At 44.5% G+C, this 115,343-nt stretch carries 113 protein-coding genes and 2 riboswitches (1 of these 115 only partly in view); of the genes, 60 read left to right on the forward strand and 53 right to left on the reverse strand.

The genetic code is table 11. The features are described from left to right. Positions 1–267: 267 nt before the first annotated feature. The 3 genes from AC5ELV_RS09255 to AC5ELV_RS09265 all read left to right on the forward strand — a co-directional run bounded on the left by AC5ELV_RS09255 (position 268) and on the right by AC5ELV_RS09265 (position 2,386). On the forward strand, positions 268–1,224 hold the full coding sequence (locus AC5ELV_RS09255) for an endo-1,4-beta-xylanase (RefSeq protein WP_493429948.1): 957 nt from the start codon (positions 268–270) through the stop codon (positions 1,222–1,224). Between the two features lie 239 nt (positions 1,225–1,463). Further along, positions 1,464–2,015, forward strand: a complete 552-nt coding sequence (locus tag AC5ELV_RS09260) for a TetR/AcrR family transcriptional regulator (protein ID WP_493429949.1) — start codon at positions 1,464–1,466, stop codon at positions 2,013–2,015. Continuing rightward, positions 2,015–2,386, forward strand: coding sequence for a DMT family transporter (locus tag AC5ELV_RS09265; protein ID WP_209940695.1), 372 nt, complete (start codon positions 2,015–2,017; stop codon positions 2,384–2,386). Before AC5ELV_RS09260 ends, AC5ELV_RS09265 begins: the two co-directional genes overlap by 1 nt. 112 nt (positions 2,387–2,498) lie before the next feature. On the opposite strand, the gene gnd is transcribed toward AC5ELV_RS09265, so the two are convergent. The 4 genes from gnd to AC5ELV_RS09285 form a co-directional block, all read right to left on the reverse strand. After that, positions 2,499–3,902 (reverse strand): decarboxylating NADP(+)-dependent phosphogluconate dehydrogenase, encoded by a 1,404-nt coding sequence (gnd, locus tag AC5ELV_RS09270; protein WP_493429950.1) that lies wholly within the window; start codon positions 3,900–3,902, stop codon positions 2,499–2,501. Positions 3,903–4,010: 108 nt separating this feature from the next. Continuing rightward, a complete protein-coding gene (locus tag AC5ELV_RS09275; protein ID WP_493429951.1) occupies positions 4,011–5,357 on the reverse strand; it encodes a GntP family permease in 1,347 nt (448 codons plus the stop codon). 27 nt (positions 5,358–5,384) lie between these two features. Beyond that, a complete protein-coding gene (gene gntK / locus AC5ELV_RS09280; RefSeq protein WP_493429952.1) occupies positions 5,385–6,923 on the reverse strand; it encodes a gluconokinase in 1,539 nt (512 codons plus the stop codon). Beyond that, complete coding sequence (locus tag AC5ELV_RS09285; protein WP_250241068.1) at positions 6,916–7,647, reverse strand: GntR family transcriptional regulator; 732 nt, start codon at positions 7,645–7,647, stop codon at positions 6,916–6,918. Before AC5ELV_RS09285 ends, gntK begins: the two co-directional genes overlap by 8 nt. Before the next feature lie 239 nt (positions 7,648–7,886). Between AC5ELV_RS09285 and AC5ELV_RS09290 the strand changes: the two genes are divergently transcribed. Both AC5ELV_RS09290 and AC5ELV_RS09295 read left to right on the forward strand, forming a co-directional pair. Next, the gene (locus tag AC5ELV_RS09290) at positions 7,887–9,182 is read left to right on the forward strand and encodes a GntP family permease (protein WP_023991056.1); all 1,296 of its coding nucleotides are present in this window, start codon (positions 7,887–7,889) and stop codon (positions 9,180–9,182) included. 21 nt (positions 9,183–9,203) lie between these two features. Further along, entirely contained in the window at positions 9,204–10,349 is a 1,146-nt protein-coding gene (locus AC5ELV_RS09295) for a glycerate kinase family protein (RefSeq protein WP_493429953.1), read from the forward strand. 171 nt (positions 10,350–10,520) lie between these two features. Here the strand turns inward: AC5ELV_RS09295 and AC5ELV_RS09300 are convergent, their stop codons facing one another. Both AC5ELV_RS09300 and AC5ELV_RS09305 read right to left on the reverse strand, forming a co-directional pair. Next, positions 10,521–11,561, reverse strand: coding sequence for a CdaR family transcriptional regulator (locus tag AC5ELV_RS09300; protein WP_493429954.1), 1,041 nt, complete (start codon positions 11,559–11,561; stop codon positions 10,521–10,523). Between the two features lie 298 nt (positions 11,562–11,859). Further along, positions 11,860–12,888, reverse strand: coding sequence for an RDD family protein (locus AC5ELV_RS09305; RefSeq protein ID WP_493430400.1), 1,029 nt, complete (start codon positions 12,886–12,888; stop codon positions 11,860–11,862). Between the two features lie 313 nt (positions 12,889–13,201). Here AC5ELV_RS09305 and AC5ELV_RS09310 point away from each other — a divergent pair, with 313 nt between their 5' ends. Continuing rightward, on the forward strand, positions 13,202–13,759 hold the full coding sequence (locus AC5ELV_RS09310; protein WP_493430401.1) for a GNAT family N-acetyltransferase: 558 nt from the start codon (positions 13,202–13,204) through the stop codon (positions 13,757–13,759). A 48-nt stretch (positions 13,760–13,807) separates the two neighbouring features. On the opposite strand, the gene AC5ELV_RS09315 is transcribed toward AC5ELV_RS09310, so the two are convergent. From AC5ELV_RS09315 to AC5ELV_RS09325, 3 genes are all read right to left on the reverse strand, one after another. Next, entirely contained in the window at positions 13,808–14,680 is an 873-nt protein-coding gene (locus AC5ELV_RS09315; protein ID WP_493429955.1) for a GNAT family N-acetyltransferase, read from the reverse strand. 89 nt (positions 14,681–14,769) lie between these two features. Next, positions 14,770–15,240 (reverse strand): MerR family transcriptional regulator, encoded by a 471-nt coding sequence (locus AC5ELV_RS09320; RefSeq protein ID WP_493429956.1) that lies wholly within the window; start codon positions 15,238–15,240, stop codon positions 14,770–14,772. After that, positions 15,234–15,962, reverse strand: coding sequence for an SDR family oxidoreductase (locus AC5ELV_RS09325; protein ID WP_493429957.1), 729 nt, complete (start codon positions 15,960–15,962; stop codon positions 15,234–15,236). The genes AC5ELV_RS09320 and AC5ELV_RS09325 overlap by 7 nt, the downstream gene beginning before the upstream one ends. A 150-nt stretch (positions 15,963–16,112) precedes the next feature. Here AC5ELV_RS09325 and AC5ELV_RS09330 point away from each other — a divergent pair, with 150 nt between their 5' ends. Both AC5ELV_RS09330 and AC5ELV_RS09335 read left to right on the forward strand, forming a co-directional pair. Further along, the gene (locus AC5ELV_RS09330) at positions 16,113–18,065 is read left to right on the forward strand and encodes a BglG family transcription antiterminator (protein ID WP_493429958.1); all 1,953 of its coding nucleotides are present in this window, start codon (positions 16,113–16,115) and stop codon (positions 18,063–18,065) included. Between the two features lie 169 nt (positions 18,066–18,234). Then, entirely contained in the window at positions 18,235–20,241 is a 2,007-nt protein-coding gene (locus tag AC5ELV_RS09335) for a fructose-specific PTS transporter subunit EIIC (RefSeq protein WP_493429959.1), read from the forward strand. A gap of 68 nt (positions 20,242–20,309) precedes the next feature. On the opposite strand, the gene AC5ELV_RS09340 is transcribed toward AC5ELV_RS09335, so the two are convergent. After that, entirely contained in the window at positions 20,310–21,224 is a 915-nt protein-coding gene (locus AC5ELV_RS09340; RefSeq protein WP_493429960.1) for a phosphatidate cytidylyltransferase, read from the reverse strand. 95 nt (positions 21,225–21,319) lie between these two features. Here AC5ELV_RS09340 and AC5ELV_RS09345 point away from each other — a divergent pair, with 95 nt between their 5' ends. Further along, complete coding sequence (locus AC5ELV_RS09345; protein WP_493429961.1) at positions 21,320–21,862, forward strand: hypothetical protein; 543 nt, start codon at positions 21,320–21,322, stop codon at positions 21,860–21,862. Between the two features lie 18 nt (positions 21,863–21,880). Here AC5ELV_RS09345 and AC5ELV_RS09350 read toward each other — a convergent pair whose 3' ends face one another. Next, the gene (locus AC5ELV_RS09350; RefSeq protein WP_493429962.1) at positions 21,881–22,771 is read right to left on the reverse strand and encodes a diacylglycerol/lipid kinase family protein; all 891 of its coding nucleotides are present in this window, start codon (positions 22,769–22,771) and stop codon (positions 21,881–21,883) included. A gap of 138 nt (positions 22,772–22,909) precedes the next feature. On the opposite strand from AC5ELV_RS09350, the gene AC5ELV_RS09355 reads away from it, so the two are divergent. Both AC5ELV_RS09355 and AC5ELV_RS09360 read left to right on the forward strand, forming a co-directional pair. Further along, a complete protein-coding gene (locus AC5ELV_RS09355; protein ID WP_493429963.1) occupies positions 22,910–23,776 on the forward strand; it encodes an SDR family oxidoreductase in 867 nt (288 codons plus the stop codon). Between the two features lie 292 nt (positions 23,777–24,068). Next, a complete protein-coding gene (locus AC5ELV_RS09360) occupies positions 24,069–24,410 on the forward strand; it encodes a zinc ribbon domain-containing protein YjdM (RefSeq protein WP_493429964.1) in 342 nt (113 codons plus the stop codon). 42 nt (positions 24,411–24,452) lie between these two features. Here the strand turns inward: AC5ELV_RS09360 and AC5ELV_RS09365 are convergent, their stop codons facing one another. After that, entirely contained in the window at positions 24,453–25,208 is a 756-nt protein-coding gene (locus tag AC5ELV_RS09365; protein WP_493429965.1) for an AIM24 family protein, read from the reverse strand. Between the two features lie 250 nt (positions 25,209–25,458). On the opposite strand from AC5ELV_RS09365, the gene AC5ELV_RS09370 reads away from it, so the two are divergent. Then, positions 25,459–26,511 carry an LLM class flavin-dependent oxidoreductase gene (locus tag AC5ELV_RS09370; protein WP_493429966.1) on the forward strand — a complete coding sequence of 351 codons (1,053 nt, stop codon included), beginning with the start codon at positions 25,459–25,461 and terminating at the stop codon, positions 26,509–26,511. 104 nt (positions 26,512–26,615) lie between these two features. On the opposite strand, the gene AC5ELV_RS09375 is transcribed toward AC5ELV_RS09370, so the two are convergent. The 5 genes from AC5ELV_RS09375 to AC5ELV_RS09395 form a co-directional block, all read right to left on the reverse strand. Further along, positions 26,616–27,125, reverse strand: coding sequence for a DUF1036 domain-containing protein (locus tag AC5ELV_RS09375; protein ID WP_493430402.1), 510 nt, complete (start codon positions 27,123–27,125; stop codon positions 26,616–26,618). Positions 27,126–27,206: 81 nt separating this feature from the next. Beyond that, complete coding sequence (locus tag AC5ELV_RS09380) at positions 27,207–28,715, reverse strand: aminotransferase class V-fold PLP-dependent enzyme (protein ID WP_493429967.1); 1,509 nt, start codon at positions 28,713–28,715, stop codon at positions 27,207–27,209. 134 nt (positions 28,716–28,849) lie between these two features. Beyond that, a complete protein-coding gene (locus AC5ELV_RS09385) occupies positions 28,850–29,326 on the reverse strand; it encodes a DsrE/DsrF/DrsH-like family protein (protein ID WP_493429968.1) in 477 nt (158 codons plus the stop codon). 125 nt (positions 29,327–29,451) lie between these two features. Next, the gene (locus AC5ELV_RS09390) at positions 29,452–30,267 is read right to left on the reverse strand and encodes an NAD(P)H-binding protein (protein WP_493429969.1); all 816 of its coding nucleotides are present in this window, start codon (positions 30,265–30,267) and stop codon (positions 29,452–29,454) included. 68 nt (positions 30,268–30,335) lie between these two features. Beyond that, positions 30,336–30,782 carry a MarR family winged helix-turn-helix transcriptional regulator gene (locus AC5ELV_RS09395; protein WP_493429970.1) on the reverse strand — a complete coding sequence of 149 codons (447 nt, stop codon included), beginning with the start codon at positions 30,780–30,782 and terminating at the stop codon, positions 30,336–30,338. Between the two features lie 165 nt (positions 30,783–30,947). Here AC5ELV_RS09395 and AC5ELV_RS09400 point away from each other — a divergent pair, with 165 nt between their 5' ends. Together AC5ELV_RS09400 and AC5ELV_RS09405 are read left to right on the forward strand one after the other, a co-directional pair. After that, complete coding sequence (locus AC5ELV_RS09400) at positions 30,948–31,910, forward strand: radical SAM protein (protein ID WP_342445188.1); 963 nt, start codon at positions 30,948–30,950, stop codon at positions 31,908–31,910. Between the two features lie 185 nt (positions 31,911–32,095). Continuing rightward, positions 32,096–33,070 (forward strand): aldo/keto reductase family protein, encoded by a 975-nt coding sequence (locus tag AC5ELV_RS09405; RefSeq protein ID WP_493429971.1) that lies wholly within the window; start codon positions 32,096–32,098, stop codon positions 33,068–33,070. Between the two features lie 32 nt (positions 33,071–33,102). Here AC5ELV_RS09405 and AC5ELV_RS09410 read toward each other — a convergent pair whose 3' ends face one another. The 5 genes from AC5ELV_RS09410 to AC5ELV_RS09430 all read right to left on the reverse strand — a co-directional run bounded on the left by AC5ELV_RS09410 (position 33,103) and on the right by AC5ELV_RS09430 (position 38,171). After that, positions 33,103–33,486 carry a hypothetical protein gene (locus tag AC5ELV_RS09410; protein ID WP_493429972.1) on the reverse strand — a complete coding sequence of 128 codons (384 nt, stop codon included), beginning with the start codon at positions 33,484–33,486 and terminating at the stop codon, positions 33,103–33,105. Between the two features lie 198 nt (positions 33,487–33,684). After that, the gene (locus AC5ELV_RS09415; protein ID WP_493429973.1) at positions 33,685–35,625 is read right to left on the reverse strand and encodes an ABC transporter permease; all 1,941 of its coding nucleotides are present in this window, start codon (positions 35,623–35,625) and stop codon (positions 33,685–33,687) included. After that, positions 35,615–36,376, reverse strand: a complete 762-nt coding sequence (locus AC5ELV_RS09420; RefSeq protein WP_013312666.1) for an ABC transporter ATP-binding protein — start codon at positions 36,374–36,376, stop codon at positions 35,615–35,617. The genes AC5ELV_RS09415 and AC5ELV_RS09420 overlap by 11 nt, the downstream gene beginning before the upstream one ends. Positions 36,377–36,478: 102 nt before the next feature. Next, the gene (locus AC5ELV_RS09425) at positions 36,479–37,483 is read right to left on the reverse strand and encodes a sensor histidine kinase (protein WP_493429974.1); all 1,005 of its coding nucleotides are present in this window, start codon (positions 37,481–37,483) and stop codon (positions 36,479–36,481) included. Next, positions 37,476–38,171 carry a response regulator transcription factor gene (locus AC5ELV_RS09430; RefSeq protein WP_493429975.1) on the reverse strand — a complete coding sequence of 232 codons (696 nt, stop codon included), beginning with the start codon at positions 38,169–38,171 and terminating at the stop codon, positions 37,476–37,478. Before AC5ELV_RS09430 ends, AC5ELV_RS09425 begins: the two co-directional genes overlap by 8 nt. A gap of 190 nt (positions 38,172–38,361) precedes the next feature. Here AC5ELV_RS09430 and AC5ELV_RS09435 point away from each other — a divergent pair, with 190 nt between their 5' ends. After that, positions 38,362–38,991: a YfbR-like 5'-deoxynucleotidase gene (locus tag AC5ELV_RS09435; protein WP_493430403.1), complete on the forward strand. Its 630-nt coding sequence runs from the start codon at positions 38,362–38,364 to the stop codon at positions 38,989–38,991. A gap of 203 nt (positions 38,992–39,194) precedes the next feature. Here the strand turns inward: AC5ELV_RS09435 and AC5ELV_RS09440 are convergent, their stop codons facing one another. Continuing rightward, a complete protein-coding gene (locus tag AC5ELV_RS09440; protein ID WP_493429976.1) occupies positions 39,195–40,379 on the reverse strand; it encodes an RCC1 domain-containing protein in 1,185 nt (394 codons plus the stop codon). 116 nt (positions 40,380–40,495) lie between these two features. On the opposite strand from AC5ELV_RS09440, the gene AC5ELV_RS09445 reads away from it, so the two are divergent. Next, the gene (locus tag AC5ELV_RS09445) at positions 40,496–40,987 is read left to right on the forward strand and encodes a hypothetical protein (RefSeq protein ID WP_307350774.1); all 492 of its coding nucleotides are present in this window, start codon (positions 40,496–40,498) and stop codon (positions 40,985–40,987) included. Between the two features lie 53 nt (positions 40,988–41,040). On the opposite strand, the gene AC5ELV_RS09450 is transcribed toward AC5ELV_RS09445, so the two are convergent. Further along, on the reverse strand, positions 41,041–41,748 hold the full coding sequence (locus AC5ELV_RS09450) for a phosphodiester glycosidase family protein (RefSeq protein WP_307350776.1): 708 nt from the start codon (positions 41,746–41,748) through the stop codon (positions 41,041–41,043). 238 nt (positions 41,749–41,986) lie between these two features. Between AC5ELV_RS09450 and AC5ELV_RS09455 the strand changes: the two genes are divergently transcribed. Beyond that, a complete protein-coding gene (locus AC5ELV_RS09455; protein WP_493429977.1) occupies positions 41,987–42,973 on the forward strand; it encodes an aldo/keto reductase in 987 nt (328 codons plus the stop codon). Between the two features lie 154 nt (positions 42,974–43,127). Here the strand turns inward: AC5ELV_RS09455 and AC5ELV_RS09460 are convergent, their stop codons facing one another. The 7 genes from AC5ELV_RS09460 to AC5ELV_RS09490 all read right to left on the reverse strand — a co-directional run bounded on the left by AC5ELV_RS09460 (position 43,128) and on the right by AC5ELV_RS09490 (position 47,886). Further along, on the reverse strand, positions 43,128–43,427 hold the full coding sequence (locus tag AC5ELV_RS09460; protein WP_307350780.1) for a spore coat protein: 300 nt from the start codon (positions 43,425–43,427) through the stop codon (positions 43,128–43,130). After that, on the reverse strand, positions 43,424–43,633 hold the full coding sequence (locus tag AC5ELV_RS09465) for a hypothetical protein (RefSeq protein WP_029518844.1): 210 nt from the start codon (positions 43,631–43,633) through the stop codon (positions 43,424–43,426). The genes AC5ELV_RS09460 and AC5ELV_RS09465 overlap by 4 nt, the downstream gene beginning before the upstream one ends. A 32-nt stretch (positions 43,634–43,665) precedes the next feature. Next, positions 43,666–44,802 carry a zinc-dependent alcohol dehydrogenase gene (locus AC5ELV_RS09470; RefSeq protein ID WP_493429978.1) on the reverse strand — a complete coding sequence of 379 codons (1,137 nt, stop codon included), beginning with the start codon at positions 44,800–44,802 and terminating at the stop codon, positions 43,666–43,668. Continuing rightward, positions 44,799–45,179, reverse strand: a complete 381-nt coding sequence (locus AC5ELV_RS09475; RefSeq protein WP_493430404.1) for a spore coat protein — start codon at positions 45,177–45,179, stop codon at positions 44,799–44,801. Before AC5ELV_RS09475 ends, AC5ELV_RS09470 begins: the two co-directional genes overlap by 4 nt. Positions 45,180–45,219: 40 nt before the next feature. After that, positions 45,220–45,471: a spore gernimation protein GerQ gene (locus tag AC5ELV_RS09480; protein WP_307350785.1), complete on the reverse strand. Its 252-nt coding sequence runs from the start codon at positions 45,469–45,471 to the stop codon at positions 45,220–45,222. 73 nt (positions 45,472–45,544) lie between these two features. After that, entirely contained in the window at positions 45,545–47,083 is a 1,539-nt protein-coding gene (locus AC5ELV_RS09485; protein WP_493429979.1) for an FAD-dependent oxidoreductase, read from the reverse strand. Positions 47,084–47,262: 179 nt separating this feature from the next. Beyond that, positions 47,263–47,886 carry an acetate uptake transporter gene (locus tag AC5ELV_RS09490; protein ID WP_013312661.1) on the reverse strand — a complete coding sequence of 208 codons (624 nt, stop codon included), beginning with the start codon at positions 47,884–47,886 and terminating at the stop codon, positions 47,263–47,265. Positions 47,887–48,149: 263 nt separating this feature from the next. On the opposite strand from AC5ELV_RS09490, the gene AC5ELV_RS09495 reads away from it, so the two are divergent. The 3 genes from AC5ELV_RS09495 (at position 48,150) to AC5ELV_RS09505 (ending at position 50,147) form a co-directional block, all read left to right on the forward strand. Further along, positions 48,150–48,506, forward strand: coding sequence for a nucleotide excision repair endonuclease (locus AC5ELV_RS09495; protein WP_493429980.1), 357 nt, complete (start codon positions 48,150–48,152; stop codon positions 48,504–48,506). Positions 48,507–48,614: 108 nt separating this feature from the next. Next, on the forward strand, positions 48,615–49,559 hold the full coding sequence (locus tag AC5ELV_RS09500) for a helix-turn-helix transcriptional regulator (RefSeq protein ID WP_493429981.1): 945 nt from the start codon (positions 48,615–48,617) through the stop codon (positions 49,557–49,559). Positions 49,560–49,625: 66 nt separating this feature from the next. After that, positions 49,626–50,147 (forward strand): DinB family protein, encoded by a 522-nt coding sequence (locus AC5ELV_RS09505; RefSeq protein WP_493429982.1) that lies wholly within the window; start codon positions 49,626–49,628, stop codon positions 50,145–50,147. On the opposite strand, the gene AC5ELV_RS09510 is transcribed toward AC5ELV_RS09505, so the two are convergent. From AC5ELV_RS09510 to AC5ELV_RS09525, 4 genes are all read right to left on the reverse strand, one after another. Next, positions 50,080–50,616 carry a Crp/Fnr family transcriptional regulator gene (locus AC5ELV_RS09510; RefSeq protein WP_307350795.1) on the reverse strand — a complete coding sequence of 179 codons (537 nt, stop codon included), beginning with the start codon at positions 50,614–50,616 and terminating at the stop codon, positions 50,080–50,082. The genes AC5ELV_RS09505 and AC5ELV_RS09510 overlap by 68 nt on opposite strands. Before the next feature lie 36 nt (positions 50,617–50,652). Further along, entirely contained in the window at positions 50,653–51,393 is a 741-nt protein-coding gene (locus tag AC5ELV_RS09515) for an SDR family oxidoreductase (RefSeq protein ID WP_493429983.1), read from the reverse strand. A 30-nt stretch (positions 51,394–51,423) separates the two neighbouring features. Further along, complete coding sequence (locus AC5ELV_RS09520) at positions 51,424–52,002, reverse strand: TetR/AcrR family transcriptional regulator (RefSeq protein ID WP_493429984.1); 579 nt, start codon at positions 52,000–52,002, stop codon at positions 51,424–51,426. Between the two features lie 131 nt (positions 52,003–52,133). After that, a complete protein-coding gene (locus AC5ELV_RS09525) occupies positions 52,134–52,679 on the reverse strand; it encodes a glutathione peroxidase (protein ID WP_493429985.1) in 546 nt (181 codons plus the stop codon). A gap of 279 nt (positions 52,680–52,958) precedes the next feature. Between AC5ELV_RS09525 and AC5ELV_RS09530 the strand changes: the two genes are divergently transcribed. Together AC5ELV_RS09530 and AC5ELV_RS09535 are read left to right on the forward strand one after the other, a co-directional pair. After that, on the forward strand, positions 52,959–53,690 hold the full coding sequence (locus AC5ELV_RS09530; RefSeq protein ID WP_493429986.1) for a YheC/YheD family protein: 732 nt from the start codon (positions 52,959–52,961) through the stop codon (positions 53,688–53,690). A 360-nt stretch (positions 53,691–54,050) separates the two neighbouring features. Beyond that, positions 54,051–54,482: an Rrf2 family transcriptional regulator gene (locus AC5ELV_RS09535; RefSeq protein ID WP_493429987.1), complete on the forward strand. Its 432-nt coding sequence runs from the start codon at positions 54,051–54,053 to the stop codon at positions 54,480–54,482. Between the two features lie 105 nt (positions 54,483–54,587). Here AC5ELV_RS09535 and AC5ELV_RS09540 read toward each other — a convergent pair whose 3' ends face one another. After that, positions 54,588–54,944, reverse strand: coding sequence for a VOC family protein (locus AC5ELV_RS09540; protein WP_493429988.1), 357 nt, complete (start codon positions 54,942–54,944; stop codon positions 54,588–54,590). A gap of 134 nt (positions 54,945–55,078) precedes the next feature. Next, on the reverse strand, positions 55,079–55,948 hold the full coding sequence (locus AC5ELV_RS09545) for an AraC family transcriptional regulator (protein WP_493429989.1): 870 nt from the start codon (positions 55,946–55,948) through the stop codon (positions 55,079–55,081). A 250-nt stretch (positions 55,949–56,198) separates the two neighbouring features. Between AC5ELV_RS09545 and rlmN the strand changes: the two genes are divergently transcribed. From rlmN to AC5ELV_RS09570, 5 genes are all read left to right on the forward strand, one after another. Beyond that, positions 56,199–57,296, forward strand: a complete 1,098-nt coding sequence (rlmN, locus tag AC5ELV_RS09550; RefSeq protein WP_493429990.1) for a dual-specificity RNA methyltransferase RlmN — start codon at positions 56,199–56,201, stop codon at positions 57,294–57,296. Between the two features lie 139 nt (positions 57,297–57,435). After that, complete coding sequence (locus AC5ELV_RS09555; RefSeq protein ID WP_493429991.1) at positions 57,436–58,137, forward strand: dihydroorotate dehydrogenase electron transfer subunit; 702 nt, start codon at positions 57,436–57,438, stop codon at positions 58,135–58,137. Next, complete coding sequence (locus AC5ELV_RS09560; RefSeq protein WP_493429992.1) at positions 58,118–59,050, forward strand: dihydroorotate dehydrogenase; 933 nt, start codon at positions 58,118–58,120, stop codon at positions 59,048–59,050. Before AC5ELV_RS09555 ends, AC5ELV_RS09560 begins: the two co-directional genes overlap by 20 nt. A gap of 290 nt (positions 59,051–59,340) precedes the next feature. Then, positions 59,341–60,990, forward strand: a complete 1,650-nt coding sequence (locus tag AC5ELV_RS09565; RefSeq protein ID WP_493429993.1) for an ATP-binding protein — start codon at positions 59,341–59,343, stop codon at positions 60,988–60,990. After that, positions 60,987–61,724, forward strand: coding sequence for a response regulator (locus AC5ELV_RS09570; protein ID WP_493429994.1), 738 nt, complete (start codon positions 60,987–60,989; stop codon positions 61,722–61,724). The genes AC5ELV_RS09565 and AC5ELV_RS09570 overlap by 4 nt, the downstream gene beginning before the upstream one ends. A gap of 52 nt (positions 61,725–61,776) precedes the next feature. Here AC5ELV_RS09570 and AC5ELV_RS09575 read toward each other — a convergent pair whose 3' ends face one another. Together AC5ELV_RS09575 and AC5ELV_RS09580 are read right to left on the reverse strand one after the other, a co-directional pair. Beyond that, positions 61,777–62,796 carry a 2-hydroxyacid dehydrogenase gene (locus AC5ELV_RS09575; RefSeq protein WP_493429995.1) on the reverse strand — a complete coding sequence of 340 codons (1,020 nt, stop codon included), beginning with the start codon at positions 62,794–62,796 and terminating at the stop codon, positions 61,777–61,779. 17 nt (positions 62,797–62,813) lie between these two features. Further along, positions 62,814–63,869 (reverse strand): AEC family transporter, encoded by a 1,056-nt coding sequence (locus AC5ELV_RS09580; RefSeq protein ID WP_493429996.1) that lies wholly within the window; start codon positions 63,867–63,869, stop codon positions 62,814–62,816. A 334-nt stretch (positions 63,870–64,203) separates the two neighbouring features. On the opposite strand from AC5ELV_RS09580, the gene mmuM reads away from it, so the two are divergent. Continuing rightward, a complete protein-coding gene (gene mmuM, locus AC5ELV_RS09585) occupies positions 64,204–65,151 on the forward strand; it encodes a homocysteine S-methyltransferase (RefSeq protein WP_328801268.1) in 948 nt (315 codons plus the stop codon). 178 nt (positions 65,152–65,329) lie between these two features. Here mmuM and AC5ELV_RS09590 read toward each other — a convergent pair whose 3' ends face one another. The 5 genes from AC5ELV_RS09590 to rhaB all read right to left on the reverse strand — a co-directional run bounded on the left by AC5ELV_RS09590 (position 65,330) and on the right by rhaB (position 72,481). Beyond that, the gene (locus tag AC5ELV_RS09590; RefSeq protein WP_493430405.1) at positions 65,330–67,600 is read right to left on the reverse strand and encodes a GDYXXLXY domain-containing protein; all 2,271 of its coding nucleotides are present in this window, start codon (positions 67,598–67,600) and stop codon (positions 65,330–65,332) included. A gap of 140 nt (positions 67,601–67,740) precedes the next feature. After that, positions 67,741–68,634: a helix-turn-helix domain-containing protein gene (locus AC5ELV_RS09595; RefSeq protein WP_493429997.1), complete on the reverse strand. Its 894-nt coding sequence runs from the start codon at positions 68,632–68,634 to the stop codon at positions 67,741–67,743. Positions 68,635–68,832: 198 nt separating this feature from the next. Further along, positions 68,833–69,678 carry a rhamnulose-1-phosphate aldolase gene (gene rhaD / locus AC5ELV_RS09600; protein WP_493429998.1) on the reverse strand — a complete coding sequence of 282 codons (846 nt, stop codon included), beginning with the start codon at positions 69,676–69,678 and terminating at the stop codon, positions 68,833–68,835. A gap of 52 nt (positions 69,679–69,730) precedes the next feature. Further along, positions 69,731–70,987, reverse strand: a complete 1,257-nt coding sequence (gene rhaA / locus AC5ELV_RS09605) for an L-rhamnose isomerase (protein ID WP_493429999.1) — start codon at positions 70,985–70,987, stop codon at positions 69,731–69,733. Positions 70,988–70,999: 12 nt separating this feature from the next. Next, entirely contained in the window at positions 71,000–72,481 is a 1,482-nt protein-coding gene (gene rhaB / locus AC5ELV_RS09610; RefSeq protein WP_493430000.1) for a rhamnulokinase, read from the reverse strand. A gap of 352 nt (positions 72,482–72,833) precedes the next feature. Further along, positions 72,834–72,937, forward strand: a riboswitch (purine riboswitch). A 156-nt stretch (positions 72,938–73,093) separates the two neighbouring features. On the opposite strand from rhaB, the gene AC5ELV_RS09615 reads away from it, so the two are divergent. From AC5ELV_RS09615 to AC5ELV_RS09625, 3 genes are all read left to right on the forward strand, one after another. Beyond that, positions 73,094–73,711, forward strand: a complete 618-nt coding sequence (locus AC5ELV_RS09615; RefSeq protein WP_322154706.1) for a xanthine phosphoribosyltransferase — start codon at positions 73,094–73,096, stop codon at positions 73,709–73,711. Further along, complete coding sequence (locus AC5ELV_RS09620; RefSeq protein ID WP_493430001.1) at positions 73,705–75,012, forward strand: nucleobase:cation symporter-2 family protein; 1,308 nt, start codon at positions 73,705–73,707, stop codon at positions 75,010–75,012. The genes AC5ELV_RS09615 and AC5ELV_RS09620 overlap by 7 nt, the downstream gene beginning before the upstream one ends. A gap of 181 nt (positions 75,013–75,193) precedes the next feature. After that, on the forward strand, positions 75,194–75,364 hold the full coding sequence (locus AC5ELV_RS09625) for a hypothetical protein (RefSeq protein WP_493430002.1): 171 nt from the start codon (positions 75,194–75,196) through the stop codon (positions 75,362–75,364). Between the two features lie 507 nt (positions 75,365–75,871). Here AC5ELV_RS09625 and AC5ELV_RS09630 read toward each other — a convergent pair. Beyond that, positions 75,872–76,555 (reverse strand): hypothetical protein, encoded by a 684-nt coding sequence (locus AC5ELV_RS09630; RefSeq protein WP_493430003.1) that lies wholly within the window; start codon positions 76,553–76,555, stop codon positions 75,872–75,874. A gap of 575 nt (positions 76,556–77,130) precedes the next feature. After that, positions 77,131–77,415 carry a hypothetical protein gene (locus tag AC5ELV_RS09635; protein ID WP_493430004.1) on the reverse strand — a complete coding sequence of 95 codons (285 nt, stop codon included), beginning with the start codon at positions 77,413–77,415 and terminating at the stop codon, positions 77,131–77,133. 378 nt (positions 77,416–77,793) lie between these two features. Then, positions 77,794–77,993, forward strand: a riboswitch (cobalamin riboswitch). A 218-nt stretch (positions 77,994–78,211) separates the two neighbouring features. Between AC5ELV_RS09635 and AC5ELV_RS09640 the strand changes: the two genes are divergently transcribed. From AC5ELV_RS09640 to AC5ELV_RS09705, 14 genes are all read left to right on the forward strand, one after another. Next, positions 78,212–79,792, forward strand: coding sequence for an ABC transporter substrate-binding protein (locus tag AC5ELV_RS09640; protein ID WP_493430005.1), 1,581 nt, complete (start codon positions 78,212–78,214; stop codon positions 79,790–79,792). Between the two features lie 15 nt (positions 79,793–79,807). Continuing rightward, a complete protein-coding gene (gene nikB, locus AC5ELV_RS09645) occupies positions 79,808–80,737 on the forward strand; it encodes a nickel ABC transporter permease (RefSeq protein WP_493430006.1) in 930 nt (309 codons plus the stop codon). Between the two features lie 14 nt (positions 80,738–80,751). Further along, positions 80,752–81,567, forward strand: a complete 816-nt coding sequence (gene nikC, locus AC5ELV_RS09650) for a nickel transporter permease (protein ID WP_493430007.1) — start codon at positions 80,752–80,754, stop codon at positions 81,565–81,567. Next, positions 81,567–82,484 (forward strand): ATP-binding cassette domain-containing protein, encoded by a 918-nt coding sequence (locus tag AC5ELV_RS09655; RefSeq protein ID WP_493430008.1) that lies wholly within the window; start codon positions 81,567–81,569, stop codon positions 82,482–82,484. Before nikC (AC5ELV_RS09650) ends, AC5ELV_RS09655 begins: the two co-directional genes overlap by 1 nt. Continuing rightward, positions 82,481–83,257 (forward strand): ABC transporter ATP-binding protein, encoded by a 777-nt coding sequence (locus AC5ELV_RS09660; RefSeq protein WP_493430009.1) that lies wholly within the window; start codon positions 82,481–82,483, stop codon positions 83,255–83,257. The genes AC5ELV_RS09655 and AC5ELV_RS09660 overlap by 4 nt, the downstream gene beginning before the upstream one ends. A gap of 135 nt (positions 83,258–83,392) precedes the next feature. Continuing rightward, complete coding sequence (gene nikA, locus AC5ELV_RS09665) at positions 83,393–85,018, forward strand: nickel ABC transporter substrate-binding protein (RefSeq protein WP_493430010.1); 1,626 nt, start codon at positions 83,393–83,395, stop codon at positions 85,016–85,018. Positions 85,019–85,064: 46 nt separating this feature from the next. Further along, positions 85,065–86,009 (forward strand): nickel ABC transporter permease subunit NikB, encoded by a 945-nt coding sequence (gene nikB / locus AC5ELV_RS09670; RefSeq protein ID WP_493430011.1) that lies wholly within the window; start codon positions 85,065–85,067, stop codon positions 86,007–86,009. Then, a complete protein-coding gene (gene nikC / locus AC5ELV_RS09675; protein WP_493430406.1) occupies positions 86,009–86,839 on the forward strand; it encodes a nickel ABC transporter permease subunit NikC in 831 nt (276 codons plus the stop codon). Before nikB (AC5ELV_RS09670) ends, nikC (AC5ELV_RS09675) begins: the two co-directional genes overlap by 1 nt. Before the next feature lie 20 nt (positions 86,840–86,859). Further along, a complete protein-coding gene (locus AC5ELV_RS09680; protein ID WP_493430012.1) occupies positions 86,860–87,690 on the forward strand; it encodes an ABC transporter ATP-binding protein in 831 nt (276 codons plus the stop codon). A gap of 38 nt (positions 87,691–87,728) precedes the next feature. After that, on the forward strand, positions 87,729–88,538 hold the full coding sequence (gene nikE, locus AC5ELV_RS09685; protein ID WP_493430013.1) for a nickel import ATP-binding protein NikE: 810 nt from the start codon (positions 87,729–87,731) through the stop codon (positions 88,536–88,538). A 187-nt stretch (positions 88,539–88,725) separates the two neighbouring features. Further along, complete coding sequence (locus AC5ELV_RS09690; protein ID WP_493430014.1) at positions 88,726–89,535, forward strand: transporter substrate-binding domain-containing protein; 810 nt, start codon at positions 88,726–88,728, stop codon at positions 89,533–89,535. Between the two features lie 30 nt (positions 89,536–89,565). Next, positions 89,566–90,282, forward strand: coding sequence for an amino acid ABC transporter permease (locus AC5ELV_RS09695; protein WP_013312615.1), 717 nt, complete (start codon positions 89,566–89,568; stop codon positions 90,280–90,282). Between the two features lie 4 nt (positions 90,283–90,286). Further along, entirely contained in the window at positions 90,287–91,054 is a 768-nt protein-coding gene (locus AC5ELV_RS09700) for an amino acid ABC transporter ATP-binding protein (RefSeq protein WP_493430015.1), read from the forward strand. Positions 91,055–91,286: 232 nt separating this feature from the next. Further along, a complete protein-coding gene (locus tag AC5ELV_RS09705) occupies positions 91,287–92,303 on the forward strand; it encodes an asparaginase (RefSeq protein ID WP_493430016.1) in 1,017 nt (338 codons plus the stop codon). 47 nt (positions 92,304–92,350) lie between these two features. On the opposite strand, the gene AC5ELV_RS09710 is transcribed toward AC5ELV_RS09705, so the two are convergent. Beyond that, positions 92,351–93,298 carry a Gfo/Idh/MocA family protein gene (locus AC5ELV_RS09710; RefSeq protein WP_493430017.1) on the reverse strand — a complete coding sequence of 316 codons (948 nt, stop codon included), beginning with the start codon at positions 93,296–93,298 and terminating at the stop codon, positions 92,351–92,353. A 106-nt stretch (positions 93,299–93,404) separates the two neighbouring features. Here AC5ELV_RS09710 and AC5ELV_RS09715 point away from each other — a divergent pair, with 106 nt between their 5' ends. Further along, positions 93,405–94,370 carry a helix-turn-helix transcriptional regulator gene (locus tag AC5ELV_RS09715; RefSeq protein ID WP_493430018.1) on the forward strand — a complete coding sequence of 322 codons (966 nt, stop codon included), beginning with the start codon at positions 93,405–93,407 and terminating at the stop codon, positions 94,368–94,370. Positions 94,371–94,412: 42 nt separating this feature from the next. Here AC5ELV_RS09715 and AC5ELV_RS09720 read toward each other — a convergent pair whose 3' ends face one another. Then, entirely contained in the window at positions 94,413–94,658 is a 246-nt protein-coding gene (locus tag AC5ELV_RS09720) for a DUF6953 family protein (protein WP_013312611.1), read from the reverse strand. Positions 94,659–94,871: 213 nt separating this feature from the next. Between AC5ELV_RS09720 and AC5ELV_RS09725 the strand changes: the two genes are divergently transcribed. Continuing rightward, positions 94,872–96,272: a transcriptional regulator gene (locus AC5ELV_RS09725; RefSeq protein ID WP_493430019.1), complete on the forward strand. Its 1,401-nt coding sequence runs from the start codon at positions 94,872–94,874 to the stop codon at positions 96,270–96,272. A 209-nt stretch (positions 96,273–96,481) separates the two neighbouring features. Here AC5ELV_RS09725 and AC5ELV_RS09730 read toward each other — a convergent pair whose 3' ends face one another. Beyond that, positions 96,482–98,218: an ABC transporter substrate-binding protein gene (locus tag AC5ELV_RS09730; protein WP_493430020.1), complete on the reverse strand. Its 1,737-nt coding sequence runs from the start codon at positions 98,216–98,218 to the stop codon at positions 96,482–96,484. A gap of 147 nt (positions 98,219–98,365) precedes the next feature. Between AC5ELV_RS09730 and AC5ELV_RS09735 the strand changes: the two genes are divergently transcribed. Genes AC5ELV_RS09735 through AC5ELV_RS09745 form a run of 3 tightly spaced genes read left to right on the forward strand, consistent with a single transcriptional unit; the run spans position 98,366 to position 100,700 of the window. Next, positions 98,366–99,952, forward strand: coding sequence for a DUF4153 domain-containing protein (locus tag AC5ELV_RS09735; protein WP_493430021.1), 1,587 nt, complete (start codon positions 98,366–98,368; stop codon positions 99,950–99,952). A gap of 13 nt (positions 99,953–99,965) precedes the next feature. Further along, a complete protein-coding gene (locus tag AC5ELV_RS09740; RefSeq protein ID WP_493430022.1) occupies positions 99,966–100,532 on the forward strand; it encodes a hypothetical protein in 567 nt (188 codons plus the stop codon). Positions 100,533–100,541: 9 nt separating this feature from the next. Continuing rightward, positions 100,542–100,700, forward strand: a complete 159-nt coding sequence (locus AC5ELV_RS09745; RefSeq protein ID WP_493430023.1) for a hypothetical protein — start codon at positions 100,542–100,544, stop codon at positions 100,698–100,700. A 678-nt stretch (positions 100,701–101,378) separates the two neighbouring features. On the opposite strand, the gene AC5ELV_RS09750 is transcribed toward AC5ELV_RS09745, so the two are convergent. Next, positions 101,379–101,558 (reverse strand): aspartyl-phosphate phosphatase Spo0E family protein, encoded by a 180-nt coding sequence (locus AC5ELV_RS09750; RefSeq protein ID WP_307350892.1) that lies wholly within the window; start codon positions 101,556–101,558, stop codon positions 101,379–101,381. Positions 101,559–102,023: 465 nt separating this feature from the next. Between AC5ELV_RS09750 and AC5ELV_RS09755 the strand changes: the two genes are divergently transcribed. From AC5ELV_RS09755 to AC5ELV_RS09765, 3 genes are read left to right on the forward strand one after another with little or no spacing between them, the layout of a single operon-like run. Then, positions 102,024–102,563: a hypothetical protein gene (locus tag AC5ELV_RS09755; protein WP_493430024.1), complete on the forward strand. Its 540-nt coding sequence runs from the start codon at positions 102,024–102,026 to the stop codon at positions 102,561–102,563. An 18-nt stretch (positions 102,564–102,581) separates the two neighbouring features. Next, the gene (locus tag AC5ELV_RS09760) at positions 102,582–103,562 is read left to right on the forward strand and encodes a prenyltransferase/squalene oxidase repeat-containing protein (RefSeq protein WP_493430025.1); all 981 of its coding nucleotides are present in this window, start codon (positions 102,582–102,584) and stop codon (positions 103,560–103,562) included. Positions 103,563–103,591: 29 nt separating this feature from the next. Then, complete coding sequence (locus AC5ELV_RS09765) at positions 103,592–104,323, forward strand: hypothetical protein (protein WP_493430026.1); 732 nt, start codon at positions 103,592–103,594, stop codon at positions 104,321–104,323. Positions 104,324–105,421: 1,098 nt separating this feature from the next. On the opposite strand, the gene AC5ELV_RS09770 is transcribed toward AC5ELV_RS09765, so the two are convergent. Next, a complete protein-coding gene (locus tag AC5ELV_RS09770) occupies positions 105,422–106,789 on the reverse strand; it encodes a transcriptional regulator (protein WP_493430027.1) in 1,368 nt (455 codons plus the stop codon). 326 nt (positions 106,790–107,115) lie between these two features. Here AC5ELV_RS09770 and AC5ELV_RS09775 point away from each other — a divergent pair, with 326 nt between their 5' ends. After that, positions 107,116–107,553, forward strand: a complete 438-nt coding sequence (locus AC5ELV_RS09775; protein WP_493430028.1) for a hypothetical protein — start codon at positions 107,116–107,118, stop codon at positions 107,551–107,553. A gap of 72 nt (positions 107,554–107,625) precedes the next feature. On the opposite strand, the gene AC5ELV_RS09780 is transcribed toward AC5ELV_RS09775, so the two are convergent. Continuing rightward, entirely contained in the window at positions 107,626–108,741 is a 1,116-nt protein-coding gene (locus AC5ELV_RS09780; protein ID WP_493430029.1) for a WG repeat-containing protein, read from the reverse strand. 330 nt (positions 108,742–109,071) lie between these two features. Between AC5ELV_RS09780 and AC5ELV_RS09785 the strand changes: the two genes are divergently transcribed. The 5 genes from AC5ELV_RS09785 (at position 109,072) to AC5ELV_RS09805 (ending at position 113,522) form a co-directional block, all read left to right on the forward strand. Then, the gene (locus AC5ELV_RS09785; RefSeq protein ID WP_152379856.1) at positions 109,072–109,389 is read left to right on the forward strand and encodes a PTS sugar transporter subunit IIB; all 318 of its coding nucleotides are present in this window, start codon (positions 109,072–109,074) and stop codon (positions 109,387–109,389) included. After that, a complete protein-coding gene (locus AC5ELV_RS09790; protein ID WP_322154766.1) occupies positions 109,382–109,714 on the forward strand; it encodes a PTS sugar transporter subunit IIA in 333 nt (110 codons plus the stop codon). Before AC5ELV_RS09785 ends, AC5ELV_RS09790 begins: the two co-directional genes overlap by 8 nt. Positions 109,715–109,798: 84 nt before the next feature. Continuing rightward, on the forward strand, positions 109,799–111,127 hold the full coding sequence (gene celB / locus AC5ELV_RS09795; RefSeq protein WP_493430030.1) for a PTS cellobiose transporter subunit IIC: 1,329 nt from the start codon (positions 109,799–109,801) through the stop codon (positions 111,125–111,127). Positions 111,128–111,200: 73 nt separating this feature from the next. Next, positions 111,201–112,610, forward strand: coding sequence for a glycoside hydrolase family 1 protein (locus AC5ELV_RS09800; protein WP_493430407.1), 1,410 nt, complete (start codon positions 111,201–111,203; stop codon positions 112,608–112,610). Between the two features lie 201 nt (positions 112,611–112,811). Then, positions 112,812–113,522: a GntR family transcriptional regulator gene (locus AC5ELV_RS09805; RefSeq protein ID WP_493430031.1), complete on the forward strand. Its 711-nt coding sequence runs from the start codon at positions 112,812–112,814 to the stop codon at positions 113,520–113,522. A 98-nt stretch (positions 113,523–113,620) separates the two neighbouring features. On the opposite strand, the gene AC5ELV_RS09810 is transcribed toward AC5ELV_RS09805, so the two are convergent. Further along, positions 113,621–114,157, reverse strand: a complete 537-nt coding sequence (locus AC5ELV_RS09810; protein WP_493430032.1) for a PadR family transcriptional regulator — start codon at positions 114,155–114,157, stop codon at positions 113,621–113,623. Positions 114,158–114,373: 216 nt separating this feature from the next. Here AC5ELV_RS09810 and AC5ELV_RS09815 point away from each other — a divergent pair, with 216 nt between their 5' ends. Further along, a protein-coding gene (locus tag AC5ELV_RS09815; RefSeq protein WP_493430033.1) for an L-lactate MFS transporter crosses the window boundary here: on the forward strand, positions 114,374–115,343 show its 5' portion. 302 nt of this gene lie beyond the right edge of the window; 970 of the gene's 1,272 nt are visible here — the first part of the coding sequence; it begins with the start codon at positions 114,374–114,376; its stop codon lies beyond the right edge, outside the window.

Raw genomic sequence — 115,343 nt, forward strand, 5'->3', positions numbered from 1 at the left:
TTTTTGTCGTTTCAGAGTTGTTTGGGATTTGTCGCGGATGGGCTGATAAATATAGGAAAACACATGATACGAGGCTAGATTTTAATCGAAACGATGTGTTAAAGGAGCACCAGGGGTTCAGTCACCCCGCAATTATGTAAAGTTTTTCGGGTAAAATCTTTACTTTTACATGTAGCAGATAATAACCTTTCATTCTTATAATTGGAAATGTAAGCGATTTATTTAAAGGTAGAATATTAAAAACTATACGTATGAGGAGGAGATTGTATGTCGAAATTTAAAGTGGGCAAGTTGGTAAGCAGCTTGGCGTTGGTGGGTGTGTTGTTATCATCAGTTCTGATAAATCCGGCTAGTGCCAGTATGGCGAACGGTGGCAAATTCCTCGGGAATATCATTGCTGGAAGTGTCCCTGCAAGTTTCGGAACATACTGGAACCAGGTGACTCCGGAGAATTCGACCAAATGGGGGTCGGTTGAAGGCAGCCGTAACAACATGAACTGGTCGCAGGCGGATACCGCCTACAATTATGCCCGTAACAATGGCTTCCCGTTCAAGTTCCATACGTTGGTATGGGGTGCCCAGGAGCCAGGTTGGATTAAAGGACTGTCGGCTGCTGATCAGAAAGCGGAAGTGACTCAGTGGATTAAAGCAGCAGGTCAACGCTATTCAAATGCGGAGTTTGTAGATGTGGTGAATGAGCCACTGCATCAGAAGCCGTCCTTCCGCAATGCCATAGGCGGTGACGGGTCGACCGGATGGGATTGGGTCATATGGTCGTTCCAACAGGCAAGACAAGCTTTCCCAAATGCCAAGCTGCTGATCAATGAATATGGAATTATCAACGATCCTTCGTTAACCGACCAATATGTCAATATTATTAATCAGCTCAAGAGCAGAGGCCTGATTGACGGAATTGGTATTCAATGCCACCAGTTTAGCATGGACACCGTCTCAGTCAACACGATGAACACTGTACTAAACAAGCTGGCGGCAACAGGATTGCCAATCTATGTGTCGGAACTGGATATAACAGGCGACGACAACACCCAGCTTGCCAGATACAAGGAGAAATTCCCGGTTCTCTGGCAGCATTCCGCGGTGAAGGGAGTTACACTCTGGGGATACATCCAGGGGCAAACCTGGATATCGAATACACATCTGCTGAACTCGAACGGCACGGAACGTCCCGCGCTCCAATGGCTGAGACAATATCTGCAGAGATAAGCTATAGCTGCACTTAAAACCCAACAGATGCGAACTTTTGCCAAATGTCTTGGCGGGGTAGATGTTTATTTGACGAAGTCTTGGCTGAAATGTTATACGCCCAAGGCTTCTTTTTATTTAGCTTAAACGTAACGTATTAAAACCTAATCCAACTCAATTAGGCTTACATACCTAATCCATAACTTTAACCCACTTGAAATAAAACCGTCTGGACGGTATAGTAAAGAGGGGTGATCAATATGAATACAACTAAAAAAGCATTAAAAAGAGAATTAATTCTTAAAGCGGCCTCGATGATTGTGCACGAAGAAGGAGTAGAGAAGTTAACGTTAGAAGCGGTGGCTAAGAAAGCGGGAATAAGTAAAGGGGGATTGCTTTACCATTTTCCGAATAAAGATGATTTGATTTTGGGAATGGTTGAGCAACTATCGACTAGCTTTGTCTCCGAATTTAATGAGAGAGCAGAAAACGATATGCATTCCAAAGGAAGATGGACTCGCGCGTATATGAATACATCATTTTCTGGCGATCGGAATGCAAGTGACCTGTATACCGCTCTTTCAGCAGCACAGTTTACGAACCCTCACATGCTAAAATTACTTCAGGACGAGTATGAGAATATCCAAAATAAAATTGAAAACGACGAATTGGATCCCGTTCGTTCCACGATCGTCCGATTAGCTATAGACGGCTTATGGTTTGCTGAAATGTTTGGGCTTGCTCCTCCCAATGAAGAAATGAGGCAAAAAATGATGGAAGAATTGAAGACATATATAAAGGAGAATGAATAATGGCTTATCTTTTCTTGGCAATCTCTATTGTTGGTGAACTTGTTGGAACTTCAATGCTTAAAGCTTCAGAAGGTTTTACCAGATTGTATCCGACTCTATTCACAATTGTTGCGTTTGTGATCTCTTTTTTCTTTATCTCTCTATCTCTTAAGACGCTTCCTTTAAATATGACTTATGCCATCTGGTCAGGTGTAGGGGCTGTTGCTACAACGCTTATTTCAGTATTGATTTGGAAGGAAAAAATCAATACAGGAAGTATCGCAGGTATTGCTTTAATTGTTATTGGCGTGGTGGTACTGAACCTATTTGGTGCAGGACACGGGGAGGCAAAAGCTACAACAGAAGCAACGAGTTCAATCGTTCAAAAATGAGATGAAATAGTATAGACACAAGAGCATTGTGGGGAAAATGTATTCAAAATAAGAGCCCTAATGAAGGGAAAAACCACTTCATTAGGGCACTGGAGATTTACTACCACATCGATCACTGCCAGTTTGTGTGAAAGGACCCTGCTGCATCACTTCGTTCATAAGTATGAGCACCAAAATAATCCCTTTGTGCTTGCAAAAGGTTAGCATTTGAAATGCCTGTCCGGTAACTATCGAAATAAGTAAGTGAAGCACTTAAACATGGAAACGAAATGCCAGAATTAATGCCCTCACAGACAACTTTTCGCAATCCCATTTGATATTCTTTAAGCTTTTCAGCAAAATACGGGGCGATTAATAGATTAGCCAAATTCGGCTGTTCTTGATAGGTTTCGCTTATTACGTTTAAGAATTCTGCACGAATGATGCAACCACCACGGAAGATAAGGGCAATATCCTGTAAAGGTAAATTCCATCCGTAAAGCTCAGAAGTCATTTTATATTGTACAAATCCTTGCGCGTAGGCACAAATTTTACCCATATAAAAAGCTTGTCTAATGTACTCAATCCACACAGCTTTATCTAAACTTCGCTGATCAATTTCTGGGCCTGTCAGGATATTTTCTGCATAAACCCGCTCCTCTTTTAAAGAGGAGATGTAACGGGCAAACAATGACTCTGTAATAATGGATGATGGGATCCCATGATCAATTGCTTGAATACTTGTCCATTTTCCTGTGCCTTTTTGCCCCGTTTTATCCAGAATCACATCGATCAGAGGTAAGCCTGTTATTTCATCCTTTTTCCGTAAAATCTCTGCGGTAATTTCGATCAAATAACTTTTCAGTTCACCTTGATTCCATGTTTCAAAGATGTCGGCAATTTCATTAACAGATAAACATAGCCTCTTTCTTAAAAATGTATAGACTTCTGCAATTAATTGCATATCTGCATACTCAATTCCGTTATGTACCATTTTTACAAAGTGACCGGACTCTTTTGGACCTATATAAACACAGCAAGGGTCTCCGTCCACTTGGGCTGCTATTTTTGTTAGAATAGGAGCTACTTTTTCATATATGTCTTTATCTCCACTAGGCATGATTGAAGGTCCATTTAAAGCCCCCACTTCGCCGCCGGAAATACCAATTCCTAAATAACCGATTTCTTTTGACTTCAATTCATCATATCTACGTTCCGTATCTTTGTAATGGGAGTTACCACCGTCCATGATCACATCGCCTGCTTCAAGAAAGGGTGCTAATGTACCTATTACCGAATCGACCGGTTTGCCCGCTGTTACCATAAGGAAAATTTTCCTTGGAGTTTTTAAGGAGCAAACAAAATCTTGAATTTCGTAGTAGGGATGGATAGAGTGACCTTCACTTTTTTTAATAAGATCATCCGTTAAATCCCTCGTATAATTATAGACAGCGACTTGCTCACCTTTACCAGCCATGTTTAAAGCGATATTACGGCCCATTACCCCTAAACCAATAACACCAATTGTATTGAACATTTTTTTCTGCTCCTTTTATGTGAAATGAATAGGCCGTAGATCCTCACTTATAAACTTAGAATATTCTAAGAAAAATAAGTGGGGGATCCACCGCCCGGAAATCATGGTTTATACGAATAAACTTAGTACTAAAATAAATCCTAATCCGGCTACCGAAATGATGGTCTCAAGCAATGTCCATGTTGCAAATGTTTCTTTCATACTTAAACCAAAATACTCTTTAAACATCCAGAAACCAGCATCGTTAACATGTGAAGCTATTAAACTACCCGCTCCCGTGGCAAGTACAACTAAAGCAAGATTAACGTCGGATTGTCCTAACATCGGTATAACTAAACCAGCGGTTGTTAAAGCTGCAACAGTTGCAGAACCTAAGGAAATACGTAAGATTGCAGCGATGATCCAGGCAAGTAAAATGGGTGATAATGTAGTTCCATTGAATAATTCAGCTACATAGTCGCCTACGCCGCCATTAATGAGTACTTGTTTGAAGGCTCCGCCGCCCCCAATGATTAAGAGCATCATCCCAATATGAGTAATAGCCGTTGTACAAGATGCCATTACATTTTTGATTGGAATTTTTCTTGCTATTCCCATGGTATAGACAGCTACCAGTAAGGAAATTAACATGGAAGTTGATGCATCACCAATGAAACGAATCGCTGCTAGTAAACTATTATCTTCAAATCCCATTGTTTTTTGAAGCAAAGTAATAATCGTAGCAATAGACATTAAAATGACAGGAAGCATTGCAGTAAATACACTGATTCCAAATCCAGGGGTTTCCTCGGACTTAAATACTTTTTGTTCACCTAATGAGGCAATATTACCGGTTTTCGTAAATGACGCAGGTACGAGTTTTTTGGCAAGCTTCGTAAATACAGGCCCAGCTAAAATAACGGTTGGAATGGCAATAATGAACCCGTAAAGTAAAACCTCACCAAGGTTCGCGCCATATTCACGAGCAATAACTGTCGGTCCTGGGTGTGGAGGCAAGAAACCATGTGTTACGGATAAAGCTGCAATCATCGGAATACCGAGATGTAAGATAGAAACCTTTAGTTCTTTTGAAATGGCAAATACGATTGGAATTAACAATACTAATCCTACTTCAAAAAATAGCGCCACACCGATAATGAATGAAGCAGCTACGACCGCCCATTGAATATTTTTTTCACCAAATTTGTCTACGAGGGTCATGGCAATTCGTTGAGCACCACCAGAATCAGCGATCAACTTCCCTAACATCGCTCCAAGTCCAAAGATTAACGCTAAGTGACCAAGGGTTCCGCCTAATCCGGTCTCGATGGTTTTAACAATTTCTTCTAAAGGCATTCCAAGTGCTAAAGCGACGCCGAACGACACAATGATTAATGAAATAAAGGTGTTCAATTTGAAGCCCATGATTAAAACTAATAATGCTAAAATTCCAATCGCTACGATAACTAATGGCATTGTAATTACCCCCTGCTTCTTATCTTTTTAGTGTTTAATTAGGCTTCTTTGATAATTGGAAATCCGTGTATAATCGTCTTCTAATACTCTGGATAGGTTAATGAAAATCGGCAGCAATTTTCTGTATTCCTTGGTTGCTTCTTCTTTGGGTGTATGTTTGTTGGTACTGCCAACCATTTCAGAAACGACTTCAAAGGATTGAATTTTTCCAGTGGCATACAAGCCTAGAATACAAGCTCCTAGACAAGAACTTTCGTAGCTTTCTGGAACGACGACTTCAGATGCGAATATATCAGACATCATTTGCCTCCAAACATCTGACCTTGCGAAGCCTCCAGTAGCTTGAATTCGGGTCACAGGACCGTCCATACATTCGGTTAATGCTAAAAATACGGTGTACAAATTGTAAATGACTCCTTCTAGGGCTGCGCGAATCATATGTTCTTTCTTATGTGACATCGTTAAACCGAAGAATGAGCCACGTACGTCTGGATTCCATAATGGCGCACGTTCACCAGCGAGGTATGGATGGAATAACAATCCGTCAGATCCTGGTCTTACACGTTCAGCAATCTTGGTTAGTACATCATATGGATCAATTCCTAGTCTTTTCGCTGTTTCTACTTCTGATGAGGCAAGTTCGTCACGGATCCAGCGAAGAACCATCCCACCATTGTTTACCGGCCCGCCAATGACCCAGTGTTTTTCCGTTAAGGCATAACAAAATATTCTTCCCTTTTCGTCTGTTTGAGGCTTGTCTATAATGGTTCGAATGGCACCGCTTGTCCCGATTGTGACGGCAACCTCGCCTTTTCGTATCGCATTTACACCTAGATTAGAAAGGACTCCATCGCTAGCTCCAATGACAAACAATGTTTGTGGATCGATCCCCATCTTTTTTGCTAAATCTGAATCACAGTTGGTAAATATCTGGGTTGTTGGCACGAGCTCAGATAATTGAGAAGGTGTTATACCCGCAATTTTTAATGCTTCTTCATCCCAATCTAATTTTTCTAGATTCATCATGCCCATGGCAGAAGCTAGGGAATAATCCACTACATATTGATCAAAGAACTTTTTGAAAATATATTCTTTAATTCCGATATACTTTTTAACCTTGACAGCGGTTTCAGAAAGGTCATTCACAATCCAAGCTATTTTTGTTAAGGGTGACATGGGGTGAATGGGTGTTCCTGTTCGTTTATAGACTTCATGGCCATTTAACTGATCTTTTATTTTATGTGCCCATGCTTCACTTCGATTATCTGCCCAAGTGATACAAGACGTAAGTGGGAGGTCATTTTCATCCATCGCAATAACACTATGCATGGCACTGCTAAATGAAACAAACGATAGCTTTTTTTGTGAGTGATGTTTCATGATATTCGAAATGGCCTGTAGGACAGCCTGAAAAATCTCTTCTGGGTTTTGTTCAGCTGTCGCTATGTCCGGTGTATAAAGCGGGTATCCAATATTCTCTTGTTGGATGACTTCGCCTTTTTCGCTAAATAGAACGGCTTTCGTACTTGTGGTCCCGATATCTACGCCCAACATATAGTTAGTCATTTTGTTGCACGACTCCTTTAGATAGCATTTGTTGCGACATCCATAGGTCTTCTACTTTACCTTGAACATCATCAAAGTTTTCATGTAAAGACTTGATCATGAGGTCTCTATCTTTTGCTTTGATTGCTTCAATATAAAGTTCGTGATTGTTTATAATGCGTGTAAAATCTTCATACTTTTCTTTGAAACGCATACGCATCGACAAAAGAATGAGACTTTCCATAACAGGCTTCAAATTATTCCAAATCATCAGAATTTGAGAATGATTGACTGCACGAATAATCGTTTCATGGAATAAAACATCTTGATATGAAAACTCATCAGCATCACCATATTTGATGGCGACTTTCATCATTTCAAGTATTTTACTAAGTTCCTTCGCCAAATCATTAGTGTCCATCTTTACAAGACGTTCAAATACGAAGGATTCTATGAGCAGACGGACATCATAAATTTCTTCTATTTCTTTTTCTGATAGGCCAATAACAACGGCTCCCATTCTTTCTAATCGAATGATATTTTCGGATGCCAGTATTTTTAACGCTTCACGAATGGGTGAGCGACTTACAGTGAAATCAGCAGCTAGTTTATTTTCAGATAATATGGTACCGCTTTCAATCCCGCCAGAAATAATGCGCATTCTAAGCTCGGATGTTACGCGATCACCAGCTGAGGCTTTTAAAAGCCATTTGGAGGGATATAGGAATTCTGATTCGACCATCATTTCACCTTCTCAATTAATCAAGTATACTTGTATACAGGTATTATAATCTGAAATTTTAAATTTGCAAGCGTATTCATTAAATTTGTTTTGTAACTACTGATTTCATCCATAGGTTCCAATTGAAGTTAGGACTTTTTTGTGCAAATGCACAATCAATTTCGTCTGTTCTTCAATATTTTTAACGTGCGGCAATCGATATAATGAAAGCGTAATCAAAAATTGCCCGGGGGGTTAGACAGATGGAAGGATTAACGATCAGTTGGATAGGAGCTCTGGCAGGGCTGGCTATTGCAATTATTCTGATATTAAGAAAGCTGAATCCGGTTTACGCTTTATTTTTGGGAGCTATTGTAGGCGCTTTATTGGGCGGAGCCAATCTGGAGCAGACGATCAGCGTGTTAATAAGCGGCACGCAAAGTGTGATGGGGACGGTCATTCGTGTACTCGCCGCAGGTGTATTGGCAGGCGTAATGATGGAATCCGGGGCGGCGGAGACGATTGCGCAGGCTATTGTAAAGAAATTTGGCGGCAGTAAAGCGATACTCGCATTAGCCTTGGCGACGATGATTATTACGGCGGTAGGTGTATTTATTCCCGTTGCCGTGCTGATTGTGGCACCTATTGCATTGTCGGTCGGTAACAAAATGGGGATTTCCAAGCTGGCACTCCTGTTGGCGTTGTCTGGAGGCGGAAAAGCGGGGAACATCATCTCTCCAAATCCTAATACGATTGCAGCGGCGCGCGGATTTAATCTGGATTTAAGCCATGTTATGTTGGCAGGTGTGGTTCCTGCGATATGCGGTTTAATCATGACTGTTTTGGTGGCATCTATGTTGAAAACCAAAGGTGTGAAGGTGTCTGATCAGGATATCATGGACAGTGATGTCGATACATCGAAATACCCGGCATTGGGGCGGGCGATTGTAGCCCCGCTGGTAGCTGTTATTTTGCTGATGATTAACCCGATTGGTTCCATCTCTGGTATTGAAGCACTTTCGAGTTTCAAGGTGGATGCGATGTACATTTTGCCGATCGCCGGGATTGTGGGTATGCTGGCCATGGGACAAGGGCGTAATATTCTGAAGTATTCGGCCTCCGGTTTAAATAAAATGACGGCGACTGTGCTGATTTTGATCGGTGCGGGCGGGATTGCGGGTCTGATCTCTGCCTCCAATTTGTCTGCTCAAGTGGTTGGCTTGATTGAAGCTTCGGGAGTTTCTGGTACATTTTTGGCACCGCTCGCAGGTATTCTGATGGCAGCTGCCACGGCGTCAACCTCGACGGGTGTTATTTTGGCGACAGGCTCGTTTGGCGAAGCCATTCTGAACATGGGAACGGCCCCGCTCGCAGCAGCTGTGATGGTGCACACAGGAGCTACAGTCATTGATTCCTTGCCACAGGGCAACTATTTTCACGTCACGGCAGACAGCATGAAAATGAGCATTAAACAACGGATGGGATTGATTCCTTACGAAGCTATTGTGGGTGGGACGATGGCAATTGTAGCGACAATCATGTATGGATTTTTACTTTAATATTCACGATGGGGTGAGAAGATGAGAGAGAAAACATTTGTGCTGGCACCAGATTCTTTTAAAGAAAGCATGACGGCTAAAGAAGTGTGTATCGCGATGGAGAAAGGACTGCGCAAGGTCTATCCAGCAGCGAATTACGTGCATGTACCGATGGCGGACGGCGGTGAAGGAACGGTGCAGTCACTGGTGGATGCGACAGGTGGACAGGTTCGTTATATCGAGGTGACAGGACCACTTGGAGAACCTGTAACTGCTGCATACGGCCTGCTGGGAGACGGAACCACGGCGGCAATCGAGATGGCATCCGCCAGTGGAATCCATCTGGTTAACAAGGATAACAAAAACCCGTTAAAGACAACAACCTACGGCACAGGGGAGTTAATCCGTGAATGTCTGAACCAGGGAATTCGGAAAGTTATCATCGGCATTGGTGGAAGCGCGACGAATGATGGCGGTACAGGAATGGCGGAAGCACTAGGCGCCAGATTTCTGGATGCAACGGGCAATACTCTTCCGCGTGGCGGCGGTAGTCTGGGCGAGCTGGCCAGTGTTGATATTTCATCACTGGATGACCGCTTGCAGCAGGTACAACTGATTGTAGCCTGTGATGTGACAAATCCGCTGTGCGGAGAGCATGGGGCCTCTCAAGTATTCGGGCCACAAAAAGGGGCAACCCCAGAGATGGTACAGCAATTGGATGCCAATCTTGCTCATTACGCCGATGTGGTGAAGCAGCAGCTGGGCAAGGATGTGCGCGATCTTCCAGGCGCGGGTGCAGCAGGTGGATTGGGTGCGGGTTTATTGATTTTCACTCAGGCGGCGCTGCAAAAAGGGATTGAAATTGTGATTGAATACACCGGTTTAAAACAAAAGCTCGCCAATGCCGATATCGTTTTGACGGGAGAAGGCGGTATTGATTTTCAGACCAAATTCGGTAAAACTCCGTATGGAGTAGCTCAGGCGGCCAAACAGTCTGGTAAAAAGGTTATTGCGGTCGCAGGTTATATTGGGGAAGGGATCGACACGTTGTATAAGGAAGGAATAGATGCGGTGTTCGGCATCGTACCGGGAGCCTCGGAGCTCGGTAAGCTGCTGGCCGAAGGGCCGCAAAACGTAGAGCGTACGTGCGAGAATATCGCAAGAGTACTTCAATTCAGCGAGGAATGAACAGTTGAGAAGCGATTATAAACACAAAACGGCATAATACAAATACCGTATAATACGAGCGCTCGCCTGTAATCCCGCGCTTAGCTAAAGCCGGATTGACTGAGGAATTTGGGAGTGACGGCGAGCGGATACATGATATTACTGGCGTATGATCTGGCGTGAAACAGCCGTTCATTGATACAGTGCCAATAAGCCGTGCGTAAGCTCAAAAAGCTGAAGGAGATTCCGGGGATCTTTACCGGTTAAGGTATGGATGCGCTTCAGGCGGTATTGCAGCGTATTTCGGTGAATATTTAATTCATCTGCGGTAAAGGAGACACTGCCGTTATGGTTAATAAAGCTTCGCAGCGTATCCAGCAAATCCACGGTATCTTCCAGCTTACTAACCAGATGGATCGTATTGGTCAGGTTGGTTTGGCTTAGTTTGACCAGAAATTCGACTTCTGCAAAAGAAATTTTTTGCACAGGCGGGCGCAAAGCCAGTAAAACATTCATAGCTGACTTGGCTTGCATATAAACATCCGCAATGTTGTGCTCTTGTCTGCTGACCGTAATCAGCACATTGGGATGGCTGCGCACAAGTGGCTCTAGCAGTTTGTCTGTCGGCTCCTGATTTTGTATCAGAATGAGATAGCAGTCTTCCTCCATACGAAAGGACGGATGCTGCATGAATATATTGGACAACTCGGCTAAATGATCTGGATCAGTAGGCAGATACTTTACATATACAGCCGAAGTTTTTAGAAGCAAATCAATGTGATATTGAGCTGCTTCTTTTTTTATTTTTTGCGTGTAGGCTCCTTGATGATTCAATAACATTTCCAGCACAGATTTTTTGCGATTGGCTTCATGGGCCAGATGCTCCAATGAGATTCGCTGTTCAATCAGGAGAGACACCGTAGTTTTAACAATATTGCAAAAAGGACGCACTTCATCGGGATTGCCTGAAATACCAATGACACCAACTAACTCATGATGAATGACAATCGGCTCATTGGTTCCCTTTTTCTCATAGTGGCCGTCCTGCCACACTTCAATCATTTTCCCGGTTTCGAGCGCCTGAACAGCTCCTTGGTGAATGGTTCCGATTCGTTCACTCTCGCCGCTGCCAATGATGATGCCTCGTTCATTCATAATATTGATATTGTATGGAATATCCTTCATCATTTTGTCTACGATGTCTTGGGCTTGTTTTTCGGAGAGCTGAAACAAATCCGGATTCCTCCTTTATCTATCGTGATATAGTGTACTTTAATGTACTACCTTTATGAAAGGGCTTCCAATTTATTGTGCATCTGAACAATATGATAAGGCAGGTCGCCGAGCATGTCAGTCAATTTTATCATAGATGTGAATTGCAGCGTATTATGATAATCCATTAGACGATGTTATATATTTTAGTATTGAGTTGTAATCTACGGAAGGAGAGTATAGTTGTACGCAAAAAAACAGGGCCCTAAGGAGCACCTGCCTTTTGTACTTAATACCTTTTTATTGTAATTAAATCCATCTAATGGCGAACCTCGCGGAAGCTGTAGATAATATCATGTAGCTCTTTCTTAAATCGACTATATTTAGATGCGGGCGTATATCCGAGCACCTGATAATAATCATTTTCGGTCTCAATAATCGCCACATGGGTGACATAATGGTTCATATCTTTTTGTCCTTTAATCGTAAACTCAATGGCAGGGTATCCATGAATCGTTGTGTTAGATGAAGGTCCTACAGTAGAGAGATTAAACTCTTTGGTCATGTTGTATTGAATTTTCTTTGTGTAGTGCTGGAGAGTTACATTGCCCAATTCCTTTTTCGAATTGGATACTACCGCAACGGACTTTTGAATGTACGGATTGAATATCGCAATATCAGTTATTTTTTCATGGTCCGGGTCTGTTGACCAGTCTAGCGGGGCTGAGATCTGAAAACGTCCATCTCTACTTACATAGCTCTGCTCTTTCTTGCTCACTGGAGCTTCAGGAGGCACATAACTGTTTGCCAGTATAAAAATAGCATTTACAAACGAGGCTCCCAAGATCACCATGGCGGTAAAAAATATAAAGAGCGAACGTTTCATTGTCTTTTTGCTAATTGGCTCTAAATCCCGAACCTTTACAACATATGTACCTGCGGCTAAGTCACCAATTCGTTGTCTTGATGCAGTTACTAACACGCTGATACCAGCAGGTATCCCACCCATTAGCAATGGATTGGTGTCGATTAGCCTGAGCAGCGTACGAATGAGTGATTTAAGAAAACCAGGAGGCTTTCCTTCCCCGTTAACTACCTTAATACGAAAAACGAACTTACCCAGCGTATAGCCTGTGTAACCTTCCAAAAGCAAATAATAGCTGAAGAAAGCAATAAGCAGAATACAACGGGATGCAATTGCTAAAGGTAAAAACCATCTGTCCGTTATTTGAATGACAGAAATAAAAAAACAAATATACCCGATTAAAAAAAATATGCAATCAAAAACCGTTGCTCCCCACCGTCTAAACAGAGTAGAAATCCCGTATGTTTTTGATAACGCCGCCATCCTGTTTGGATCTACCCCATAATTTTGACCATGCCGAATGTACATCTGTCTTGAAGTTTCCTGCGGATTGTGTGATACATGCTGTTCGTCCAAAAAATACACCTCTTCTTAATAATTAAAAACACACTCCTTATATTAACGGTCATTTTATAATCCATGTTTAGGAAAACATTCTATAAACAAAGAAATTATTATAAATATCCCTTCCTCTCATTTACTCTATAATTGGAAGAAGAAAGTAATGATAGATTCAGGAGGCATAGGTATGCAAGAAAAGCTGGCAAAAGTGAACAAGGCGGCAAGAGATAAGAATGTGAAAGGTGAGTTTCCGGTTATAACGACCGAACGTCTTGTATTACGAAAAATGGTAGCAACGGACAGCAAGGACATGTTGGAATACTTTTCAGATGAGCAGGTTATGAAGTTTTATGGACTGAGCCCGTTTGAGTCTGAACAGGAGGCACTGGATGAGATCAGTTGGTATGATCAGATTTTTGAGACAGATCAGGGAATTCGCTGGGCTCTTCAAACGAATGGAGGTAAAATCATCGGTTCTTGCGGATTTCATAACTGGGACCAACGTCATCATCGGGCAGAAATGGGCTATGAATTGTCCAGAGCCTATTGGGGCCAAGGGTTAATGTCGGAGGCACTTGCAGCTGTAATCGACTATGGGTTTAATACCCTCTCATTGAATCGCATTCAGGCGCTTGTAGAGCCAGAGAATGCACAATCCTTGCGGTTGCTTGAAAAAGCAGGCTTTCGGCAAGAAGGGCTCCTCTCCCAATATGAATTTACGTTAGGGAAATATGATGATCTTTATATGTGCGCATTGGTCAAATCAGAGTATATCAATCGTTCTCAGAAATGATAGATGTAGGTGAATCAAGCGGGGGAGCATGGATAGGGAGAAGGTTGATCATTGTACAACATGATCGACCTTCAGCGGCAGACACATTTCATATTGCTCAATAGGGTCTTTCGAGAGACCTATTTTTTGGATAAAGCCTTCAAGAGAGTCATTGTCGGACAGACAGATGTAGACCTTCTCAATCTTTTGGATCTCTGCTGCTCTATGAAGGAGGGCGCGTCCTAGGCCTTGGTTGCGATGCTTAGGATCGATCCAAAGAAAGCCGATTTTACCTTGAGCACTCATAGCAATCATGCCAAGTCTGGTTTGGTTCACTGCGTAGATGCCGAGAAAGACTTCCTGTGTGCTGTTAGCGTAATAAGGTGTGTCACTTTGCCAATGGATGTGACAGTCGGTGAGGGTTTTACGAAAATCTGCGACATCGTCAAACATAAGCTCTTTAACTATGTACGATGATGAGGGAGCGGGAGAGACCGATGGGACAGTACCGTTGTAGTATTTTAGCGTATAGCGTACCTCATAGCCGTGATTTTTATAGAACTGGACAGCCCGATGATTATCCGTAATGACTTCGAGCCATAGCTGCTGGCAACCCGCGGAGATGGCTGTTTGTTTATGTAATTCCAGCAACTTGTTGCTAATCCCCTGACCGCGGTAAGCCGGAGCGATGCATAGCGTGCCGCAACGCATGGTCTTGTACCCGTCAAACTGCCGAATACCGCCGAGAATTAAGCCGATTGGCTGATCTTCATCCATGGCAAGGAAAGAGTGGTTTCGTGAATTACCCTCTGGACCGAAAAAACGTGCTGCAAAATCGCCCTGTTCCATGGTCAAGCGAATGGAATAGTCTGAGAACCCGAGCGAAAACGCTTGAAAAATGTGCTCCATGCTGACGTCATTGCATCTCACATAGGTGATCACCGTTATTCCCCCTAGAAATTCATACTATATTTGGATTATAGGGAATTAAGGGAGCTCCATCAATCTCCCGCTGAAAATAAAAAAACCCCTTAAAAAAGGGGATTGGTGCTGGGTGTTGTAGGGTTGCAATTCGTGTCGCTAAGATCAGGATTGGTAGAGAGGTCACGATAATGATTGAGCTTATATTCAATAATTTTTTGAGTTTCTATAAGTTTGGAAATTTCTTGTTGAATCTTCTGATTATGTTTTTCAAGTAAGGAGTGTCTGATCGGAATGGTGCTGTTGCCTTGCATCGAAAGTCCTCGATAATGCTTCATTTCCTCTATAGTCATTCCAGTGGCTTTTAATCGGGTTAAAAAGATAATCCCCAGAATCTGATCTCTACTGTAGAACCTGTGTCCGTTAGCCTTTCGTTCTGCATAAGGCAGCAAGCCAATTCGCTCATAATAGCGTATGGTATCCTCTGTTAAACCTGTTAGCTCTGCAGCTTGACTAATAGAGGTTATGGTCTCCGGAATTTCCTGCAAAGTATCCCACTCCTTAATTGTAACGATTACCAAGGAACTTCTCCATTCGAGTCGAAAAACCCTCCTGACGGCCCGTCATTATTTAAAGTGGCTAAACGAACAACGACAGCAGCAGCTTGTTGTACCGAACCCGGTCCTGTAAAGCCATTTAAGTCAGTGGCGGTAAAGCCAGGATCAGCCGAATTAACTTTGAGAGGTGAGTCTTTAAGTTCCTTGGCAAGGGTGACGGTGAACATATTAACCGCTGCTTTGCTGCTATTGTAGGCAAGCAAATTAAATTGGGCATGCTCGTGCTCAGGATCGCTATTATAGGTTAACGAACCAAGGCCACTCGACAAGTTAACGATTCTACCGCATGGAGATTCTTGCAATAAAGGCAGCATGGCTTGCGTTATCGCGACCAAACCGAAAAAGTTTGTTTCATACGTTTCTCTTAAATCGTCTAAAGAGAACTGACTGGGAGGAGTGGCTCCTCCCAAAGATATACCGGCATTGTTGATGAGTACATCAAGGGAACCGAATTCTTGTTTGATCTGTTGGACGGCGGAATCAATCGTACTTTGATTCGTCACGTCTAACAAAATCAATCGGGCTTCTACTCCCTCATTAGCCAACTTAGCCACCGCTTCCCGGCCGCTCTGCTCATTCCGTGAGCCAATCAGGATTGTAAGACCCATACCCCCCAATTGTCTGGCTGTTTCATACCCGATGCCTTTGTTGGCCCCAGTAACAAGAACTGTTTTCCCAATGGTCATGAGCGATTCCTCTTTTCATTATTCTTGAATTTGGCGGCCACCATGCTTTAAATGTACTACTTGGAGTATACTTAAAGTCAACACAAAACCAGCAAAAATATAGCTCGAAATGCCCTGAACATTCTTTATTTTGGAAGATGGGAGAATGGAATGAATAAAAGGCAAATGGAAATTTTACGCATGTTATTAACTGAACCGGACCGGTTGTGGTTAGCGCAGGATCTGGCGGATCTGACCGACTGCTCTGAAAAGACGATCCGCAACGATCTGAAAGTAATTGAAGATTATATCGTCAATCATTCTGATGCCAATCTGGTGAGAAGGCCGGGACGCGGCATTTATCTGGAGATGGGTAAAGCGGATCAGAATGAATTGTTCCATCGACTGTATGCGGACGAGAGTACAGCCCAACATGAGTCGGATGAGGAAAGGGTGCTGCATCTCGCCTATCGGCTCTTGATGAATGCCAAGCCTGTGACCATCCAGGATCTAGCTTCACAGTATTATGTGAACAAGACAGTGATCCGTAGAGATATGGAGAAGATCGATGGCTGGCTGCACAGCTTTGATCTAGCCTTGATTACCAAGCAGCGCGTAGGCTTGACTATTCAAGGCTCTGAGAAAAATAAGCGAATCGCTTTGGCGCGGATGAACCAGCTGATTGACAGTCCTGAGTTAACAGGACAGATGATGCGCAAACAGTTTGAATCGCACGAGATTACAACCATAAATCATGAATTAAAAGCATTTCAAAAACGCCATGAGCTCAGCTTTACTGACGAGGCTTTCGAAGCTCTAATGCTGCATATCCTCTTAATGGTCAAACGAACCAAGATGGGACAACCCATTTCGCTCTCCAAGCAGGACATTGCCTTTTTGCAGGAGAGACGCGAATTTACATGGGCTACGTCTTTTTTGCAGCAGTTGCAAAAGTTGTTTGCTGTGCCTTTTTCCAAGGAAGAGACGGCGTATTTAACTCTGCACCTGCTTAGCGGGAAGTTCCGTTTCCAGCAGGAGGGAAGAACAGGAAAACAAGGTGAGCTGGCAGATAGCCACCCGCTTTTGCCTGAGTTGATTGAGCAGTTAGTCCGGCGGATGTCCGAGCTGAATATGATTGCCTTTTCCAAGGACAAGATGTTGCTGAAAGGGTTGAATGTCCATTTATATACGACCCTGAACCGTCTTCAATATGGGTTGACCGTGTCCAATCCTATGCTGGCCGAGATCAAGAAGATGTACCCCTACATGTTCGACCGGGTTATTATTACACTGGAAGAGGTGGGGAAATGGATCCGGCTATCTTTCCCCGAGGAGGAAGCGGCGTATTTAACGCTGCATTTTCAGGCTTCTGTGGAGCGATTGCACCAGAAAGAGAGTCATCCCCAGAGAGCCATCATCGTGTGTCACATGGGCATTGGTATGTCCCAACTACTGCGCACCAAGGTGGAACGTAAATTTCCGGCTGTACATGTGGAGACAACCCTTTCCAAAGCAGAAGTCCAGGACTATCTGGCAGCCCAGGAGGTGGATCTCGTCATTACCACTGTAGATCTACCAGAGATGAACATTCCGCACATTCTCGTCTCTCCCTTGCTGGATGCCAAGGACGAACGTCGACTGGAGCAAGTGATCCGACGACTGGATGAGCCGGAACATAGGGCAGCAGAAGAATCGGTATTTTTTAAATATACAACACCTTTTTTGGTCTTTCCCCAGCAGGAAGTGCAGCATCCTGAACAACTGATCTCCAAGCTGGCGCAAATACTGGAGGACAAAGGATATGTGGAGCCTGGTTATGTGGACAGCGTACTGGCGCGAGAAAAAATGTCGGCTACGACGATTGGGGGAGGCATAGCCATCCCGCATGGCGGTTCTGAATGGATAAGGCAGTCCTCTATTGTAATCGCTACCTTGAAGCAGCCGCTTACCTGGGGGACCGAGAAAGTAGAGCTTGTGTTCTTGCTTGCGGTTAGACAGGATGGGCGGGAAGAGATGCGCCAGTTATTCAAGGAATTGTCCCTGATCAGTGAACAGCCTGCTTTGGTTCATGCCTTATCTAAGGAGACTGATGCGATGAGATTATTAGGGAGAATGAAGGGATAAACTAAAATCAAAAGCTGTGCTCTGGAGCAGGACTTATAGATAAGTCCTGTTTTTTGTCGGTATAATTCCGTTTTTCCGAAAGTTCCGGTAAAAAGTTCGTCCGATAACAGCAAGATAGGCGTTTATACTATTAATGTAAGCGGAAACACTAGAGAGAAGGGGAATGACTATGAAGATATTGGCGATTACCTCATGTCCTAACGGAATTGCACATACGTATATGGCAGCTGAGAATCTGCAAAAGGCAGCAGCAAAGCTGGGCATTGAGATGAAGGTTGAGACACAAGGCTCCATTGGAGTCGAAAATCAACTGACCGAGCAGGAGATCCGTGAGGCAGATGGCATTATTATTGCAGCGGATAAAACGGTAGTTAAAGACCGCTTCGTCGGCAAAAAACTGCTGGTCGTTGGCGTACAGGATGGGATTCGCCGTCCGGAAGAATTGATCCAGCGGGTGATGAAGGGGAATGTGCCTGTGTACCAGGCAGAGTCGCGTTCTGCTGAAAGTAGCTCACAGGAGAACAAGCCGAAACAAAATCCCATCTACCGCCACTTGATGAACGGTGTATCCTATATGGTACCCTTCATCGTCATTGGAGGATTGCTTATTGCCATTGCGTTGACGATTGGCGGTGAGAAGACACCAGGCGGTTTGGTTATACCGGACGGTTCATTCTGGAAGACGGTTCAGGATATCGGCTCAGCTTCGTTTACCTTTATGATACCGATCCTCGCCGGATTTATCGCGATGAGTATTGCGGATAGACCGGGGCTTGCACCGGGTATGATTGGCGGATTCATTGCTGCAAACGGCAGCTTTTACGGAAGTGAGGCGGGGGCTGGATTTATCGGCGGGATTATCGCTGGTTTCCTGGCGGGTTATGTTGCACTTGGGGTTCGGAAAATTAAAGTTGGCCGAGCATTACAGCCGATCATGCCTATTATTATTATCCCTGTATTGGCATCTTTAATTGTTGGATTAATCTTTGTCTTTGTGATTGGTGCTCCAGTCGCACAATTGTTTGAAGCTTTAACGGGTTGGCTTGCAGGTATGCAAGGTACAAGTTCAATTCTACTGGCATTGATTCTAGGTGCGATGATCTCTTTTGATATGGGCGGCCCTGTGAACAAAGTCGCATTCTTATTCGGTTCGGCCATGATCGGCGAAGGGAATTATGAAATTATGGGGCCAATCGCCGTTGCGATTTGTATCCCGCCAATTGGGATGGGACTTGCAGCGATGATCAACAAACGTAAATTTGCACCCGAAGAACGCGAGGCTGGGAAGGCAACATTCACGATGGGGTTGTTCGGTATTACCGAAGGTGCGATTCCATTCGCGGCGCAAGATCCACTACGTGTTATTCCCAGTATCATGGTAGGGTCCATGGTCGGCTCTGTCATCGCCATGTTGGGAAATGTAGGTGATAAGGTAGCTCACGGTGGACCGATTGTAGCTGTACTTGGTGCAGTGGACCATGTGCTTATGTTCTTCATCGCCGTTATTGTCGGCGTAACCGTATCGGTTGTCCTGGTGAGCTTGCTGAAAAAAGATATTGCAGCAACTGTAACTTCGGATGTTGCTGGGGAAGCGATGCCTGGATATTCTACCGCAGGAGCTGGACAATCTGCGATTACTACAACGGCCGCTGCGGAGTCATCTGCTTCAACAACTGTCACACATAACGGGCCAGCCGTGTCTTCGCAAGCCATTCACATTGAGAAACTGACGGATATTGTAACGATGGATCTGATTAATTTGGATCTGGAAGGAACGACACGAGATGCTGTGGTTGATGAAATGATCGGAGCACTTGAGAAAAATGGAGCCGTAAGCTCTGCCCGTGATTTCAAACAGGCGATATTAGCCAGGGAGGAAGAAGGCTCCACAGGCATTGGAATGAATATTGCCATTCCTCATGGCAAATCGGAAGCTGTCCTGAAGCCAAGCGTGGTCTTCGGCATCAAGCAGGGCGGTGTTGATTGGAATAGTGCAGACGGAAGTGAAGCAAAAATGATCTTTATGATTGCCGTACCGCGCAACAGCAAGGAAAATGCGCATCTAAAAGTGCTGCAAATGTTATCGCGTAAGCTGATGGACGATCATTTCAGAGAGGCGCTTCTGGCAGTTACTACGAAGGAAGAAGCATATCAATTGCTGGATCAGGTGCATTAATTTAAATCCGATAAGAACTTAAATCAAAAAAAAGAGGCTCCCGAAGTTTCAGCTGGGAGCCTCTGTCGCTACATAAAGTCAAAAAAATAACGAATCACATGGAAAAATACGGGCGAAGTGTAGGTCAAGCTATCCACCCGGTTTAAATAGCTTTTTTTCAAAGCATCGAACTTATCATCATCGCCGATTAATAAATCTCGCTTCAGCACGGAAACCGTTAAGCTGCCGAAGAAACCGCTCAAGCTGATCAGCATGCCGAAAATAATTCCAAATTTCAGGTCAAACGGCGTCAGGTAAGGATAGATGAGATAGGAAGCCGCTATAGTTACGGGAAAAGCGAATGCAAAGCCTTCCCAAGTTATATTGGGATTGGATGTCGGAACGATTTTCCGCTTACCGAAATAGAGTGATGCCAGATAGTGTACGACATCATTGAGCTGCGTTAGTACTACTAAAAAAAGCACAAGTTTCGCTCCGTATTGCGGCGTAGCAAACTGAAAATAGGCCAGGTGACTCAACCCGAAAACCATCAGCATAAGTCCCCATTGGGTCGAGCTGACACTGCGCAGAAAACCAACCGTTCCTTTGTTGATCAATCGTGGGAGCGGTAGCAGCAAGAATACATAGATAGGGATAAAGACAATAAACATTCCGTACCACCCGATATAAATCCAATAAAATTGTACGGGAATCGCCACGTACGCCCATAGAAACAATCTGCGATCAGCTTTTCTGGATCTAATCATGGAAAAGTATTCTTTTAGTGCAAAAAAGGTGAGTGCCATCAGGGAAAGCAGTGAAACGATCGGATTGAAAAGAGTTGCCAAGCAAAAGATAAAGAACATACCCCACCATGTCTTGATGCGAAGCCCAATAGCTGCATAGTCTTTGTCTGGCTGTGTTTTGACTACTACTATGTAAATCAGATGGATGACCAATAGGGCTGTAAAAATAAGGATTAACGTTAATAGCGAACTGTCCATTACCACTCACCAACTTATCGCGAAATAGGGTTCCATTAGGGTTCCTATGTTATTATGAAGGAATAATTCAAACTTGATAAGGGGAAATTTCGTAAATGGTAGCAGATCAATCCGTCTTTATCTTGCTTACGAATACGGGAACGTTTCTTACGAGAGTCATTAAAAGCTATACGAGAGCGCCATACAATCACGCCTCCATTTCCTTCAACCGGGAACTTTCAGAGTTATACAGCTTCGGCAGAAAGACTCCTAATAACCCTCTGGATGGTGGTTTCGTGAAAGAGGATATTAAGACAGGTACATACAGCAGATTTCCGAATACAACATGTGTTATCTACGAGCTTCAAGTAACCGACCGTGAAGTTGAAAAAATGAAGCGAGTTTTACATGTATTTATCCGAAGTCGTCAAAAATATATGTATAACTTACTGGGTTTGATTGGTATTGCACTCAAAGAACCAGTCGAGTTCAGCAATTCTTATTTTTGTTCGCAATTCGTCGCGGAAATTTTACAGCGATCCGGCATAAAAATATGGAACAAGCTGCCAGCTCTTGTTACGCCAGACGATTTTCGTCAAAGTAATCGGTTCCATTTGATCTACGAGGGGAAATTGAGCGAGTATGATCCTCAAGCTTGAGGACTAGGACCGCATGACTTAGACCTCTTCCGGCACAATTACCTCGATATGACGCGGTAAAATACCAAGCTCGATAGGCAAAGACGGCCCCTCCTCACCATCTACATTCGTACTGACCGGTTCTGCGGAGCTGACACTTACATGCTTTGCAGTAAAGTAAACGATATCACTATGATCCTTCAGATTGCCTAAAAATAAGGATATGCTGGCCGTCACGGTGTTCAATATATTGAGGTTTTTAAAAATAAAGCAGTGAAGCAGACCATCGTCAACAGTCGCATCGGGTGCCAGTTTCTCGAATCCGCCAACTGAATTGGTTAACGTAGCCAAAAAGAGTGGGCACTTTCCTTCCCAGGTCTTGTCATCATAGCGGACGATAAGTGGGGGGGCTGGATGGCTGATAAGCTCTTTCATGCCTTCTTTGAAGTAGGCAAATGTGCCAAACATGGATTTATCGTCTGACGATACAGCTGATAGCGATTCAGCAAGCGAACCTGTGGCAACAACATTGGCAAACATTCGGCCGTTTAAGAGGCCCATATCTACGTTTTTCACGCGGGCAGAAGTCAGTGTACGGATCGCCAGCTCGGGACTTAGCGGAATTTGCAAGGCACGGGCAAAATCATTGACTGTCCCAAGGGGGATGACGCCCAGTCTTGGACGGTGGTCTTGATCCATGAAACCGTTGATTGTTTCGTGAAGTGTGCCATCCCCACCGATGGAAACGACTAGGTTACAAGCTTCCTCACACGCATTGACGCAAAAACGAGTGGCGTCCAGTTTCTTTGCTGTCTCTTTAACCGTAACAACGTACCCTTGGTCACGTAGAATTTCTTCTACGCTTCTGACATGTTGGAGGGATTCCGCTTTGCCGGAAGAGGGATTTACAATGATCATAGCTTTCTTCATATATATGTTCCTTTCTCTGGAGAAAGTTTGGGTTACCAACTCTTACCCGCAAAGCAGACCTTTAGACTCTAGATTAGACATGCGTTATATTTTTAGTTACTATATAAAAGTAAATAAAATCTGATTGGAGGATTTCATATGAAAATCGCATTAACAGGAGCAACGGGGCAACTGGGTTCCATCGTGGTAGATACGTTGCTTACATCTGTCTCCGCAAATGATCTTATTGTTAGCGTAAGAAATCCAGAAAAAGCAGAGAACTTACGGTCTCGTGGCGTTGACGTTCGTCATGGTGATTTTGATAAACCGGAAACGCTGGATCAAGCGTTTGCTGGAGTAGATCGACTACTGATTATATCCGCAGACGGGGATAATGATACTAGAATCCGTCAGCATAAAGCGGCAGTTGATGCTGCTGTGCGTGCTGGGGTAGGCTTCATCGCTTATACTAGCGCTGCCAATGCCGCTGACAGCACTCTATTCCTTGCGCCCGTACATCGCATCACGGAGGAGTTCATTCGCGAGTCAGGTATTCCTTACTCCTTCTTGCGTAATAATTGGTATTTGGAGAATGAGGCAGGCACGATCCAATCCGTACTCGCGGGGGCTCCTTGGCTAACCTCGGCAGGGTCCGGTAAAGTAGGTTGGGCTACCCGTGCAGATTATGCGCAAGCGGCTGCAGCTGTTTTGTCTGGTGAAGGGCATGAGAATACAACATACGAGCTCTCGGGTAAACCGATTACCCAAGAGGAGTTTGCTGCGATACTGGCTGAGGTTCTGGGCAAAGATGTTCCTGTACAGCAGGTGGATGATGCTACGTATGCAGAGGTTATGCTCGGAGCGGGAGTCCCGGAAGGTGCAATCCCTATTGTGGTCGGTATTCAACAAGCGATTCGTGAAGGAGCCTTGGATGTCGTAAGCAACGATTTTGAGAAGCTGTTGAAACGCCCCCTTACGCCGCTTAGCCAAGGAATTAGTGAACTGATCAAGCAAACCCAAGCATAATAAACGTACCGTAGAGTACAATTTCAACATATGCTGCTGCTTATGACTAAAACGGATGCTGCCTAGAGAGGTCAGCATCCGTTTTAGTTACATGTTCACCTCCGGGCATTTTCAGAGGCAGGGCGCTTACGTATCAGTACAATACTGAGATTAATTTCATCCATGAGTGGAATCGTGACTGTTTATCCAATATACTTGTAGAGAACTCCAAAGGAGACTTGGAGCAGGTTTGGTCTATCAAGGAAGCTTAGCATAGCAGTAGAATTTGAAAATGAATGGAGTACATAATACCATGTCTAATTTGCCAAATTGTCCTGAATGTAATTCAGAGTACACTTATGAGGATCGCAGTCTTTTCATTTGCCCGGAATGCGCTCATGAGTGGTCTACCGAGTCAGAAGTGGTAAGTAGTGAAGACGTAAAGATCGTCAAAGATGCGAATGGTAACATCCTGCAGGATGGTGACTCTGTAACTGTCATTAAAGACCTTAAAGTGAAGGGAAGCTCATCCGTCTTAAAAATCGGCACCAAAGTAAAAAACATCCGTCTGGTGGATGGCGATCACGATATTGACTGCAAAATTGATGGTTTTGGAGCAATGAAGCTAAAATCGGAGTTTGTAAAAAAGAATTAAAATGTAAGAAAGGAGAAGCCGAGGGCTTCTCCTTTTTTATGTTTATAATGGTGCTAACCATACGGTTCCTGTTCCCCTGTACACATTTACCAGCCCTTCGCCGGAAGCAGCTGAGCCCATCTTGGTTTTCCCGGATTTTTCGACGGTGAACTGTAAGGTATTGGACCACATGAGGGCAAAGTTACCATCCACCTTCAGCACATCGTTTTGCAATTCTATAACGACCGCTTCCTCGGAAGGGATTGGCGCTTGAAGTGCCAGAACTCCTTTTCCGCGCGCGCTTAAATTAAATAACCCTTCTCCACCCAGTGCGGCAGAGGAGAGATTACTACGTGCAACGACGGATATGTCTAGCGTCGTGTCACAAGCCAAAAACAAGCCATCTTCGATAGCAATATCATCATTGTCGACATCAATAAGCCAAATATATTGGTAGGTAGGCTCCAGCATAATGGTACCCGTGCCTTTATAGTGCGGTTTAATGGCACCTGTCCCTGTCACAGCACCGGACACAAAGTTTCGCATTAAGCCACCAACGCCTTTTACACCGGTAGTCATTTCCATGCTACCCACAGTATATTGCATGGCTCCCGCCTTCATCATAATTTCGCTATTGTTGATTTCGATCATGAGCTGCTTGCGGCGCATGTTACTTTTACTCATATAGTAATTGTCTTGCGCAGCCGCAACCGAGGTGCAACTCAAATCTGTTATGTATTCTAGTACTGTAAATCCACCTAATTGGTCAGTGATGGCAACATTGCTGTTATCCTTTAAATTATTAATGACAAAAGCCATAAACGTATGTGCCTCCTTGTTGTATTCATGTTGTGGGGATGGGAATCTTCCTTATTCCATAAAATATTCGACAAAGAGACTTCTTTTCCTGCGGCGAATCTTGACACTTCCCTTAGCTGGTTTTCAGATTCCGAAAAGGAGAGCTTGAAAAAGATGCGAAAAAGGTTCAATATAAAGATATCGGTTTTTAAAATGATTGCTTCGAAAGTAGTCGTATGAGAACGAGGCATGAAAATAGGGGGTAGAACAAGTGGAGATAGGTATAAGCACGTTTGTAGAAACAACGCCGGATCCCCAAACGGGTGAGGTTATCAGTCACGCACAACGAATACGTGAAGTTGTCGAGGAGATTGTGCTTGCAGATCAGGTAGGGCTGGATGTGTACGGCGTCGGGGAGCATCATCGTAAAGATTATGCGGCATCTGCACCTGCTGTTATCCTTGCTGCAGCAGCAGCACAGACCCAACGAATTCGGTTAACCAGTGCAGTTACGGTACTTTCATCGGATGATCCCGTACGTGTGTTTCAGGATTTTGCTACACTGGACGGCATTTCGAATGGACGAGCTGAGATTATGGCAGGCCGGGGTTCTTTTATCGAATCGTTCCCGTTATTTGGGTATGATTTGGATAACTACGATGAGTTATTCGATGAAAAGTTGGAGTTGTTATTGAAAATCAGAGAATCCGAGAAGGTCACCTGGAAGGGCGGACATCGGCCCGCGATTCACAATTTGGGCGTGTATCCGCGTCCAGTTCAAAATCCGTTGCCCGTATGGATTGGGAGTGGGGGCAATCAAGAATCTGTAGTTCGTGCGGGCTTGCTGGGATTACCGTTGGTTCTGGCGATTATTGGAGGCAGCCCCGTACAGTTTGCCCCATTGGTGGAGTTGTATAAAAAAGCGGCTAAGCATGCAGGGCATGACGCATCGCTGCTTCCGGTTGCATCACACTCACATGGTTTTATCGCAGAGACGACTGAGCTGGCAGCGGATAAGTTCTTCCCTTCCACTCAGCAGAGCATGAATGTGCTTGGGCGTGAACGCGGTTGGGGCCCTTACACTCGCTCCAGCTTCGATGCTGCACGCAGCTTTGAAGGAGCGTTGTATGTAGGTGATTCCGACACAGTTGCCAAGAAAATCATTCATCTCCGTAAACAGGTAGGCATTACACGTTTTCTGTTACACGTGCCCGTCGGTACGATGCCGCATGACGATGTCATGAGAGCTATTGAGCTATTGGGAACAGAAGTAGCACCACGGGTTCGTGAAGAGATATCCAAGTGGGAATCCGAGAGTAAATAAGTGGATTGATCTCAATAGACAAAGGAGAAAGGGGCAGACCAGGGGGATGAGGTCGCTCCTTTCTTAACTCTAAAAAAATCTAGATGTGAGCAGACCAATCATTTTTATTTTGTCCGTTTTTTATGAGCGATGCGTTTTTGCAACAGGGTTTTACCCTGTTTTAGTCTCTTAGGTTTAGCAGGGACTCTGCGCAGGATAGGTTTCTCTTGGATTGCCTTGGAAGGCAATGTCATGCGGAGTGTGGATGATGCAGGTTTTCTTTGGCTGCTGCTCGTTACAAAGTTGATGGTGTAGTCGAAGACGAACGGGCTAACTGTAATTCTCCGCAGTCCCACGCTTCTACAAGTGGTACAGCCTGTATCCCAGCACCAATTGAAGGCATTCTCAGGAACTTGAGTGAAGTATGTCCCCCTCCATTCGCGTCCAAAATCATCTTCGGCGTAATAAAAGAATGTATTCCCTCCTGCGTAGCCGCTCCACAACTGAACAGTCTGTCCGGGGTTAACGCGGTACCAGCCTGTTTTAGAGTAGTTAACAGGACTACAGCTGAAGTCCGGGTAGGCAAAGACTACAAAGATAGCTGCGTTGGTTCTGTTGCGAAAATTGAGACCCATTGTCGTCACTTCTTTCCTCATATATTAATCCTACAGAATATTCTATGAGAGTTTTGAAGGAAGGGAACGGACAGGAGTCTCTTAATCGCTAAAATTGAACCATTTGCTGATGTCTATTTTGTTATGTTCATTTATAGATCTCCATTCATTCGTATCTGGTTGATAGATATAATCTTTTTGCCAGGTCATGATGTTTTCCACGATTGCCCGTATGGAAGAGACGATATAGGAGACTTCCTGATTCGTCATCATGGGATGGAGCGACAGACGCACCCAGCCCGGTTTTCGAGATAAGTCTCCCGCATGGATCAGGTCTGTCATTTGTTTAGATATTTGCTGGTCGATGCCCAGCAAATAATGTCCGTAGGGGCCTGCACAAGAGCAGCCGCCCCGGACCTGAATACCAAACCGATCATTCAATAGTTTTACGATCAGGTTATAGTGAATATGCCCGACAACGAAAGAAACGATTCCCATTCTTTCTTGGCTGCTTCCTCCTAAAATGTGTAGCCCTGGTATGGTACTCAAGCTCTTTAGTAATAATGATGTCAGTTCCTTTTTGCGCTCCAACAGGCGCTTCTGTCCCATTTGTTCTTTCAGCCGAATGCAGAGCGCCGTTCGAACGGCCTGTAGAAAGGCAGGCGTCCCTCCATCCTCGCGGGCTTCAGTATTATCTTTATACTCGTATCCACCCCAAGGATTGGTCCAGCTAACTGTGCCCCCTCCGGGTTGATCGGGAGCACAATTGAGGCACAGCCTCGAATCCATAATTAAAACGCCGCTTGTGCCGGGCCCCCCAAGAAATTTGTGGGGTGAAAATACAATCCCGTCCAGTTTCTCAAGAGGATCTGTGGGGTGCATGTTGATCTCGACATAAGGTGCGCTTGCCGAAAAATCAACGAAACAAACGCCGCCATGTTCGTGCATTTTGCGAGATAGCTGGTAAATAGGCACTTCGAACCCTGTAACATTGGAGCAGGCGGTAAAGGCGCCGATTTTGATAGGGCGATGCCGGAATTGAAGCAGCAGTCGTTCGAGATGAGTTGGATCGACAATCCCGCCGGGACCTGGAGGAAGACATACAACGTCTCCAATGGTTTCTGCCCAGGAAATATGATTGGAATGATGCTCCATATGTGTAACGAAAATAACGGGACGTTCTTTTTCGGCGATGGGGTAGAGGGGCTTTAATTTTTCATGTATTTTCAATCCTAACAGTCTCTGAAGCTTATTCACTGCACCTGTCATACCTGACCCGGCGAACAGGATGATATCATGTTCATTGGCATGAACGTGGCTCTTAATGATTTGTTTCGCTTCTTCATAGGCTTGGGTCATCAGAGTTCCTGTCAAATTAGACTCCGTATGCGTATTCGCCACAAAAGGGCCTAATTCTTTTGCTATTTTCGACTCGATGGGTCCATACAGACGGCCACTGGCTGCCCAATCCGCATAAATCAGCTTTTTTTGCCCATATGGAGATTCAAAGGTCTGGTGATAACCGATTGTACTTTCGCGGTACCTTTGGAAATAAGCCTCGTTAGAAGGCTGATACCTACAATTACTGCTTCCAATTCGAGCCATGAGCATACGGCGCCTCCCAAGTCGTTCTGTCTTCTTAGGGTACGTTGGTAGGTCCGAATGGGTTAAAAGAAATAGGCGAGTGTCATCATTTAGTCACAATAAAAGCCTCATCCAACAGCCGGATAAGGCGCAAGTCTATCCTATATAAACAACTGCATATCGGATTCGAGCGCATCTTTTAGATACGTTTTGGCCTCGATAATTTCCAGTTCAGGGATGAATTCTTCCGGTTTAAAACCCATAATATCGACCGATAGCTTACAGGCATAAAATTTTACATTTTTCTTCCGCGCTCCTTTCAGGAAATGAATGAGCTTCGGTGCTTCGTTATCTTCGATCATTTCCGTCAGCATCAGCTTGCCAAGGCCGCTAAAATTCATTTTGGATAGTGGTAAGGATTCAGGCCCTTTGGGCGTCATCAAGTCCATGAGTTTCTCGTAAATCGTCTTATCCTCAAGCGTCATCTTCTCGGGATCACGAACCAGTGATAATCCCCAGAACGCAAAAAACATCGTCACATCCACATCCAGCTCCCGAGCTGTATTCGCCAAGATCAGTCCAGCCATTGCCTTATCATAGTCGCCGCTGAACATAAGCAGATTCATCCTTTTATCCACAATTCCCGCCTCCATTACCAACAGATATATTCAGTATGGATTTGGGAATGAGAACTATGTCCGGTTCACATATTGATCACAATTATGGAGAGGGTTGTTGGCAAGAAAAGTTTTTAGCGTTACTTTCACTTGGAGATAAAGGGCCGGATGCTTTCTTTTAGTGAAGTGAGCGGACCACCGATCAACTGTTCCAATTCATCTGACGTAGAGCGCGTATCTATTTTGCCCAACAACCCAAATATCCAATTTTTGATTTGGGGATTATGACGGAGGGAGACGGATCTACCAGTGAGCTCGGTCAAAGCTGCTGTCAAATCTGAAAAGGTCCAGGGACTGGAGGAGACAAATTCATATTTCTTGTTCTTATGGCGGTCTGGACCGGATAGCACTGCTGCGATCCCTCTGGCAAGATCCCACCGCGTAACGGTGTTAAATTTCCACTCCCCAGGGTAAATATCGAGTGCGCCCTTCGCTATGGCGGCGTTCAGGTCGAGAGTTTTGACAAAATCGGTATATAATGCATTCCTTAGAAAAGTGTAAGGAATTTCAGTGGTACGAATAGCATGTTCTGTAGCCAAATGTAGATTGGAGAGAGGGATAGAGCCGGCTTCAGAAAAGGCAAAGCTGGTGTATAAAATGTGTTCCACTTTACATTTTTTAGCTGCTTCTATAATATGGGTATGTTGTCGAATACGAGTTGTATCGTCGGGATGTGAACTTGAAATCAACAACAGTTGGGAAGCACCCGCGAATGCTTGCTCAAGTGAATCGGGGTGATCGTAGTCACCCAATCGCACTGTAATTCCCTGTGCCTCATAGTGTTTTCCGGTTTCAAGGTGGCGAACACAAGCGGTAATTTCATGAGGTGAGACTTTTAGAAGGAGCTGTTGTATGATTAAGCTCCCCAATTGACCATTGGCTCCAGTAATAACAATTGACATGGAATATCATCCTTTTTATACAAATGGAATTTTAGTTAAGGGCTTAACCAATTGAGTAAAAAGCTGTACTACGTCCTCTTCAATTTGTTGAGCAGGGAAAAGAGCTGCTTCAATTCCTGATCATTCAACACCTGCATTTTTTCTGCAATCCTCTGCCGGTTTTCGGGTAAATTACGTAGCAGAAGGCTTTGCCCTTCGCTTGTGATAGAAATTACCGATTTTCTGCCGTCTATGGGATGGCCTTCCCGGCGAATGAATCCTTCGTTTTCGAGCGGGCTGAGCAACAGGCTAATATTGGATTTGGTGACGCCGATCCTTTGGGCGAGCACAGATGGAAGAATTGTACCTCCTTCCTTCATGATTTCAACCAGAATTCGAATTCTGGCTCCATTGGTTCCCTTCGAATGCCAGTATTTTTCTGAGACATCCACTAATCCGGCTGTCGTTTCCACCAGTGAAAAGAAAACCAGAGAATGCAGCGGCAAATCAAGTACGTAATCCTGTAGGTCTTTCAAACGATCACCACCATAATATAGTTAAGGACTTAACTAATATGAATTTACTAAGTTCGGCGGTATTTGTCAACCCACCGTTACCAATGTCATATCTACAACCGCTCCTATTCTGTATAATCTCAAGGGGATTCAAGACAAGCCTGAGATCGGGAGGATCATGAGAAAGTGAGTATAGAGAACAAATATAAAGCACTTGAACTGGAAAAGCCGGGCATCTACGAGCTGGAGGGACTGGAAGTCGGGGTCACCTCTAATTGCAACTTCAAGTGTGATTACTGCTGCGCATATCAGCGGAACGATGGGCAATGCATTAGCAGCAAAGAGGTCATTGATATTATTGATGACATTCCAACATTAAAACGTGTGCGACTGTCCGGGGGAGAAGTGACCCTGAAGTATGAGGATTGTCTGGACATTGTCGCTCATTGTTCAAGCAAGGGCATCGCTACCCAGCTCAACACCAATGCCAGCTTGCTCAGCCCTGAACGAATTGAGAAACTGCGTGATGCAGGTCTTTCCAACATTCATATCTCTTTCAACTTCACGGATGCCGATAAATATGCAGCCTATTATCATGTTCATCCTCGCATGTATGAGAAAATCGTTCAAAATATCCGGTTATGTACCGAGGCCAAGCTGGAAACGGTGCTGGAGACGTTGCTGTTTGCGGAGACACAAAACAACATGCCAGCTATTAGCGAAATGGTATATGATCTCGGTGTGCGCATCCATGAAATCCAAAACAGCATTGTGATGGATCATACCAACTGGAACGCTATTTCCACCAAGGAAGCGCTCGTCCGTTCCGTTCATGACCTGATTGCACATAAAAAAGATGATACTGTATTGTATTTTACCTGCATGGATCGTTTTGCAGAAGCGCTGGGCTTCCAGGAGCAGCCGGGTGTGTATTTTTCCAATTGTGTTGATGGTAAAAAACAGCTCCATCTTCACGGGAACGGGGACATCCTGATCTGTGAGCTATGCCATCCTGTGGTCATCGGCAATATTTATAACGGAACATCCTTAAAGGATATTTACAAAAATAAACCGAAGCAGCTTCAGGAGTTTCTCGACAAACTGCCTTGTCCTGCATATGATGCGCTTTTTCCTGTAGGAAGCAAGTAGATATGATTTGAAATTGTGAGTCTATAAGCATCTACCACCCTAACAGTCAGGGTGGTAGATATCCTTCATGTAACTCCATAAGTCCTTTATTATTTCAGGATTTTGCAAAATCCTCATTTGTTTTAATGAAAGGGTTTACATGTTAAAATATAAAAATATGATCTTCTTATGAAAGAAGGGTAGATATGAAATATAGAAATGTAGGCAACAGTGGTCTTAAAATTAGTGAAATCGGTCTGGGGAGCTGGTTAACGTACGGTACAGCTGCCGAACAGGAAGCAGCTCATACCTGTATTGCCAAAGCCTTTGAACTCGGGATTAATTTCTTTGATACCGCGAACGCGTATAACCGGGGAGAAGGCGAAAAGGCTATGGGAGCTGCCTTGAAGTCTTATCGAAGAGAGAGCTACGTATTATCTACCAAGGTTTACTTCCCTATGGATTCCGGTCCCAATGACAGGGGACTGTCACGCAAGCACATTATGGAGCAATGTGAAGCGAGTCTGAAGCGTCTGGGCACAGATTATATCGATATGTACTTCTGTCATCGTTATGATTCGGATACTCCTTTGGAAGAGACGCTGCGAGCGCTTGATGACCTTCAGGCTCAGGGTAAGATTCTGTACGCTGCGGTCAGTGAATGGAGTGCTGCCCAGCTCACGGATGCCTATGGCATTGGAAAAAGGCTAAACCTGCGCCCGCTGATTGCCAATCAGCCGATTTATAATATGTTCGAACGTTATATCGAACATGAGGTACTTCCCGTATCCGGGCAGGTAGGTATTGGCCAAATTATATTTTCGCCTCTGGCCCAAGGCATCCTCACGGGTAAATACAAACCTGGACAACCTTTACCGGCGGGCAGCCGCGGAGCTGATGCCTCGGTCAATAATGTTATCAGCAGTTATATGAACGATACCGTTTTAAACTGTGTCCAGGAGCTGGATAAGCTGGCGAAGGATTTGGGTGTCACCCTGTCACAGCTCGCGCTTGCTTGGATTCTGAGAGAACCGGATATCAGCGCTGCACTCATTGGGGCTACTAAACCGGCACAAGTTGAGGAAAATGTAAAAGCAGTCGAAGTGACGCTGCAACAGGAGACATGCGCGGAAATTGAGCGGATTCTCAAGCAAGCACAGGGTTTTGAACCTTTGCGTTAAGCATTCACACGAGCCTCTGCAGAGGGGAACCATTAACTAGCTTCAAGTATGGCATAAATGCCTGAACCCACACTAAATACAATCCCGCTCACTAAAACAAGGATTTGCTTCTTACTGAGATCCAGCGGATCAAAAAAGATGGGTAACAGCCATTTTAGGGTGATGACAGCCCATAAGCCCTCCAGTAACCCTAGCATCAACACCTTTTGTCCCCAGTGAAACTTCATTTGCGGTGTTAGCGGACCTGCTAGCATCAAATCACCTGAGGCACGGATATTACAGAAAACGATAACCATGAATACAACAAGAGTTAATAGAGTTGACATAATATAGGCGATATCTTTTTTAGCCTTCTTCGTAAGTTTCGGCGTTTTTTTAAACTCAGGCAAGCCAATCAGGAAAAAAACGATTCCCATAAAAATAGCCACGCCTATAAAGGAACCGAGTATAATATTCGCTATAATGCCGATGCCATTGGTGAGTAATAATAAAATAAACTCTCCCCCTTTGGGGTTACGATGATAGTTATTTTATTGTACACGCAGGAACAAAAACACTCAAATATTTGGAAAATCCCCAGCGCTTTCGCCTGGGGATTTTTTGCTTTTTGCCGATTACAATGCTGATTTAATGACCTTTTTATAATACAGGATGGATAGTACCCCGAAAATGGAATATAAGGCGGTGTACAGCACCATAACGATGATCATAGGCATCCAAATTTCGGTTCCAAACAAGAACCAGCCGGATTGGACGGCGAAATAGCTGTGTGATAGGCCAATCACTAACGGAATGCCGAAGTTAAAGATCTGTTTTATTTTAATGCCTCGAAGCAAGTCGCTTTGAGTGAACCCTAACTTTCTTAACACCGTATAATTGGCTTTTTCATCTTCGCTCTCATCCATTTGCTTAAAGTAAAGGATACAGCCTGATGTAATGAGAAAGGTGAGTCCTAAAAAGCCAACTACAAACATGATCACTCCCATGTTCCGCTTCTGATTGCTGCTCATTTCAAGGCGTGATGTTTGTTGATCATTAAAACTTGCAGCTGCAAAGAGGTGATTTGCTTCTTCAATCTGTTCTGCATTTATCATATCAATTCCAATATACAAGGTTGATTTCTTTTGAATCTCAGGATTTACATCTTTCTTTAACCGCTCAAATATGGTTTCGTCTACAATGGCCGTGGGTAGTCCGCCGGCTGTAAAATAGTAGGGAATCACATAATCCTTTTTTAGCCCCAAATACTGTTGGTGGATGATTTCTTTATTTCCCTGTAAATCCAATGGACCTGAGTTTTTCAAGGACATGAATTTCTGTAACATATCATTATAGCCCGTTAAAACCGTTTGGCCTGGAGATACATCCGTATCCTCCACAGATTGGTCGCTTACGACCGGCAGTGTCATGGAATCTGTACCGTCATTTAATTGTTCCATAGGAGTCTCCATAATTTGCGCTGTCTTCACACTGACTTGAATCACTTCAATTTTCTTTTCACGATACTTTATATCATGCTCATGAAGTAACGCTTTGAATTTCTCAGCATCCGGTACATTCGTCATGGCAAAATGGGAAGGTACATTGTCCTCAGCTGCTTGATCGGCAGAATAATAGGCGATATAGCTTAAGGATAGTAAACCGATGGCAAGTGCCGATACTGTTGTAATAATGGTCAACAACAAAGCATTGGATTTCATGCGGAACATAATGGATGAAAGAGATAGCACCTCATTAATGTTCAAATAGCCGCCTTTACTTTTTCTGATGATATTGGAAATAAAGCGGATAGATCCTTTATAAAAGAGTAGTGTTCCGATGATGACAGTGCCCAAAATAAACACCATAGCCATAAACAATTCATTCATGGATGTAAAATCTCCACCAAATAATTTGGAGGAAACATAGTAACCTAAAGCGATGAGAGAGATGCCAATGATCCCGATGATCATTTCATAGATCGTTATTTTCTTGATTTTCCCTTCGGTGGTTGAGTTTACTCTGAACAAAGACAAAATACTCTGTCTTTTGATAAACGAATAATTCATGAGCATGATCAACAGATAGATGATACCAAAAACGATGAGTGTTTGAGTCAGTGCTTGGTTAGAGAAGTATAGAGTAGCAATGGCTTCGACGCCCGTCGTCTTAAATAAAATCATGATCACTAATTTGGAAAAGGAAAATCCAACCCCAATTCCAATGAATAGTGAACTGAAGTATAGAATTAAGTTTTCAGCACTTAGGATACGAAAAATTTTGTTTTTAGTCATTCCGATCAATTGAAATAGGCCAATTTCTTTGCTGCGTCTTTTTATAAAAATATTATTAGCATACAAAAGGAAGATACAGACAATAGCGACCAGTAAAACGGATGCTGCCCGTATGGAAGCTGCACCTTTAACAGAACCCTTCACTTCGTCCATGGAGGGATCGTATTGTAATGTGACAAAAGCGAAATAGAGTGCAACACTGAAAATGAGAGCAAAAACATAAAGGTAATAATTTTTCAGGTTTTTTTTCAAATTCTTTAGAATGAGCAGATTAATGTTCATATTGGACCCCGCCTAAGACCCCTTGGGTTTTCATGATATCCTGGAAGAAGCTTTGCCTTTCCTGCTCGCCTTTATGAAGCTGCGTATACATTTGCCCATCCTTAATAAAAATGACCCGACTGCAATGGCTGGCAGCGACAGGATCATGCGTGACCATAATAATGGTCGCCTTGCGTTTTTGGTTCAGCTGACCCAGCTTGTTTAATAAATCGGAGGCCGACTTGGAATCCAGCGCACCCGTAGGTTCATCGGCAAAAATAATACTGGGTTCATGAATAAACGCTCTAGCCGCAGAGGTACGCTGCTTCTGTCCACCCGAGATTTCATTGGGGTATTTGTCCTTGAGCTCATAAATCCCCAGTTCTGTAGCCACTTCCTGAAATCTTCGATTGGCTTCTTTTTTAGGCGTTTTAGTGATGGATAAAGGTAAGAGGATGTTCTCCTTCACGGTTAGCGTATCCAGCAGATTATACTCTTGAAAAATAAAGCCTAAATGCTTTTTGCGAAATTCAGCCAGTTGCTTTTCTTTCATTTTCGTCATTTCGATATCATTGATTTTAATGGAGCCTTGGCTCACCTTATCAATGGAGGAAAGAACATTCAGCAGTGTGGTTTTACCTGAACCGGAGGCTCCCATAATACTGACAAATTCCCCTTCTTCAATAAGGATATCAATTCCCTGCAAAACCTCCTGCATATTTAACTTATTACCGTAGCTTTTATGGATTTTATGGGCTTCTAAAATATTCACTTCGATGCACTCCTTATTGTTCTTGTAGCCTTATTATAAAAATAGAGCCGATGCTTTTCCTTTGATTGGGCGAACAATACATAAAAGCATGTGACATCTCTGTCACATGCTCACCATGCTCACGAAATCATTTCGCTTGGGAAAAATTAAAGTGAAGGTTGTACCCACGTTCGGTTTGGAGTGCACATCTATATGTATGAGCAAGGACTGTGCTGCCTTTTTCGTTAAATATAACCCCATGCCCGTTGAAGTATGATCAGAGTGTTGGGTTGTGGATGTAAAACCTTTCTCGAAAATACGGGGTATATCCTTCGGATCAATACCGCGTCCAAAGTCTTGGACCTCAAGCTGTATTCGATCCCTTTGTTCATAGCTGTGAATGATAATATCACTGGCATCGCTATATTTGATGGCATTGGTTAAGAGCTGTCTGATGATAAAAGCCAGCCATTTCGCATCACTCAGCACTTCCATGTGCTCCAATTGGATGTCAAAACCGATCCCTTTTTGGATGCACCATGACTGTAATGCTTTGATCTCTTTAAAAACTAGAGATTTTAAATCCACTTGCTCGACATACAGATCATTTTCAATAAAAGATATGCGTCTCTGATGCAGCTGCTGATCCAGGAGTAAGTGAATTCGTAGCCATTCATAGGTTAACTGAGCTTTTAGGGACTTGTCGTCCAACCGCTCAATCATCAAATGCATGGTGGTCAAAGGTGTTTTTACCTCATGAATCCAGGATAATAGTTCATCTTTTTCATGTTCAAGTGTCAATTGACTTTGCGAGATGATCTGTTGTAACCGTTCGGTCTGGTCCGTGATTTTTTGTTCGATGATTTGCTCAAACGGACTCTCCGGTTCGCCTATACCTGTTAGTTCAAGAGGGCTCTCCCATTCTTCTAGTGTGGTATAGAATTTGGTTTCCTTGGGATAGCGAATGATTAAAAAGACTAAGAAAATCATCATAGATAAGAAGATGATATAAAGGATCGGTATTAACGGAATCGCTGCATCCACATAAGCAATGAACAGGATCAGGAATTGCTGACACACAAACAGTAGAATCCAGCTCCGCCTCTCTATAAGGTATTTTTTAATCATAGGCAGGTGCCTCTTCTATAGCCATGTAGCCTTGCCCCACTTTCGTTTCAATAAAACGGCCCAAATCCAGCTCGTCCAATTTTTTTCGCAGGCGGTTCAAGTTGACGGTCAGGGTATTGTCGCTGACAAAACGTTCATCATCCCAAAGGCTTTTAATTAATTCCTCACGTGCAACAATTTTATTTTTTTGTTCGATCAGCAGCTTCAAAATAAAAATCTCGTTCTTGGTTAATTCGATGGAGCCAGTCTCATTGGCTACTACGTTTTTTTCATAATCGACCGTTGCGCCACACCATGTTTTCAGGGAGACAGGTTCTGTATTGTAATTATATACGCGGCGGAGTGTCGCCTGTAATTTGGCAATGAGTACATCAAAATGAAACGGTTTTTGGATAAAATCATCCGCTCCAAGCTGCATCGACATCACTATATCCGTAGGATGATCCCGTGAAGATAAGAAGAGGATGGGGACGTTAGAGTGGGATCGAATCATTCGACACCAATGAAACCCATCAAATTTCGGCAATTGAATATCTATCACGACCAGATCAGGCTTTATCGTTGTAAATTCCTGAATGACTTTATTAAAGTCCTGGATGCCATACACATCATAGTTCCATTGAGTTAACCGATCCTTCATTTCATGGAACAAAGTTTCATCATCTTCAATTAATAAGATTTTGAACAACGAATTCACCACTTTATATTTTTTTTAGGATTTTGTAAGTTCCTCTTTTATAAAGTGTATAGCAAAAATTGTGTATGTGCTACATGTGTGAATTCCACTTGATATTGCGATAATCTGCTGTTAATAGTTGAGGTTTATAGTGGGGTTTAGATTGACTATCTCATATATATATTAAAGGATGGATGCAATGATGGGGATTCACACGTATTTTCGGTCGCTAAATGAGCTGGAAAGAATCATCCGTTGTCCGGGTAAGTTTAAATTCGAGGAACATAGCGTATCGGCACATTCTTGGAAAGTCGTACAATACGCTAAAACGCTGGCTGATATTGAAGAGAGGAATGGTGTCCGTATTGACTGGAAAAAGCTATACGAGATTACGAGCAGTCACGATTACGGGGAGATTTTTATTGGAGACATCAAAACGCCAGTTAAGCATTCCTCTAAGGAACTACGATTATTAATCCAGCAGGTCGAAGAAGGTATGATTGAGTATTTTATTGAAGAGAATATTCCCGAGGATTTTAAAGCTATTTTTCGCAAACAGTTAAGAGAAGGCAAAGATGACTCTGTAGAAGGGTTAATCCTCGAAGTTGCGGACAAAATGGATCAGGTATACGAAGCATTTGCTGAACTTCAGCGGGGAAATACGGAAAAGGAATTTATAGTCATGTATCGTAATGCACTTGTGAAAATCAAGAATATTCAATTACACTGCGTCGATTATTTTTTGGAAAATATTTTGCCAGATATGGTTAAGGAAGAAACGCCTTCATCCATTGATATCAAAAAGATTACGGAAGAAGCCTTAGCTTTGTAAATGAATTTCCCTACCGTCCAGAAGCTACTGAAGCGCTTCTGTTCATACATAATCATAGTTTTATTTGTAATAAAGCAGCTCTAAATGAAAATAAAAAGCGATGAGGGCAGTTGATTGGACTGCCCTTATTGCTTTTTTGGGGTTGGAAAAAACGGAGGGCTAAGCGTATTCCTTAAACAATTTATTAAGGATAAGAATATTGGTTATTCCGAAAAAGGATTTGGGAAATTCGTTTTCGTGGCAGCATATTGTTCCTTGGTGCTACCGATTCCCAGTTCGCCGTTTTTGTTATATCCCCAGGACCAAACCGTCCCATCGGCTGTCAAAGCATGGGAGTGGGTTCCTGCTGCACTGAATGCTACTACATCGGTTAGTGGCGTGTTTGTGTCATCTACAACTTGGGATGGGACTTTAACAGAAAATACATCGGTCCCGTCACCTACCTGTCCCTCATTATTGGTTCCCCAGCCCCAAAGAGTTCCATCATTTTTAAGTGCAAAAGTTTGAGTTTTGCCTGCTTTCAGTCTACTTACATTGGAAACATTGATCAATACGGGTGATCTTCTAAAAGTAGAGGTTCCATCCCCAAGCTTTCCAGAAGTGTTACTCCCGGAAGCATATACTTCTCCGCTGTTCGTTAGTACATAAATGCGGTCAGCTCCGGCAGTAAAAGTTTTGATATCATCAATTCGATATTGAACAGGGGTAAGCTGGTTTTCTTTGTCATCCTGCCCCAGTGCGCCGTCATAACCACGTCCCCATACCCATAGCTGATTATCTTTGTCTAAGGCTGCACCGAAGCTATCCCCAGCGTCAATGGCTACAATATCCTCCAAACCCTGTACCTGCACAGGCTTAACGGAAGAGGCAGAAGCTCCTTTGGTGCCATTGCCGAGTTGGCCAAAGTTATTTTCCCCGTAGGCCCACACGGTACCGTCATTTTTGAGCGCAAGAGTAAATTGACCACCTGCCCTCACTTCCTTCACGTCATTAATATACTTGTTTATAACAGGCTCCTTTGCAGAATCCCTTACCTTTCCTGTCCCTAGCTCCCCGTGACCTGCAAAGCCCCAAGACCAGATGGTTCCGTCTTTTTTGAGCAAGGTCGAATGCTGAGCACCGGCATCAATCATAGCGATATCAGATACATGGGCCTGCACCGGACTTATTTTATTATTCCCTCCGCCAGTGCCCACGCCGAGTCTGCCAAAACTGTTACTACCCGTTGAATAAAATGAAGACCCATCCTCCATAGCCAGATAAGCGTTAGTGGTCCCTGCCGAAAGCAAATGATCGTAATTTACAGTAGAATCAGCGCTTGCCGTAATAGAGCTTCCTACTAGAAGTGTTGATGCAGCGAGAACTGCTAAACCGAGTTTTTTTAACATATAATTGCACACCTTTCAGAATGTAATGGATAAATACAGATTAAAGCAACCAAATTGTTCCTGTCCGCGTCTTAATAATGAACGTACTCTTTAAACCAGATTAGGGAGGATCACTTATGAAAAATAAAGCTTCTGCCCTTGTTCTTGTCTTGCTTGCGGCAGCTTTATTGCCAGCATGTTCTGCAACAGAATCGACTACCCTGGTTAACAAATCTAATGGGGCTGTGGTTCGATCTATTTTTGACTTGGATCATCTGGAAAGCACAACGGTATATACAGGGCGTGCCAAGATCGAAAGTATTGAAAGTATTGAAAAAGAAGTAGAACAACCCTTAGCAGCCCCTACCATGAGCTATTTGATCCGATTTGAACAGCCTGTTCAATTTGCTAAAGAACTACCCCAAAGTGATGATCCAACGGAAAAACCTATCCAAGCGGTCTATATATCTGTTCCAGATACACATATTTATAAGCAGATGGATGGTCAACGGAGGCAATTAATCAATCCAGCAGAATTACAGGTGGGGCAACCCATTGAGGTTTCTTATGTGTACCCTGTAACACCTGTTTTCCTGGCATTGGAAATCGTTGTGCTGGATGATTTGTAGAGGAGGCCGATAAGGCCTCCTTACTCCTATACAAGCACGTTATATCATAGGGCTTAGGTGATATTAATGAGCTTTACCATGTTGTAGATATAACGTGTTTGCTCATACTTAACCATAGTGCCTGCTGAGTTTTTAACTTGAATACCGGACGAGCCTCCACCATCAAGAAGAATGGCTTCAAAGCAATCCTGTTTGATAAAATAATTGCGAAGTTGTTTCAGTGTCGCATTTTCATGAACAACCAGGTAGACCTGCCAAACATTATTTACGACCTTGAAGCCCAGGCCAGTTCGCCCGGTGGAATCGGTGTATCGCAACGTTCCGTTCAAATCAAATTTTTCAATATCTTTTAAATCCTTAAGCCATGCTTCTTCCTCTTTCTTCAGCGACAAGCTACCGCCGCTAATAATAGACTTATACGCAACTGAAGTCCCCATTTGTTTTTTGAGATCCGTTACGCTTGAAGCACGGGCAATCCCTATTTTTGTTTTGTTGCTATCTGTGTAGATAAATGCCGTACCACGGCTGTTTCCTTTGGCATTCGCCTTCGTATCATGGGTATTATTGGGTGTGACCGCGATAGACAAACATTCGGTCGGCGCCTTGGTTGTACTGATGGGATTAAAGAAGCCTCCATTAATTCCGTAATCAGTTTGCTGTGTGATCCGGCTCCTAATATTTTTATTTTGAATATTCGAAGCCGGGGTGATGATTACATGGAAACCATCGGACGTTTTGGTGTAAGAGTAGTTTGCTGGCATGTTAAACCTCCAATTGGATTATTTTGAAACGGAATCTCGCGCGATAATTCGTTTCTCATATATATAGGCAATTTGCCGCCGTCACTTACAACCTAATCATCAAATTTTATTAAAAAAAATGAAATACTGCGTACGAGACAATACTTGACTTCAAGTTAACTTTAAGTAGTAACATACTGGATGTAACGTGGTGATTAGGAAATACGATGACTATTCTGACAATTGAGGAGTGATGGAGATGAAAAAGAAACAACTGGGTAACAGCGATCTTCAAGTATCTGCACTGGGTCTAGGCTGCATGGGTATGTCCGAATATTACGGTGAGTTGAATGATCAGGAGTCGATCAAAACGCTTCATCGTGCGCTGGAGCTAGGGATCAACTTCTGGGATACGGCCGATGTCTACGGTGTGGGGAAAAATGAAAAACTGATTAGCCAAGTTTTGCGGATCCACCGCGACGAAGTTGTATTGGCTACTAAATTTTCCATTATGCGCGGAGAGGATGGGGGATTCCTGGGTGTCAGCGGCCGTCCTGAATATGTAAAAGAAGCATGCGACCGCAGCCTGCAAAGACTGGGTGTAGATGTGATTGATTTGTACTATCAGCACCGTGTCGATCCGAATGTACCTATCGAGGAAACGGTGGGCGCGATGAGCGATTTGGTTCAGGCGGGAAAAGTCCGCTATTTGGGGCTGTCCGAAGCTTCTCCTGCACTCATTCGACGCGCTCACAAGGTACATCCGATTACAGCGCTGCAAACGGAATACTCCTTATGGAGCCGGGAAGCGGAAGATGAAGTTATACCAACATGTAAGGAACTGGGCATCGAATTTGTGGCCTACAGTCCACTTGGACGCGGCTTTTTGAGCGGGCAAATTCAGAAGTTTGATGATTTTGCAGAAGATGATTTCCGTCGCTCTGTGCCACGTTTTCAACCTGAGAATTTCCAGAAAAATCTGGATCTCGTGCAGCATGTTAAGGACCTTGCCGCCCAAAAAGGGGTCAAACCTTCTCAACTGGCGTTGGCATGGCTACTTGCGCAAGAGGGAATTGTACCGATTCCAGGAACGAAGCGGGTTACGTATTTAGAGGAAAATGCAGGGGCAGTTGATGTTGTTTTATCCGCACAGGAAATGGAAGCTATTAACGCAATCATTCCAAAGGGGATGGCAGCAGGCCTTCGTTATCCTGCAGAACGGATGCCGAATTGGCAAGCCGAATAATGAAGATAACATGTTAATCCCAAAAGCCGCCCTTAACGCGTATCGAAGTGAAAGGCGGCTTTGTGGGTTTACATATACTGCTAAGGTGTGTTTTTAAAATTCCCAAGGGACGTCCTACGGGCAGGAATGTACGACCGAAGTGAGCATCCTATCTTTATAAAACGGGGGCCTGCAATGCAGTATTGATATTTTGTAGATCCATCGAAAGTTGCTCTTTTACGTTCCAAGGGTGATACCAGCCACGTTCGATCATGTATGTTGAAATCTGCTCATGCGTATCAATAGCCTCATCCAGTTGCTTCGTAAGAATAGCCTTAATTTCTGGAGTTCCCGCTTCCGTTACAGCCATAGCATAATTTCTCACTCCGCTTTTGGCGGTGTTCAGAAAATCGGCTGCAATGACTTGGTCCGTTAAGGTATTGAGTCCGGTCAAATACTCTAATAGTTTATTCATGGCTTAACCTCCTGTGAAATGGCTTGATCTAAGAGGGTACCGAGTTCTTGTAATTGGCGGGTCGATAAGTCAACATCCTGCTGTAATATAGCTTTGAGGGTCGGATCAGAGATTAATGCTTGCATGGTTTTAGACTTGGTAAGACACACTGTTTTGAACGCTGACAATTCATGGACTTCAAGGGTTTCGTGCAGGCCATACACCATATGACGTTTACCTCCAATGCTCCAATATATAGTTAAGGTTTAAGTACAACTTTGATGCAATTATCCTGTCTGGTATCAAAAATTTCATATCCGTGCTTGGCGTCGCTTAACGGAATGACGTGTGTGACAACGTCTCCGGGGTCGACTTTACCTGTATCAATCAGCTCATACATATAAGGCATATAGTGAATAACGGGAGCCTGTCCCGTACGTAAATTAACATTTCGCTGAAAAATGTCTCCCATAGGAAAACCGTTATATCGACCGCCGTAGACTCCGGTAACTTGAATGGTCCCACCTTTGCGCACAGCTTGTGTAGCTATGACCAGTCCTCCTAAAGCTCCGCCGTGAAGCTTGAGACCGGAAGCGAGAGATTCCAGCGGAGACATTTTACCGCTCATGCCGGAGCAGTCAATAACTACGTCTGCGCCTCCTTTGGTTATCTCTTTGAGGTAGTTGCCGACGTTTTCTTGCGATTCCACATTAACAATTTCCACATGATTTGTACGCTTCGCATGTTGCAGACGATAATCCAGATAGTCTGCCGCAATGACTCGTTTTGCCCCTTTGAACCAGGCGAACTTCTGCGCTAACAGACCTACCGGCCCACAGCCAATAACAATGACAGTATCCCCGTCCGTTACCCCGGCATTATCGACGCTCCAGAACGCAGTGGTCATGGCATCAGAGATCAAGCAGAGCTTTTCGTCAGGATGTTCACAACTCTCCGGAATTTTGAAGTGAGTGAAGTTGGCAAAAGGCACACGTAAATATTCAGCTTGTCCACCCGGATATCCACCAGTTGTTCCTGAATAGCCGAAAAAACCGCCCATTTCTCCATGCTCATTAGAATGGTCACATTGACTTTCCAATTGGTTTTTACAGTAAAAGCATTCACCGCACGCTATGTTGAATGGAATGATCACGCGGTCTCCCTTTTTCAAGTTGGTTACGCCGCTGCCGACTTCCTCTACAACCCCCATCGGCTCATGCCCTATTACATAATCTTCCTGTAGATTCGGAATCAATCCGTGAATGAGATGTAGATCTGAACCACAAATAGCGGTTGTCGTCAGTCTGACAATCGCATCGTCGGCTTTTTGAATACTTGGGTCCGGAACCTCTTTAACCACAACGTTTTTGATACCTTGGTAGGTCACTGCTTTCATGCCTGGTTTCCTCCCATATGTTCGTCCGGCGTGCGATCAAACATACCCTTGCGGGTGGTATCATCTGGGAACAGTTTCATTTTGCTGATGTCCACCGTCTTGTTGGCTGATAGCTGATCCAATGGGTACTGCTTTTGCAGATCATAAGGATGAAACCACTTTTTTCGTACCATAAGATCAGTAATTTCCTGATGAAGAGCGATGCCTTGATGCAGTTGATTGCGCAACAGAGTTCTGGCATCTGGAGAGACGGTTTCCGTCAAGGCTACGGCTGTATTTCGAACTCCTTCCTTGACGCGAATCAGAAAATCCATCGCTAAGGTCGTGTCTGCCATTTCTGGCATGTTTAATGAGTTTTTTGGATCCACATAATCCATTTTAGCGGACCGGGTCTGATCTAATGTCACATCATTCACCTCAATTTAATATTGGTGTGGGACGGAATTCTGGTACAGGTGCCTGAAACGGTGCCCTGGCATAGATTGCTTGCAAATCGGCAATAGCTTGTATAGATTGCTGAACATCTTTTTCCATTAAATCCTTTAGCTCTTGATCGAATACCAAGCCTTGCATTAATTTGGACTTGGCTAAGCATAACGTTTTAAAATTAAGCGCTTCGTGGATTTCTAAGGACTCATGCGCCGCTAATGTAGACTGTTGGTTTATCATCGGATCACCTTTCTTTTATGCTTCTCAAAGGTATGTTATCCAGCCTAACTAGGTTTATTCCGAAAGGATGGTGCTATTCGGCTTCTACCTTGCCAAGCGATTTTTTGGCCGGTCCTTCAATGACTTCACCTTGATATGAAAAGCGAGAGCCATGACAAGGGCAATCCCATGTTCTTTCTGCCTCATTCCACTCGACTTCGCAACCCATATGGGTGCATGTTGTGTCAACTAGGTGCAATGCTCCTTGTGGGTCTCGGTATGCGCCCGCTCTTTTGCCGTTTACCCGGATGACCGCCCCTTCGTCGTGTTCCAGTTCTTCTGCTTTTTTGTAGCTGATGTCCAACTTCCCAGCAATTAAATGTTTAGCCACATTTGCATTTTGAGTCACAAATGTTTTGATGTCGGGGTCCATATGAAATCTTGATGGGGAGAAAAGATCCTGATAGGGGCTTTCCTCTCTGGTAATCAGATTTGTATTTAATAAAGCCGCCGCTACACTTGTGGTCATCCCCCATTTTCTATAACCCGTAGCAACGAGGATGTTAGAGGTGTTGGATAGCTCCTGCCCAATATAAGGGAGCTTGTCTAGCGTATACAAGTCTTGGGCCGACCAGCGATAAACGATTTCCTTTAATCCAAATGTTTGCTCCGCGAACTTTTGTAAAGCTTCATAGTACTGGAAAGTACAGATTCCTTGTCCCGTTTTGTGGCCTTCCCCACCGACGATAACCATCGGTTCTCCGTTGACCATTACGGAGCGAAGTGAACGTTTTGGGGTTTCTGCACTTAGATACATACCACCTGGATAGATTTTATCGGTTTTGACCGCGAGTACATAAGACCGCTCGGCATGCAATCGCGCAAAATAAAGACCGTTGGGATCATTGAATGGAAAATGCGAGGAGGATACGACATGGTTGCAGGTAATTTTCTTTCCGTCGCTTGTTGTAATGATGGCAGGGTTTCCTTTTTCCACATCTACAACGGTGGTTTGCTCATAAATTTTCCCGCCCTGACGAATGACTTGGTTTGCCAGATATCTTAAGAAAGGTACAGGATTAAACTGGGCCTGGTTTTTCATCTTAATAGCTGCTTTAGTTGAAAACGGCAGAGGCGTTTGTTTGACATAACTTCCCGGGATGCCAAGTTCCTCGTAAGCTTTATATTCGTCGGCAATTTTTTGCATATACGTATCTGCACATGTATAAACGTAGGCATCTTCTTCTGTAAATTGACAATCGATATTAAACTCTTCTACCGTTTGTTTGATAAATTGAAGAGCGTTGTGGTTGGCTTCGTAATAGAGTCGGGTTTTTTCCTTGCCAAAATGTGAGATAAACTCGCTATAGATCAAATCATGCTGTGCGGTAATTTTGGCGGTAGTATGACCGGTTGTCCCATGAAGTATCCGCCCTGCGTCGACGACGGCGACGTTTAATCCTTTTTTAGAAAGTAAATAAGCAGTGGTAATACCGGTAATCCCCGCACCTACAATGGCAACATCCACCTGAATATCCTCACTAAGTTTGGGGAAGTTAGGGATGTCAGTGGAAGCTAACCAATACGATTCGGGAAATTGCGGAAATGTGATACGAGATTTGTTTTGTGTCATTTTTACAAAAACCCCTTTGATTACAATTTATGTATATTGTTATCATTGTGGGGTTTTATATTCACTAAACGACTCTCTTTAGTATTTTTTTGATACAGGAGGGAGTGATGGAAAAGAAACAAAGCCGTCCTTAACGCGGATCGGCGCGAAAGGAGGCTTTGTTAGGTTTAAATATGCAGCTAAGGACGTGGTTTGAAAATACCGAAAGGACGTCCGACGGGCAGGAATGTACGGCCAAAATGAGCATTTAGAACGGCAGCTCCTGTACCATACAGCGAGAGTAGACCAATGCCCATTTCAGCATAAGCGGCGATGGTATGGAATATCTCTGGTGCAACGCCGAATGCATCGAAGCTAAGACCGAGGAACAGAAAATCAATCAACACAAAAATAAAGAATAAGACCTTATGCGTCTCCATCGCTCCAATGGTCATGAAGAGCGTAAAGATAAGATAGCCAGCAAAGGCGAAGCCTAGCTGTTTACCATCCACAGCAGACGCCAGCTCTGAGCCGAATACGCCCATTTTAATCATCCAGCTACTGGCTACGGCCAACCAGAAGAAGGCGTAAGCACCAAATGCCGTCATGCCAAAGGTGTTGTTATGTTTGGCATCCTGAATGGAGGCAAACAGCTGTGCAAAGGCACCGAGAAAAATAGCCCAAGGGATGATGAAGCTTAGCCCTTCAGTGAGACCAAGCTTTTGGGATGAAGCCACAAGCGTTACGATAGCCAAGCCAAACAGACCGATCGCACTCGGATCGGCCGTTATGATTTTTACGTTAGAATGAGATTCGTTTTGCATGAAAAAATAGAAGCCTCCAATAAATGTTCAAGTACGCGTCAATCTGCCGATGCCAGAATCACACTGACATATTGTAACGGAAACCGACGTAATCGCATAGTAGGTAATTCATAAAATTTCTACCGTCTTGTTTTGGGTTGGAATGGGTTTTATTTCAATCCTCGAGTATCTTTGTTTAGGGGATGGGGCAAGGATTTATTAAATGGTGTTACCGCGGGATTTGTGATAATATTTACACCTATATAGAATGAGGAAGTGACATAGTGATTAATATAACAATTCCAACTCCGGATATCACGATTACCAAACAGGTTAACCCTGAGCTCAGCCATATTTATGGATTTACCGACTTTCACCTGATCCCTAGAGATAAGGCTGGCGTCTTTATGTTCTACAACGCACAGGAAGAATTGCTGTTTGTCGGTAAAGCGAGAAAGTTAAGACCAAGAATCAAAAAGCATTTTGAAGACACCGTATCGCCGATCAAGGACAAGCGTAATGAAGTAGCGATTATCGAGGTTTGTATTGTGGAAGATGCGGTAGAGCGAGAAATCTATGAAACCTACATCATCAATACACAAAAGGCTAAATATAACGTTGAAAAAGTATTTTTTAAGTAATGGAGTAACTTCCATATGAAAAAAGAGCAATAAGTCGCAGTTACTGTACTGCCCTTATTGCCTTTTTGTATTTCTGCATTTTAGATCTTTCCAGAGAGGGGCCGTGGTATGAACAAAACAGATCGTTTGCTAGCGATCTTGCTAGAGTTGCAGCGTAAGGATATTTTACGAGCCGAGGATTTGGCAGCTATATTCGAAACGAGTGTGAGAACCATCTATCGGGATATTCAGGCTCTAAGCGAATCGGGCGTACCGATTGTAGGAGCACCGGGCATTGGATATTCCTTGATGGAGGGGTATTTCCTGCCCCCAGTGAGCTTTACCGCAGAAGAGGCTGTGGCGTTGCTAATCGGGACGGATTTTATCGAACAAAAATTTGATACAGACTATGGTATCAAGGCGCAAACCTCCCGCAGGAAGATTGAAGCTATTTTACCGGAGAGCGTCCGCAGGGAAGTTTCCCGGGTGCGTACGACCATGAGATTGCTCGCTGTGGGTGAAGGGGCAAACCATAGAGAGAAAACCTACTTGGAAACGCTGCGTCTTGCTGTATTGGAAAAACGAATGGTACAGTTTGGTTACTCCAAAAGAATGCCAGAGGCTGACGGGAATCGTCAAAGTGTGCGTGTGGTTGCTCCCTATGGTCTGGTATTGCTTCGTGGTTCGTGGGTGTTAATCGGGCAATGTGAATTGCGGCAGCAGCTCCGCCATTTCCGTCTGTCACGTATGGACGAGCTTATCGTGCTGGAGGACAGGTTTCAGTTGCCTGTCGATTTTCATTTGCAGGATTACAAGCAAACCGATGACCGCCATGTAACTGTTCGCATACTAGCACGTTCCGATATCGCAGATAAGGTGAAGGAAGCGAACAACTTTTATATGGAGGCTATAGAGGAGCGTGCAGATGGATTGCATGTACTCTTCCGCGTCAGACAGCCGGAGGAATTACTGCAATGGATACTTGGATGGGGCGCGGATATGGTTGTGCTGGAGCCTGAGTCGCTCCGGGAGCGGATACGTGCGGAAGTGGAAAAAATGTTGAAACGCTACTGACATAATGCTGTCAGTAGCATTTTTGTATAGTAAAGCTACTTTAATAGAGGGGGCAGTTACTAATATATGAATACAACCGAAATATTGCAGCGTTTTGAAGAAACGGCACAACACTATCTTCTTGAATTGGACAGCTTTAGCTTGGAGCAATTGCAGTACACACCACAGGAGGACCAATGGTCGCTTGGACAAATGTATCTTCATTTGGTGAACTCTGCTCTGTATATGCATCTGAAGAACATTGATGTTTGTCTACAGCCTAATGGGGAGACAGGAGTTAAAACAGAGGCGGGTACGGCCGTTTTTAATCTAGGAGGGTTTCCGCCCATACGTATCCAAGTGCCACCATCTCCGCAGTATACTCCCCCACAACCGACGAGCAAAGAAGAAATTGTGGAGGGTTTAAATGTTGTGATCCGTAAAATGAGAGAGATTGAGCCGATCGTTGGGAAATCAACAGGGCCGTCTACCGTCTCTCATCCCAGATTCGGCGCGTTGAATGCTGGAGAGTGGTTTTCGCTCATCGAGATGCATTATCGTCATCATCTTTTGCAGAAGGAGCGCTTGAAGCACGCAATAGCCGATTAATCGTCTCCCGACGCAGCCCAATAAACTGGCCGATTTCCTCCTGCGTCAGCACGTCCGTTAACGTGGCGGGTGCGATGTAGGAGTGGAACCAGCGTTGGAGCTTCCGAAGCTTCTCGGCAGGTGACACCTCGGTGAGCTGGTCAATTCGTTGCTGCATCATGCGCAACTTATCCTGTAGCTGTAAAGCGATAGCCCGACATTGAGTCGGATCTTGCTCCAGCGCCTGATACCACTCTTTTTGTGATAGAACCTCAACCTCAGAGGTGACCAGCGCTATTGCTGTACCATAATAAGGATTGGGGCTGATCAGGGAGTGGTGCGGGATGATTTCATCGGGCACAATCACATTAACTAAAATTTGCGAGCCGTCTTCATGGACTCGGACAATTTTTAACAAGCCGCTCTTTAGGTGATATAAAGGGCCGGATTCTCCTTGTCGAAATAAGGTCTCGCCTTTGTGTAACATCATGAACGTAATAACCTCCATTCCATGTATTCCAGCTTTTTAGATGAACCCGCCATTGACGCGGATCGTCTGCCCGGTAACCCACTGTGATTTGGCGCTGACCAGGAATTCAATCACATCTGCGATATCTTCCGGTTCCCCGAGTCGACCCATAGCATTCATTTTTTTCATGCCTTCGATTTGCTGCTCGGTTTTTCCTGCTTGGAAAAGCTCGGTGTTCACAGGACCGGGAGCCACGGCGTTGATCGTAATTTGCTTGCTTCCGAACTCCTTGGCTAGCTGACGGGTAAATTGCTCCACTGCACCCTTGGTACCTGCGTATACGCTATAGGCCGGGAACATTTGTCCGATCACGGATGTGGACAGGTTCACGATTCTTCCGAAGTTCTCCATATATTTCATGGCTAGCTGACAGGCAAAGAAGGTGCCCTTTACATTCAGTGTGAATTGTTTGTCAAAATCAGCTTCGGTTACCTCAGCCAGAGGTTGGGTGATCATCAGCCCAGCGTTGTTAACCAGAATATCCACTTTACCGAATTCAGCAATCGTATTTGTAAATAATGCTTCAATGTCACCCATTTTGCTCAGATCAGCGTGAAGCGCTATGGCTTTGCCGCCTTTTTGAACAATGCTCTCCACGACTTCTTGGGCTTTGTCCGGACTGCTGGCATAATTGATGACTACATTAGCGCCCAGATCAGCCAGTTGCTCGGCAATGGCACGTCCAATCCCTCTAGAGGAACCGGTGATAATTGCTGTTTTTCCGTCCAAATGCTTCATATGTGTTTTGTCCTTCTTTCCATATCTATTTTAAGTGATTCCTTTTTCTAAAAGCATCCATACATCCGAAAACTCCTGATTAATCACAGGACTCTTCCATTCGTAAGCATGAGCAGGATGATGAAAACGGGCTGTGGCATAGAAAAGGGTACGCGCCAGTTGGGCTGGCTGATCCGATGTGATACCCCCGCGTGCAATGATGTCAGCGAGCTGATCCACAATGTGGGCGATATGCTGGTCGATTAAGTCAGCGGCTTGCTCGGTGACCCTCGTATACATCTCAAACATTTCCTCGTCGTCGCGGGCATAATACTGCTTAAGTTCGACCAAGGTCTGTATATATCGTCTTAAATGTGGGGTTCCCAATATAGATGAATTCTGACAGACCTCCGTTAACGGGCTAATAATCTTTTCATTCAGCCATTTTTCGGTTACGCCTTCAAGAAGCTCGGCTTTACTTTTAAAGTGTCGGTAAATGGTGCCATGACTTACTCCCAATACTTTGGCAACATCGGTCACGGAGGTTTTGGCTACACCAAAACGTCTAAGTGTGTCTTCTGTAGCGATGAGAATCTGTTCCTTGGTTAGCACATCTGAGGATTTTTCCATAGGGACACGGTCAAGTGCCGTGTGAGTCACCTCCTTGAAGTCAGGATAACACAAAGAGTATCAAATGACAAATATTCATTTTTGTCATTTGATACTCTTTTTTTAAAGAATCCAAAGAAGTGAACGGAAAATTACAATAGCGATTCGATGACAGGATCAATGGCACAGGGCTCGGTTGTTACTTCAAACCTTCCTTTTACATGGCCATCGCGATCGACCAAGAATTTTGAAAAGTTCCACTTGATACCGTCGCCAGCGTATATTTCTGGATACTTATCCCGCAGGAAATCCTCCATCCATTGACCGTCTTTGGTCTGGATATCGAAGCCTTGAAACGGTGCCTGTTGGGTCAGATATTGAAATAAAGGATGAGGAGATGAGCCTCTGACATCCGTCTTTTCAAATAGCGGGAAGGTTACTCCATGGTTAATTTGACAGAATCCTTGAACCTCCGAATGGCTACCCGGCTCTTTTTCATTGAATTGGTTACAAGGAAACGCAAGGATTTCAAAACCTTGTTCCCTCCGTTTTTCGTAGAGCTTTTGCAGATCAGTGAATTGACTGGAGAAGCTACACTTGCTGGCTGTGTTTACAATAAGGAGAATCTTACCTCTATAGTCTGAGAGTTCAATCGGTTCCCCGTTAATTGAGGTTGCTTGAAAATCATAAATAGACATGTTAACGTTCCTCCTCACGGTATTTTTTAATACATCATATATCCAGAATTGTTATTGGTCTAATATATTATTGGAATCAACTTTATAGGTATTTACAATAATCCCGTTATGTAAAGACACATTGTCCATCTCTCTCTTGAAACCAAAGAAGACTCCACCTAGAGAAAGTAGGAGATTTGCCTCTTCATAGCAAACTGTGGCATTCGCCGTTACCAAGATAGAATATAGATGCATATTCATGTAGTGTGTGCAAAAACCCAACAGAATCGAGGGATATTCGTGCCCATTGGAAAGATGATTCAATACAAGGAAATGCAACAACATCCCATTTTACGTTCTCACCTGCCCGAAACCCGCTGGATTAGTAATGCAAGGACTTTACGGATGCTGGATACCTATCGCACAGTCTTCATCAAGCCTAATTATGGGAGTGGAGGGACTGGCATCATACGTGCGAAAAAGCTGGGGAGGAAATATGAGGTTCGTTGTGGCTCCAGTCGAAGAATCGTTAGATCCCACGCCGTAAGAAGAGCAGTTAGAACCTATCGGAGACCTCATCGTCGTTATTTGGTACAGCAGGGACTTAAGCTAGCCAAGTACAAAGGTTCGATTTTTGATGCCAGAGTGTATATGCAGAAGCCGGAATCGGAATGGGTCATTTCAGGAATAACCGGCCGTGTCGCTGCACCTCGAAAAGTCGTTACCAACTATCGGAAGGGAGGACATGCGGCGCCGTTGTCCAAAGTACTTTTAAGGGTCTTTAAAAATGACAGAACAAAAATGAAAGAGATTCTGGACCAGATCACCGAGCTTTCTAGAATTATTGCCGACACGATAGATAAAAATCATCCGGTTCGCGAGCTGGGCATCGATCTTGCTATTGAGAAGAGCGGTCAAATTTGGATTATCGAGGCCAATCCGCATCCCGGACATATGTTGTTCAGGCAGCTCCCCAATCACAAGATGATTCGCAACATTTTGAGAAACAAACGTCTGATTAAAAGGCATTAGTATAAAGCGGTTCAAGCGCGTCGCAACCCCAAAATTAAAAACCAGTCGAACACGAAAATAAAGAAATAAAGTGTGAGGCTGGTTCTGTTTTAACAAGCTGTAAGGATAAGTGCGTTTTAGTTTTTATAAAAATCCCGGCCCGGCTGCTGACAAACTACATAGTTTGATTTTAATCCTTTTGAGAAGCAGGCAGATATATAGCTCGTAGTCCTGGATCAAGTCCCGGCAATCAGCGGGCATTACGTTTCTTTACAGAAAAAGGGGAGGTTCAAGCAGATGGATGGGATTGCAAGCTAACGTGAAGCATTGACGCCCCCGTTTCGTTGGAACTATACTGATTACAACAAAGAGGGTGATTCCATGAAACAAATTAGCAGCAGATTCTCAATAGCGGTGCATACCCTGTCCATGATTGCTTTACGTCCATCGTTATGTACAGGCGATTACATTGCCAAAAGCGTCAACAGTAATCCTGTTATCATACGCAAAATCATTGCTCAATTAAAAAAGAACGGATTTATTCAAGTCAAAGCAGGTGTCGGTGGGGCTTCTCTATTAAAAGAGCCAGCGCAAATCACACTTCTGGACATTTATAAAGCCGTTGAATCGACAGACCATGGCGACCTGTTCAGGTTTCATAAAGATCCCGACCCCGAATGCTCGGTAGGGAAGCATATAGAAGAGGTATTGCATCCTGAGATGGTGCAGGCACAGCTGGCGCTGGAGGGAAGGCTTGCTTCCGTTACGTTAGGACAGATTGTTGCCAGACTTCAGCAAAAAGAGGGCAGCTAATGAGCAGAAGACGCCCTGATATACGTCATTTTTCAGCCTGAATTCGATTCTCATCAAGAGCCGAATTCAGGCTGATCTGTTATTTTATATTGTTTTATAGTGTGGTTATTGGCGGCGTGGTTCAACATATTCAATAAAAGTGCCGTCCGGGTGCTCTACAAAAATACTCGGCCCCACAGGACCGTGCTGGTCCCTTACTATTGAGACGTTTTCTGCGGCCAGGATGGCTTTAAGCTCTGTCATGGAGTCCACATACACGACAGAACGCAGATTTTTGGCAAGCTCTAGGGCTTGCTCCGTTCCTGAAACGATGACATAGGGGTAGACCGTGGCTAATTGTAGCTCGGCTTCGGGGATAGCCCATTGTCTGTCCGACGGCTTGCCTGTTATTTTTTCGTAGTGGGCTACAGCCGACTCCATATTTCTAGCAAATACAGGAATAAAATGATCTGTAATGTTCATAATTTCATCCTCCAATTGAGTTGTATAATACCTTATAATATTATTATAACTAATACGGTTATAACAATAATAGTTACAATGAAGGTGCGATGTCAAGCAGAAAACCGACTGCCCTTAGCAGCCGGTTCGTTTGTTTACTTTTTCTTAATCGGAATCCAAACTTCACTTCGATAGTCTTCGGCATGTGAATCTCCCATCGTATACACTTCCAGTTCCGGGCCGCCTGAATGCTCATAATTGCTGGCCGGGAACCATTCCTGAAAAATTCTTTGCCATACCTTTTGGATCGAATGAGGCATAGGGCCGATAGATGTAAACACAGCCCACGTTGCAGCTGGAATGGTTCTGGCTTCTAATCCGTTGGAAGCGGCTACGTCCTCGCTGCCTTCTGCGGCAATCAGGTACGTGAATTTCTCTTCCCCATGCTTGAAATCCAAACAAATACCGAGTATATCGTCGCCTGTTCCCAAGGTATGAATCTGATCCGATGTACCATCCGCATTCAGTTCGTTCCAGAATTTTGGGATTTCTCGAAGATTATCACCGTTCTTAGTGGTAACTTGAATGGACTTGCCAATGACCGTAAAGGCCGCTTTCTCTACAATTTTGTAATCCATTTCCTGATCTCCCTTCAACGATAGATGGAAGGTGATGCGTGGAAAGGCTTTCAGGTTCACCCCAGGGCTTCTGGCCTCAGAGGGAGAAATGCCGTGTACCTTGCGGAACGCTTTAGAAAAAGATTCGGGGGAATCATATCCGTATTTGAACGCTACATCCAGCACCTTGGCGGAAGAAAGACTCAATTCCTGAGCAGCCAAGGTCAATCGACGTTTGCGCACATATTCTGCTACCGTGACGCCGGTTAGCATATGAAACATACGCTGAAAGTGGAAAGGAGACGAATAGGCTGCCTTTGCAATTTCATCGATATCGAGGGGCTGCTGCATTCTCTCTTCCATCAGATCCAGTGCGTTCTTGATCCGAAGCAACCATTCCAACCGCATCACCTTCCTTAGTTGTAATCATATCATTAGGAGTATCTGTAATCCTGTCTTTGCGTGCTCTTATTGAACAGGAAAAACAATGTGCCTGCCCCCTTGTGTTCATAATTAAAATTTGGGACAATGAAAGAGGCGTTTAAATAGCGCAGATTGCTTAAACATGCTATGATGCAATGATGGTTGAGACGAATGGTACGTGCTTAGTTTTATATAGAGGAAGACGAATTTGAATGTTTTGAAAAGAGGATCGAACATGAAAAAAGAATCCATTTATGGATTAACGCTAGATCAATTGACAGCATGGCTCATCGAGCATGGACATAAGAAATCCCGGGCATTGCAGGTATGGGACGCATTGTACCGGAAGCGGGTTACTGATTTTGCAGCGATGGCAGAGGTTCATGAGGATTGTACTCGCCTGTTGGCAGAGCACTTTTCCATTGAAACACTTGAAGAACACGTGAAGCAACAGTCAGCAGACGGGACGGTCAAGTTCTTGTTCCGCTTGCAGGATGGTAATTTGATAGAGACGGTACTGATGCGGCACAAGTTTGGGCTATCTGTATGTGTGACGACGCAGGTGGGCTGCAACATTGGATGTAGCTTCTGTGCAAGTGGGCTGTTGAAGAAGAGCCGTGACCTTTCCAGTGGTGAAATCGTAGGACAAATTATGAAGGTCCAGCTGTATCTGGATCAGGAACGCCCGGGCGACCAGGTCAGTCATGTTGTTGTGATGGGAATTGGCGAACCGTTTGATAACTTCGTGAACCTGTCCGATTTCATTCGGGTCATTAAGGACCACAAAGGGCTAGCGATTGGGCCGCGGCATATTACCGTTTCCACAAGTGGATTGGCTGATAAAATCATTGAATTTGCAGATTCGGACCTGCATGTCAATCTGGCGATCTCCCTCCACGCCCCGAATAATGAGATTCGTACTCGCATTATGAAGATCAACCGGGCGATTCCGATTGAGAAACTCATGCAGGCGATTGATTATTATTTGGACAAAACAAATCGTCGGATTACGCTGGAGTACATCTTGCTGAAGGATGTTAATGATGGTAAGGAGCACGCGCTCGAACTGGCTGATCTGGTGGGCCATCGTCGTAATCTGGCCAATGTCAACCTCATTCCGTACAATCCAGTGGATGAGCATAGCCAATACCAGCGGAGTGAGTCGGAGTCGATTACTGGCTTCTATGATGTTCTGAAAAAACAAGGCATTAGCTGTAGTGTTCGGCTGGAGCATGGAGTCGATATTGACGCAGCCTGCGGACAGCTACGTAGCAAGCAAATCCGCAAGGATGCCAAGGGTAGCCGCAATGCGGAGCGCGAAGCCATTAGTTAAATACACAAGCGTACTCTCTAACAGGAGTACGCTTTTTTATATCACGAGCCGCAGGGCGAAACGTTGCCCGTAAATGTGAAAATAGTCACGTAATAGTTGCTGTTTTTACGTTATAGTGAGTGGTTAGTGGAGGGGTTATATGGCTAACGTAATTTCGAATGTGGCGCTCGTTCCGGGCATCTATGTGATGAAAATAGAGGGAAAGTTTAAAGGGGACATAGGGCAGTTTTACATGTTGCGCAGCGGGACAGGTTACCCACTGTTGCCCAGACCCATCAGCATTTATGATATCGGGGAAGAGAGTATTTCCTTTTTGTATCGGGTTGTTGGAGAGGGGACAAATTTGTTTTCCCAATTACAGCCTGGTCAGGAAATTCAGTTAGAAGGACCTTTCGGAAACGGTTTTCCGCAGGTAGAGGGTAGTTTGGCTTTAATCGGCGGTGGCATGGGCACAGCTCCGTTGCTGTTGGCTGCAAAGTATTACCCGCATGCGCACGTTTATTTGGGGTTTGCACAGCAAGCCTTCGGGGTTGAAGCGTTCGAAGCTGTGGCGGCATCTGTGCAGGTCAAGGTAGGGGGAAGCATCGTCGAACAGGTCGATCCAACGCTCTATGCGAATATGTTCTCCTGCGGGCCAACTCCCATGTTGCAAGCACTTGCCATGAAAACGGTGGATACGTCGTCCCGTTTATATATTTCAACTGAAAGACACATGGCCTGTGGTATTGGCGCATGTTTGGGCTGTACGATGCGTACCCGTGGAGGCAATCGGAGGGTATGTAAAGAAGGGCCAGTATTCCCGGTGGAGGAGGTGGAGTTCGATGATCTCCATGGCGTGTAATATTGCGGGTGTACCGTTCAAGAACCCGATCATCATGGCTTCCGGTACGTTTGGATTCGGACGTGAGTATGCGGAATTTTATTCTCCTGAATTATTGGGCGGTATCGTCGGCAAGGGACTGACCCTTCATCCGAAGGCTGGGAATACAGGATCACGAATACATGAGACAGCATCCGGCATGCTCAATAGTGTGGGGCTGGAGAATCCGGGTGTTGCCGCCTTTTTGAAGGATGAGCTGGATGATATGACTCAATGGAACACGGCTGTTATTGCCAACGTAGGCGGTTCCAATCTGGAGGAATATGTTCAGGCCGTAACGATGATTACGGAAAACGCGCAAAAACGACGCACGATGAACCGCAGAGGCGTTGATATGCTGGAATTGAACATTTCATGTCCAAATGTGAAGCAGGGTGGAATGCAATTTGGTATCCAGACGGAGGTAGCGCGGGAGGTTGTGCGTCAGGTGCGCAATGTGACGGCGATTCCGTTAGTCGTCAAACTGTCTCCAAACGCAGAGAACATCACGCAGATGGCGGTTATGTGCGAGGAAGAAGGCGCAGACGGAGTTTCGCTGATCAATACATTTTCTGCAATGAAAATAGATATACGCCGGCGTCGCAGTGTCTTCGCCAACACGTATGCGGGTCTTTCCGGTCCGGCCATTAAACCGATTGCTTTGCGCATGGTTCATCAGGTGGCACAGGCGGTGTCGATTCCGGTGATCGGGATGGGCGGCATAAGCTCTGTGGAGGATATTATTGAATTCACCATGGCAGGGGCCGCTGCAATTCAGGTGGGAACGTACAATTTTGTCCATTTACATGCAGGGGCCGAGCTGGTACATGGCCTTGAACAATGGATGCAGCGGGAAAAGGTGCAGTCATTGGATGAGATACGGGGAATTTTGTGAATTTGGAACCAGTTTGCATACACTAATTCATATGAGGATTTTGCAAAATCCTGATATAAAGCCGGCTTGTCTTTTAAAGACAAGTCGGTTTTATTTATTTTACTGAAATAGCCAAGCTTCAACTAGGAGTAATATCGCACTTGTTCAAGATGAACGAAATTTGATATTACAGCCGATGAATGGCTTGCAAAATAAAAAGGAAATTGTCAAACGATGTCGAATATCAAGGGAATATAGGGTTAGAGATAGGCTCTTCTTCCTAATGGAGAGCTTAACAAAAAAGCTAGGTGATGGGGTTGCGGTCAAAAAGTAAGTCGAAACCGAGACGACAATTCAAAGTTTCGCTACAATTCATGATTATTATTTTGGTTGTTTTAGTTATCATTATCTCCTTAATTATATCCTTGCTTCTCATTCGTAATTTCGTGATTAACAAGCATTTTGATAATACGAAGGAAAAACTTTCGGGTGTTGCCAAGATGGTTGCCAGTGACAACGATGTTATTCGTAATGTCGAGCAGGGAGTTCCTGTGAAGCAGATCCAAGACTACTCAATTGGAGTCATGCATAATGTTAATGTGGATTTTGTTGTCATTCTGAACCACGATTTAATTCGGCTATCTCATCCGAATGCAACGATGGTCGGCAAACCGTTCTCGGATTTGAATGATGCCAGAAGAGCGCTATCCGGTCAGGGACATTTTTCTGAGAATATAGGTATTTTGGGCAAAGGTTACCGATATTTTACGCCGATATTTAATCAACAGCATGAGGTCATTGGCATTGTATGTGTAGGGCTGACCATGAGAACCCTAAATCATGATTTGATGCAGGCGCAGTATACCATTTTTGGGGGGCTGATGCTGGGGCTCTTTAGTGGAGTTCTAGGCGCGATCATTCTGGCTCAGAAAATTAAAACGATTTTATTTGGGCTTGAGCCGCAAGAGATAGCAACACGATTGCGCGAAAAAGAAATTATTGAAAATGAGGTCGCTGAAGGAATTATAGCCATTTCGGCTGACAAGAAAATTATGCTCATGAACAAAGAAGCTCAGGCCAAGTATCAACTGGCAAACCAAGAGATGAAAGCTCCGATTGGCGAGCAGCTAGATACCAACTTTTATAACGTGCTCTTCAAGAGAGTGTTTGATGATAAAAAGAAAATCAAGGATCGCTCATTTTATGTGAATGGTATAGAGGTCATTGCTACAGTAACCCCTATATATATTGAAAATGAGTTTTTTGGGGCAGTTGCAACGCTGCGCGACCAATCCGAGATGATTCATCTTAGCAACCAGTTAAGTGGTACAAAATATTATATTAACTCCCTTCGCGGACAGACCCATGAATTTATGAACAAAATGCACGTAATATCCGGGCTGATTGAAATGAGGAAATATGCGGAGGTCAGTCAATATATTCAGCAGTTAAATCACCGGTATCAAGATGAGGTAGGCTTTCTGACTGAGAGAATTAAAGTTCCGGCATTAGCAGGTTTTATTATGGGTAAAATCAACGAAGCACGCGAACAGAATATTTCAGTTCTTCTTGCAGAAAGCTCGAATGTCTCTAATGTGGAGATGCAGGATATTGTTCATGATGTCATACACATCCTGGGTAATTTTTTTGACAACGCCATAGACTCCATCTTACAAAAAAAAGAACCTGGCAAAATTGAACTGAAATTGAACTATGAGTGTGAGGGAAATGTATTCATTTTAAAAGTGAAAGATAATGGGTTGGGGATTGATTTTGAGATGCAAAAAAGAATATTCGAGCATGGCTTTTCAACCAAAGGAGAAGACAGAGGCTACGGCTTGAATCTGGTTAAAACCATGGTGGAAAATCATCAAGGAATCATTGAGCTTGATAGCCAACCGGGTCTGGGAACAAGTATATATGTAGAGTTGCCCTGTACATTGGAGGTGACAAATGAATGAAGGTTCTAATTGTTGAGGATGATCCGATGGTTGCTGAGCTCAATCAACAGTTTATCGAGCGCATGGACAATTTGGACGTCGTATGTAAGGCAGATACCGTCAAGAAAGCACAGGACTGCCTTCAAAAATGGGCACCGGATCTAGTATTACTGGACGTTTATTTACCTGGAAAAAGCGGATTAACTTTATTATCACATATGCAGGAGCATCAGTATCATGCTTCAGTTATTTTAATTACGGCTGCAAAAGATATTCAGACGGTGAAGGAAGCTGTTTTTTATGGTGTTGCAGACTATTTAATTAAGCCCTTCACATTCGAACGCTTTAGACTGGCTGTTGAGAAAATCCAGCGTCTGGCCACGGTGATGGAGGAAGGGAACGGAATTAATCAAGCTGTTATTGACCATTATTTTAATAAAGAAGAGCATGTGGGTGTGGAAAAGAAAAAACCTGTTGAACACCCACCGCATAATCTATCGAAAAACCTGTCTAAAAATTTGTCCAAACTGACCATGACCACAATACTGAAGAGTATTCAAGAGCTGGACGGACCCTTCTCGGTTGAAACGTTAGCCAGAGAAGTGAACTTGTCCCGTATCACGGTAAAAAAATATATTCAGTTCCTGGTGGACGATGGCTTTCTCGTTGAATCGATAGAATACCACAAGGTTGGCAGGCCGCTAATGCTCTATCAATTGAATCCTGATATAAAAGAACCGCCATTTCCATTGTAATCTGGAAATAGCGGTTCCTTTTTTTGTTCAACAAGAGTACCGAGCTTCCTAATTATTTCATAGAGAGGATAGGAAGTGGGACCAGGTTATCCGAAGAATGAGTTGTAACGATATCATGGAAGTTGTCGTAGCTGGTTTCAATCATGTTGGATAACGCTGTAACGGTATTCGAACCAGCATGAGGCGTTACCAAAACTCTTGGATACAGCTCCACAAGCTTCTGGATTGTTGGGTCCGGGAGCATTTGCCATGGTTCAAATGCTCTGAAGAATAATTCATCTTCTTTAGGGAAGACATCCGTAGCGAAGCCTTCCAGATGGTTACTGAGCAAAGAGTCCAAAATGGCTTGGTTATCTTGTAATTCTCCACGTGAGGTATTGATAAGAATAGATCTCTTTTTCATTTTTGCTAAAAAGCTGGCGTTAATCATTTTGTCGTTCTGTCCCGGCAGATAAGGAACGTGCACACTAACGACATCACTCTCTGCTAGTAATTCATCCAAGGTTGTGAATGGAATGACTTCCTTGGCCGCGTCTGATTGGTACACATCATAACCAATAACAGAGGCTCCCAATCCTTTAAACAATTTGGCCTCCGTCAGACCAATGCGACCAACCCCGATAATCCCAACTTTACAGTTATGGATCTCTTTGCTGAATGTATGCTCATCCACAATAAAATTTTTGAACGAGCTTTTGGTAGTCATATAAGCGGTGTGTCGGAACAGCATCATTGCTAAGGTTAGGGAGAGCTCGGCGATGGCATTCGGAGAGTAGGATGGCACGCGTGCTACTTTCATTCCGAATTCGCTGCAGGCATCCAAATCAATGTGGTTGATTCCGACTGTTCTGGTGAAGACATATCGAATGCCGTATTCATTGAATTTTGTGATATTTTCCCGATTGGCAGCACAGTTTCCTCTTAGCAAAACGGCATCGTGATGCTGCGCCAATTCTGCATTGCTGGTGGTTAACAACTCTTCTACCAGCGTTAGTTGGAAGTTATATTTATTGAGATCCTGGAAATAGGGTTTCTCATAAGAACGGACACCATAGCAAATGATTTTTAACATGTTGTTTTCCCCCTGATTTAGAAAATTCCAATTTTATCAATGACATTGAGCGTAATGATCCACACTGGAATCATGACGACAGAAGTGATAGTAGATAGAAGCGATGCATTGGAAGTTAATATGGCTTCCTTATCAAAACTGATGGCATAGGCTGCGGCTACGGTAGCTGTAGGAGTAGCCATCATGATGACAATAGTAGCTAAAGCGACTGAATCGACTGACAGAATATGAGATACAGTCAACAAAGCCAGCAAGACGATGTTAACAATAGGTACAAGCCAAACCTTAACGATGCTGTAATACCAAGAGGTCTTATCCGTAGCTGCCGACTTGAAGCTGATCTCCCCCAATGTCGAGCCAATCGATAACCAGGCTAATGGAGAAGCTAGTCCAGCAAGGTAGGTCATGGGCTTGAACAGCCAGACAGCGGTTTGATCAATTCTTAGAAAGGCGAACTGCTGAATGGCCCCATCCTCTGTAGCTACACTCATCTGCGGCAAATAACCTTGAAACAACCAAACAAACAAGCCTAGAAACGTGGCGATAACGATTGGATTCATAAACATGGTTTTGAGATTTTTAAGCTCCATTTTCAAGCCGCTCATTTTGATATAGCCATAGGAGTATAAGAAAATGCGGTACCCTATGTTAAAAATGGAACTGTACATCACTCCGGTAGGGCCGTAAATGGCTCCGACAATTGGAATTCCGAAGAAAGTAGTAGAACCGAAAATGGTTAACACCCGCAAAACATCCTGTTTATCCTTGTTGTAGCTCAGGAAGAACGGTTTAGATATAAAGATGAGAATAATATAAATTAGAACTCCCCATATTAAAACATTCATTCCTTGTTTTAACATTGTAGGATTGATATCCTGCATGAAAGAATTAAAGGCTAGCGCTGGTAGAGCCACGGTTAGAACAACCTTCGATAACATCTTTCCTACTGCTGCGTTAAAAATCCCCTTCTTGCGGCAAAAGAAACCAAGAAGGATAATAAAAACGGTGGAAGCGATAGAACTGAGAATTTTGTTATCTGTTAAGGTCGCTGTAATCATTTCTAGTAAAGACATAGATAAAACCCTCTCTTGTACCTTTTTTCACATAAATGACGATGCAGAATGTGACGATGCAATTCCCTGATCTTTTGGCCAAAGTGTTGGTTTGCACTTTTATAGTAAAATGACTTTGTGAAAAAAAGAACAATATCTAATTAATTTAACTTATGAAACTAATTTAAAAAATTTATACGTTACATCAGATGGTAAATGATACGAGAGGGGACGTCTTCACGGAATGATTATTTCTTGGCTTTGTGAGTGCCCATCAACATTCGTGCTATAATGTAAATCATTAAAACCCACTTGATTAGTGGGTTAAATAGAAAAGACGAGCAGGAGGGGCCACATGAATCCGATACAACATATACTGGACGAATTTCAGCTGATCGTGCTGGACGGCGCAATGGCGACCGAGCTGGAGCGTCATGGACATGATCTGAACGATAGCTTATGGTCAGCTAAAATCCTCCATGAGCACCCGGAGTCGATCAAGCGTGTACATAGAGATTATTTTGAGGCTGGGGCAGACTGTGCGATTACTGCGAGCTATCAGGCTACCGTTGAAGGCTATGTTAAACGAGGGCTAAGCGAAAATGAGGCGCTGGAGCTGATTCAATCATCGGTGCGGATTGCTGTGCAGGCACGAGATGAGTTTTGGGCTGACGTGACGGCTACTGCAAGTCAGCGACATCGTCCCAAGCCGCTAGTCGCGGCCTCCGTTGGCCCTTACGGGGCGTTTTTGGCAGATGGATCAGAGTATCGCGGCGATTACAAGCTGAGCGAGGAACAGCTTGTGGAGTTTCACAGGCCGCGTATGAAAGCCCTGATTGAGGCGGGTGCAGATATTTTAGCATGTGAAACGATACCTTGTCTGGTTGAAGCCAAGGCCATCGCCCGATTGCTGAAGGAATTCCCCGGCACGTATGCCTGGATCAGCTTTAGCGCAAAGGATGGACAGCATATCAGCAATGGTGAGTCTGCCGCTGCATGTGCTGAGTGGCTGAATGGGCATGAGCAAGTGGCCGCTGTAGGGATCAATTGCACTTTGCCGAAATTCGTTCCATCGCTTATTCACGAAATCCGCAGTCACACGGATAAGCCTGTGGTGGTATATCCCAATCTGGGGGAGGAATATGACCCAGTCACCAAGACATGGCACGGCAGCACTTGTACAGAGACGTTCGGACAAAGTGCCCGCCAATGGTATGAAGCGGGAGCTCGTCTGATTGGCGGTTGTTGCCGGACTCAGCCGCAGGATATTGAGGAAATCGCATCATGGACGAGAGATGTATAAACGGGGACAAGCGTAGCGTAGGGATAAAGATTATCTATAAGAGGCAACTGGATGGCCCGAAAAAGACAAGCAGGCTGAACCAAGTTGTGCTCCAGTAATGGAGCAGCTTGGTTCAGCCTGCTTGTTGTAATGATAAATCTTTTGGACTCTGCCTCGTTGACTCCCTGCGCCGATCTGGTCAGCTTTCTGCCAAACGTTCCAGCAGTGCGTCCCCATTGCGGCTCACCCGAATATGGGCAAAATGTGCGTTCTGTTCTACAGTACGTCCGGTTCCCTCAGGGATGAAATAATTCTCAATACCGTACTGAATACGAGAACCATACCATTGTCCATTTAGAATGACCTCATGACTGGCAAGTTTTTCACCATCTTGATATAGGCGATCTGCGACGTATACTCCTTGGCTATCTGGTGTGAGAACGACTTTGACCTTGCCTCGGCTCCATTCCTCCTCCTGAAGGGGGTTCTTGGAAGGCGGGGTAGATATGTCGTAATTCAGCGCCACATAATCGCCTTGCAGCAGGGAGCGCGGGTCTATAGGCGCCAGTTTGAGCTTAATGGAAGCACCTGTGGCGAGCAAGGTTTCACTTCTCGCCGTCTGATAGCCGATGATTCCCAGCTGTAGCACGATGACAATGGCAATGAGTAACGGGCTTAAGCGCATAAAGCTAAAGCTGCGGTGGTCGGCATCGAATGCTGCTTTGCCGCTATGGGCCATTCGCCGATCCGCCCACCAAGTCAAGCCGAGTGCAATGATCCCCAGTAGCGCCAGCGTAAAAGATTTATACAGTAGCGTCCACAATAAATCATAATATTTGAAGCCGATAAAAATAAACCAGAAGACAACGCTCATGATGGCCTCCGATTTTTGTTTCACACGGGCAAAGGCAAAGACCATCCCGGTAACGATAACAAAATAAAAAATGTTAATGAACATATAAGAGTGTGGAACGACATCCTCGAAAAACGTCGCCCAAAACAGGAACAGCAAGCTGAAAAATAATGAGCTATTCCGCAGATGTTCTTTTAACTCCGTCTTCAATATAAAGTAACTTACCCCATATAACACAGCATTGACGATGAAAAGAGAGAAGATGATGAACTTATAGGTCCAGTTCCAACCATCCCACTCCTGATACTGCTGAAATAAAATGGTCGCCAGATTCAGGTTTACAAAGGTGTAGGCAAAAAACAACTGCCTTTTCCCCTTGGAGCGAAACCATCCAGCGATGGAAACGATCAGAAATAATACCGAAAGCAGCGACTGATCTGACCATAGAATGGCTGCCAAGCCTGTAATATAGCTGATGGTCAGCAGTGTATAACGTATTACCGAATCCAGCTTGGATTCCGGTATGACAATCATCAAAATCATAAGCAGCAACGACACAACCAACAGTACATATTCGGTGTGGTTTACATTCGTGCTAATCATAATCAATCCGATGAGAGATATACTTCCGATCAGCACTCCAACCACTTTGATTACACGGGATACAGTTTTGCTGATCCATTCACTGCCATGTTCCTCGGGAACAGTCGTCTCAGTCTTTGATGTACTGATGTCTGTTGTCCCTGCTTCCGGCGGTGTTTTCCCCAAACGATTCAAATAACGGAAAAACCATACGTTACCCGTCAGCAGCAGCGCCACAAAAATCAAACCAAAAACAAAAAACAGAGATGAGGAGTACGCCTCCGCCAGTTCTATAAATTTAAAGACAGCAAACGCTGAGAGCGCCAATGCATTCAAGGTCAGTAGCGTTTTATTCAGCCGCACCTTGATAAATATATAAAATCCTAAAGCAATCACAGCGATATGCGGTATATTCATGACCAGCCCATACCCATCAAATGCAAAAGAGTTGGTCATCGCTAACATGGCTATATGAAAAACAGTAAAGCTCATATATTGTAGTGGAGCAGAGCGTATACGATGAAGGAACGTCAATAGAAACAACACCAGATTGACCAGTGCGAACACTCCGGCAATGGACAATGATCGGAGTTCGCTATAAGGCACACTTTGCATCGTAGGGTAAAAATAAAGCCACAAACCAAGTTGAATCAATACATAAGACAGCATATAAAAGGGATTGTAGCGAGTGATCCAGCTAAGTAGCAGAGCCGGCACCGACCAAATGAAAAACAATCCGTAGCTGTCCGCATGGGAATTATAAATTTGGCCGAGCAATGCCACGGAAACGCCAAAGGCTATACAGCCAGCCACCAAAAACATATTAGATAGAAAAGCTTGTTGGCCAGGAACAGCACGTATCCGTGCAAATACAAAAGACAAGCCATAGAACAGAACAATAAGCGCAGCAGCAAGTACAATCTTGAATGTCCGATCCAGTCCGCCCCAATTGGAGGCGAAAAAATAAATAATTGCGGCCAGTATCAGTGAGATGCCCAGCAGATAGCCCGTACGTATCGCATTGAATCGCAGCATGGATTTCACGTACCTTTCCTGTTGGTTTGATGCCTATTATAGCGTTGAAAGGGCTCAGAACCAAGTACAAATTAGGATCAGGTCATAAAAAAAGATAGCCACCGTATATGGCGGCTATCTTTAACGTTACTGGATTCCAACTAAGCGTTGACGGTACGAATCTCTTGCCGGGACTGATGTCGGAAGCGATACTCACGCGGTGGAATGCCTGCTGTTTTCTTAAATGCCTTGGAAAAGGTGGACATATCGGTATAGCCGATGGACTGGGCTATGATCGACAAATTGTAAGTCGTCTGCTCGAGTAATCTTTTGGCTTCGTTAATCTTGAGGTTTTGCAAATACTTGGCGGGAGAGATGAGGAAGGTGGAATGGAACTTACGTGAAAAATGCGCACGGTCCACACCTACATGCTCGGCAATTTGCTCGATCGTAACACGGTCACAATAATGCATTTCAATGTAATCTTTCCCCTGCTGGAGCCAATAATCAGAGCATACAAAGTTGCGCAGTACGTCAGATGTGTTGCGGGACAACTCCTCGAAGATCTGGTGCAGTGTAATCAAGCGGGCCAGATCGCTGCCCTGTCTGTTGTTGTCGTGTACGATTGAAAACAGGTTGGAGATAAGTTCGAGGATTTCCTCGCTCACTGCGTTAGCCATAAATGGCGTAGAGGGATTAATTCCGATCCGCTCCAGTAGGGCGAGGGATTTGGGTCCCTCAAAGGCAATCCATACCTTTTGCAACGGGTGCTCGTGATCGGTGTAATATTCATGGGCAACATGCGGAAAAAAACAGAATAAATCAGACTTTTGGACACGGTACTTCTGTTGTTTATAAATAAACTCAGCCTGACCTTCAAGTACAAAAATTAAATAAAAATAAGGAACAGCCTTGGGACCGACATGGCAGCTTGTTTTCGAAATATCCATACCCAGTCTGACTGGCCAAATGGCGCTGGATTTTTCCAGTTCGGTAGCAGTGAAATAATGGTCTTCCACGATGTCGAAGTGATCTTCATTTTTTACTCTTTTCATAACTTGTCACCTCTCCTTTGGTGGAGATAAGGGAATTTTGATTTTATTGTATATAAAGGAAAGCATAATTACAAGTTAATTCATTGGAATTAAGGGTTATATAATTAAAACTAGGTATGCCAAAGGCTCCATGGTCAGTTTGAGACGAGCCATGGAGCCTTTTAAGTTCTGTATTACGAGATGGAGGTTAGCCTACATTTATACGTTCAGGATTCCTTCTTTTGGAGTAACGTTGAAGGCTTTGGCCAGCTCGGCCAATTCCTGATCTGTAATCCGTTGCTGAACATCATGGTGAGCAATGAGCATGTAAATTTGCGCCGCTTTTTCAATGGTCTCAATGAGGCCAAACGCTTCATCAATGGAGCTGCCCGTTCCGAAAATGCCATGATGAGGCCATAACACAGCGTGATGATCCTTCATTTTTTTAGCTGTTTCGCGGCCGATTTCGCTGGAACCTGGTACCATCCAAGGGATTACACCGATACCGTCTGGAAAGACGACAATACATTCGGTACACATTTCCCACAGTGTTTTGGTGAATTGGTTTTCGTCTAGACTATGAATGAAGGTCATGGCAATAACATGGGTGGCATGATTATGAATCACAACACGATGGTTAGGGTCGATCTTCAAGCGCTCAATGTGGCTCATAAAATGAGAAGGCAACTCACTGGTAGGTACCGCGTCATGCTTGAGGCCCCACAAGACTTCCAACTGCTCGCCATCCTGGGAGACACGAAGGACCCCTAAATTAGCTTCTGGATCTGCAATTACATTTTTGAAATATTTTCCTGACCCGGTGACGATAAAATATTTACCAGCCAGTTCATTCACCGGGAAAGCCGGTTTAATCGTCCGAATGACCTGATGAATATCTATATATTTTGCAACCTCAGCTTCATCCAGAATATAGCTTACATTACCTCCATTGCGTTCATCCCAGCCGAATTTCCACATGTTTTGTGTAATTTCCGCCATCTCGCGAACAAATGGGATATCCAGTCCCGATTTGCGTTCTTTTTGATTCTCCAGCACAGTAGTCATGGATAATCTCTCCCTTTGTATGATATGAATATAAGCATGATCAGTGCAGTAGTTACCGTTTCAACAGTACATGTTGTTCATAGTTTTTTACTTCGGCCAGCCATTCCTCACGAACAGGAACGCCGTTTTGAGCGCAATAGTAATCCCATATGGCACCAAACGGATACGATTTGAACTCTTCGACTAGAGCAAGACGAGTGGTGAAGTCCCGTTCCTCTTCCGCCTGCTTTAATGCTTCAATTGGTTCGAGCATAGCGCGAAGCAGCGCTTTGATCGTGTTGCGTGTTCCGATGACCCATGCTGCCACATGGTTGATACTTCCATCGAAGAAATCAAGACCGATATGGGTTCGGGAAAGCAAATCGCCGCGAACCAGCTCACGGGCGATGTCCAGCAATTCGTCGTCCATCGTCACGACATGATCACTGTCCCAGCGAACCGGTCTGCTGACATGGAGCAATAATTGATCGGTGAACATCAGCACAGAGGACAGTTTGTTCGAAATGACTTCGGTTGGATGGAAGTGACCAGCGTCGAGACAGATAGATTTACCGCGTGTCAGGGCGTAACCCATATAGAATTCATGTGAGCCTACGACATAGCTTTCCGAGCCAATGCCGAACAGCTTGCTTTCAACCGCATCGATGTTGTATTCCTCGCTGATTTCCTCGCTGAAAATTTCGTCCAGCGCATCACGCAGACGTTCTCTTGGAGCCAACCGATCAACTGGAGTATCTTTATAGCCATCCGGCATCCAGTGGTTTGTGACACAGGGCTGACCGAGTTCTTTGCCAAAATGCTCTGCAATCCTGCGTGATTTTTTGCAGTGTGTGATCCAGAAATCGCGGATTTCCGTATCCTTGTGACTCAGTGTGAAGCCGTCTTCCGCTTTGGGATGGGAGAACAGAGTTGGATTAAAATCAAGCCCGAGCCCTTGCTGTTTGGCCCAGTCTACCCAGTTCTGAAAATGACGTGGCTCCAGTTGATCCAAATCCACTTGTTCTGTGGTGTCCGCATAGATTGCGTGCAGATTGACCTTATGTTTACCCGGAATGAGTGATAAGGCTTTTTCTAAATCCTGACGCAGCTCATGCGGTGTGCCTGCTCTGCCCGGGTAGCTGCCCGTTACGGCAATCCCCCCGCTAAGCTGTTTGTCTTTGAACAGAAATCCCTGAACATCATCTCCCTGCCAGCAGTGCAGTGATATTTTGATTTGTGAAAGCTTCCGTAAAATGTCGTCCACTTGAATACCGTGGCGGGCATACAGCTTTTTCGCTTCGTTATAACTGGCTTCAATAGCTTCGTTCATGGCTTTGCTCCTTTATTGAGATATCTGAATAGAGGTTGTTGCTTGTATTTTGAGGCGCTCCCAACGATCCAGAAGTTCTTGCATGCCTTTCAACGCTTGCGGCTCATATAGCCGAGTCGGAAAGGAGCGGGCAATGGTTCGGCCAGCAGCTTTGAGATCCTCAAGAGCACCAGAGCTGATTAATTGCACGACAATATTGCCGATGGCTGTAGATTCGGAAGGACCTGCCTGAACCTCAATCCCCAAGAGGTCGGCTGTTAGCTGACATAGTAATTCGTTGTTAGCGCCTCCGCCGACAATGTGCAATCTGGTAATCGTTTCGTCTGTTAAACGTTGCAGTTCGTGTAAGGCATCGCGGTAGCTTAAGGCCAGACTGTCGAAAATACAGCGGGCGAGTGAACCCGGCGTTCTGGGGATGGGCTGGCCCGTTTCTTCGCAGAATCGCTGGATTTCAAGGGTCATACTATCCGGGTTTAAGAAGGACGACTGGTTACAGAGGACGAGACTGTCAAATGGTGTCTCTGCTGAAGCCAGTTCGGCCAATTCAGCAAAGCTATATGCGGAACCGCCCTCTCTCCTAACCTCCTGAATCATCCACAATCCCATAATGTTTTTCAGAAAACGGTACGTACCGTAAGCGCCCCACTCATTCGTGTAGTTCGCCTGCATGGCTGCCTTGGTATTCAAGGCTTCGGATCGTTCCATTCCCAGTAGTGACCACGTTCCGCTGCTAATATAAGCCCAAGATTCTTCCCGCTGTGACGGAACACCTGCAACAGCCGATGCAGTATCGTGAGTAGGCGCAAGAATGATTTGACAGTCCGGAAGATCGTATTTTTGAACAAGCTCTGGCAAAAGAGAACCCAGAACCCGTCCAGGCTCGGCAAGCTCTGAAAACTGATTGCGTCGCAGTTGGAGCAGGGACAGCAGGTCTTCATCAAACTCTCGGGTGTTCACGTTGAGAAGCTGCATCGTGGACGCATTCGTCATTTCATTGATCATGATGCCTGTCAGGCGATAGTACAGATAATCAGGGACCATCAATATTTTATCCGCCTGGGCAAGTTGTTCCCGATCATGGACGAACAGTTGATACAGGGTATTAAAGTTTAATTCCTGAATGCCTGTTTTCTCATACACAGTCTCTCGACTGATGAGCTGGTGCAGCCTGTCGGGTGCATGGAGGGTACGTGCATCCCGGTAAGCGTATACCTCATGAATACGGTTACCTTTCTGATCAAGCAGTACGTAATCTACAGCCCATGTATCAATGCCGAGCGTACAGGAATGAATCCCATTTTGTTTAGCTTTTTGCAAGCCCTGAATAATCTCATTCAATAGTTCGTCGATATTCCAGTAATCGTGTCCGTCTTTTTCGGTAAAGGAGTTGTTGAAACGGTGGAGCTCTTGCAAGTGTAGCTGGTTACCTTGCAGAGTTGCACTTACGAGCCTTCCGCTTGAAGCTCCAATATCAACAGCAAGATAATTATTCATATCCAATCTCCTTGCATGGATAAAATACTGGCAGCCTGGAAGTCTGCCTTTTGTTTTCTTAACTAACTCCATACTACTTCTGTTTTTCTTTGTAGTCAACATAAACGGAAGTAAAATTTGTGGGTTTATTTTTGTTTTTAAAATTATAACTAAAATTAAATGTTGTTTTGTATGTATTTTTATTTTTTAACATCTGTTTTCTATAATCAATGTTTTTGCAAAATCCTCATATATATACTTTGAACAAAGGTCGATGTGATTTTACGATATTCCAATTGTGGAAGGTTCTCCAAATGCCGCTGTCTGTATGAAAAATAGTCTTGAAACCGCCCGCCAGAGGGTGTAGTATACAAGATATCAATTTCATATGACTCGTATAATATTGGGGATATGGCCCAAAAGTTTCTACCGGATGACCACTGTAATCGTCCGACTATGAGTGATAGCGCATCGGCTTCGGATGAATGCGGGCATTTATTTGTGCGCCAATCCGTCAGGGATTACAACCCCAAGGACAGGCTTCACTTGAGAAACAACTCAAGGGAGCCTGTCCTTTTTTGGTTTTGGCAGTTTTTATACATTTTAAAGTACAGAAGGAGCGATACTCGCATAATGAGAGTTTTGGAGGAACGTATTCGTCAAGAGGGACAGATTTTGTCTGATACTGTATTAAAGGTAGATTCATTTTTGAATCATCAGGTAGATACAGCATTAGCATTGGAGATTGGCAAGGAATTCGCACGCCTTTTCGGCAGTGCCCCGATCACCAAGGTGCTTACCATTGAAGCTAGTGGTATCCAATTTGCTATGGCAACAGCCATTGCCTTGGGGGTCCCGTTCATTTATGCGAAGAAAAAGAAGGCAATCACGCAGAATGAGCAGGTATACTTCGCAGAGGTTCATTCATTCACTCGGCAGGAAACCTATCAGGTGAGTATTTCTCAAAAATATCTCGATGCCAGCGACCATGTGCTGATTGTAGATGATTTTCTGGCTACTGGCGCAGCCTTGGTCGGACTTACGGATATCGTGAAGGAAGCAGGTGCGGAGCTGGCCGGGGTTGGCTGTGTGATTGAGAAGAGCTTCCAGGAAGGCCGTGGATTGTTGGAGCAAAGAGGCATTGCTGTGCGCTCTCTTGCGCGTATCGCTTCCATGGCACCAGGCGAGGTTCATTTTATAGAGGAAGCTGGCGCGGTAATTCCTCCCGTTAAGGAGAATGTGGGATGTTAAGTAAACAAAAGTTATTCGCGCTGGGCTTCCAGCATGTCATGGCGATGTACGCTGGAGCCATTGCTGTACCTCTAATTGTAGGGGGAGCATTGCACCTGACCCCAGCCCAGATGGCTTATTTGGTGGCTGCCGATCTGTTCACTTGCGGGATTGCTACGTTATTACAGATTATGGGCACACGCTTTTTCGGTAGTCGACTGCCTGTCATTTTAGGCTGCACGTTTACGGCAGTAGGGCCTATCATCGCGATTGCTTCGACCTCAAATTTAGCGACAGCGTATGGTGCTATTATTTTGTCCGGTATATTCGTGGTGTTAGCAGCACCGTTGTATGGTAAGCTGCTACGCTTTTTCCCGACGGTCGTTACGGGTTCGGTCGTTACGATTATCGGCCTATCTCTTATTCCGGTGGCGATGAACAATGTAGCAGGGGGCCAGGGCAGTTCGGACTTTGGACAGCCACGCAATTTGCTGTTGGCGTTAGTTACTTTGCTGGTTATTTTGCTTGTGAATCGGTTAGCAAAGGGCTTTATGCGCTCGATTTCCGTGCTCATCGGTCTGTTCGCGGGCACGGTAGTCGCTTATGCGATGGGAATGGTACATTTTGCTCCTGTGGCGGAGGCCTCATGGGTGAGTGTTGCACAGCCATTTTATTTTGGTAAGCCAGAGTTTAGCATTATGGCGGTATGTACGATGATTATTGTCAATATTGTCAGCATGGTCGAGTCTACGGGCGTTTATCTGGCAGTAGGCAAGGCAATTGATCAGAAGGTGGAGCAGAAGCAGATCGTCAATGGCCTGCGTTCCGAAGGACTTGCGATTATGCTTGGGGGTATTTTTAATGCGTTTCCTTATACAGCTTTCTCGCAAAATGTGGGTCTGATCTCACTCACACGCGTCAAATCGCGGAACGTTATTTTTGCTGCGGGCGGTATCATGGTTGTTCTCGGTTTGCTGCCTAAGCTGGCTGCCTTAACGACAGTGATTCCTAACGCTGTGCTGGGCGGGGCGATGATCGTCATGTTCGGCTCGGTTGCTGCATCAGGCATGTCTATTTTGTCAGAAGTGGATCTACGGAAGGAAAGCAATTTGCTGATCGCAGCATGCAGTATTGCCGTGGGCCTAGGCTCTGCCGTTCTGCCACAAATGTTCGACCAGCTGCCGAGCTTTGCCAAAATGCTGTTGCAGAATGGTATCGTTTCGGGCTCGATTACAGCGATTGTCTTGAACATCGTTTTGACAAGAAAACAAGGGGAATCGGCCAAAAGCGTGACGGTTCAGGAGGTTCCACAGAAGGTTTGATCATTAGGTATAAATAAAGATAGCCGGAAAGAGGGCGTATGCCTCTTTTCCGGCTTTTTGGCATGGAGTTATCCAGGGAAGATGAGCAGAGAAGATAGGCTGTGCAAACTGGTATCTATTACGGCAGGCGTCAGGCTGGCCGGAGCAAGGCGCAGCACACCCGAATTGATGGAGTTTGGAGTTGGACAGCTATAACCTAACGAAGCTGCTTACATTGGTTCGCAGCCAGCGTAAGCAGGTGTGCAACAGTCGCGGATCGTCAACAAGGAGGCTGCTCTATTTCCTGGATTTGGACAAGCTAAAGCAGGGGGCCAGAATTATGATTATCGGACGTGAAAGTCGTGGACGATAGAAAATATTCTTTGGAAACGTGTTGGTTTTTTATCCTAGCAAAAATCACGGAAGATTATTCGAACCGTATGCGTTAGCAGATAGATAAAGTGAATGCCTCCCTATGCTGATACAGTAAGATTCCATACAAAATTAAATTCCAAAACCCAGAGTTTTGTGAGTGCATATGTCTGGTCTTCCAATCCTCAAATTTCGCTGTCTTGTTAATTTCATCACCCTCCGTGCTTGTCAATAAAAAGCCCGTAGTACCAAGTATTTAATTGTCCGTCACGACGAATTACAATCCTGTTTCATCATTCTTTTACTTGCCCGCTCTATTTGACATTCTTTCGTGTAACCCTGTCTAGGTATGATATAAAGTCCTTTGAACGCAATAGATCGTTCGGACGCCACAGCTCCAGTCCAAAGTAACTGAGTAGACTCGCGAGAGTCCCGCTACTTTCCGCTATAAAAAGAAGCCGTGTTGGTTGCAACGGCCTCTCTTTTTATTTCAATTTATTTGATATGATTAGTGCTTTTCTACTCTGAAAGCAATTCCCACAGGTTTGTCTACTCTCACATAACCTATGAAAGGATCACCTATGAATGGAGCTGGCCAATACATTCCTAATCTATGTTTTTCATATCGTGGAAAAGCACTAATGACCCATCTTTCTCCTTTAGGAACATTGATTGAATATTCATCATCTAGGCCAATATCAGCTTCTATACCAAAACCCAATGTGCCTTCTATAGCTTTAACACCACCTGTTATTGCTCCTTCCGCTTTCACTTTAATATTAGTTTTCACTGTAATTTTTGCAGCAGCAGGCCCAGTATATGTACTTACACGAATTGCATTGTTTGTATCAACCCAATAACCTAGATTTTCATGGGTTTTAACAATAGGAGTCACCCCAATGGATTGGGTACTAATTCTATCATTATTACCTTTTTCTTGATTTAAATTGTCGTAATTGACATAATAGTAATAAACATCATCGTTAACACTACTAGGATCGATATATTTGTAGACTTGTCCTTCCTTGGCCTTTATTTCATCTGTCGGTTCCCATTTTCCGGTTTCTGATTGTATCGTCGATGACAATGGATTCGGCGCATCATTTGCAGAAGCAATGGCTCCATATGGTAATAATATTGCTGTCAATGCTGCAATCATTGCTGTTTTAGTCATGACTTTGAATGGTTTCATAGTATTAAAATTCTCCTCTTCGAAAAATATTATTGGGGGCTAAGAAATGAGTAAATTTGAAAAAAATCTGTTTAAGTATTTGTCTTACGGTTTTTTGGTAGGAATATATTATTCCTTTATTCAAGGACCAACGACGACAACTTCTTCGCTTAACGGCTCATTGCAACTTTACACAGTGTCCGCATCTACTTTTATTTTCAGAACATTATCAACCTCATTTCTATTAAGTCTCCTCTCTGGAGTCGTGTATACAATTGTTTTTTTATCCATAAGAAGGAATAAATAAATATTACCTGTAAATTTTATGTTTGTAAATAATTTTCTTTAATGGATAAAATTTAAAATAAGATAGAAGAGAGCCGTATTGATCGCAACCGTCCTTTTATTAACTGACGATTCAATAGCAAGTGCCTCCCCGTTTGGTTGTTCGTACAAAACTCTTTAGCTCCGCAACTTTTCGAGCGTAAAAGCAAGCCGTCGCTTCGTCCTGGTTTACAGTACGACGCTGTGAACAACCTGCAAGATCCCTCGCTTCACTCACTTACTAGCTAAAAAATGACTTGACTTCTAGGCACCTAAACGGCACGCTGACATGGCTTGTAAAGGAAATGGTCAGTTAACAAATTAAGCCCCCGGTTAATCACCGGGAGCTTTTCAAACTCATTCTCTAAATCACTAAGGAATGTTTTACGGGTAAATTCTCTAATAGTTAAATTTGTCTCAAAGGCTGTCTGAGAAGAATCAACAATATATTTCTTTTGTTTGGTAGCTGCTCCCAATGCTGTTACCCTTATAATAGAAATTCCACAAGGTTTGCTCACTAATTTGCCGATCAACTCTTTGGTTTTGTCGCTTTTCAAATTTTTTTCTTCCTCAATTTTTTGGAGAAGGAATAACCAACTGCTTTTTCAGACCTTTGGAATAATGTATCTTTTTTAATAGCTTGTACAAATTGATCTGCAATCTCGCTGCTAAATCTTCGTTTATGCTTCTCTTTTAGATTCATTAAGTAGTCTGGTACAGTTTTCGGACATCATGAGGGAGACGGAATGCCCGTCATTTCGTGCACGCAATGAATAGCCATCACCTTTATTTCTCGCCGTATCGTTCAAATTTAAAATATTGTGCAGCATTTATTGACAAGCTTGTGACAACAAAATAAGATAATCGTAAATCCTAATGATAAGAAATAAAGGAAGAAAACAGGTGTGAGCCGGATGACTCTATGTACGGGGTTTTGTTGAGACCCTGTAGATGGTTGTTGAGCGTGTTCACTTAAAAGGGAAGTTCGGTAGATTCCGACACGGGCCCGCCACTGTATACAGGCATCAGCAGAATACTGCTGGAGCTTTCAGAACAGCCACTGGAACTGTGAAGAACCGGGAAGGCCTGAAAGATCGCCTGGAGTCAGGAGACCTGCCTGTTTTGACATCACTGTCAGACCCACGGGATGCTGGGGAGGTGGTTAGGCGTGCTGCATACGGAATGTCTGAAACCGATCTGATCCTTTCTATATTATTAGAGTTGGCTTTGAGGTGAGTTTTGACATTTTATAATGAAAGCATTTCTGACTGCTGATCATGTGGTCTGGAATGCTTTTTTTGGCGTTTTGCGTTAGGTTTATATGTTTTTACAAGATAGAGGGGGACTCATGAAATGATAAGTAATCGTAGTAGGCGTTCATGGTTCGTATGTGCAGGGGTGATGCTGTTGCTGGCAGTTATGGCTCTTTCGGGATGTGCCAGCAATAAGACGTCGGATAGCTCCGACAAGGGTGAGAACGCGTCAGCACAACAAACAGCGACAGATAAAAAGCTGGTAATGGCGTATACGTGGAAACCGTCAGGCGTTGACCCGCACGGAGATAATAGCTGGGATGTGATGCGTTCCGGTGCAGGTGAGACACTGGTACGTTTGAATGAAAAGCTGGAGCCTGTGGCTTGGCTGGCAAAGGAGTGGAAGCAGGATAGTCCTACAGTTTGGACGTTCAGCTTGCAGGATAAAGTCACTTTTCATGATGGAAAGAGTATGGATGCAGCAAGTGTAAAAGCGTCTTTGCTACGCTCTATCGAGAAAAGCCATCTGGCGAAGGATTTACTGAATGTGAAGTCCATTGATGTAAGCGGCCCGCTGGCCTTGAAGATCACGACAAACCAGCCGAATGCGGCGTTGGTGTCCAATCTAGCTGATCCATCTACGATTGTACTGGATGTGGCATCGATGAAAGATGAGCAGAGTTACCCAGCGATGACAGGCGCTTTTAAAATTAAAGCATTCAACAAGGACCAATCGTTGGTCGTAGAGCGTTATGACGGATACTGGGGCGAGAAGGCACGACTGGCTGAAGCGACGATGAAGTTCATTACGGATGGGAATTCGCGCCTGATGGCGCTGCAATCCGGCGAGGTGGACGTAGCGACAGATATTCCGGTTGATAACGCAGAGGTACTGAAAAAGAACGACAAGCTACAAGTACTGTCGGCTCCGTCCTTGCGCACTCATATGATCGTGTACAATATGGAATCGCCAGTATTCAAGGATGCGGCGAACCGTAAGGTGGTGGACAGCCTGATTCCACGCACATCGATTGTGAGCGCCGTCATGAGGGGCTTTGGTACGGAAGCAAGCAGTCCGTTCCCGAGCATTCTTCCCTTCGGTAAAGTTGAGCGTAAAGCGCTGGACGGAACGGCGGAGCAGTTGTTAACGAAGGATGGCTGGCAGAAGGACGCCCAAGGGACATGGACTAAGCAAGGCAAGCCGTTTGAGGTTACGCTGCTGACTTTCCCTCAGCGTCCGGAGCTCTCCGTTATGGCTGAGGTCATCCAAAGCCAATTGCTGAAAGAGGGAATCCAGGTCAAAATTCGCAAGGTGGAAAATATCGACGAGGCGTTGACCAAAAACGATTGGGATTTTGCTATGTACAGTATGCTTACTGCTCATACAGGAGAGCCGCAGTATTTTATGGACATGTTTTATTCTTCGAAAAGTGAAGCCAATGTAAGCCGTTATAGTTCCAAACCGCTGGAGAGTATTCTGAACAGCTTGAAGTTGGCGAAGGATACAGCGCAGCGTAATGCCGTGACACTACAAGCGCTGGATATCATCAATACGGATTTGCCACAGTCGTTCATTGTGCATCCTGACAATGTGTTTGGCGTGAAAAAAGGGGTGGAGGGTTTTACACCGCATCCGATTGAGTATTATTACATTACGGCGCAATCCGATATTGCGGAATAACGAGCGGCGTATCCTATGATTCGTTTTATACTGGAACGTGTGGCGCAGCTGCTCATCATTGTATTTGTTGTATCCACGCTGACTTTTGTACTGATGCGGCTCGCTCCTGGTGACCCTGCTACCATTTTGCTCACCGCGCATAATGTCCCTGCCTCTGAGGAGGCGTTGACGACGCTACGGCAGGAACTGGGCTTAAACGAGCCGCTTCATATTCAATATGTGAACTGGCTGCGTGATGTGTTCACGGGGCATTGGGGCACCTCGTATGTATCCAAGGAGTCGGTGCTAGCCGAACTGTGGAACAGACTGCCTGCTACTGTGGAGCTAGCTGCTGCGGGCTTTGCTGTCATGACGGTGATCACGCTGGGGATGGGGCTGGCTGCCTCGCTAAAAGTTAGCGGTCCACTGGATCGTCTGGGCAGGCTGTTCGCCCTGCTGGGATCGTCGATCCCCTCATTTTGGCTTGGCTTTCTGTTAATCTATCTATTCTCCGTTCGCTTGGGCTGGCTCCCATCCATGGGAAGGGAGGACTGGACACATCTAGTGCTCCCAGCGCTGACTCTTGGCGCAGGTTTGGGAGCTGTGCAAGCCCGTGTACTGCGCGCTCAAATGCTGGAGCTGGGCGACCGGAATTTTGTGAAAGCAGCGAAGGCTCGAGGCTTTTCCCGTATGCATATCCTGTTTTTTGAGATATTTAAGCATGCGGTTCTGCCTATGATTACACTGCTAGGTACCAATCTATCATTTATGCTGGCAGGTAATGTCATCGTAGAGACCATTTTTTCATGGCCGGGGTTGGGCAAGTATTTTATAGATGCGATTACACAGCGAGATTATCCGGTGATTCAGGGGTATGTTATTTTCGCCGTATTTTTAATTGTAGGAGTTCAGTGTTTGGTGGATGTGGTCCAGACGGCGATAGACCCGAGGCTGCGTTTGCGTTAAGGGGGAAGCTGAAAATGAAAAAGATACGGCTTTCCTTTCAAGGGAGCCTGCTGGCAGGAGGCGTACTGTTTGGCCTGATCGTACTGCTTGGGTTATTGGCTCCATGGGTCGCTCCTCATGATCCTCTTCAAGTGGATCTTTTGAACCGTCTGGCACCACCCAGTCGGAAATATCCTTTCGGTACGGATCATCTGGGCCGGGATGTGCTGTCACGGCTAATTTACGGAATTCGGACGAGCGTGCTAATCGCATGTGCGATTACTGTAGCTACGCTGTGCTTCAGTCTGCCTATAGGGTTGCTCATTGGTTATGTGCGCGGACGTGTAGATCAGGTGATCATGCGGGGAATCGACGGCGTACTGGCTTTTCCTGATATTATTTTAACGGTGGCGATTGTGGGCATTTTGGGCCCGGGTTTTGTTAACATGACCCTGGCGATTATTGCGGTACGGTGGGCGGGCTATGTCCGGTATATCCGTAGTCTGGTTCAAAAAGCTTGTCAGGAGGACTACGTTCGGTATGCCCGTTTATCCGGCAATTCACACGTACGTATACTGAGCCGTTACGTATTGCCACAAGCGTTGCCGCAGTTGTTGGTTTATGCGGTATGGGATATCGGACGCGTGGTGCTGATGATCGCTGGGCTGTCCTTTCTTGGACTGGGTGTACAGCCGCCCAAGCCAGAGTGGGGCGTGATGCTGCATGATGCAACCTCGTATTTTCAGGTGGCACCGCATGTCATGATCTACCCGGGTTTGGCGATTATGCTATTCGTACTTGCCTGCCAGCTTTTGGGCGACCGTTTTTCGGAAAAGGGGGCGGCCAAATAGTGGAGGATCAAACAGCCCTTGGGTGCAAGGATACGATAGAACAAGTGTCAGGGCGAAAACCGTTGTTACACGTGGAACATTTGGAAATCTGCCGCACAGGCGTAGGAGTAAGCGAAAGCGGAAGCAAACCGCTGCTGCGTGATGTGAGCTTTTCCATATATTCAGGGGAGATTGTGGCCCTGACCGGACCAAGCGGATGCGGCAAGAGCCTGACCGCACACGCAATCGCAGGCATGCTGGAGCCAGGTATTAGTGTTACGCAAGGGCATATCTACTATAACGGGGAAGACATTCTCCCGTTCCAGGAACGGCGCTGGCAAAGGCTGCGCCGAGAGGATATTGCCCTGCTCATTCAACAATCGCTGAGCGGGTTGAATCCGATCCGGACGGTCCGCGCCCAGCTGATGGACACGCTTAGACTGCACGGGCGGCGTCGGATGCCGCACGACCAAATGGAGCCGGAGCACGCTGATGCTGTCGCATCCCACACTGCACCGCAGCAAGTCCACCCGCTGGGCGTGCTGCCACGGATGCGGCAGATGCTGAGCCGTGCCACGGAGATAGTCAGAGGAGGCGCTAATCCAGTGCGGGAGGCCTATTTGCGTTCTCTGCTCCGCAAGGTTGGGTTTGCAGATCCTGAGCATATTTTGTCGTCATATCCTTTTGAACTAAGCGGAGGCATGTGTCAAAGGGTGCTGCTGGCTGCAATGTTAAGCTCCGGTCCGAGCCTTTTTATTGCCGACGAGCCTACTACGGCGTTGGATGTGATCAACCGCGACAAGGTTTTGGCATTGCTGCAACAGTTGAGAGAAGACTTTGATCTCACCATATTGTTGATTTCACATGATCGCCAGGGTATGAGCCGTATAGCAGATCGAGTGTTGGAGATGAGCCCGGGAGGAAGGATGCACCAGTGATGCTGGAATTGAAGAATGTGACCAAAGCATACCCTGTCCGCAAACGGAGAAAAGGTTGGTTCAGCACGCAAGATAGCGAACAGGCCGTGAAGAAGGTGAATCTGGAGCTACGACAGGGCGAATGTCTCGGACTGGTTGGAGAAAGTGGAAGTGGCAAAAGCACGCTGGCACAATGTATTCTAGGGCTGGAGTCGTTGACCTCGGGGGAGATTTGGCTGGATCATCAGCCCATTCACACCGGAAGGATGAAGGATATCCATCTGTACAAACGAATCCAACTGGTTGCACAGGATTCGTCTTCCTCGCTCCATCCTCGCATGACCATACGAGATATTTTGGAGGAGCCAATCCACAATTATTTTCCTGGACGAAAAGCGCAAGCACTGGATATTTGCCAGTCTTTACTGGAATCGGTGGGGCTGGACACGGAATGTCTGGAAAAATACCCAGCGCAGCTGAGTGGCGGGCAAAAGCAGCGGGTATGTATTGCCAGAGCGTTGGCAGTGGAGCCGGATATTATTTTGTTCGATGAATCGATCGCCAATCTGGATACGACAACGCAGTTTTCCGTGCTGGGCATGCTTAAGAGAATGCAGCAGGAACGTCAGTTGTCCTACCTATTCATCACTCACGATCTCCAATCTACTCGTCAGTTTTGTGACCGCGTTGCCGTCATGGTTCAGGGGGAGATCGTGGAAATATTTAAGGAATGGGATGAAGACTTGTTACAGCATGAGTACACGCGTACTCTGTTTCAAACGTTGGCGAATTAAGCCATAAACTTAACAAATTTAAAAGAAATAAGAGGGTTGCTTGTCGAATAGTGTTGACAAAATAGAACGTGATACCTATTCTAAATATGATTATGATAATCATTATCACATATATAGAAAAGGGGAAATACATTGATGTCCGTTCGACACCGCAAGACTGCCACCCTTATGTTGGTGGCGCTCCTCTTATTATCCGTTGTTTTGGGCTGCGCAAAGCAGGAGAACACACCTGCTTCCACCTCTACTGACGGAGCTGCCAATGAAAAGTCGATCACGCTATCGTGGCCGCGTGACATTGGCACGATGAATCCTCATGTATACAATCCTTCCCAACTTTTTGCACAATCCATGGTTTATGAGCCGTTAGTCAGCTACAAGCAAGGAGGCAAGCTGGAGCCTGCTTTGGCTGAATCCTGGACTATTTCCAAGGACGGAAAAATATATACGTTTAAGCTGCGCAAAGGTGTGAAATTTTCGGATGGAACGCTATTTAATGCGGCCATTGTCAAAAAGAACTTTGACGCTATTATGAAAAATGAGAAAACGCACAGCTGGCTTGGTATAGTAGGCGTTCTCGACAAAACTGAAGCTGTAGATGACAGCACCTTCCGAATGACGCTCAAAGAGCCATACTACCCAGTGTTTCAGGATTTGTCTGTCGTTCGTCCGTTCCGTTTTCTGGGTGAAGCCGGGTTCCCGGATGATGGAGATACGTCCAAAGGAATCAAGAAACCTGTAGGTACAGGACCTTGGATGCTGGATGAATACAAGCAAGATGAGTATGCAACCTTTAAGCGTAATCCGAATTATTGGGGCACTGAACCAAAGGTGGATAAAATTACGGTAAAAATTATTCCCGATGGCGAAACCCGTGTAATGGCCTTTGAAAAAGGCGACTTGGATCTGATTTATGGAGAGGGTGTCATTAGTCTGGATGCTTTCAAACAGCTTCGCGACACGAATCAGTATGTTACCACGCTGTCCGAGCCTGTCGGTACAAGAAGTCTGTTGCTCAACTCGTCCAATCCCAAGCTGGCAGACCTTCGGGTGCGTCTGGCCCTCCAGCACGGCTTTAACAAGCAGGCAATGGTGGAAGGTGTGACTTCAGGGCTGGAGGAAAAAGCGGATACGGTTTTATCCAAAAACTATCCGTATACGAATGTAGACTTACAGCCTGTTGGCTATGATGTGGAAAAATCCAAAGCGTTGCTGGATGAGGCTGGCTGGAAGCTGCCCGCAGGCGGTACAGTACGGGAGAAAGACGGACAACAGCTGGATTTTGAGCTTATTTTTGATAAGACTGATCCGATCCAAAAGGCGATGGCTGAAACCATTCAGGCCGAATGGGGAGAACTGGGTGTCAAAGTAAACCTGACCGGACTGGAGCTGACGGTTCAAGTTAAGCGCCTTAGATCCAACCAGTTTGATCTGTACTTCTGGTATAACTACGGTGCGCCTTATGATCCGCATTCCTTTATTAATGTCATTGCTAAGAAGACCTTCGGGGTTTCAGAGGTGCTGAGCGCTATCCCAATGAAGAAGGAACTGGATCAGCAGGTACACGAAGCACTTTCATCGACAGATGAAACCAAGCGTCAAGAGCTGTATGCTTCGATTCTGAAGACGCTTCAGGAGCAATCTGCCATTGTGCCTATTTCGTATATTAAGAAAACGGCAGTGTACCAGAAAAAGATTACAAACTTTGTATTTCCCGCTAATCGGGATGAAAATCCGTTCGAGGGAATTGAAATCGGAAAGTAGCTGAAGCCGATAGGTAACGTTCGTTTACAGGATAGGAGGACAACTCATGATCAGCTATATCGGGAAGCGAATGGTAGCGGTCATTCCTATTGTTCTCTTTGCCACCCTCGTTACCTTTGCACTGATTCATATTTCACCAGTTGATCCGGCCGAGGCCTATTTGACGGCTGCTCATATTTTTCCTACTCCAGAGATTCTGGAGCAGAAAAGACATGAGTTCGGGCTGGATCAGCCTTTGCTGACGCAGTATATGCATACACTACAAAGAATCAGTCAATTGGACTTTGGTACTTCGTATCTGACCAACAAGCCGGTGTGGGATGAGGTCAAGGTTCGGCTGCCCGCCACTTTTGAATTGGCTGTGAGCAGTATGGTGCTATCTATTGTGGTGAGTATTCCGCTGGGCGTGCTGGCGGCGATGCGTAAAAATGGCTGGATCGACATGCTTAGTCGAGGGATTTCATATTTTGGGGCGTCTATTCCCCAGTTCTGGCTGGGATATTTGTTAATCTTCTTTTTCTCTGTCCGATTGGATTGGCTCCCTGTAGAGGGGCGAGGAACGTGGCAGCATCTGGTGCTGCCCACGTTGACCCTGTCGCTGGTTCTGATTGCTTTATATACGCGCCTGCTGCGTTCCAGTGTGTTGGAGCAGCTTCAGGAAACGTATGTTCAGTATGCCAGAACTAGAGGAATCCGTGAGCGGGTGATCATGCTCAAGCATGTACTGAAAATTGCCATTGCTCCACTGATTACAAGTATGGGTATGAATCTGGGCAAGCTTCTGACCGGAACGATTATTGTGGAGCAGGTGTTTTCATGGCCCGGGTTTGGCCGTTATTTTGTGGAGGCGATTTTTAACCGGGATATTCCCGTCATACAATGCTATGTGTTTTTGGCGGCATGCCTGTTCATCGTATGCAATTTGCTCGTTGATCTGGTGCATTTGTATATGGACCCCCGAATTTCATCGAAGGGACGAGCAGAGCAGTGATGATAAGGTTGCGTACAATGTTCAAAGGTCAAAAGGTAATCGTGGTCTGCTCTGTCGTACTGGCTGCTCTTTTTATCATTATGGCGCTAGCTCCTTGGCTGGCTCCCCATGATCCGGTTAAAGTCAATTTACTGCACAAGCTGGAGGGACCTTCCAAAGAATACTGGCTGGGAACCGATCATTTGGGTCGGTGCAATTTATCCAGGCTGCTGTATGGAGCGCGGATTTCGCTAGGCTTTGCAACATTAATTTTCCTGTCCTCGCTTAGCATCGGCGTTGTGGTCGGGTCGCTTGCGGGTTATGTGGGCGGCTGGGTCGATAGTGTGCTGATGCGGTTCTGTGAAGGTATTATGGCGTTTCCGAATTTGGTGCTTGTGCTGGGCATTGTCGGTATTTTTGGACCGGGCCTCATGCAGGTGCTGCTTGCCTTGATGATGGTGCAGTGGGTGTATTATGCCAGAATGTGCCGTAATATGGTCGTCAGTCTGAAAGAACGAAATTTTATAGCTGCCGCAAGGATTAGCGGGTCCTCCTCAGGGGCCATTATCCGGCGGCATATTATTCCGAACGTGCTGCGGCCGATTGTGGTCATTGGTACGCTGGAAATGGGCTGGGCGATCATGGATATTTCCGCGTTGTCATTCCTTGGTCTAGGCATTCAGCCGCCGACCCCCGAATGGGGAGCGATGATTCATGAGGGAACGGGATACATCCGCAGTCATCCGGAATTAATGATCTATCCGGGGGTCATGATTCTGGTGGTGGTGATGACCTTCAATATATTGGGGGAGGCGCTGTCCGACCGATACGGAATTGCCAAACGTCAGTAAAACAGGAGTGTGTTACAACGATGGACGACAGGGCGAAATCGAATGTTCTGGAGGTCAGCGGCTTACAGGTGAAGCTCAGAACCGATGCAGGGACGGTGTCTCTGCTGGAGCCAACTCATTTTGAGCTGAGAAGGGGACAAGTTCTGGGTCTTGTCGGCGAGAGTGGAAGCGGCAAAACCGTGACTTGTAAAGCGTTGCTCCAATTGCTGGATCGCCAGACGATGGATATAGAAGGAAGTATCCGTCTAAACGGGCGTGAGCTGAACGGAATGGCGGCCGAGGAGATGCGCCGTATTCGGGGCAAGGAAATCGCGTTTATTATGCAAAATCCGATGAGTGCCTTTACGCCAGTGTATACGATCGGAGCTCAGTTTATGGAAACGGTCCGCACGCACACCGGATTAACCAAACGACAGGCCCATGAGCTTGCCATAACGGCTCTGGAAAATATGAATTTGCCCGATCCAGCCAAGCTGATGAAGCGTTATTCGTTTCAGTTGAGCGGCGGGATGCTGCAACGGGTCATGATCGCCATTTCCATGTGTCTGCGGCCAGCAGTGGTTATTGCGGATGAACCAACGACGGCGCTTGATGTCGTTAATCAGCTACAGGTGCTAAGAGAGCTGGATCGCTTACGTACGGAATACAATACGTCCATTTTGCTGATCTCGCATGATCTGGGCGTCATTTCCCAATTGGCGGATGAAGTGGCTGTCATGCAGCAGGGTCGTATTGTTGAGCAGGCTGAGGTCCATCAGTTGTTCGATCACCCGCAGGATGAATATACGAAAATGCTGCTGCATGTCAGGCCCAAGTTGTCCATTCGGAGCATGAATCAGGTAGGTGGTTAGTCGCCTGTTCGATAGTTACACTTTCAAAAGGGGAGCGAATGCGTATGCTACAAGTGAAGAAAGTAACTCATAGCTATGGAAGGCGCAAATGGCTGGGTCGCTCTGAACCACGCCCCCCTGTGTTGGCTAACGTTTCGCTTAATATAGAGAGTGGGTTTTGCCTGGGCTTACTTGGAACCAGTGGAGCCGGTAAAAGCACGCTGGGCAAGGTTATACTGGGGCTGGAGAAGCCGCAGGAGGGTCAGGTGCTGTTCCAGGGACAAGACATTTATAATGCGAGCCCCCAGGTCCGCAGGGGACTGCGACGGGATATGCAGGTCGTATTTCAGGACTGCTACTCTGCTGTAAACCCCCGAATGACCGCCGGGCAGATTATTGGGGAGCCTTTGGACAATTACGAACGGTTATCGGTACAGGAACAAAAAAGAACGGTCGAAAGTCTGCTGGAACGGGTTGGCCTCAAGCCGGAGGATCGGATTAAATATCCGCATCAATTCAGCGGCGGACAATTGCAGCGGATCAACATTGCACGGGCGATTGCGCTCAAACCAAAGCTGATCGTGCTGGATGAGTCCGTCAGCAGCCTGGATATGGTTCACCAGATGCACATTTTATCCCTGTTGGGAGAACTGAAATCTTCTTTTGGATTGTCATATCTGTTCATTACGCATGATATTCGGGCGGCATACGCCGTCTGCGATGGCCTTGCTGTGATGGAGCAGGGGAGATTGATCGAGCGCTGTGATGAGAAGGATCAGATTTTTGAATCTGCTCATCCGGCTGTACGACGGCTGATCTCGTCCATTTTGCCGGAACATCCAGCAGAGCGTTTTTCGCTTCATGGATAACAGTGGACCCGCAAGGGTCCTTTTTTTGTGCAACATATATCTTGTTCATTGAAAGTCGCTTATGGGATTTTTGCAAAATCCTCAGATAAATAATTGAAATGAAATTTACTTGTTGTATTATTTGAATAACCCGTTATAATAAAAAATCATAGTAAATTACTTGGATATTAAAAAGGGGATGTCATATATGAAGAAATCTGCTTTGGTAGCAGCGATTGGCCTATCTCTTGTGTTATTAACGGGTGCCTTGAGTGGATGTTCCTCGAAGGATGCGGCATCGGGGGATAAGGTCATCTATGTCGGCACACAAAATGACTACCCGCCGTTTGCTTTTACGAATGATAAAAACGAGCTGACCGGATACGATGTGGAAGTAGTCAAGGAGATCGACAAGAAGCTGGACGGCTATAAGATTGAATTTGTACCTTCGGGCTGGGATGCGATATTCCTTGCACTGGATTCAAATAAAGTTCAGATGATCGCAGATGAAGTTGCCAAAAATCCTGACCGTGAGAAAAAGTATTTGTTCTCGGATGAGTCCTATTTCTCGGCTCAGTCGGTTATTATTGTGAAAAAGGGTAGAACGGATATTCATTCCCTCAAGGATTTGGAAGGCAAGAAGGTAGCAGCCTCGGTAGGCGACTCCTACACACAGTTGCTGGAACAGTATAATGCGGAGAACGGGAATAAAATTATTTTGAAATACAATGATACAGGTACTTCGTCCGATAACCTTCAAGACGTGCAAAATGGCCGAGTGGACGCTTATGTGAATGATCCGGTTATGGCGGCGGCAACGATCAAGAAGGAAGGCTTGCAGGTGGAAGCTGTGGGCGAGCCGGTGCAAAGCGATAACATTAACCTGGTGTTCAAAAAGGATAAGCAGGGCGAAGAGCTGAAAGCTAAAATCGACCCGATTATTAAAGAGCTGAAAGCGGACGGAACACTGAAAAAATTGTCTGAACAGTGGACAGGCGGGGAATTTATTCCTCAGTAATAACAATGTAAAGGGTAAAGTGGGGTTCCTATGGAAAAGCTGTTTGATCTTGATTATATGCTGAAAAGCCTTCCCCAGATCGTCGAGTATCTCCCCGTGACCTTATGGATTGCGTTTGTGTCCATGCTGCTGGGCGGGATCATCGGGTTAGCTACGGCCTTAATCCGGATATACAAGGTGCCTGTCTTGGCACCATTGTCTACGTTGTATGTCTCGTACATTCGGGGAACACCGCTCATTGTGCAGCTGTTTCTCGTATATTACGGAATACCCAAGTTTTTGTATTATTTCCAGAGCGAATATGGATTCTTACAGCAATTCAATGTCTATGTCATTCCGCCCGAGCTGTTCGCATTGCTCTCATTTTCATTGAACCTCGGGGGATATTTGTCGGAGACATTTCGGGCGGCGATTCATTCGGTCGATCGGGGACAATTTGAGGCTGCTAATTCCATCGGCATGAGCCAAACACAAATTATGCTCAAAATTGTATTGCCGCAGGCGTTGACGGTGGCTTTGCCCAATTTGGGAAACACGCTGATCAGTACAGTAAAGGATACGTCTTTTATTTTTATGATTGGTGTCGTCGATATGATGGGACAGGCAAAAATTATGGGCGCGCGGGCGCTGGCTTTTTTTGAGGTATATGTTGCGGTGTCTCTGATTTACTGGTTGGTGTGTATTATTATTGAGCGCGGGCTTGTCGTGCTGGAGAAGCGTATTCGAATTTACGAAAGAAGTGAGTAAGGGTATGATTCAACTTCATCAAATTCATAAGCATTTTGGACAGCATCACGTGTTGAAGGGCATAGATCTGACGGTAGGCAAGGGAGAAGTCGTGGTGATTTTGGGCCCAAGCGGATCGGGGAAGTCCACGCTGCTGCGCAGTATTAATTTTTTGGAACAGCCGACCAGTGGTGTTATTGAAATTGACGGCGTAAAGGTTGATGCCGCCAAGGCGGGAAAAAAGGACATTCTCGGACTACGGATGGCAACGGCAATGGTATTTCAGCAATATCAGTTGTTTAAAAATTTGAATGCACTCCACAATGTGATGATTGGTTTGACCAGTGTGAAAAAGCTGGATCGTAAGCAGGCGAGGGAGATCAGTGAAGGCATTCTGGAAAAGGTCGGGTTAAAGGATCGTATGACCTATTATCCTGCCCAGCTTTCGGGTGGACAGCAGCAGCGAGTTGCGATTGCCCGTGCTTTGGCACTGAATCCGCAGGTGTTGTTGTTCGATGAACCGACATCCTCACTTGACCCTGAACTGGTGGATGAAGTGCTGTCCGTCATTCAAAAGGTGGCGAGTGAAGGCAATACGATGATTATTGTCACGCATGAGCTTGGTTTTGCCAGAGATGTAGCGGACCGGGTTGTGCTGATGGAGCATGGCGTGATCGTGGAGCAGGGACTTGTGGAGCAGTTTTTCACCAATCCGAAGGAAGAACGGACACGGCAGTTTCTGGGCAAAGCGTTGGTACAGAGAGCGCCACAAGAGCAGCCTGTATCCCCATAAGAAGTACGTGGGATGGGTTATAGGTTGTGCAGCGCTGTAGACTTATTGCACCTATAGTAAAAAGCACGTTAGACAAGTCGCAGGAGGAAGGAAAGCCCGCGCTTGTTTGTCGTGCTTTTTTGACCCCTCATATCCCAAATTCTTTTCCATTGCAAAGTAGCTAATCACCCTTATTCATGATAAATTCTAAGAACAATAAAGTGAAGTTGTAATCGGGAAGGAACATTGGCATATGAAAAAGGTTTTGTTCATTAATACCGGAGGGACCATTTCTTCCTCCTATCAGGAAAACGGCCTGACACCGACCCAATCGGCTGAAAATATTTTGGCGGAAATACCGGAGTTGAAGGAGATTTGCGAGATTGATGCCCATAATCTGATGAGCATTGATAGCACAAATACTCAACCAGAGGATTGGGCTTCTATTGCCCGGATGGTACATCGTTCGCTCGATCAATACGACGGTATTGTCATTGCACACGGCACGGATACAATGGCTTATACGGCTTCAGCCTTGAGCTTCATGTTGGGAACTGTAGACAAACCCGTCGTCGTGACAGGTTCGCAGGTTTCTATTTTGGCGGAGCACAGCGATTCCAAAAAAAATGTAATCGACTCATTCCTGACCGCATGTGGCGAGGTGGCCGGGGTTTTTGTCGTGTTTAACGGCAAAATTATCAACGGTAGCCGCAGTTCGAAGATCAGAACGCGCAGTTATAACGCTTTTGAGAGTATTAACTATCCGTACATCGGCCTCGTGGAGGACGGTAAGGTGGTCTATACGGAGGGCGTATTTGCGAATCGCGGTAGCGTTCGTCACCCATACAACGACGGGTATGCTTCGGAGGTATTTCTGCTCAGGCTGATTCCGGGTACGAATCCGGCGATTTTCGATGCCATTCAGGGCTTGGGCTATAAAGGTATCGTCATTGAGGGCTTTGGTATGGGCGGCGTCCCGTTTAAAGAAAGAAGCCTGATCAGCAAAATCGAGGAATTGATGAAGGACGGTATGAGTATTGTCGTGACTACTCAATGTCCTTATGAGGGCGGGGATTTGACGATTTACGAGGTGGGGCAAAAGGTACTGGAGAAGGGTGTTATTCCGGGGTATGACATGACAACGGAAGCGCTGGTGACGAAAATGATGTGGGCGTTGGGGCAGACGACCGATCCGGCAGGGGTAGCCAAGATTATGGCAACGAACTACGCGGACGAAGTTTCCCTGCCTGCGGATACAGCTTCCTTTTAGGAAGCAGATTTCCGTAGATAAGAACAGGCATAAGAAAAAATACGGGGTTAACGCTGGACTTGCCCCAGTCTGCTTTTAATCTCAATAGCCACTTTCAGCGCTTGTACAGCCGATTCCAGTGGAATCAGGCTTTCCGAATGTCCGCCAAAGCATTCAAGTGCATGATCCAAACTTTTTTCGTATGGATTGGCAGATTCGAGGTTGATTTTTTGCTGTCCTGATGCGGTATACTCATATAATGCGGTAGGTATAAGATCGTTTTCGTCGCTTTCATGGAATACCAGCTTGGCCTTTTCAAAATAAGCTTCATAGGCCACTGTGAATGGATAGCTTCCAGGCATGTGGGATGAGGCGATGACTTCTGTGAATGTATCCCGATGCTGAAAGTAGGCCCGAACCTGTGCTTGTTCAGGATGGGTCACCTCTGTACCCCAGACTGTACATGGGTCACAGGGGCCTAATAGCCAGGTCAATAAATCCAGTTCATGAATCATGAACTGAGTAGGGATGGAGCTTAGTCCAAGATCCCCCCACAGAGGAGGCGTTTCTCTTTTCAAGGATAAGGAAATGAGCTTCCCGTACTTCTGTTGGTGGTATGCCTCATACAGATAGGTATAGGCAGGATCAAACTTAATGAACTGGTTGACTAGAATCTTTTTGTCATATTGCTTCTCAGCCTGTTGCATAAGAAGAGCGTCTTCGAGATCAAAGCAAACGGGTGTTTCACAAAATACATGCTTACCGTGCTTCAGCGCATCCACAGCATATGACCTATGCAGGTGGGAGGGCAGGCATAGATCGACGATATCCACGTCTGGGTCCAGCAGAATATCCTCTATATTTTGTGTGACTTCTACGTTTAGCTCCTCTTTCAGCTTTTGCAGCTTGGCTTCGTTCCTTCCAAATACCATGATTTTGTTTACCTTGGGATGGTTGTTTAACAGTGAGGCATGATACGCGCCGAATCCCGTCCCCAATATTCCAATATTCATCATCCATTACACCCCTTTACTTCTATGATACACACCTATTACTGCCAACAGGGTGTCAACAATCTTTGCATCATCTTTTCAATTCGGGTTAACCATCTATTGTGGAGGTATGATTGTGAGACTGCATCGTTTAATCGCGATTTTATTATGTATCGAATCTAGAGGGAGAATGAAGGCCAAGGAATTGGCGTTGGCACTGGAAACCTCTGTACGCTCCATTTACAGGGATATCGACCTCCTGGCTGAAGCCGGTGTTCCGATTGTTACCGCATCCGGCCCGAAGGGCGGAATTTATTTAATGGAGGGTTATACGGCGAACCTGAAACAGTTGAATGGCGGGGATGTCATTCAGTTGTATTTAACAGGGATGGGCATTTATACAGGCGGGCCCACAGAATCGGGTTTGAAGTTAAAGAATGCTCTGCTCAAACTGGAACAGACGATGCCAGACCCGTATCAGTCCGATATTAAGAAAGCCAAAGCGCGGTTTTATTTTGATGATACGCCGTGGTGGACGGAACGTATAGCCATTCCTTGTCTTGAGGCTGTGAGAGCTGCGGTGTGGGGGTCCCACAAAATAACCATTCAATATCAGAAAGCGGATGGAACCTGTTCTTTCCGTCATGTGCATCCCTACGGACTTGTGGTGAAAAAAGGAGATTGGTATCTCATTGCCTTCTGTGAAGTTGGGCAGGAGATTCGGACCTTTAAATGTGAGCGAATCATGGAGGTTCAGCCGTCTGCGGAAGTCTTTGAGGTTCCGGTGGATTTTTCGCTGGAACATCATTGGATGAGGCAAGAAACCGCGTTTAAGCAGCTTTGTACAGAGAAAGAATACTATCCCGTTTTGATCAGAACGAATAAGAAGCAAGCGGGAATTATAGCGAAAAGAATGGAAATCATCCAGTCTGTACAGGAAGGCACTCATTTCAATTTAACGGTCAACATGTATAGTTATGAAGCGGCCTGTCGCGATGCTATGGATTGGATAGGCAGGGTTGAAGTTGTGGAGCCTGCAACACTCCGACAGTTTGTGAAGGAAGAAATTAACCGACTCCAGAGGATATATGGATAAATCATTAAAAAAACACCTGCCTAGGGCAGATGCTTTTGCTTGTTAAGTCCAGGCCCAGAGAAATCCGTCACGATCCCAGGCGATTCGGCCACCATGAAGCTTGCGGAATGCTTTTTTGATTTCTTTTTCCAGAGATACATGACCATGCTCGCTTATAAACACATACTGCTCTCCATATTCAGAGCGTACATATGCAATTGCATCTTCTTGTTTCAGGGTGCCCACTTCACGGATCTGCGCGACCATCCATTGTGCAATTTCTTGTTCTGTGGTAGGGGTGTTGTCCATTTGTCGTATCCTTTCCTGTGTACCGATTGGGTGTAGCTGTTCGGCTCACCTCCCCGTAGTATACGGCAATTCGGAGAATTATTGAATTTTTTGATATAAATTTACTTGAGCGGTTGGCTAAGTGGGCTTTCTTTTGTATAATTAAGGGAATATTCACGGGAATTTTCTTTTTATGTATTGTAATCATGCAAGTAATCCCTGGGGGTGCCTGATTTGAAGGAAACAACCACAATTCGCGCAGAGCTGGAGCAGTACATCAGACGAGAAGGAATTACGATTAGCAAGTTTGGGGAGAACACAGGTATTAATGCAGGAACGATCAGTGCCATTATTAACGGTAATCGTCCGATTGCGATGCTGCTGTTGGATCGGATTGGTGCAGGCATGGGGCTTGAAGAAGGGAGCCTCTATGAGTTATACATTGATGAATTTATACGGAATACGGCACCGAATTGGCGACGGGTTCGTCCCTTTTTGCATCGCTGTGCAGAACTGAACAAACTGGATTGTATTAAGCAAGTCGTGGAGTTTATGATGGACTATCTCATATACGCCCCAGCATTGTTTGAGACAGCAGAAGAATTATTCAGCGAAGGTAAGTTTGAGGCTGCGGCAATTATTTATAAAAATGTTTCGGAAAGTGAGAAGTACCAACATTCGGAGCGTCTGGCGCTCTGCCAATACCGTTTATTTACGATTACCGTTGGTGATGACCAGGACGAAAATTTATGGGCAGCCACACATTTCGAAAGCTTTGTGGACCGACTGGGTGAAGCAGACCAACTGGATGCCTTAAGAGACTTGGCTAATACCTATGCCTCCTTGCGGCGTTGGGATAAAGTAGAATGGTTTGCTGAAAAAATGGCTCAAAAAGCCAAGGTACAATACGAGCAAAAATACGGAAATACCAGAAGATCGGAGCGTGGCAAGGAACCTAAGGGTCCTTTGTTTATGTATATTGTATACTCTTACGTGCTGCGCGCCGGGGTGTGGGATGAGCGCGGGGATTATCAGAAGGCGCTGGAATTTGTATCCCTATACTCTGATTTGAGCTGGGTGCAAGAGGATACGGAAGAAGCTCAGCGTTTGAAGGCCCTTTGTAGCAACTGGGCTGAGGCCAACGGGTATTTATATCAATTGATGTCCGGCAGCCTGGATGTGATTCCACAGTATGTAGATTATTTGGAAAAAAACGAAGGTGAAATTCTGGTGGGGCTGCATAAAATTATGGTAGCGGCCAACCGTTATGATTTTAATGTAGATCATGTACTGCAGCGCTTTGAAAAACAAATTGAGGCATTTGCAGATCAGCATGTCAAGGTAGGGACCTATACGGAGCAAATGTCAGCAGATCTCTATGCACGATTTTTGGCAGAGATGGCTTGTTATGATCTCAACAAACATCGTTATTCCAAAGGTATGAAATTCCTGCTCGAGAGCCTTTCCTATTCCGTCGTGCTGAATGGTAATCCTGTCACAATCAAATGTGTAGGATTATTTGAAAAGTTTCGGCATACTGCCACTTCTGAGGACAAAGAGGAATATAAAAACTTACTTGGAGAGGTAGAGTACATCCATGATAAAAAAGATCGTTTTTTCTCTGCTCGCATTTAATGTTTTTGTCCTATTGAATTTTTCACCCGTTCCCCCCCCTAGGGAAGATCCTAGCGACGTCCACAGTCATGGGTTGGGGGGATGGGCTTTTTCATCCCTTGAACCATCTACCTGAAAAGGTCTGGATTGTCGTAACCCAAAAGGTATCCTCTTGTGAAAAGAGGATACCTTTTTTTGGTCATGCGATGCGCTTGAATGGACCGCTTGGCTCAAGGCTTGGATGATGGAGGTACAGCAGGTGGAAACCAGACATGACGCAGATCCACCCAGCCCTGACTGTTAAAAGATACGCCGCGCACAGAAGGGAGATAGGCCGTCTGAACGGGCTTTTCATATAAAATATGCAGCTGGTGTTCATCCATGAGTCGAGTTTCGATATGTTCAAACTGCTGCGCCCTAACAGTATGATCGGCCTCCCGTGCAATTTCACGCAGCAGTCTTTCGATATCCACACGGCTATGAGGCTCCACATGCCCGGAAACATTGAGATACAAGTCAAACAGGCGTAATTGCTCATCACGGTCACGAAACAGAGAAAAGATGATTAAGTCTGACTCCATACGGATAGATGAGCTTTTGAATTCATTCATAGATGCGGCCACGATGTTACAAGTATATCCGCAGGATTCGAGCTGAGCCGCAACCCGGTCTGCGTCCGCTTTATACTCGGGAATGGTAGCAATTTGCAGTGCCGCCAGTGGTTCATACGAATCATTAGATGAATCCACTGCTGGAGGAAGGGAGCGATGATCCAGACATGCTACAATGCGGGCACGTATTTCTGGATCGCGCAGCGGTCCATCCTTGTGTGTATTACATGTGATAAATTTGCGTACCGAAGCCGCCGAGTGAATCTGGCTCCATGCGGTATCCGTATCCCCTGCGGATACGGGATTATGGATAATGTGAAAGGAAGAAGCGGTGTCTTCTGTATCCGACGAGTCCAGCTTAGTCGCCCACGGGAGTTGGACAATTTCCACTCGGTCCAGATGAGCCCGACCTTGAAAATAAGGTGCGAAAGCCTCCAGTGTGCACAGGCTTTCGTTCATTTCCGTGACTTTGAATGCCCCTGTACCGACAGGGCGGATGCCAAAGGCAGCTTCACCCACCTGATTAAGCTCACGCGGCACAATCGCAGCCCGGCTGGTACACAGGAAGGATAAAAATAGCTCGTTCGGCTCCTTTAGTACGAAGCGTACCATCGTCGGACTTAATGCCTGGACGTGCTGAATTTGCCGGACGATAAAATGGTAAAGTCTTCTTCCCGGGGCCCGACTCAGTCGCTCAAAGGTATAGACGACGTCTTCAGCGGTGAGTATTTTTCCGTTATGAAACAGCACTTCTTTACGCAGGAAAAAGGTCCACTGTGTACGAGTGGTGTCCACCTCCCAAGCGTGCGCCAATCCCGGCAAAATCTCGCCGCTTTCGTTCGCCCGGCGGGCCAGGCCATCAAAGACGTGGCTGGATACGAAGGACTCGGCGAGCCAGTTCAAGTACAACGGGTCCAGCGTATAGAGCTGCTGGCGAATAGGCAGACGCAGCGTGTCGATCTGCTGCTGATCGCTGCGCACCTCTGCGTGATGCCCAAAATAATTCAACAACCAGCCTTGCAAATGCTCCTGCATGGTGGAGGAGCGTGAATGAACTCGGATTTCATCCAGCGCGCGTTTGATATCATGGCGGTCTATGGCTTGCATCATGGATTGCACGGCAATGTCTTCCGGCTGAATGAGGAAGCGCAGACTGGAGCGGCGACCTCTGCCTCGGCGGGGAGTCCATTGTATCCAGTCATGCTGTTCCATTTTCTGAATGATCATCAAGGCGTTGCGGTGAGTACAGTCAAAAATAGCCGCCAGCTCATCCAGTGTCGTCTCTATAGTATGGTTTTCGTCCTTGTCGTCAGCTGCGTGTGAGTGAAGACGCAAAAATTGGGCATGGAGTTTCATTCAAGGTTGCTCCGTTTCCCCTATATTTGATTAAAAGCATAGCCGCTTTTATAAAATAGGAAATTTTGTTTGAATTAATTTCTCTTTATATTCTTATTTTATCATCTACAATAAGGGTTATAAAGCATATTTGTGGAGGTATTTACCATGCATGACAAGATGAATGGAACGTCTTTGCCGAAAACGTCGTTTCTGTCCGCCTTTGCTGGCGCAATTGTGTTGGCGCTGGTTCATCAATATCTGTTTTACGGACATGGGCTGGGCGTGTCTGTGCCAATTTTTGTTATTGGGTTTTACGCCTATATGTATGCCTTTAATCGAGATCGTTTCCAGCTCAAATCATGGATAGGGCGTTTGCTGTTTGTGATCATTTTCATGCTGGCATTGACATACGCGCTGTTCAATAATCCGATCCTATATGTGTTAAATGCGCTGGCGATAGCTGCTCTGATTAGCGTACATATGGTGCTGCTGTTCGGGGAGAAAAGGCATGGCTGGTCAGAACCCGGTATTATTGGGCAGGCGTTAAGCCATTGGCTTTATCAAAACTTTCGTCATATCGTGACCCCGTTTCGGATGGTCAAGACAGTAGCCCTTCGGAATGTGAAGGATGAGCGTAAGCGTGTATTGGGCAAAGTGATAATCGGTTTGCTTATTGCCTTGCCGCTACTGTTCATTATCATATCTTTGCTGGCTTCGGCGGATGGGATGTTCGAAAAGTTGTTAGCTGGAGTACCCGAATGGATCGGAACGCTGTCCTTTGGGAATGGCATGCTGCGGCTGATCTGGACCTGCTTTTTCACCTTCTGTTTCTTCTGTTATTTGTGGGGATTTGTACAGCCTGCTCCGCGTAATACGCAGAGAGAGACCCAATCATGGCACGGGTTAGATGAGCGCACGAATGGCCAAACCACCGAGTATGATGGTCACTCTTCAGTGATGATTGACCGACCAACGGTGCCTTACCACGAGCCGGTTGCGATCAAGTTTGATCCTGTAATTACCGCTACGGTGCTGATTGTCATGAATCTGGTGTATGTTGTGTTCGTTGTGTTGCAGTTCGGATATCTGTTTGGTGCATGGGAAGGTGCTCTGCCTGAAGGAACCTCTTATGCCGAATATGCGAGAAGAGGATTCGGGGAGTTGGTTATGGTAACAGGTATCAACTTTGTGCTGATGATCAGTGTATTGAAGTGGACTGAATTTGGCTCAGGAATAGTACAAAAAATGAACAGCGGCCTGCTGTACATACTCGTGAGTTGTTCGGGTGTGATGCTGTACTCGGGATATACCCGGCTGGTTATGTACGAAGAAGCATACGGCTATACGTACACCCGCTATTTGGTACACGCGTTTATGATTTTTCTGGGCTTGTTACTGCTTATTGCAGCAGTGCGCATTCATTTCCGCCAACTGCCGTTGGCGAAATATTACATTGTACTCGCTCTGGTCGCCTATGTCGTCGTGAACTATGTGGGCATTGATATACGAATTGCTGAAAATAATCTCGAACGGTATCGCACGACATCGGTGATAGATAAGGAATATTTGAGTGAGCTATCGGCAGATGCGATTCCGCTGCTGATTGATTTTAGTCGTAAGGAACATGGAGTGCTGGATGAGTTTTTACAAGCCCGTTTGACGAGCATGACGAGAGAAGAATCGGCTTGGCCTGAATTCAATTGGGCAAAGTACCGAGCGCAACGGGAATTGCACGACTATATTTTGGAATGAGAGGTGTTTGGGAATGATCGGAACAGATGCATTAGAGGGTATGGTATTGGAGCTACAGGATGAGATGTCACAGTATCAGCATCAGTTTGGTGTAAGGCGAAACCATTTCCTCGCGGAGGCTATGTCCTACGGAATGAGTGAGGAGGAAGCTCGGTCTTATGCTATCCAGAGTATCGGTCCGGTCGTTCCCGTCGCCTATATGCCTACGTTGGCTCCCGGCAAAATCCGACCACTCAGTCCAATGCTGGCAGCGCGGTACCGATATGCGGGGGATTGGAAGGACATCGACGAGCATCTGCTCCTGCCAGATGAAGTGCTGCGGATCGCAGGTACAGAGCAGTTCCGCAGCTGGATCAGCGATATGCGGAATTACTGGGTGGAATCGGCTCCATACCGATTCGGGGACGATCGTCTTTCGCTGTTGTCGGTTGCGAGCGAGGAAGAGGGTCACTTTTCCATGCTCGTCTGGAAGGAGCCCGGTGAAGAGCCGGAAGTATGGACGTATGCTTCACAGCATGAATACCGATTCAGTCATTTGCTCCATTGGTTCAAGTGGTTGAACGGGCGCAGTGAAGAATGAGAGGTACAGATGATGAAAAAGAATCGTAATTGGGTCGTGCTATTTATCGGCATCGCTCTGATGGTGGGGGCAGCAGACTATTTAACACAAGCTAAGACTACGACTACTCCCGAGCTTATCGTTCCAACCGTAATCAGTGAAGAAAGCCTTCAGTTAAGTGATGATTGACGAAGAAGTATTCGATAGATGAGGTAAGGAACAATTTTTAGTAAGGCTCCGTTCCGGGGGATGATGAAATTCTATCTGCTGTCAGTAAGACGCTGAATATTTTTGAAATCCATAAGAAGAAAGCCACAATCAATTTAGAAAATGATCAACAACCGAGTGAGATCAGATTCGAGTAACGAATGCGCTTTGCTGGGGAACTTCTTTCCTGGCAAGGCGTTTTATTTTCTCCATGTCGAACGCAGATCTTTTTCCAGTTCACGCCATGTGTTGATAAATAATTCCTTATTCAAAGCATTTATGCCTATTTTTGAACTACTGATATTTTTGAAATAAGGAGGTTTTCTTTTGGATCGAGTAGGATTGGTCAGGGACTTAGATAGCCTAGGTCGGATTGTCATCCCCGTAGATATAAGGAAGCGTCTTGGGATTGGCAAGCATACAGCCATGGAATTTTGGATGACGGAGAGTGGTTTGATCATGCGACAATGCACGGGGGAAGTCTGCACTTTATGTGGCGAACTTCAGGACCTTACATACTTTAAGAATGCTTGGATCTGTATTTGCTGTATGAATGAACTCAAAAATAAATGATAAAGATGGCAATCGGATTATTTAGCATGTATGTTACAATAAAAGGGCGAGTGACCCACCACAAGTTTCTCGCCCGGTCGATTGCCTTCAAGCAATCGGCTTTTTTAATTTTGCATAGTATATCTGATTATATTGATTAATCAGTTCGTCCAAGACCATAGATTGACGGAGTACATAGATATGCTCTAGTCCATATTTCGCTTGCAAATCATAGAGCCGCTGTCGATTCTTCTCCAATCGTTGTTGCAAAGTTTCTTCACTTCCCATCATACATCCCTCCTTAGGTTATACTTATTTTAGGATGCCATGTGTATTTATGGGAAAAGTGAAAGTACATGAGGAATATCTTTTCTAGAAAACAAAAAAACGGCTCGTCTAACTCTGATTATTTGATTGATAAAGTCAATGTAAAAAGGAATTATGCTCTCATAAAGTTTTTTTGTGAATATTTCTAAAGAAATTAATACTGTTTTGAAACTTGGAATCTGTACAGATTCAAACATTATAAGATTCCTACCATTTCAAGCGTAAAGCAAGGTAAGTGAATGGGTATCACAAATGATAATGTATTAGAAATATGGGATTTTATTTGGTTTATATTGGTATATGTATAGTCTTCTAGTTAATGACAATACGGATTTTTTTCACTATAATATGGATAAATAAGTTGATAGATTACATAAATAGAAATCTACATCTTGCACTTCGAATTTAGATATTAGGGAGGCAAAAATGCATAAAGGCAAATGGAAAATTATTTTTATTCTAATCAGTATAGTTCTCATTGTTGTAGTTTCAAATTACTTCACAAGAGATAAATACACCGCCATTAATGAGGATACAATTAAAAAAGTTTCAGGCAAAGAAGAGTTTGAGTTACTAAACTACAAAATAGTAAATAATGTAGACAAGCCATTTTCTCTAATAGCTTACAAAGATCATAAGCGTATCGGAGTCGGAATGTTAACTATAGTAAATGGACAAGAGGAATTTGTAAGAGAATTAGAGATTCAGGAAGATAAAAAGCAGGTAGTGCAAACCATTGGACGCAAAAGAGGCTCTCCGTATTTGGCGCTTTTTATTAACAGTGAGAAAATTCTTATGTATGGCAAAACTATATCTATTACCTTTCCAAATCAGCGTACACAGACAAAAAAAATGGATGTTAAAGAAACAGTATATATCTTCATAAGTGATAGTTCTGATACACGTTTTAAACCAACTGAAGTAGATATTCGAGATGGTCAAGGTAAAGTGATTTATAAAAAATAACTAAGTGAGGGTGTCGTATTGAAATTCTTAAATAAAAGAATGACAATTATACTTTTGCTGGTACTTGTTTTTACGTTTGCAACTGTATCTGTAAGCCAGGATTTTAAAAGTAAAGAAGTTAATCTGCCCACAATTGCACAGAATACAACTTCAAATACTATAAGTGATTTGTTGATATATGATATTCACTATTCCATAAAGACGTTGGATTTATTGGGAGAAACCTATAATTTTTCTGAACTTTCGAGCAAAATAAAACAACTTGATGTTAAGGCGTACTTATCAGGGCAAAATTCTTTATATAACCTATGGTTACTTTCAGAAATGAATAAGCAGGTAAATATTAAACCTGAAGATATCAATTCTATTTCTGATTACATTTTAAATCTCCAAAGTCCTGATGGTTATTTTCCTTCTTATTCAGGGGAGAGAGTAAACAATAAGCTCAATTATCTGTCTTCTACAAAAATGGTTATTGATATTTGTAGTTATTACGATATTAATCCCGACTTTGAACGTTTAGGACAATGGATACAAGAAATATCTCTAACATTGAGTAATGCTGGCTCTAATGAAGACTTTCTAAGTTTTGGAGGTTATACTGCGTCTTTAAAACAAATAGACGATTACTATTATAAAAAAACCGGAAAACATCCTGTAGAAGCGAATGTCTATAATAATATGTTAGATAAATTGAAATATAAATATAGCACTATGGAGAATTCCATCGAGAAATATGATACTGCTCTAAATTTAGAGCAACACTTTGGAACTAAAATTTTCAAAATAGATAAGAGAGCACTGCAAGACTACATGAAAAGAACACAACTTCAAAATGGAAGTTTCCCTATGTTTGGTAATCAGGGAGAAGATTCTTTATCTACCTTTATAGCAATAAATGTACTCAAAAGTTTAAAACTTAAAATACCTAGAGAACTAGAGTTGAAGAGTCATTTAAAACAAGTTCTAAATGAAAGTCTGGTATCAATTAAAAATTGATATAAATTTATTTAGAGGAGATGTATCTTGTGAAAAAATTTTTATTTGTCGTTTTAAGTAGCGCAACTTTCCTAGCCGCTTCCCTGGTTCCAAGCTCGAGTTATGCAGATTCTGTTGGAGTAAATGATGGTTTGAAACAATTGAGCAGTCAACAATATGAACTAAATGGTGAAAAGTTTGATCTTGTAACTTGGAAAGATGGAAATGGAAATCTTATCTATACAATTCCTACAGAAGTGAAGCAGAAGGCAGAAATAGCAGCATATGCAGACAATTTAGTTAGTCCTAACAGAGATATACAACCACAAGGCTTTAAATATGCATGGAGTGCCAATCGTTCAGATACTGATGATAAAGGGAGACTTGACTGGAGCGTTAGTGGATATAATGAAGATGCTTATCTCTACCCAGCTACCCAAAACCAAATGGTGATAAATCGTGGTACGCTACAGTCTTACTACACTGGGTCGGGTAATGCTGATAAAACGATAATGTCCTATAGCTATACTTTTAATGGAGCCAGTGTTGAGATTTCCTACCCACCGTCATTATCGTTGTCTAATGACACTGTCAGCTGGACATCTGATCCAGTGGAAAATCAATGGTATGTAACCGCACCTACTTTATCCGCAAGCGCAGGATCGAGAACATTTTTTACAGGAGGGAAGATAGAAGCAACCTCTGATATATACAAAGGCTCGTATATTTATCGGCCACGAGTGACAAAAGAACTCTCCTATCCTGTGACTTCGAATAACTAGGTTCTTATGACATAGTTAAGGTTGGAAGGGCTGCACAATTTGTGTGGCCCATTATTTATATTGACGTAATCAATCTCAAACTGTGTCTGAACTTCTCGGTGCTGAAGTCCAATACAATATGAAGTCATAGAAGGCTATTATTGTGTTCCGCAAAAGTAAGGATACTTATGAGTTGAATGCTGAGTCTGTAGAAATGGATATCTATCCTGAAGTGAAGTAGAATTCTTTTATCATTCCACTTGGTGTATTAGTAAAGCTATGGATATTCAATTATATAAAAGTAATATGGTTGTTTTGAAAAAAGAGTTCTAATCAAAGTAAAGTTCTTCAACATGTCACTGAATTAGATAGGGTAGAAACGATATATTAGACAATATTTCTGGTTTAAACATTTGAGGTTTTAAATTAATAGCGAAGACAAATTCCGCAGGAAAACTAGAGGGCTAAAGCTTTGAATCATTCAGATTCTGCGATTAAGGAAGGTAAGAAGGCATTAATCAAACGATTAGTATGGATGCCGAACAAGCTTCTATAGATATTCCCGATAGGAAACGCGCAAGGATCGATAAGGACAGCTCAGTTTCTCGAAGCATTTCATTTGTTACCATAAAAGATCCTCTATAATATGTATTAGTTGTAAGTAGAACGATAAAAACAAAAGATGAGCTTAAGTTTAAAATCTAAACTGAAACATTAGGGCGCCTTCCTGTAGAAGGCGTTTTATTATTGCTTGAAGGTGTTCGAAGAACAGTAATGATGATTTGTATTATTTTTTGCTTTGTAGTCATTAAAAGGAAAAACCAGCTTGGAGAGCTGGCAACAAGGTATAAATTGCTTTAATAAATATCTGAAACTCTACCGTGTGTTTAGATAACTTGTAATGAGTTTCTATTTATGGATGCTAAAAGGGATGATTGCTGTTGTCACTAGCAGAAGACTAGTTGTTAAAAGGAGTATAACTTCAAAATGTATAATGCTATGTCCCACCCCCATGTTGAGTGTTTGGTTTGTAAACACTCTCATGAAGAGGAGCCTGAAATGGAATGATCCCAAAGAACAAAAAGCTAGTTGCGATTAATAATATAGCTAATTTTTTGATCAATTTCTTTCACACACCCCTCTAATAATGTTTTGGTATGCTGTTTCTGTGCCAACCGTTGCATGTTTTTTGAAACTCTCAAATAAACCTACGCATTTAATAATAAATGTCTTATTATTAAATGTAGCCGATTTTTCTAAAGTTATGATTAAGTAATGGAAACCATTTGTGAAATTACTATTCACTAAATAATACTTTGACAGCTCATGCAAAAATAAAACAAGAAGATCAGAATTTTTTTGTGATATATATATGGTATCAGGTCGCTGTTGCAGGAATTCAGTGATTTCCAATTCGAAACGTAGAAGTATATCGTCCACTTTAAAATAATATCGGTTGGCGGCTTCAACAATGTTGCACAAAGTGATGGGTAGTTCATCCTTGTTTGACTGGCTGAGTTCTAGGTAATCAGGAATTACAGTTGCATCCCCGGATAATAGCTTATTTGTGTAAATGTTTGCTTGAGCCCACTTTCTAAACAATTGTTTCCAATGTTGAGCTTCTTTATCGTTCTCCTTTACCCAACTTAAATCTGCGTAAGCGTAAGTATATTGTAGGGCTTGCTCATAGTCACCTTTTTCCTCACAAACGCACGCATGAAGCAAGCTTGAATAGGCAATGTAGTAAAATAGCGGTCTGCTTGTTTTCTTTGGACTTCTCTTTTTCTTTCCCTCTTGATGGTAGGCTAAATGATACTGAATTTTAGCTTTGTATTCCAATTGATATGTCCATTTATCCAACTTGCCCCAGCGCCGCGACGAAAGGTATGTATTGGCTAAATCTTTTAATGCGTCGAGCTGGTCGGCATCATCAAGGCGCTCAACGTAATCTTCAAATTGAATCGCAGCTTGATAATTTATTTCCTGATCGTCCCCTTGCTTTGCCATAAAAATGCGGTACTGACAAAGGGCTAGTCGCTCAGAGTGCTGCTTTTTCTCACCAACGGCTACGCTCTCATAAAGAATGATGGACGCTGCAAACTTTCCTTGTTGGAAAAAGTCCTCAGCTATGGTAAACAAAGCATCGGCGTATGCCAGCTTTTCCATGAGCAGGTTAACGACCTGCTCAATGCAGTCCAACATGTTCAATTCTGCACAATGATAGAAGAGGGGCCTGACTCTACGTATGTTAGGGGTTGTTGCACTCAAAAATTCCTCAATATAATTCTTGTAAAAATGTCCTTTGGGGTGACCCAACGTGGCTGTAATACGATCTAATTGTTGAACGGAAAGTGTACGGTTGCCTGTGACGATCCCGCTTACTGTACCCGGGTTTATACCTGCCACCAGACCGAATTGAGTAATGTTTAACTCATTCTGTTTCATGAAGTTTTCCAGTTCTGCGCGTATCGTGGTTGTAGGTTCCAAGTGTAACAACCCCTTTAACGTAACATTTTATGTATTCCGTTAGATAGCGATCTATAAGGATATTTATTGGGACAATCCGATGCTAAAATATAAATCCATTCTGGGAGATATTATACCATCTTATGGATGTATTATATATACTTTTCTACTAATTACTTTTTTGTGAATTTTGAATATTTCTTTGGGTATTACGTTGTTAAAGTAAGCTGGAAATCACCCTAATAGTTGAGAGGGAATTGAGGCCAACATCAATTGAATGTGGAGCCATTCAGATGTTCAAGCGACTCCGTCATTTCCTCTACAACTTATATTCAGGGGGAATTTCAATGGCTAGAAGTGCAAGCACTTACGCATCTGTAATTGACGGTTTTAAGGTAGAAACGAACAAAAAGTATTCACCAGTAGGTGGAACAAAGTGTAATATTTTTGCACAGGATGTGATGGCTGCGATGTCGGCTGACCTACCGAGTGGCTTAGCCAATCAAATGGCTGATGCTTTACTGAATAAAAAAGCGCCGGGCTGGTACTCTGTAACCTTTCAGGATGCTCAAAAAAGAGCCAATCTCGGGTATCCTACGATCGGGATCAAAAAAGAGGATGGGCATGGTCATGTAGTCGTTGTCAGACCGAAGGGTTCATCGATTACGATTTTGAAAGAGGTACAGGTTGCTCAGGCGGGGACCAAAAATTACAACAGTAATACCATTAATTACTCGTGGGTGGCAGCAGATTTGCCTGGAGTGAAATTCTATACACACGACTAATTATATTCAATATATTGGAAATTTAATGACCCCGGAAGCAGATCCACTCGATCTGTCTCCAGGGTCGTTTTTTTATTTCGAAACAGAATGTTTAGATACAATAAACGCTTTGCCTGGCTTGATAAAAGCAACTGCATAGCCATTAGAGAAGGAGGAGGATTCCGCTCTGTACTCAAGTTTAGTCAGCAGTTGCCCTTGACGATTGATGTAACCGAATTTGCCGTCTGAGACGGATGATTGTGTTTGTTTACCGACTAAAGCAAAGCCTTCTTTGAACGGAGTAGTAACATCATATTTTTGTTGATATTTAATGACCAGCGTTCCATTTTTATCAATAAATCCGACTTCGTTTTTTGCATTTTTCACACTCGCCAAGCCTTCACTAAAATTCTGGGCATCCGTAAATTTAAAGGGAATCGCGACTTTTCCCTGTTTATTGATGAATCCCCATTTTCCCGTGGTATTTTGAACCGGGGCCAATCCTTCCGAGAAGTCTCCACCGGATTTATATTGAGGAGGAATAACTTCTTTCCCTGCTGTATTGATATACCCGTACAGTCCTTTGCTATTCTGAACAATAGCCAAGCCATCCGAGAAACCACGACTGTATTTGTATTTATAAGGAATCGCTAGTTGACCAGAGGCATTCACAAAACCGATCTTGCCAGTGTTGGGAGCGTAGGCAAGAGCCAGACCGTCCGTAAATATATATTCTGAATTCCCATTTTCTTTAAAATGAGAAAGGATTTTTCCCGTTCGATCTATAATTGCATTTTCTTTGGTGTCTGCTATGGTGACCTTGGCTTTCCCTTCGGAAAAGAAATTGGCTTCGGTATATTGGCAAGGGATGACTAGTGTCCCTTTGGTGTTAATGTATCCGTAGAGATTCGTTTTTGTATTTTTGACTACCGCTCGCTGCTCATGAAAATCATCAATGGGTTTAAGCTCGGCGGGAAGTGAGAAAGCTTTCTCTCCTTTGGTATTGTAATACACGAGGTTTCCAGCGGACGTTTCAGCGGCTAATAAGCCATCATGAAAAGCACCATCGCTCAGCGGGCGAGCAACGTTGTAATCCAGAGCAGTTTTAGAAACTTCAATGGTTGTTGTGCTGGATGCGGCCCAACCTGTTCCCAAGACGGAGATGCCAGTAACCAAAATCAATGCAGCTAATCCTAACTTTTTTAACATGCATAAGCTCCTTTGTGAGTTGATTTTTTAAATTCGGGCTTCGGAAAATCTTCCCCTCATACGTAAGGTCTTCCATAATATAGACGATAAAAATGTAGGAATGTTTCTTGATATTCTAAATTTTTCTAATTTTCAGCTATTATTGAGAAATTAAGGATAAGGGATCACGTTCATTTTCAAGAAAAAAAGTGAAGAAGTCGTGTCATTTTAAAAAAAGTCTATACATATAAATTAAATGTATAGACAAATCAAAAGACTGGATTTATAATTACGCTGTAAACGTTTTCTAGCACTTAACATCCAATAAGACCTTGAAGGGAAGGAATAATCATGAAGAAAATTTTACTGGCTTGCAGCTCAGGTATGTCTACAAGTTTGCTGGTTACTAAGATGCAGGAATATGCTAAGTCCATTGGGGACGAGGCTGAAATTTGGGCAGTAGGTCAAGATCAGGCGGCAGAAGACATGGCTAAGGCTGATGCGGTATTGATTGGCCCGCAAATGAGCTTTCTGAAAGGACAACTGGAAAAGGAAGCAGCTCAATATGGTATTCATGTAGAAGTGATCGACATGATGGCCTACGGAATGGTTGACGGTAAGAAAGCCTATGAACAGGCCGTGAAACTGGTGGAACGCAAAAATGGATAAAGTCAATATAGCTGAACTGACGGAAGAGCAAATTAGTTTCCAACTTATTCTTCATAGTGGAAGCGCTCGCAGTAAAGTAATTCAGGCACTGAGCGAATATCGGAATGAGAATGTAGAAGGTGCGGACGAACTGCTCAAACAAGCCAAGCAGGATTTACGTGCTGCGCATGATATCCATTTTCAGATGGTTAAGAAGGAAGCGGGAGGGACACAAACTCCGTTCTCGCTCCTTCTAATGCATGCCGAGGATCATCTGATGTCCACGGTTACTATGAAGGATCTGGTTCTAGAACTGCTGGAGCTGTTTAAATCCAGAAATTTATAACTGAACATGTAAGTTCGTGAATTTGGGACATGAAAAGCTTGCAAACCTATTTGATGCAAGTCACTTCGCGGGGAGGAATAGGCTTTGTTTGAAAAATTAAGCCGGATACTGATACCTATTGCCGGTAAACTGAACAATAACCGCTATCTAACTGTACTGCGTGATGCATTTATGCTGTCATTTCCATTAACGGTTTTTGGCTCCATTATCGTCGTTATTATCAATCTGCCGTTTTTAAAAGGGTGGATGGGCGAGGGCAATCTGACGAGTTTTCAAAATTTACTGAATATTGCCCCTAATGCCACACTGAACATCATGACCTTATTCGTGGTCGTCGGGATTGGCTACTATCTATCTCGGAGTTATAAGGTCGAGCCCATATTTGGCGGGATGATCGCGTTGGCCAGCTTCTTGATGCTGACCCCCTTCGTGCTGACTCAAGAGAGCGGTGCTACAATTGCAGGCGTCATTCCGGTCGACCGGATCGGGGCCAAAGGCATGTTCCTTGGCATGATCGTCGCTTTTATAGCAGCTGAGATATACCGAAAGGTGACGCAGCGGAACTTTATCATTAAAATGCCTCCGGGTGTTCCGCCGGCAGTAGCCAAGTCGTTTGCCGCTTTGCTTCCTGCGTGTATCACGCTGGCTGTATTTTTGGTTATCAACGTCACAGTCAATTTGACGCTTCACAATAATCTGCATGATTTGATCTATCATGCTGTACAGGCACCGCTGGTGCATTTGGGCAGTGGAATTATCCCTACATTGATTGCTATTTTCTTTGTTCAGCTCTTATGGTTCTTTGGGCTGCATGGTCAAATTATTATCAACTCGGTTATGGACCCGATCTGGAATACGCTGGCACTTGAAAACTATGAAGCGTACTCCAAAGGAGCGGAACTGCCGCATATCATCACCAAGCAGTTTGTTGATATTTATACAGTAGGTATCGGTGGTACAGGTATGACACTGGCTGTGGTGCTCTCGATTCTGTTCTTCCTGAAGAGCAAGCAATTGAAGCAGGTCAGTAAGCTGGCCCTTGGACCGGGTCTGTTTAATGTCAACGAGCCCGTCATATTCGGTCTGCCGATCGTGATGAATCCGCTTATTTTTGTTCCATGGGTCATTTCTCCAATGATCGTTACGCTGATTACTTACTTTGCCATGTCTACCGGGATTGTGCCACCGCCAAACGGAATACAGGTTCCTTGGACGATGCCATTGTTCTTTAGCGGAATGATGGGTACAGGTTCACTGATGGGTGGTGTACTGCAACTGTTTAATATGGCTGTCGTCTTTATCATCTGGTTCCCATTCCTGAAAATTATTGACCGGGTTAATGTTCGTAAAGAACAGGAAGAGGAGCTTAGCCAAGCAACCGTTGCAGGTAAGGATCAAACTATTGGAATGTAATGTGAATAAGCTGCTAGATTAGCAGCTTATTCATTGCAAAAGAGAGAGGAGTAGAGCTGTGAATCATACCGAAATGAAAGATATAGAGCAGCAAACCATTCAATACCGTTTTCCATCCGACTTCTGGTGGGGTTCCTCAGCTTCGGCTACCCAAACAGAAGGAACCGTGGAGGGAGACGGCAAAGGACCGAACATTTGGGATTATTGGTTTGAGCAGGAGCCGAACCGTTTCTATGACGGGGTCGGTCCTGCCGATACGTCCCGTTTCTATACCCGTTACAAAGAGGATATTGCACTCATGAAAGAGCTTGGCCACAACTCTTTCCGGTTCTCTATTTCCTGGTCACGCCTGTTTCCGGCAGGGAAAGGTGCAATGAACCAGCAGGCAGTTCAATTCTATACTGCCGTCATTGAAGAGTTGCATCAGGCGGGCATTGAGCCGTTTGTGAATCTGTATCATTTTGATTTACCGATGGCTTTGCAGGAAAATGGAGGCTGGGTGAACCGGGAGACGGTTGAAGCTTACGTGGATTACGCTAACACTTGCTTCGAGTTATTCGGGGATCGGGTAGCCAAATGGTTTACGCATAACGAGCCAATTGTCCCGGTGGAAGGCGGCTATCTATACGATTTCCACTTTCCGAATGAAGTGGATTTCGGTAAAGCCGTACAGGTGGGATATCATACCCTGTTATCGAGCGCCAGTGTCATTAAGGCTTACAGAGAGGGCGGCTATAAGGGCAAAATCGGAATTATTTTGAACCTGACGCCGACTTATCCGCGTAGTCAGCATCCGGCAGACGTGCAGGCTGCTGAAATATGCGACGCGTTCTTTAACCGTTCCTTTTTAGACCCATCTGTGACGGGAGAATTTAATCCTTTGCTCGTGGAGTTGTTACGCCAAGAAGGATTTTTACCATTAACGGAAGAAGGAGATCGGGAGATTATACGCCAGGGCACTGTGGACCTGCTGGGTATTAACTATTATCAGCCGCGCAGAGTCAAGGCTCGCGAAAGTCTGCCGAACCCGGATGCGCCTTTTGTGCCGGAACGTTTCTTCGATTATTACGTCATGCCTGGTCGCAAGATGAATGAGATGCGGGGCTGGGAGATTTATGAGAAAGGCATTTACGACATTCTGACCAATGTCAGAGAAAATTATGGCAACATTGAATGCTTTATTTCAGAAAACGGAATGGGCGTTCAAGGTGAAGAAAAGTTCAGAGATGAACAGGGCATAATCCGCGATGACTATCGCATTGATTTTATCCGTGAGCATCTCAAATGGGTCCAACGAGCGATCTCAGAAGGCTCCAATGTGAAGGGTTATCACTTATGGACGTTTATGGACAACTGGTCCTGGACGAATGCTTATAAGAATCGCTATGGTTTTGTGTCTGTCAATCTTCAGGACGGTGGCAAGAGATCCGTTAAACAGAGCGGGCACTGGTTCAAACAGGTGATCGAGAATAACGGATTCTAAGGTGGTCCTCTGGACCGCCTTTTTTCTTCATCATCGTCAAAGAGCTGTGCTGTACGCCGCTGGTGAGAAAGTATAATGTTCGGTATACTTACTTATACCGTAATACCTTAACGTCCCGCCTGCAGAACAAAAAGAACCAGCGCTACCGATGTTTTGGTAAAATGCTGACATAAAACAATTTTTAGTACAGGTGGTAGACAGATGAACAAATACGAGCGGATTGCACAAGAGGTCAAACAGCGGATTATGAATAAGACCTATAGCAGTGATGATCCGATTCCCGATGAAATCTCACTGGCAAAAGAATTTGGTGTCAGTCGAATGACGATTAAGCGGGCATTGGACACATTGGTGATGGACGGGTTGCTGAATCGTAAAAGAGGACACGGAACCTTTATCGTCAAATCGGTTCACAATGGTCCTGTTAACGTCGTCGTGAATGAAATGTTGGGGCTAACTAACGTACTGCGCGGGAAAGAAATTAAAAATAAAATTGTCGCCTTTGACGTTCAATTTCCATCTGAAGAGGTAGCGACCCATCTATTTATTGATGCCAATTCTCCTGTATATCATGTGATCCGTCTGCGTGTCGTGGAGGGTGAGCCCTACGTTATCGAGCGCACATACATGCCCACGAAGCTGATCAGCGGTATTACTGAGGAGGTGCTGTACGGCTCGGTGTACAAACATATCAAGGAGGAGCTGGGACTTAATATTGTCGGTTCACACCGTACCATCCGGGCATCCAAGTCAACAGAACTGGATCGGGAGCATTTGGACTGTGCAGCGGATGATCCAATCTTGGAAATTGAACAGGTGGGTTATCTGGATACAGGTATACCATTTGAATACTCGTTCTCGCGGCATCGGTACGATAAATTTGTGTTTACCACAGTGAATCGGATGCGTTGATAAGTAAAGAATAAAAGAATAAGCATAAGGATTCGAGCTACAGATCTCGGATCCTTATGCTTATTTTTGGTTAACCATTTAGGGGAAAAGGAGACGTTCTATTTTTTACAATAAGCAATAAAACTTTCTATCCATTGTATGGTTATAGTTTCGCGTAAAATAGCACCATCTAATACAAGGTAATCGCCAAAATTATCACTATCAAGAGGAGGAATAGTTTCATAGCGTTCTTTATTTTTGCGTAAATGTTCCAGCCTATCTTGATGTTGAAGCAGCTGATGTTCCAACAAATATAATCGGGTTGTTATATCCAGATGATTAGAAAAATACATTCTCAGCCTAAACACATCTTTGGGAGTGGGTTCAATAGGCTCTGCTTTTTTTAACCATTGTAAAAAATCTTCTTTGCCTTTCTCCGTAATCGAATACAATTTTTTTTCCAAAACTTCTCCGCTAATTTGGATCTCGTAGACGATAAGTCCCTCATTAAGCAGTTTTTTTAATTCTGGATAGATCTGACTGTGCTTTGCAGTCCAAAATTCGCCTAAATCTTTACTGAATTCTTTACCGATATCATAACCAGTCATAGGTTCTTTATTTAACAAGCCTAGGATGGCATATTTTAAAGTTCTCATAAGGCTCTCTTCCTTATACATATTCGTCGTTTATTGGTTAAGTATAACATATTTAGCGAGTCCAAAATAAGATCGATACATATATTTGAAAACACGTTTGACAAATCATATAAATACATACATGTTTCTGTTGATATATTCGAAAGTGCGTGTTAATATTAATTCGAAATATGTGAATGATTTCACAATACAACGACGAGGGAGAAGAAGATCTTAGTGGAACTTACAAAAAAGAGATGGATTATTCTGATTGCAAGCTGCTTTATTAATCTGTGTATTGGATCAATTTACGCGTGGAGTGTATTTTCTGCCCCAATGGCAGAATATTTGAGTAGCGTAACAGGACTTAGTTTAACACCGGGGAATTTGGCTATAGCATTTACGATTACAAATTCGGTAGGTCCTATCACGATGATTTCAGGTGGCTGGATTAATGATCGGTTCGGGCCCAAGAAAGTGATCTTTGTAGGGGGCTTGCTGTTTGGAGGCGGTATGATTTTATCAGGATTTGCAACATCTGTAGGTTACCTGGTATTGGCTTACGGTATCGTACTCGGCCTAGGAACGGGAATGGTTTACGGATGCACAATTAGCAACTCTATTAAGTTTTTCCCTGACAAAAGAGGATTAGTTGGCGGTATAACAACGGCTGCTTATGGAATAAGCTCAGTTATTATACCTCCTATTGCCAATAGTTTAATCAGTAGGTCTGGTGTGACATCAGCATTCATTATCATCGGTATAGCATTTCTTATTATTGTATGTGCTGCTTCTTTCTTCATTGAGAAATGTCCCTCTGATTTTGTCCCTGCAGGATGGACACCCAAAACTGTAAATGCTGGCCGTTCTATTCAGAACGACAAAGACTGGAAAGGCATGCTCTCAAGCCCTCTGTTTTATATCATGATCTTGTTATTAATGTGTGGTGCTTTTGCCGGACTCATGTGTACATCACAAGCTTCTCCTATAGCTCAGAAAATGATTGGGATGTCTGCGGCAGCCGCTACGACAGTTGTTTCCGTATTGGCATTGTTTAACACGGGCGGACGAATCGTCGCAGGCTATATTTCGGACAAAATCGGTCGAATCAATACCCTGGCATTTTCTTCTGTCTTTTCGGTCATAGGACTCACATTGCTTTATTTTTCAGGCGAAGGTAGTGTGTTGACATTCTATATTGGTATTT

Source organism: Paenibacillus sp. NMA1017, assembly GCF_058895805.1.

Bases quoted from the DNA above. Each gene is read 5' to 3' on its own strand.
- AC5ELV_RS09755 (WP_493430024.1), top strand. From the start codon at position 102,024: ATGCATAAAGGCAAATGGAAAATTATTTTTATTCTAATCAGTATAGTT.
- AC5ELV_RS09415 (WP_493429973.1), bottom strand. From the start codon at position 35,625: ATGAACATTAATCTGCTCATTCTAAAGAATTTGAAAAAAAACCTGAAA.
- AC5ELV_RS09745 (WP_493430023.1), top strand. From the start codon at position 100,542: ATGATGAAAAAGAATCGTAATTGGGTCGTGCTATTTATCGGCATCGCT.
- AC5ELV_RS09325 (WP_493429957.1), bottom strand. From the start codon at position 15,962: ATGACCATTGGGAAAACAGTTCTTGTTACTGGGGCCAACAAAGGCATC.
- AC5ELV_RS09700 (WP_493430015.1), top strand. From the start codon at position 90,287: ATGATTCAACTTCATCAAATTCATAAGCATTTTGGACAGCATCACGTG.
- AC5ELV_RS09265 (WP_209940695.1), top strand. From the start codon at position 2,015: ATGGCTTATCTTTTCTTGGCAATCTCTATTGTTGGTGAACTTGTTGGA.
- AC5ELV_RS09565 (WP_493429993.1), top strand. From the start codon at position 59,341: ATGGGGTTGCGGTCAAAAAGTAAGTCGAAACCGAGACGACAATTCAAA.
- AC5ELV_RS09295 (WP_493429953.1), top strand. From the start codon at position 9,204: ATGAGAGAGAAAACATTTGTGCTGGCACCAGATTCTTTTAAAGAAAGC.
- AC5ELV_RS09620 (WP_493430001.1), top strand. From the start codon at position 73,705: ATGTTAAGTAAACAAAAGTTATTCGCGCTGGGCTTCCAGCATGTCATG.
- gntK (WP_493429952.1), bottom strand. From the start codon at position 6,923: ATGACTAACTATATGTTGGGCGTAGATATCGGGACCACAAGTACGAAA.
- nikB (WP_493430011.1), top strand. From the start codon at position 85,065: ATGATCAGCTATATCGGGAAGCGAATGGTAGCGGTCATTCCTATTGTT.
- AC5ELV_RS09805 (WP_493430031.1), top strand. From the start codon at position 112,812: ATGAACAAATACGAGCGGATTGCACAAGAGGTCAAACAGCGGATTATG.
- mmuM (WP_328801268.1), top strand. From the start codon at position 64,204: ATGAATCCGATACAACATATACTGGACGAATTTCAGCTGATCGTGCTG.
- gnd (WP_493429950.1), bottom strand. From the start codon at position 3,902: ATGTTCAATACAATTGGTGTTATTGGTTTAGGGGTAATGGGCCGTAAT.
- AC5ELV_RS09465 (WP_029518844.1), bottom strand. From the start codon at position 43,633: ATGGTGTATGGCCTGCACGAAACCCTTGAAGTCCATGAATTGTCAGCG.
- AC5ELV_RS09350 (WP_493429962.1), bottom strand. From the start codon at position 22,771: ATGAAGAAAGCTATGATCATTGTAAATCCCTCTTCCGGCAAAGCGGAA.
- AC5ELV_RS09735 (WP_493430021.1), top strand. From the start codon at position 98,366: ATGCATGACAAGATGAATGGAACGTCTTTGCCGAAAACGTCGTTTCTG.
- AC5ELV_RS09485 (WP_493429979.1), bottom strand. From the start codon at position 47,083: ATGACACAAAACAAATCTCGTATCACATTTCCGCAATTTCCCGAATCG.
- AC5ELV_RS09275 (WP_493429951.1), bottom strand. From the start codon at position 5,357: ATGCCATTAGTTATCGTAGCGATTGGAATTTTAGCATTATTAGTTTTA.
- nikC (WP_493430007.1), top strand. From the start codon at position 80,752: ATGAAAAAGATACGGCTTTCCTTTCAAGGGAGCCTGCTGGCAGGAGGC.
- AC5ELV_RS09440 (WP_493429976.1), bottom strand. From the start codon at position 40,379: ATGTTAAAAAAACTCGGTTTAGCAGTTCTCGCTGCATCAACACTTCTA.
- AC5ELV_RS09460 (WP_307350780.1), bottom strand. From the start codon at position 43,427: ATGAATAAACTATTAGAGTATTTGACCGGACTCAATACCTTAACGGAC.
- AC5ELV_RS09545 (WP_493429989.1), bottom strand. From the start codon at position 55,948: ATGCGGTTGGAATGGTTGCTTCGGATCAAGAACGCACTGGATCTGATG.
- AC5ELV_RS09380 (WP_493429967.1), bottom strand. From the start codon at position 28,715: ATGCTCATGGCTCGAATTGGAAGCAGTAATTGTAGGTATCAGCCTTCT.
- AC5ELV_RS09360 (WP_493429964.1), top strand. From the start codon at position 24,069: ATGTCTAATTTGCCAAATTGTCCTGAATGTAATTCAGAGTACACTTAT.
- AC5ELV_RS09695 (WP_013312615.1), top strand. From the start codon at position 89,566: ATGGAAAAGCTGTTTGATCTTGATTATATGCTGAAAAGCCTTCCCCAG.
- AC5ELV_RS09680 (WP_493430012.1), top strand. From the start codon at position 86,860: ATGGACGACAGGGCGAAATCGAATGTTCTGGAGGTCAGCGGCTTACAG.
- AC5ELV_RS09390 (WP_493429969.1), bottom strand. From the start codon at position 30,267: ATGTCAATTGTTATTACTGGAGCCAATGGTCAATTGGGGAGCTTAATC.
- AC5ELV_RS09705 (WP_493430016.1), top strand. From the start codon at position 91,287: ATGAAAAAGGTTTTGTTCATTAATACCGGAGGGACCATTTCTTCCTCC.
- AC5ELV_RS09505 (WP_493429982.1), top strand. From the start codon at position 49,626: ATGAATACAACCGAAATATTGCAGCGTTTTGAAGAAACGGCACAACAC.
- AC5ELV_RS09590 (WP_493430405.1), bottom strand. From the start codon at position 67,600: ATGCTGCGATTCAATGCGATACGTACGGGCTATCTGCTGGGCATCTCA.
- AC5ELV_RS09410 (WP_493429972.1), bottom strand. From the start codon at position 33,486: ATGGGAATCGTTTTTTTCCTGATTGGCTTGCCTGAGTTTAAAAAAACG.
- AC5ELV_RS09435 (WP_493430403.1), top strand. From the start codon at position 38,362: ATGGGGATTCACACGTATTTTCGGTCGCTAAATGAGCTGGAAAGAATC.
- AC5ELV_RS09335 (WP_493429959.1), top strand. From the start codon at position 18,235: ATGAAGATATTGGCGATTACCTCATGTCCTAACGGAATTGCACATACG.
- AC5ELV_RS09480 (WP_307350785.1), bottom strand. From the start codon at position 45,471: ATGATAAACCAACAGTCTACATTAGCGGCGCATGAGTCCTTAGAAATC.
- AC5ELV_RS09715 (WP_493430018.1), top strand. From the start codon at position 93,405: ATGATTGTGAGACTGCATCGTTTAATCGCGATTTTATTATGTATCGAA.
- AC5ELV_RS09525 (WP_493429985.1), bottom strand. From the start codon at position 52,679: ATGTCTATTTATGATTTTCAAGCAACCTCAATTAACGGGGAACCGATT.
- AC5ELV_RS09475 (WP_493430404.1), bottom strand. From the start codon at position 45,179: ATGGATTATGTGGATCCAAAAAACTCATTAAACATGCCAGAAATGGCA.
- AC5ELV_RS09365 (WP_493429965.1), bottom strand. From the start codon at position 25,208: ATGGCTTTTGTCATTAATAATTTAAAGGATAACAGCAATGTTGCCATC.
- AC5ELV_RS09785 (WP_152379856.1), top strand. From the start codon at position 109,072: ATGAAGAAAATTTTACTGGCTTGCAGCTCAGGTATGTCTACAAGTTTG.
- AC5ELV_RS09500 (WP_493429981.1), top strand. From the start codon at position 48,615: ATGAACAAAACAGATCGTTTGCTAGCGATCTTGCTAGAGTTGCAGCGT.
- AC5ELV_RS09375 (WP_493430402.1), bottom strand. From the start codon at position 27,125: ATGGGTCTCAATTTTCGCAACAGAACCAACGCAGCTATCTTTGTAGTC.
- AC5ELV_RS09720 (WP_013312611.1), bottom strand. From the start codon at position 94,658: ATGGACAACACCCCTACCACAGAACAAGAAATTGCACAATGGATGGTC.
- AC5ELV_RS09340 (WP_493429960.1), bottom strand. From the start codon at position 21,224: ATGGACAGTTCGCTATTAACGTTAATCCTTATTTTTACAGCCCTATTG.
- rhaA (WP_493429999.1), bottom strand. From the start codon at position 70,987: ATGAACGAAGCTATTGAAGCCAGTTATAACGAAGCGAAAAAGCTGTAT.
- AC5ELV_RS09515 (WP_493429983.1), bottom strand. From the start codon at position 51,393: ATGAAGCATTTGGACGGAAAAACAGCAATTATCACCGGTTCCTCTAGA.
- AC5ELV_RS09450 (WP_307350776.1), bottom strand. From the start codon at position 41,748: ATGCCAGCAAACTACTCTTACACCAAAACGTCCGATGGTTTCCATGTA.
- AC5ELV_RS09455 (WP_493429977.1), top strand. From the start codon at position 41,987: ATGAAAAAGAAACAACTGGGTAACAGCGATCTTCAAGTATCTGCACTG.
- AC5ELV_RS09615 (WP_322154706.1), top strand. From the start codon at position 73,094: ATGAGAGTTTTGGAGGAACGTATTCGTCAAGAGGGACAGATTTTGTCT.
- AC5ELV_RS09260 (WP_493429949.1), top strand. From the start codon at position 1,464: ATGAATACAACTAAAAAAGCATTAAAAAGAGAATTAATTCTTAAAGCG.
- AC5ELV_RS09425 (WP_493429974.1), bottom strand. From the start codon at position 37,483: ATGATTAAAAAATACCTTATAGAGAGGCGGAGCTGGATTCTACTGTTT.
- AC5ELV_RS09285 (WP_250241068.1), bottom strand. From the start codon at position 7,647: ATGATGGTCGAATCAGAATTCCTATATCCCTCCAAATGGCTTTTAAAA.
- AC5ELV_RS09490 (WP_013312661.1), bottom strand. From the start codon at position 47,886: ATGCAAAACGAATCTCATTCTAACGTAAAAATCATAACGGCCGATCCG.
- AC5ELV_RS09595 (WP_493429997.1), bottom strand. From the start codon at position 68,634: ATGAAAAGAGTAAAAAATGAAGATCACTTCGACATCGTGGAAGACCAT.
- AC5ELV_RS09690 (WP_493430014.1), top strand. From the start codon at position 88,726: ATGAAGAAATCTGCTTTGGTAGCAGCGATTGGCCTATCTCTTGTGTTA.
- nikE (WP_493430013.1), top strand. From the start codon at position 87,729: ATGCGTATGCTACAAGTGAAGAAAGTAACTCATAGCTATGGAAGGCGC.
- AC5ELV_RS09560 (WP_493429992.1), top strand. From the start codon at position 58,118: ATGATCTCCATGGCGTGTAATATTGCGGGTGTACCGTTCAAGAACCCG.
- AC5ELV_RS09810 (WP_493430032.1), bottom strand. From the start codon at position 114,157: ATGAGAACTTTAAAATATGCCATCCTAGGCTTGTTAAATAAAGAACCT.
- AC5ELV_RS09355 (WP_493429963.1), top strand. From the start codon at position 22,910: ATGAAAATCGCATTAACAGGAGCAACGGGGCAACTGGGTTCCATCGTG.
- AC5ELV_RS09710 (WP_493430017.1), bottom strand. From the start codon at position 93,298: ATGATGAATATTGGAATATTGGGGACGGGATTCGGCGCGTATCATGCC.
- AC5ELV_RS09775 (WP_493430028.1), top strand. From the start codon at position 107,116: ATGGCTAGAAGTGCAAGCACTTACGCATCTGTAATTGACGGTTTTAAG.
- AC5ELV_RS09570 (WP_493429994.1), top strand. From the start codon at position 60,987: ATGAAGGTTCTAATTGTTGAGGATGATCCGATGGTTGCTGAGCTCAAT.
- AC5ELV_RS09510 (WP_307350795.1), bottom strand. From the start codon at position 50,616: ATGATGTTACACAAAGGCGAGACCTTATTTCGACAAGGAGAATCCGGC.
- AC5ELV_RS09800 (WP_493430407.1), top strand. From the start codon at position 111,201: ATGAAAGATATAGAGCAGCAAACCATTCAATACCGTTTTCCATCCGAC.
- AC5ELV_RS09305 (WP_493430400.1), bottom strand. From the start codon at position 12,888: ATGGCGGCGTTATCAAAAACATACGGGATTTCTACTCTGTTTAGACGG.
- AC5ELV_RS09730 (WP_493430020.1), bottom strand. From the start codon at position 98,218: ATGAAACTCCATGCCCAATTTTTGCGTCTTCACTCACACGCAGCTGAC.
- rlmN (WP_493429990.1), top strand. From the start codon at position 56,199: ATGAAAAAAGAATCCATTTATGGATTAACGCTAGATCAATTGACAGCA.
- nikA (WP_493430010.1), top strand. From the start codon at position 83,393: ATGTCCGTTCGACACCGCAAGACTGCCACCCTTATGTTGGTGGCGCTC.
- AC5ELV_RS09740 (WP_493430022.1), top strand. From the start codon at position 99,966: ATGATCGGAACAGATGCATTAGAGGGTATGGTATTGGAGCTACAGGAT.
- nikC (WP_493430406.1), top strand. From the start codon at position 86,009: ATGATAAGGTTGCGTACAATGTTCAAAGGTCAAAAGGTAATCGTGGTC.
- AC5ELV_RS09405 (WP_493429971.1), top strand. From the start codon at position 32,096: ATGAAATATAGAAATGTAGGCAACAGTGGTCTTAAAATTAGTGAAATC.
- AC5ELV_RS09555 (WP_493429991.1), top strand. From the start codon at position 57,436: ATGGCTAACGTAATTTCGAATGTGGCGCTCGTTCCGGGCATCTATGTG.
- AC5ELV_RS09535 (WP_493429987.1), top strand. From the start codon at position 54,051: ATGAAACAAATTAGCAGCAGATTCTCAATAGCGGTGCATACCCTGTCC.
- AC5ELV_RS09630 (WP_493430003.1), bottom strand. From the start codon at position 76,555: ATGAAACCATTCAAAGTCATGACTAAAACAGCAATGATTGCAGCATTG.
- AC5ELV_RS09330 (WP_493429958.1), top strand. From the start codon at position 16,113: ATGAATAAAAGGCAAATGGAAATTTTACGCATGTTATTAACTGAACCG.
- rhaB (WP_493430000.1), bottom strand. From the start codon at position 72,481: ATGAATAATTATCTTGCTGTTGATATTGGAGCTTCAAGCGGAAGGCTC.
- AC5ELV_RS09290 (WP_023991056.1), top strand. From the start codon at position 7,887: ATGGAAGGATTAACGATCAGTTGGATAGGAGCTCTGGCAGGGCTGGCT.
- rhaD (WP_493429998.1), bottom strand. From the start codon at position 69,678: ATGACTACTGTGCTGGAGAATCAAAAAGAACGCAAATCGGGACTGGAT.
- AC5ELV_RS09540 (WP_493429988.1), bottom strand. From the start codon at position 54,944: ATGAACATTACAGATCATTTTATTCCTGTATTTGCTAGAAATATGGAG.
- AC5ELV_RS09345 (WP_493429961.1), top strand. From the start codon at position 21,320: ATGGTAGCAGATCAATCCGTCTTTATCTTGCTTACGAATACGGGAACG.
- AC5ELV_RS09255 (WP_493429948.1), top strand. From the start codon at position 268: ATGTCGAAATTTAAAGTGGGCAAGTTGGTAAGCAGCTTGGCGTTGGTG.
- AC5ELV_RS09445 (WP_307350774.1), top strand. From the start codon at position 40,496: ATGAAAAATAAAGCTTCTGCCCTTGTTCTTGTCTTGCTTGCGGCAGCT.
- AC5ELV_RS09640 (WP_493430005.1), top strand. From the start codon at position 78,212: ATGATAAGTAATCGTAGTAGGCGTTCATGGTTCGTATGTGCAGGGGTG.
- AC5ELV_RS09750 (WP_307350892.1), bottom strand. From the start codon at position 101,558: ATGGGAAGTGAAGAAACTTTGCAACAACGATTGGAGAAGAATCGACAG.
- nikB (WP_493430006.1), top strand. From the start codon at position 79,808: ATGATTCGTTTTATACTGGAACGTGTGGCGCAGCTGCTCATCATTGTA.
- AC5ELV_RS09575 (WP_493429995.1), bottom strand. From the start codon at position 62,796: ATGTTAAAAATCATTTGCTATGGTGTCCGTTCTTATGAGAAACCCTAT.
- AC5ELV_RS09780 (WP_493430029.1), bottom strand. From the start codon at position 108,741: ATGTTAAAAAAGTTAGGATTAGCTGCATTGATTTTGGTTACTGGCATC.
- AC5ELV_RS09580 (WP_493429996.1), bottom strand. From the start codon at position 63,869: ATGTCTTTACTAGAAATGATTACAGCGACCTTAACAGATAACAAAATT.
- AC5ELV_RS09470 (WP_493429978.1), bottom strand. From the start codon at position 44,802: ATGAAAGCAGTGACCTACCAAGGTATCAAAAACGTTGTGGTTAAAGAG.
- AC5ELV_RS09520 (WP_493429984.1), bottom strand. From the start codon at position 52,002: ATGGAAAAATCCTCAGATGTGCTAACCAAGGAACAGATTCTCATCGCT.
- AC5ELV_RS09790 (WP_322154766.1), top strand. From the start codon at position 109,382: ATGGATAAAGTCAATATAGCTGAACTGACGGAAGAGCAAATTAGTTTC.